This is a genomic window from Rhizobium sp. SG741, from assembly GCF_012275435.1.
Taxonomy (GTDB): Bacteria; Pseudomonadota; Alphaproteobacteria; order Rhizobiales; family Rhizobiaceae; genus Rhizobium; species Rhizobium lusitanum.
The window spans coordinates 1-115073 of the sequence record NZ_JAAZQP010000015.1 but is presented as its reverse complement, the minus strand read 5'-3'; the positions used below and the strand labels follow the sequence as shown (position 1 = coordinate 115073).

The following is a 115073-nucleotide window of genomic DNA, read 5'->3' as shown; positions in this document are numbered from 1 at the left end:
CAACTTCGGATTTGGCTTGTTCGTTAGTTCCGAAGGTAGCTTTTCGAGCCGTTGTCCGTAATGCAATAGCGGCCGCCGCGCGGACCGGTGCAATACGACCCATCTCGACAGGAACAACTGTTTGAGGTCGTTGGCTCCATGTCACCGGTAGGTGTCCCCAAAAGCCCCACAGTGCCCGTCTCCATATTACAGGACTTCTTGCTCGCGCTGACCGATCCATCCCGACAGACGAAGGTCGATCCTTGGCAACGATCGATGCCGCCCTTCTTTCCGCTGCATGGCGTGTTGGTCGCGCCAGCATGCGAAGCGCAAAGGAAAATTGCCGCAAGTGCCGCTGCGAGTACTTTTAGATGCGATTTTTTGGAAATGAGCATTCGTCACTTCGGGATCAAGAGTTCGCACGATCCACCGATATACGGTTCGCGTAAAAGGCGAATTAATCTCGACTTCGCGGGTTGTTGCCAGGTGGCGTCAGGGTAGCCGGGAAGCAACCCATTCCAGCAAAGCATTCTGTGCGTGCAGGAGGTATGCCTTCGCGACATTGCTCTGGCAGGCTGCGTGGCTCATTGCGTCTGCGGACACTTCCCGACCTCTTGCGACCGGAGGGCAGGGCAGGAAGATTGCATCCCGACGGCATCCCTCAAGAAGTGACCCCGATATTTGATATTCGAGCAGCAAACTTTCGCTTGCTCCGCTCGGCCAGCAATCTGTGATGATGACATCCGCGTCCGATATTTCTTGGAGATCGCTGCTCGCGGTGAAATTGGAGTTCATCAGCGAAGTGTCGCGGACGTGCCAATGCCCCGGATAGATTTGCGTGACGTGGATCGGCAGGGAGATAGAAGCCTCAACCCAGGACCGGAGGATATTCGCCTCGGGAGCGACCACGGCCACTTTCAGCCCTTCCAATGTGCCCCGCTTGCCCTGGATGTAAGCGAGATCACCCAGCGTCTCGCAGGGATGGTTGGACTTTGTGCGGGCATTGATTACCGGAGCCAGGGCGCTTGATGCCAGATCCTTCAGTACCGATAGCTCCTTGGTGCGGATCACAAGGACATCGAACCAGTTATCGAGATACTGCGCCAAATCGGCTGGTTCTTCATTCAGATTGAGACCGACCGGTGACTTCACGCATATGCCGCCCATGGCCTGTATGCCCAAGTCGAAGGCGGTCGTGTTCCGCCAACCACTGTCGTCGTTGATGAGGGCAAAGCGCTTCCCGGACAGGCTTTGGGGCATGGCGCGGTCGGCCCATGCTGCGGCCAGGAATTGGGCTCGGTCGATGATCGATAGGATGACGTCCGTCGGGAAGCCATGGAATTCAAGGAAGTCCTTCTTGATGTCGGTAGACATTGTCATCTCCCAAGGCATATGCGACCCGCCACAACTCGCTGGTGTGGTCATTGCGGCCTTCTCAGAATTCCTTATTCTGCAACGCTGTAAAAATCGACTGCAACAGGCCAGAACGGTCTCTCACGGCTTCGTCAATGGAACATCGACTATGCTCGATTTTGAACCGCGATATTCGACCCCTCAGATCGAGGCAATCGAGAAATTCATCGATAAGAACTATGCGCTTCCGGGCCCGATTTCCTGCCGAATGCTTCAGCGCGGCTTGAATGATGTCTATCTGGTCGTGGGGAGTAACGGCGAGCGCTATGTATTTCGCCTTTCCCACCGCCGTGCGCGTGGTCCTGCTGGCGTAAAAGCCGAAACAGATTTCCTGACTCATCTTTCGCAATCAGGAGTTCCGGTCGCCGCACCCATTCCGACACGCGATGGCACCTTGTTCACCGGCGGATATGCGCCGGAGGGCTGGCGTGAGGGAGTGCTCTTCCAGGCGCTAGATGGTCGAGAGCCGCAAGCGACGGGCGCTCGCGATGCTTGGGCCAACGGAAAGACCCTTGCGCTGATGCACAATGCCGCCGAGACATTCTCATCTCACGGAGCGGTCTATCGGCTTGACCTCGAACACTTGCTGCACCGGCCCCTGGCACGAATATTCGACAGTGGAATCGTGGAGCACGCGGAAAGCCGCCGCGATCTCGAAAGCATCGCTGCTCGGACCGGTAAAGCGATAGAAGCGTTCCCCAATCTATCGTGGACTTATTGTCATGGAGACTGCCACGGCTTCAATTCACGCATCAATGACGCTGGCGAAGCCGTATTTTTCGACTTTGATGACGGAGGTCCGGGATACCTCGCTTACGATTTGTCGGTGTCCCTTTGGGCCAAAGTATCCTTTGGTCGGAAGTTGACCGCCATGTGGGATGCCTTTATCGAGGGGTATCGAGCCGTGCGACCGATCAGTCCAGATGACTTTGAAGCAGCGCATCGGTTTGTGATCGTGCGCCACTTTTGGCTAATGGGCGAGTATGCAAGCCGCGCGCAGGAGTGGGGAAGCAACACTGTTGGTTGGGTTGCGACCGAAGCGAATTTTCTCAAAACCTGGGAGACCGAGCAATTCGTTGATCGTCTGCTTTAAGATGCTGGGCACATGATGGACGCTCAAATCGAAAGCCGTGTAGAAAACTCTTATCGTATCGTACGATCCTGCCTTGTCGGGGATGTTTGTTCAAATCAAAGACGGAGTCCTTGCGGCTGTGGGATCGACTGTACATGCTGTCGAGAGTGAGGTGGGTTGGCAGATATTCCTTACTGCGTCGGCGTCGGGCACGATATCGAACTTTGACCGTCGTGCACGCCGACCAGTGGCGGCCTCAGGAGCACAATAGCGCCATGGATGCAGTGATTAGTTGGGCGGAAGGCTGGCTCACGGCTCATAACTATCAGGTATTTAACGGGCCGGAACTTATCCGTGCCGTACCATGGTCAAAGATCTACCGTTTCGCCACCAGTCGGGGAAACATCTACCTGAAATGGAGTGCGCCAGCTTACGCACGGGAGGCGGCGTTGATGGCGCATCTGGCCGAACGCTTCCCAACTGCCATTCTCCCGGTCCTTGCCCGGAACCAGACCATTGACGCATTCCTTATGCCTAATGGCGGTGAGCCACTGCGTGGCAAGCTCAAAGAATCCTTTGATCAGCAACTCGTCGGCATGATCCTCGGCCAATATGCCCGCATTCAGAGCGTCACATCTTCTAATGTAGATGCGCTTCTCGCGTTGGGAATTGACGACTGGCGCATGGCTGTCTTTCCCAGTCTTTATGATGAACTGGTTCATCACGAAGAGCTGCTGCGGCGCGAAGGTCTGGAAACTACCGAGATCAAGCAGTTACAACGGAGCGGAGACGACGTTCGCCGACTATGCCGCGCCTTGGCTGAATTCAAAATTCCGGAAACGCTTGAACATTGCGATTTTCACGACAACAACGTCCTCTCCAACATACAGGGCTTCCTTATCAATGACTGGGGCGATGCGGTCATTACCCATCCATTCTTCTCCTTGGTTGGTTTCCTGGATAGCGCCGCGCGAAATCATGGAATTGATCTCGGTTCGCCGGTCTATACTGATCTCAAGCACGCCTATTTCGAAGTCTGGCTCAACCTCGAAAGCTTGGAACGACAAGAGCACGTTTTCGAAATTGCTCGGGTTCTCCGCCCCATAGAATTTGCCTTCAATTTCAGGCGCGTAGTCAGAATGACAACCACGCAGGAGTTCGAGCCTTACCGTGGCTATATTGGCGAAGCCCTGCGCCGGTTCCTTTTGAAAATTCGGTAGACCTGGCCGCTGACCAGCGTGCCATGGGTTATTGCACGGTTATCAAAAAGGGCGATGCCTGAGCCCTTGACCTGTCATGCAAGGCTCAGTTGAGATATCGCCGCGTAAGGTCGGGTTTGGCTGAGGCGGACATACGCTGGATCTGCTCCTCACACTCCCCAGCGGAAATTACCTGCAGGTCCCTTAGGTGCCGAAGACGCCTGGTCTCCTGCTCGGGGTCTGCATTCAGGTTCGCGGTACCGAACAATATCCGGACGCGCTTCCGCCATCGGTCGGTCAACTCTTTGGTCACCTGCTCCCGATACCGGTCCCCGATAACGGAAATAATTTTTGGGGTTCCTGCCTTCGGGGCGTGCAAGGGGATGTGCGTTAGATCGACCGAGAGCCATCCGAGTGTCTGTGCAATCCATATCCCGACATAGCTGGCCAAAGCCACGAAACAAACAATTCCTCCTGCAGTCGTGTTCACTCGCCCGATCAAAAATGCGGCAACCAAGCCTACGGTCGCGGCTCTATAAAGCTGATGGCTGCAACGGGGATTCTTTGTACGCACATCCGACCCGTTGGGCATGTCTATCGCTTCATACGGGACATTGAATGTCCGCTCACCGGTAAGATCCTTCACCTTGTAAGCCAGTTGCCCGTCCAGGAAGCGAAATTCCCTGTAGTGCCCCAGTTTCTTCTGTTTGATGAAGACTTCGGTGTTCATGGGGACTCCTTAAAGCCACTCGCCGGTCGGCTCAGCGCCTGGTTGATCACCAAAAATAGCCAGTACGGGCTAAGTTGAGGTGAAGATGATTGATAAAAACTTATGCGTGAATACTGTGATGGAAGCGGCGAACAAGACCATTTCGGCCCGTTGACAAATGCTGCATCGTTGGAGGGCGGCTTGCCGTGATTATCCGAGAAATCCTCACCGACCGAGAAGAGGTAGCGCGAAGCATACTTGATACCCTGCCAGAGTGGTTTGGTATCCCGTCCGCGCGGGAGGCATACATCCATCATGCAAGCCATGCCCCTATGCTCGGCGCGGAGGATGAGGGAAGGGTAATTGGCTACGCGTCCTTGGCAGATCACTTTGGAAACAATTGCGAAATTCACTCGATGGGCGTCGACCCTCGCTGGCATCGCAAAGGAATTGGCCGCGAGCTTATTACCGCAACTGCTCGGTGGGTGGCGGCTCGCGGATTTGGCTACCTAAGCGTCAAAACGATCTCCGATAAGCACCCGGACCCAAACTACGCCAAGACCCGTGCTTTCTACACAGACGTTGGGTTTATCCCGTTTGAAGAGTTTCCGACGCTTTGGGGCAAAAATCCTCCTTGTTTGGTCCTCGTGCGCCCGGTCACAATCCGATGAGGCTATTCCGTGCTGCCCGACAGGTTCGACACTTGACTGTCCACGAGATCACAGGCCGAGCTTTCAATAAGCCTCTCTGTAACTCAAGGCCAAAGGCGAGGGGCGAAGAAATTGAAGGCTTCATGAAAGATTGGATGCCAGTCTTGGTCGAGCGGCAGATCGATGGGATGCCAGAAAAACGCAAACGTATGGCCGTGATCATCTGCAGTCAGATGCTGCCACGTATCGGGTGGACCCACGGCTTGACATCTGAAGAAATGCCAAAGTTGGCGGCTGGGGCCGATTTCGCATTGACCCAAGAGAGCCATGGGCGATTGCGCAGTCAGGCCACTTTCTTCCCAAAGCTCGCGCTTGGCAGCGGCGAGGGGCGTTTCACTCGGCTCAACGGTCCCCTTCACAAACTGCTTTCCGGCAGACGGATGAGCGAAGGCAAGAACCTCCACGTCGCCAGTATGCGTTCTGTAAACGACGGGACAGACTTTGTGCATTTTTTCGCAACCTGGAGTGACAGCACCAATGAAAGAGAAGGTTGAGGCCCTATTTAAAATATGGCACGGCTCGCAATAGACATGCATTCAGCGGGAGAACCTTGTGTACTATGACCCGTATTATCCGACACTTCTGCCTCCCCTTGTCGCGTTGCCGCTAATTCTTGTTCTGAACATCCTCGTACCCATTGCGGCGATTTTTCGTGCGAGGGCTATCAAGTGTCGTCAGTGGCTGCCGCATACACTCGCGTTTCTCTGGGTGCTGACCTCAGAATACACCTTCTACCTGGTTGGCATGCCGAAGCTAGCACCCGACGAGGAAATGGGTCCGGGCGGTGGTTTACTGGTGCTTCCAATATTGCTGGAGACAGCGGTCATATCCGTTGGTTATTTTATTACAGTGATTTGGCTGCTCGTCAGCCGCCTGGCTGGACGCAATGCAGGCCGATCTCAATCGCAAACCTAAATCAACAGACTCGGCCGACAGCTCCCATTTTCGGGGGGGCACGTGATCGTGCGAACCGCGCCATTATTCTATGCCTATTGGCTGGGGTAAAGCCACACGTGGGCAAAACTGGTTGGGGGTGAGTGAATCGTTGCGCAACCTATGAGGTTGGTGCTTTCGGGAAAGATGAGTGACGAGCGAGAGGTTTCGCGCCCGTCATCAGTCCTTATCGGGCCAGTTCAACGAGCTTGGAGAAGTCGAGATTGGTCGGCATAAGCCAGTCTTGAATAGGGGCGGATTTCTCGTACGGTTTGCCGGTTAGAGGTTCGCTTTCGCTTACATCGCGCAGTGCAAACGGCCTCGACCAGACAGTACCAGTTCCTTTGAGAAAGAAGCCGAATTGCATAGAGACCCCGTCTTCGGGCACTTCGATGACAACCTTTCTCTGGGTCCAGCCATTGTCGCCGAAAAGCCAACCCTGGATAGGGGAATCTTTTAAATTGTCGAACGCCAAGGTATTGCCAGGCGACCGATCAACCCGCACCCAGATCGTCGCACCGTGTGATACCCCTTCCGTGGCGATCTCAGCGCTAACCTCTAAACGCTGTCCGCGATACGGTCTGGCTGAAACTGTTTGCGCAAGCGTCCCGAATACTCGTTTTACGTTCGCATATCGGGTCGGCCTTGTTCCCTTGTAGCGTATAAGTGCGGCACGGCGACCTGAACCAAGCGCGTTGTCATCCACGCCATAGTCGAACTCCGTCGGGTGCTCGCCGACAAAATCCCAGCTGAGCAACGCCTGCAATCGCCTGGTATCGGTGGCCTCAGCCTGTTTGATTCGAGCAGAAAGCGTATTCCAGTCGTTGAGGCCGAATTGCTTCGCAACGATGTCTAGACTTTCGCCGTGTGTGATATCGACCTTTCTGTCGCGCAATATCGCCGCCAGTGCCTTCGCCATGCTCTTGGCGTCTCGATAGGTATGCATGTTCTTCCCGTGATGGATCGGACCATTTGGCCAGTGCCCACATTGCTGACGGACCGATCTGTCGCGAGACGTTAATGGTCAATCCGATGCTTTCACCATCCCTGTCAGGCGTGAGCGGCTGGTAGCATCAACCTTGCCTCAAAATTTGAACTGGCCCCCGATTCGGGTCAAGCACATTCCGTTGGCTTGATTTAGCCCCAATACGCGATTTCCATGCCAGCCTTTATCCTCACAACATCATTGTGTGACGAGGCGCTTTCTTCGAATGGTTGCAGCATGAAGCCAATACGTGTTTCATTAAATCGCTGAACAAATTCAGGGGTAAAATCCATGTCATCAACGAATCTGCCACGACGCTATCCAGAGATGGAGGGGAAAGTCGCCCTTGTTACAGGAGGAACGAGCGGTATCGGCTTGGCGACTGCCCGGGCCTTTGCGAATGAAGGGGCGGTAGTTGTGATAGCGAGCCGCAATGAAAAACGCTCCAAGGCTGCGTTGGCAAGCATGCAAGGGCAGGCAAGTTGGGTCGCCTGTGACGTTAGCGATGGCCAGCAGGTGGAGAAAATGGTCGCGTCAATTTTGCAACGGCACGGAAGGTTGGACTACGCCTTTAACAATGGCGGGAGTGGCGGTGGAGGCGGTCCTGTCGGTAAAATGTCCGAGGACGCCTGGCGAAAGACAATCGACGGGTATCTGACGTCTGCCTTCCTTTGCATGCGGCACCAAATTCCGGTGATGTTGAAGAATGGCTTCGGTGTGATCGTAAATAATTCTTCGGTCGACGGATTGCGCGGCTACCCATTTCCGGGTGGTGCCGCCTACGCTGCCGCGAAACACGGTGTGCTTGGCCTGACTCGAAGCGCTGCACTTGAATACGCAAAAACCGGCATACGGATCACGGCCATCTGCCCGGGTTGGATCGGTACGCCTTCCATTGAAAACGCTGCGAAAAAAGACGATAAATTTCGAGATAGCATCATCGCGCAGGAGCCAATCGGTCGCCTGGGGACCTCTGCTGAAGTCGCAAATGGCGTTTTGTGGCTGTGTTCGGACGCAGCCTCTTTCATGTTGGGTAGTCCGCTGGTTTTAGATGGTGGCTATATGGCTTGAGCGATTTCCCGATCTCTGGAGAACGCATTGGCTTTCCTACGGCAGGATTGCGACAGCCAAGTGCCAACGCGACGACGGCATGGACTTCGGCTAGCAGTAGCCAAGTATCGGAAAGATAGACTTCGGAGACGCCACCTTGAAGTGCGCCGTGTCCTGGCAATGAGAGCAAATGGCGTCTATATCCATGGCATACTGGTGCTTTGCAAAATTTATGGCCTGCCGTTCCAAGGCATCGGCAATATGAACAGTCGCTTGGACGCCATCGGGGCCGGCAGTTCGGGCAACCACGCAGCTCGCACTCGAATACAATTTCGACTTGGCTTGCAGGTTCAGCCGTGATGACGTCAACTTGTAGTACACGAGGCGTCTCGCGATGCATCAAACGGTCTCTTCACATCAGCTGAGCGAGATTTATACAATTTTGACGAATGCGGAAGCGGCCATGAGCGATACCCAGAATTACACTGACGGCGGGTTATTGCTCCACGTTTTTACAGACGGCTCGTATGATCCCGTGTCCAAAACTGGTGGCTGGGCATTCGCGGTTTTTCGCGGATCCGTTCAGGTCTTTGCGGCCCTTGGCGGCGAGGCTCAAACGGCAAATAATGCAATGGAGGTTCTTGCGATCTTGAAGGCATGTGAATGGCTCGCCCATAATTCGGCCGGGGAGGAGGCAGTCATCCACACCGACTCCGCATATGCCGTGAACGGCTGCAACCGATGGCGGCACATCTGGCGCTCGAACAAATGGCGAAAGCGGACGCCGAACGGGCAGGGTCGTAGTCGCTCTGTCCCGGATGCTGCGTACTGGCAAGCGATTGACCTGCTGCTCAATCAGAACCCGAATATCAAAATCGGGTGGTGCAAGGCGCATGTCGGTGTTGCGGGCAACGAACTGGCTGACGGATTGGCTGAGCGTGGGCGGTTGGTCGGCGGTGGCTGATGCATTGCGGCTGTATTATGCGGGATAAGGCCGCATCACTGGCGACCTGATGCTTTCCCTGAAATTTCTGCTGGATAGTTGTCGAACGACTTCCGATGCAAGGTATTGGGCTGCCGTCATAAGGTGGCCGATTGCTCTCCGTTTCGGCTTGGGTCAATTGCCGGGAAGAAAAGGCGCGAAAGAATGCAAAACGATCTGATTAGGAAGCTTCAGGCTCTACAGCAGCTTGCCCCGGCGGAAGCTGTTAATGTCACGCGATCTCCTCTGCCGTCTTCGGAGCACATCAGGCATCAGACAGGAATGGGCAGCTTGCTAAAGATATGAACGGAAATATCGACCATGCCTTCGAGGCATTTTAAGCCAATGTCAGCTTTGGATCTCGTTCGCCAGATAGCGCTGCGATTCAAGAACTATGTGCGAATACCTTTTTCCGATAGTGCCATGGAGCAGACCATTCGGCTCTGCGCTATTTTGCTCTCTATGGCAGTTCAGGCCTATGTCGTTAATGTCCGCTATCGGTGGGCGCGACCTCAAAACGGCGGGCCACTGCCGGAAATACGTGACCTGCTTTTCTTCGCGGCTCTTCCGGTGCTGACGTGTGTCGTCGGCTATATGGGGCTAAGGCTTCGGATTTGGTCATGGAGCTTCGTTGTCTTCTGCGCTGGTGGCACTTGGTGGATTATAAGCCAGGCACTGGCGGACCAAGGTCTCTTCTGGACGCGCGTGTCGTATGGCGCTTGGATGCTAAATTTAAGTTTTGTGCTGGCCCTATTTGGGTTTGCCGCTGCAATTCTGGTGTTCATCCGATCCAGAAGGCAAAACGCGATCTCGCCATCGCTTTGGAAATTCTTCGCCAGCGGTGCACTCATTCCGATCTGGTTTGTCGTAACGCTGGGCGTCGTGAGGTAGACAACCGGGTAACAAGCCTTCAGGCCAGACGACGTTCTACTTGCATTTTGGACAAGCCATATAGGGACGCCCATTCGGTTCAATCTGCATGACTACTGCCTCTATTGAACCGCCAGTCAGTTCCGCAGCCCCAGCAACATTCGTTGTCTCAGTGCAGCTGGTAGAAGCAGGGCCTTATGGGCTCACAGAAAATAGGGACGTGGTACGTCTGGCATGTCGTCGTAAGCGCGGAGAACCACCTTTAGCGGCATCAGGGTCTGATCATGATGCCAGTACACGATTTTTAGCCAGGTGGCCGCCCGGGTATATTGTCCGCCTCTGATCCATAGGTCCTGCAGATTTGCCTGCAACATCCGCCGCCCAGCCTCCAACAGGTCATCTTTGTCGAATTTCGCTCGCCCCAGTTTTTGCAAGCAGAGGGCATAAGCAAACTCCCGTGGTTTTAACGTCTTCTTGAGCGACGGAGTTTTCGGCACCAGATGTCGCTTATATTCCTCAAAGGCGGTTTCGTACTGGCCAGCCTGGAAACTGAACGCCATGAAATCATCGAGAATTCTATCGATTGTCAATGCCGGGTGAATTTTCCTCATAAGTGCCGAAGTAAAATTCCCCACTTATGCCGACGTGGGCGCTAGGGAGAATTGGGTATTTTTTGGCGGCCGCCCGCGTGGTTTTTGAGGTGGAGCGAACGCCGGAGGCGCGATGAGGGCTTTGGAGCGCACATGCTCGGGCATCAGCTCGGCATGCTGCCTCAACCGATAGCTGGATCCTTCGATCTGCACGACGACGGCATGGTGAAGCAATCTGTCGAGCAGCGCGGTGGCGACGACGGGATCTCCGAAAACATCGCCCCATTCGGCAAAGCCGCGGTTTGACGTCAGGATCATCGCACCACGTTCATATCGGGCATTGACGAGCTGAAAGAAGAGATTGCCGCCGCCTTGAACGACCGGCAGATAGCCAATCTCGTCGACGATCAGCAGGCTGGGCCTGCAGAAGAAGCGAATGCGCTCCTGCAATCTGCCTTCCCGCTCGGAGCGGGCAAGTGAGCTGATCAGATCGGCGAGCGTCGTGAAGTAGACGCTCTTTCCGGCCTTTACGGCTTCGACGCCGAGCGCCGTGGCGAGATGACTTTTGCCTGTTCCTGGCGGGCCAAGGAAATGAATCGCTTCGTGACGATCGACGAAGCCAAGCTGCGCCAGGGTGAAAATGCGGTCCCGATCAAGGGAAGGTTGGAAGGTAAAGTCGAAACCAGCGAGGGTCTTGATCGTCGCCAGCCTGCCCATCCTCAAGGCGGTCTTGATGCGGCTCTTCTCACGCAGTGTCAGTTCCTCGGACAGGAGGATATCGATTGCTTCGAGCGCCGAGAGCTCACCGTGCTCGAGACGGCGCACGACATGGTCGAGTGCTTCCAGTGCGCGCGGCATCTTCAGACCGACGAGATCATGACGAATCCGATCGATCATGGACGGAATGGCATCGAGGGCCGCGCTCATGGGCGGTTCTCCTGTGCCAGGACTTTGCCGACGGCGTCGTAGAAGGCGAGCGACCGCTGCAGCACAGTGTCACCGGCGGGTTTGACGACAATGGCGTCGTCGCGTGTCCTGGACCGATGTCGCTGCGCGAGTGCTCGTCGATGGTCAGGATGGACTCGGCGCTGTTTACGTCCCTCCAGGACGGGGTGAGCGGCGATCAAAGTGCCGTTCTCAAAGATGCGGACCTCGTCGGCGAGAGAATGGACTTCCACCATTCGGCTTCGCGTGGCATCCGGGACGCTGTAAGTGTTGCCGCCGACGCTGACCATACCTTCCCGCGACACCCGGCGCTCCAGCTTCAGAACAGACTTGAACGGAGCCAGCGGTAACGGCCGCACCTGCGACGGGCTTGTCGCAAACATTTTCGAAGCTCGCGATTATCCCCTGAGGATCCTCATTTTCATGCGTTGTTAACCTTTTGCAGTCCGAAGAGGCGCGCTAGCAAATCGTTCTGATCGTTGATGGTCCAGCCTCCGGAAAAGCCAAAGCCTTTCCTCAACCACAGCATCGCCTCGAAACCCGCGATGGTTCGCCGCGCCGTGTTGAAAGATTGGAAGCCACCGATCTTTGGCATGTTCTTCTTTACCCGGAAATGGTCACTTTCGATGCCTTGCTGGAGGTGCTTGGTGACATAGTGGACGGGATCGGGATGTAGAAGCCCATCATCAACCGTAGTTTTGATCGTTGATGGGAAGGTGTTGGCCCCGTCCGTCCCGATCCTGTTCGGCGATAACAAGGGTTCGTCTTTGAGCATCTTGCGGAAGAACCGCTTGGCGGCGTCGAGATCGCGCTTAGCGGTCAATAGAAAATCCACCGGATTGCCATGCTTGTCGATGGCCCGATACAGGCAGCGCCATTTTCCGCGGATCTTGACGTAGGTCTCATCGATCCGGACCGAGCCGCAGTGGGGTCGCCGAAAGTGCCGCAGCCGTTTCTCGATCATCGGCGCATAAGCCAATACCCAGCGATTGATCGTGCTATGATCGACCTCAAAGCCGCGCTCCGCGAACATTTCTTCCAAGTCACGATAGCTGAGCGGGTAGCGCAAGTACCAGGCAACCGCCTGTACAATCAGCCACGCCTCGAAATGCCTGCCCTTGAAATCATCTTTCGACTGGCGCTTCAGCTTCTTGGCAATGGTATTCAGAATCATGGCTCGCTCCGCAACTTTCGGAGCAGCAAACTCGATGCCTATGGTCAACATACGGTTAAGCCCGAAAATTTGCGACAAGCCCGCACCACGGGCGTCCCATCTTCGAGCAATCCAGCGGCGTCATTGCCCAAGATCATCGGGAATGGGATCGGCTCTTCTTGCGAGGTCATCCCGCGAAGTGTGAAAATGTCGTGCCGGTTCAGGCTGGCATGTGTCACTTTCACTGTGACCCAGCCCTCTCTCACGATCGGATCCGGACGTTCTCCGACGACAAGGGAGGCGAGTGGATCGTTGAAATTGGCTTCTTTCGCGTAGACGGCAAACATTGTCGTTCCATTCAGGTGGTTGAATCTTGATGCGGTGCGGCCGAGGCTCCCTGACGGCTTCATCCTTCGGCCAAGGCTGGAGGGCTGCCGGCGTCCTCACTTCCGCGAACGCCGGGACCCTCGCTCATACCGTCCTTATCGTACCGCCATCGATGACAAACTCGGCGCCGTGGATGGCAGCAGCACGGTCAGAGGCGAGGTAGGCGATAAGGTCGGCTACCTCTTCAGGTTCAGCTCCGCGCCCAATGGAGATCCCGCCCAGCGCATCGAGCACGGACTGACGCGCGTCCTCGATCGTGCCGCCATTGGCAGCCCGAAGCATTCCGAGAAAGTCTCCAGTGGCCTCAGTCATGATCCAGCCGGGAGAGACGGAGTTGACCCGCACGCCTTTGGGACCGAGTTCTTTGGAAATTGACTTGCTGTAGGTCCTCAGGGCGGCCTTCGCGGCGGCGTAGCCTGTCGTGGATTCGGGCAGCGGCAGGACGGACTGAATTGAGGTTATGTGCACCACGGTGCCCTTGCCCCGCTCAAGCATCTGCGGGATCAACAGGCGATCGAGCCTAACCGTCGCCAGTAGATTAAGGTTCAGCTCGGCGAGCCAGTGGTCGTCCGTCAGCGCGGCGAAGCCACCCGCCGGCGAAGCCGAGCCACCGATGACATGGGCAAGGATGTCGATGCCGCCCAGCCGCTCAACCGCTGCCTTGGCGAGCGCTTCACCACCCTCCGCAGTGGTCAGGTCCGCCTGGACGTATTCAACGCCTTCGATAGGATCCTTGATCGTGCGGGCGGCGGTGATAACACGGGCTCCGCCGGCGAGAAAGCGCTCGACCGTGGCGCGGCCCAGACCCTTGGTGCCGCCGCTGACGAGCACGCGCTTGCCAGCGAACTCCTTTGGATCTGCCTGGATGCTCATATCGTGGTCTCCATGCTCTTGATGGCGTCGTTCGCCAGCGTTACGCGATAGGTGAAGCGGATCGGACTGCCCGGGAAATCTCCATGAGCGGGACCTTCGAGCACGACATCGCCGTCTTCTTCCCGCATAGTGTCGGGCGTGAAGATCGCCTTGACCGCGATCGCTTCGTCCTTCAGTAACCTGCGGATCTCAGCCAGGCCTTCGTAACGCTTGCCGTTGTCGATGAAGACGGCGTCATTCGAGAAAGGCCTCATCATGCCGTCGATATCGAGACGGGCATTTGCCTCAATATAGTCGGCGATTGGTTTGGGTAGGTTGGTCATGTCCATCTCCTTGATCGTGACGAGGCCAATTTAGCGATGGACTTTTCGCCCGATAAGCGAGACAAACCAGCATGGGGCATCACAGAAAACGGGACAATGACGCGCCATTCGTTGATCGAGCTTGAGGCGGTTCTCGCCATCGTTCGGTGCGGCTCGTTTCGAGCGGCTGCGCTCGATCTCGGCATGTCGACCACGGCCATCAGCAACGCGGTGGGCAAACTCGAGCGTCAGCTTGACGTGCGATTGTTCAATCGCACCACGCGCAGCGTCTCGCTCACCTATGCGGGGCGGATCTTCGTCGCACAGATCAAGCCATCGCTTGAGGGCATCCAAAAAGCGATGAACACGGCGCGCTCCCAGCAGGAGACGCCGTCCGGCATCTTGCGCATCAATGCCTTCGCGACGGCGGCGCGCGAGATCATGGCGCCGCTGGTCCTGGGCTATCTGAAGCGTTACCCGCAGGTTCATATCGACATCGTCACCGAAGGGCGGCTCGTTGACGTCGTGGCGGCGGGCTTCGATCTGGGAGTGCGCAGTGCGGATTTGGTGCCAAGCGACGCGATCGCCATACCGCTAGGCCAGATGCGACGAATGGCGGTTGCCGCATCGCCAGCTTTTTTCCAAAGCAGAGCTATCCCCCAGGTACCGCAGGATTTGCTTTCTTACCCCTGCGTTCGCGTTCGGCTTCCCAACGGCGCATTGTTCCGATGGCGGTTCGAGAAGGGCGGTGAAGAACTGCAACTCGACGTCGAAGGACCGATCACTCTCGACGAAGCCTCCCTTGCCCGGATCGCAGTAACGAACGGCGTGGGGATCGGCTACTTCATGGAGACCGATGTCCGCGAAGACATCGCTGCGGGACGACTCGTGCGCATTCTCAAAGACTGGACGCCGCCGCTCGTGCCGCTGTGCCTCTACTATTACAATCGGCGAAATTCTTCCGCGGCCTTCCAGGCCTTTATCGCGCTCGCGCGCGACTTCGCTGCCGGACGGCTCGCACATTCCGGAGACTGATGCCATCCTATGCCAGTCGTACTGCTGCTCAAAGTTCCGGCGACTACCGTAATCTCTGTGGGCCCAATCAACATGGCTGACCAAAGCAACTTGCGGCTTTGCGCCTCCCATGTTCCGACCGAGGAAGCTATTCGAATGGACACCTTTCAATAGCCTGTCCGTTCATCCGGCCCGCGGCGCCCCAAGTCCAATCACCCCAGACTGCCGGCAAACTGCTCTGGCCAGTGATTGCGCTCTGCCAGAGCCGTCACAAAATCGATAAACACCCGGGTCTTTGCAGGGAGCTGTGATCGGCTTGCGAAATACACCGAAATCGCACCTGCATCGGAATACCACTGCGGCAACAGCCGGACCAGATGTCCTGCCTCCAGATGGGGTTGGGCGTCTGCCTTCGGAACCAGCGCGACGCCGACGCCCAGAACGGCAGCACTAAGCATCGCGGCAGGGTCGTTGACGACCAGGGTTTCGGACAACTCCGCAGCCGCCTGACGACCAGCCGCATCGCGCATCGTCCATTGGCGGATGCGACCGCTCTGCCGCAAACGCATGACGACGCTGTCCAACGCTTTTAACCCTGCCGGATCGAACGGCGTCACCCGCCATATAGCCGGGTGACGCCACCGCAATGATGTGCGCCGGAGCGAGCGTTCGGGCGACAATGCCGGGGTTGAGGTCGAAGCCTCCACCGATCGCTGTATCATAGCCATCGGCCACAAGGTCGACGGGTCTGGCGTCGAAATGAAACTCCGGCTTCACACCCGGATAGAGGCTCAGAAACTTCGGCAGATGGGGAAGGATATGCAGCACGCCGAGGGTCGGCGGCAGGCTGACCTTGAGTACACCCTTCGGCTCACCCTGCACAGCCGCACCTCCGATCGCCGCCTGTATGGTGTCGAGGCTATCGGAGACCGCCAATCTGAAGCTTTCGCCCGCCTCGGTGAGAACGAGCTTCCGCGTCGAGCGATGGAACAGCCGGATACCAAGGTTGCGCTCCAGCATGGCGACGTTGCGGCTAACGGCGGCCGGGGTCAGCGACATGCGTCTGGCCGCTTCGGAAAAACTGCCGTGCTCGGCGGTGCGCACGAAGGATTCAAGATTTGCCAGTGTCTCCATCGCCGCGCCCTTCAAGTGATCGTTGAAGATATAACAAGTCAAACCCCGCTAATCAAAGGGAAATGGATCGTCCATATCTGCGTCATCAAACATGGCATGGAGCGAACAGATGACACGGACTTCTCACCCTCTCCTGGGCAAGGTGGCTCTCGTCACAGGCGGGTCGCGGGGCATCGGCGCAGCCATCGTCAGGCGCCTCGCCCATGACGGAGCGGATGTGGTGTTTAGCTATTCGGCCTCTGGCGACAAGGCAGAGGAGATCGTCCGCGCGGTCGAAGCCCTTGGGCGTCGGTCTCTGGCAATCAAGGCGGATCAGGCCAATACGTCCGAGGTCGCAGACCTTGTGCGACAGGCGCATAACGCGTTCGGCCGGCTGGACATTCTGGTCAATTCGGCCGGTGTCTTCATCACAGGCAGCGTCGGCGACCCGAATGCAGATATCGCGGCGTTCGATCGACAGATCGACATCAACGTGAAGGGTGTCGCAGCCGCCGTCCGCGCTGCTGTTCCTCTGATGTCGGACGGCGGGCGGATCGTCTCGATCGGGACGACGGGCGCGGTTCACATTCCCTTTCCGGGTGCGGCTGACTACATCGCAACGAAAGCGGCAGTAGGCGCCTATACGCGCGGCTGGTCCCGTGATCTCGGCCCGCGCAACATCACCGTCAACCTCATCCAGCCCGGTGCGATCGACACCGACATGAACCCGGCAAGCGGCCCCTTTGCAGACACTTTGAAGGGACTTGCGGCGCTAGGGCGCTATGGCCAGCCGGAAGACATTGCCGCGGCGGTCGCATTCCTCGCCGGCCCGGACGCCAGCTACATCACCGGAACAACACTCAACGTCGACGGCGGCCAGACCGCCTGATTGACCATTCTCACCAAGGAGACAAATCCATGACATCCATCGGAATTATCGGCGCTGGAAACATTGGTCGCGCCATCGCGGCAACGCTCGCGAGGAAGGGCATAGCAGCCACGCTTTCCAACAGTCGCGGCCCTGAAACGCTTGCCGAACTCGTCGCCTCGCTCGGCCCATCGATCACTGCCGGCACTCGCGCGGAAGCCGCAGCGAAAGACATCGTCTTTGTCGCCGTCAACTGGTCGAAGCTTCCGGCGGCGATGGCCGGTCTGCCGGACTGGAACAGTCGGATCGTAGTCGACGCCAACAATCCGATCGAAGCGCCGCTGTTCCAACCGATAGACCTCGGCGGCCGGACGTCTTCCGCCGTATTCGCAGGCATGGTTCCCGGCGCACGCTTGGTGAAGGCGTTCAACCACCTGCTGGCCGCCGTGCTTGCCGGTGACCCGACCAGTGAAGGTGGTAGGCGCGTGCTGTTCTATTCGGGTGACGATGCTGCCGCCAAGGCAGAGGTCGGCGCTCTGATCGACCGTCTCGGCTACTTCGGCATCGATCTCGGAGACCTCGCCATTGGGAGCCGCCTCGTCCAGTTTCCCGGCGGTCCATTGCCGGCGCACAACTTCGTCAAATTCGATTGAGGTTCTATAGCCTTCCTCGCCGCCTATATTGCCCAACTCAGGAGCCCGCTATGTCCACCACGGCCATCGAAGCAGCACAGACGTTTTTCGACCACTGGAGCGCCAATCGGATCGACGAGGCCATCGCCATGCTCTCCGAAGACGTCCTCTACGACAACGTGCCCTTTCCCGATATCACCGGCCGCGAAAACGTTCGAAAATTCCACCGCGATTTCGGCATCGGCAGCAAGTTTACAGTCGACTGGAAAGTGGTGCAGATCGCGGCGGCAGGCAACGTTGTGCTGAACGAGAGAGTCGACATCTTCATCCACGAAAACGGCGGACGGATTACGCTGCCCGTCATGGGGACAGTGACTGTCGAGAATGGCATGATCACGGTCTGGCGCGACTATTTCGATCCGGCGGACTTCGATAGGCAATTGGGCCAGATGGGCAAGTAGTGTCATTTGGCATTTAACTGTAGGAATGCGCCGGTTCAGACTAGTGATGGCACCCAATTTGAGATTGGTCGGTGTGATTTTCCGTGCCAAACGCCTTCCGGTTCGCCGATAACCATCTGTGATGTAGGTCATTTTCTTATGGAAGCGTGCCCGTAAGCAACCATCTTTCCCTGGCGGCGAATCTCACTTAAGTGCCAAAAAAAACCGTCAGGTTCTCAAATTAAATGCCCAGTCTCAAATTGAGTGCCCGGCTATCTTATTGAGACTGCTAGGACTGGAATCTCACGATTAAATGCAAACCGACAAATCCTGGCTTTCTTCCGATGGGTCGCAGCCGAGCAACGGGTCGTAGGTTCAAATCAGTTCAAGGCGAACGCCCCTAAAAGCAATCCCTAGTCTAATCGCCGATGTCGCGAAGGAACACGGCCTTCCCACTAAGAAAGCCGTGCCAAATAGTTAGTAGAATTCAGAGCTGAGGCCGCATCGCCCGTGTCGGGCTGACGTTTTCAAGCAGGGATGCGATGTGAAGAATAGTCGATTCAGCCTGCCACTTGCCTACGATCTGGACGTTGATCGGCAATCCTTCCTTGCTTGTTCCAAACCGCATCGACACGCCTGGAAGACCTGTAATATTGAGAGGCACGGTAGCGCCCTGCAGGTAGGTTGCGTCGACCGCCTGGCCATCGATCACAAATTCCTCGACGCCATGCTTATGGGCTGGAATTGGCAAGACATGAGTGATGAGCGCGTCGTAGCGTGAGAAGTAACCGGCATAGCCATCACGCAGCCGCTCGGCGGCCTGTTCGGCGTCGATATAATCGTCCATCGAAGTGTCGGGCAGGGACAGCATTGTCTTTGCCATCTTGTAAAGTTCGTCTTCCCGACGACCAGCGGTCGCCTCACGGAAGGCTGGCTTCATCTCCATGACGTGGAGACGGTTGAAGACGTCAAGCGCGAAGTCCTTCTCCAGTGCGGGGATTCCGACATGCTCGACCGAGACACCCAGGTCTTTCAACGCCTCGGCTGCAGCCTTAACTGTGGCGGCAACTTCCGGATGGACAGGGCCGAATCCCGGTCCGACCATCCAACCCACGCGAAGCTGCCGATATGGCTGCCGGCCAATGCCTGCGTCGAAAGGAACCGTGCTGGAGGCGAATGCATCTTGCCCGTCCGGGCCTGCCAGCTGCGTGAAGGCCAGTGCGATGTCACGCACCGAACGAGCCATTGGGCCAACGTGCCAGAAGCGACGCGGCGCACGTGGCCAGATGCCTGTCATCGGCACGCGCCCATGGGTCGCTTTCATCGAGGTGATGCCGGTCTGCGCGGCGGGACCGCGGACGGAGATTGCAAGGTCAGTTCCCAGGCCGATCGGCGACATGCCTGCAGCGATCGCAGCGGATTCACCGCCACTCGATCCGCCTGGCGTGCGCTCAAGATCCCATGGATTGTTTGAACGCCCGGACAGCAGGTTGTCGCTCTCGATCCAATAAGAAAATTCCGGGAGGTTGGTCTTGGCAAGAAGGATGCCACCCGCCTTCTTCATGCGTTCGACGCTTGTCGCATCGTGATCGGGCGTGCGGCCCTTGAAGATCGGTGAACCACGCTGAGTGAGGACACCGGCGGTGTCGATCGAATCCTTGACGGTAAACGGCACGCCATGCAGTGGGCCGAGTTCGTTACCAGCAAGGACTGCGGCTTCTGCTCGGCGGGCGGCTTCAAGCGCTCCGTCGGCAACAGTCACGATTGCATTGACCTGGGGGTCGACCGCCTGGATGCGGTCGAGATGTGCCCGAACGACTTCGACAGGCGATAAGTCTTTATTGCGGATGAGTTCGGCCAGCTTAGTGGCATCGGCGAAAATCAGTTCGTTGCTCATGGCGCTCTCTCTAACTAACAGTTGGTAGGCTAGTCAGAGCTAGTGCTTTACAAATCCTCCGTCAAGCCCTATCTAACATTTGTTAGGATGAAGCGGAGTTTGTGGATTATGTCCGGGAATGCGAGGGAAGCCATACTGGCCGCAGGGCGTTTAAGCGCGCAAGCGCACGGCTATGGGGGGCTCAACATGCGCGAGCTAGCGGCCGAAGTCGGCATCAAGGCGGCCAGCATCTATCACCACTTTCCAAGCAAGGCCGATCTCGCAGCCGCGATCGCAAAGCGCTACTGGCAGGACACGAAGGCGTGGCTCGAAGAAGTCGCCGACATAAAAGGCGATCCGAAGGCTGCTCTCCGAAAGTATCCGGAGACGTTCCGGATGTCGCTGGAGAACGGCAATCGCCTGTGCCTCGGTAGCTTCCTCGGCGCGGAGTATGACGATCTTCCTGAACAGGTCAGGACAGAGGTGCAGACCTTCGCTGACGTCAATATCGCCTGGCTAGCGGAACGGCTTGTCGATGCTGGCCTGGCAGATCAGAAGGCGAGCGCGGCGCGGGCGCGCGCGATCTTCGCCGCCGTCGCGGGAGCGCAGCTTCTTGCCCGAAGCCGGGCCGATATCTCGCTTTTCGACACGATGATCCAAAGCTATCAAGAGGCAGGCTTGTTGCCAGGCGGATAGCCGAGCTGCTCGATCGAGGTCAGCTATTTTCAACGTCGATCGAGAATATTTTGGGGCGGAATTTCGCTCCCCTCGTTTGTGGCCGCATAAAGTGGAGATTACAGCAAACTGCCTTGTGCTTGTGGCTCTCCTGACTTCGAGACTATCGATGACCCATATGGTTCTCGCGACAAAATGATCAGTGCATCGTTCGGAAGCGGGCGGGCAAGGAGTTTTGCCTCGTCCCACGGCGCTCGCATCCATATGTCGGTCTCTTCCTTTGTCAGGAGGAGGACCGGCATTGCCTTCTCGTGGATTGGCTTCACGAGATCGTTGGGATCCGTGGTTAGAAAACCATAGAGATCGTCGGTCGTGAGCCCGTCCCGAACCTTCCAGACGCTTTGCCGTTGCGGCACATGGATGCCGGCTAAGAACATCAGCGATTTTCCGTCATCTCGGGCAAACCAGGCATTGGGCACTTGCCGCGTTCCTCTCTGCTCGCGGGACCAAGAACAGCTTTTTTGAGTTCGTGTGGATCACAGCAAGATAGAAAAGTAGGGCAAATCCTCGTCGCAATCGACAAGCCTGCGTTTTCCTTTCCGAAATTCTTGTTCCGAGCTGCATGTGGCAAAGGAAATTCGCAGCGTCGTGCTTGGCATTTAACCTAAAGCCACCCGCTCCATGGTGACTGATGCTGGAGTGACGCGCCGCAAACGGGCGCCAAATCGTGGAGATGGCGTTCGATGCTCTCTTCGCTCGCGGCGACAGAGTAGACATAGTGATCTGGTCGGATGATCGCCGCGCTCGTCTTTCGTTGTTCGAACCACCGGCCGAGAATACCGCTGTCTTCGACCAAAGGTAGGAGTTGGCCATCGGAGGGAACATCTATGGACCCCAGATATAGTACGGTCATTCCGAGCTGGCGGGCCTGATCGGCGAGACAGGGTGAAAGCGCGCCGAATGATTTGAAGATCGATGGCGCTACGCATTAACGCTCTCCTTGACGAATTTGACAGCATTTTCGGATTGAGTGAGTTCGCCGAGGATTGCACCCGACGGCAGAATGACAGCATTCATGCCGGTCGGAATCACAGTCGATGTTTCGTCTTCTTCAATGATCGCTGGCCCTGCAATCCGCGCACCCGGTCGCAGATCGGCGCGCCAATGGATTGCATAAGACAATGTCTGAGATGCCTTGCTTTCGAATACCTCGCGGTGCGAAGTCGGCTTGGCATCATATGCTTCCCCAGGTTTTGAAAAGATCTGTATCGCTGGCGTTGCAGTGGTGATGAGGACTGACCAAGTCAGTACTTCGATATCCGCGCCAGGAACGTTCCGACGATAGACTTCGCGATATCGCAATTCGAAGGCCTGCCGCAGCGCTTCGGCGTCTTGTCGAGTAAAGTCGCGCGTCGGGATCGAGACATTAATTTCATGACCTTGACCGACATAGCGCATTGACGCAGTCCGGATTTCTGACAGTTCTTTGCCGTTTGCCGCCTTCTCCACAATTGAGCTTGCAGACACACTCATTTCGCTCAGGAGCTCATTGACTTCGGCAGCGTCAATCGTCGACAACTTCTGGTGTAGCGATCGCACAACTTCATACGAGACCGGTGCGCGAAGGAAGCCGACTGCCGAGCCGACGCCAGCCCCGTTCGGCACCAGAAAGCGGCGCATACCTAGCTTCTGCATAACACCCGCGACATGAAGCGGAGCACCGCCTCCAAAGGCGATCAGGACGCGACCGCGGATTTCCTTACCACTCTCGATGCCATGCACTCGCGCCGCCGAAGCCATATTCTCTTCGACCATCTCGGCGACAGCGCCGGACGATTGGGCGGGTTCAAGATTGAGCTTGTTGCCAACTGCGCGTTTCATCGCTGCGGTTGCACTTGGTCGGTCAAGCGGAAAGCGACCTCCGGCGAAACCCTTCGGGTTGATACGGCTCAAAATCAGGTTGGCGTCTGTGACTGTCGGCTCCGTACCGCCGCGGCCAAAAGAAACAGGTCCAGGCTCCGATCCCGCGCTTTCTGGACCTATGTTGACCCGACCGAGGCTATCGACATGCGCAATCGAACCCCCGCCCGCGCCGATTTCCACCATATCGATGACCGGAATTCGGATCGGAGTGCCGCTTCCCTTTTTGAAGCGATAGATTCTTGCCACTTCGAAGGTACGCGATGTCTGCGGTCGTCCGTCGTCAATAAGGCAGATTTTGGCCGTCGTGCCACCCATGTCGAATGAGACGACGTCGGAAAGACCGTTCTCGGCAGCGACAGAGGCTGCAAACAGTGCGCCGCCGGCCGGGCCTGACTCGACCAGACGGACCGGGAAGGCCGCGGCAGTTGCGATATCGGTTAGCCCGCCACCCGAAAGCATCATAAGGAGCGATGACTTCAGCCCGTTATCGCGCAGTCGTCGCTCGAGACGGAAGAGATAGCTTGCCATTTTTGGCTGCACGTAGGCGTTTGCGACCGCCGTACAGAACCGCTCGTATTCGCGCATCTCCGGCGCGACTTCACTCGAAATCGAGATTGAGACATCGGGGAGGGCTGCCTGGACGAGGTCTCGAACGCGCCGCTCGTGTGCACCGTTTGCATAAGAATGAAGGAAGCAAATTGCAACCGCCTCCACGTTTTCATCTCTGAGGCGCTCGATCGCGGCCGCGACATCGGCCTCGTCGAGAGGCGCAAGTTCGATCCCGCCGGCACCAAGTCGCTCCTTCACCGGGATACGCAGGGCGCGGTCGACCAGCGGGGAAGGCAGTTCGAGGAAGAGGTCGAAGAGGTCGAAGCGGAATTCAAGCCCGATCTCGATCGTGTCGCGAAAACCGGCAGTGGTGATCATTGCGGTTTTTGCGCCTTTGCGCTCGATCAGCGCGTTCGTCGCAAGCGTGGTCCCGTGCACCACCAGATCGAGTTCGCCATACCCAATGCCCGCCTCATTGAGAACCAGATCCATGGCAGTCAGAACGCCGTCGTCCGGGTTCTTGTGGGTGGTCAGGCTTTTGGCGGTGTATCGGGTGCCGTCAATCTCCAGCGCTGCGTCAGTAAATGTGCCCCCGATATCGACGCCAAGGCGCGCGCCTCGTTTGCTCTGCGCAAGTTTTCCGTCCGTCATCCGTTTCACTCCTAGCAAATGGCGGCAACCATGTTAAATTCATTATGTTCGCAATAGGCGAACGCCATACGCGATATTGGAGGGTGGCGAGTGGTTTTTGTCAAGGGGGATCGGTGCACATATGTTTGCTCACCGCTGCAAAGGAGGGGAACCTACTGTTTTCCCAATCCAATCTGTTAAAAGAACAAGATTAGAAATACCCGGGTGGGTCATTTGGAGGCATTTTTCATGCAGGAAGAAAAAGCGGGATCGTCGGTTAAATCCTTGCAGGTCGCGCTCGATATCCTTGAGGCGATTTCCGATGCGCGTGATGAAGTTGGAATATCTGAACTCTCAAGCCGCCTGGGGCTGACCAAAGGGTCAGTGTTCCGATATGTGAAGACATTGACCGAGCGCGGATATCTCAATCAAAACGCTATCACGCAGCGATATGGTCTCGGCACTCGTCTGCATATCATGGGCGAGCTTGCCTCGAGCCGCATAGATTTGTTGATGGTGGCAGAGCCCGTTATGAGACAATTACGGGATCAGTTGTCATTAACCGTCAACTTGGCCGGCATCGGCAACAATGGCGTTGTGATCCTTAAATCACTTGTTGGCACCCTCGTTATGGAGATTGGAGTTCGTGTCGGTTCCGAGCTGCCATTCGGTGTGACATCGCAGGGCCGCGTGATTATGGCCTTCAGCAGACGCCCCCTGCTAGCATCGGCAAAACGACAGAAGCCCGACAAGTTTACCCAGTTTACGTCTTCTGACCCCAACAAAATGGAGCAGCAAGTTGAACTTGCGAGAAAGCGAGGGTGGGCGGCTGCTCCTCAGGAAACCGTTGTCGGTATCAATGCCGTCTCTGTTCCATTGTTTGCGGCGGACGGTGACTGCATTGCAGCCGTCACACTGGTAGGGTCGCTTCAATACCTTCCAGAAGTGCCAGAGCTTCAACAGCTTGAGGTGCTGGCCGCAGCTGGCGAACGTATCTCGGCCTCGCTTGGATATCGCGGTTCATACCCAAGGCCTACCGTGAGCTAACGCTTCTAAAGTTCCGTGTTTACCGGACTCTCAGCAGGGCCGCCTGCGGAGAGTCGACTGCCGCAATTTTTTTGTTGAATTATCTGGTGTACGATGTACTCCTGTCGCGAACAGTTGTTTCAACAGAGACATAAGGATAGGCGTTATGAACCGGTTCCAGAGTAAGCGGGTCATTGTCACGGGTGCCGCACAGGGGATAGGTCTTGCCTGCGTCGAACGACTTCTGGCTGAAGGCGCGTGCGTTTTGGCCGCAGACATTCAGGAGTGGGAGGGCAGCGCGGCGTCCAGCGTTCTCCAACTCAATGAGAGGCTCGCCTTCAAACAAACTGATGTCACCTCGCGTGAGGCCGTCGATGCGATGGTGCAGGAAGCGGTTGCAAAATTCGGCGGTGCTGACGTTCTGATTTCTAACGTTGGCGTGGCAAAGAGGACGGCGTTCCTCGACCTCACAGAGGATGATCTTGTACGTGGGCTTCAGATAAATGTCCTTTCCGGCATTCTGTGTTCCCAATCTTTCCTTCGCCAGATCCAGTTGCAGGGGACGCCCGGAGCAATCGTGCATATGTCGTCGGTTAATGGCGTCATGGCAATGCCGGGATACACGATCTACAACATCTCTAAGGGTGCTATTGAGCAACTTACGCGCGTGATGGCACTTGAGTTTGCCCCGCTGGGAGTCCGTGTCAATGCGGTAGGACCTGGCACAATTTTGACCGACATGGTCAGGACCAATGTCCTTACTGACGAGGCATCACGAAGAATGCTTCTGTCTCGAACGCCGCTCGGACGGTTCGGAGAGCCCGAAGATGTCGCGGCCGTTGTCGCTTTTCTTGCGAGCGATGACGCTGCATACGTAAGCGGAGAGACTGTGTTTATTGATGGTGGACGAAGAGCACTGAATTACGTTGTACCCGTAGCCGACTGAGCTCGGGGAGGGTGGTCTACTTGCCGACCATATTCAGGTGTCTTTATCAGCGAATCTGTCGCGGCGCGATCGCCAAATGAGGAGGTTTGCGTAGTCCGCTCCCAACCTCCTTGTCCAGGAGGTTGCTGAAAACGACTGCGAAACGCGGATATTCCCAGGCTTCGAACTTCTTCGTCAGTGTCCCTGGTTAGGATGGATATCAGCAGTCGCGACCCGCACGTGTCAGACGTGCTCTCTTAACGCCCGCAAACCGGGCGGGCGTCAACGGCACGAACAGCCAGTTTCTGCCAGGCAGGGCTCCAAGAGCGCGGTGTTTTTCCCTTAAATATGGCCCGACGGGGCGAGAACCGGCAGTGGCCGGTCCTCCCTGCGTTGTTGTGCGCTCACAGTCCCGGATGGCTGCGGCACCGCAGCTTAGGTCAGCACCAAGGCGTGTCGCGATAAATCGCAGCGAAAGGGCTCTCGAGGAAGTCACTAAGCTTCGCTTGCTCTTGCTTGACGAAGCCGGACTGAGGAAGTTTTTTGGTGACGAGGAGATCGACCATTGTGCAGATGGCCGAAGCTGTGGTGTCCTCGATGGCTGTACCGCCGACCTCGTCTTTGTATCTGAACAGTTGACTTGCGGAGATCTGGTCGCGGCGACCATTCCGTTCGCCGATTGCAACCACCTGCAGCGCGATAACATCTTGCAAGGACGTCGGCAGGTTCTGCAGCAGGAGATCACGAAGATCGGTTTGGCGATCGATGAAGCGAAGATCATCGATTAAGAACCGCATCAGCTCGGCATGGCCCGGGTAGCGAATGGACTTGTAATCCATCGACCTGATTTTGCCCTGGTAGGTTTCCGGGAGGGTACCCAAGCCGCCGGATGTATTAAATGCCTCAAACGTGGTTCCGCCAATAACAAGCTGTTCGAGGTCCTCGAGCGGCGCGATCTGCACGGGCTGCCCGTTACGCAAGGCGTCACATGGTTCGCAGTATTCATGAACCACACCGTCGATTGACCACATAACGTTGTAACCAAGTCGGTTCGTCGGGTTCACTGGGACGCATCCCGCGCGCAGCGAGATGCGCTCGACGGAATCGAATTTCGAGGCGAGATCGCTGGCGAGGATTCCAATGTAGCCCGGCGCGATACCGCACTGCGGGATGAAGGCGGTCTGCGCTTGTTCGGCTGTTGCCCGTACCCTTCGTGTGCTTTCAACGCTTTCCGTCAGGTCGAGGTAATGGCAGCCGATAGCGCCCGCTGCCTCGGCGACGCCGCCGTTAAGGTAATACGGCAGTGCGCTAACGACGACGTCGCCTGGCTTTAGAAAGCCCTTTAGCGCCTCGACACTGGACACATCGAGTTTTTCTACTGTGGCCGTCCCGGCGAGGGTTGAATTGGGCACTTTATCAACAGCGATTACCTCGAACCGGCCATCAGCGCTGAGCTTTCTAACCACGGTAGCGCCGACCTTGCCTGTACCAAGAACTACGACACGCATCAAAAATTCTCCTTGAAAGGTATGCTTCGTTCTCAATCCGCATACGACGTTTTGTTTTTTGCTGCAATAGTGTTCTCCGCGCGCGTTCTGGTAGCTACTCGATCCGGGCGCCGGTGGCGAACCCAGGCCGCAACCTTGAGCGATCACCGACGCTGCTCGTAACCAATGTGGTGTCGAGACTTTGCTCGCGAGCGCGCCTCCAGTCGGGAACACGGCAATCAAAGTAATTTCATAAATCAAAGTGAGCGTGACGTTCTGCAAGCCGGGCACTTGACATCTCAGGGCGAGGGATTAACGTAGCCGTATTGCGAACAGCGTTTCCTATTTTCGTTCCCGAGGTGATGGATATGAGAAGTTTCTACGCATCAGCGGTGTTGGCCTCTGTTCTCCTTGCTGCCGGCTCGGCCATCGGTCAGGAAAAGCTCCTGATTGGCACAGACGCCACGTATCCGCCGTTTGAATCCTTGGATGCTTCGGGGAACTTCGAAGGATTCGATATCGACATTGGCAAGGCAATCTGTGCCGAGATGAAAGCCGAGTGCGAGTTCGTCAACAATGAGTGGGACGGAATGATCCCGAGCCTGGTGTCAGGCAAGTTCGATATGGTTATTTCGTCTGTTTCGATCACGCCTGAACGGTTGAAACTCATCGATTTCAGCGACCGGTACTACAACACTCCGCCAGCCGTTGCGGTTTCGAAATCTTCAGATATTGCAGATATCCAGGCGCTTGCCGGAAAAACCATCGGTACGCAGTCGGCTACGACGCACGCCAATTACGCCGAAAAACATCTCGGCCAGTCAGAGCTTCGCGTCTATCCGACGGCCGACGAATACAAGCTCGATCTCGCAAATGGACGCATCGACGGAGCGGTCGATGACGTTGTGGTGCTGACGGAATGGGTGAAGTCGGAAGCCGGCAGCTGCTGTAAGGTACTGGCTACCCTTCCAATTGATCCTGTCATTAATGGTGAAGGTGTCGGGGTCGCGGTCAAGAAGGGGAGCACGTTACGGGACCGCTTGAACGCTGCGATCCAAGCAATTCGCTCCAACGGGACCTACAAAAAAATCAACGACAAGTACTTTGACTTCGATGCCTACGGGAATTGACACCTCGGCGGTTATGCTGACATGCGAGGTCCGAACATGATCGAGGCGGCGATTGCTTTCCTGCACTATGGAAGGGCTGTCGCTTCTAGCCTCGATCCCCTGTGCGGACCCGTTGGGATATTCTCATTCGTGTCACCCAGCGGGATGCTATCCTGCGGCAACGTTGGGTGGGGGGACGAGATCGCCCGCGGGCTTTGGGTAACAGTAGCGTGTGCTGTTTTGACTTTGCCAATTGGCCTCCTGGTTGGGGTTGGCGTCGCTCTCGCTAAACGTAGTTCCGACCAATTGCTGAGCTCAGCTGCGTCGCTTTACACCACCCTCTTCAGAGCTCTGCCCGAACTTTTGACCTTGTTCATCATATACTTTGGGTTACAGCTTGCTTTGCAGGGTGCGGTCACGTGGCTCGGCCTAGACATCACAGTTCAGATCGATGCCTTGTTTTCTGGAGTATGCGCGCTCGCGATTGTTTTTTCTGCCTATTGCGCCGAGGTGATTACCGCCGCTTTCAACGCCATCCCAAAGGGACAGTACGAAGCTGGATATGCCCTTGGGCTACCTCGGTACCGCACTTTCAAATCAGTGATTTTACCGCAGCTGCTACGACTTTCTCTGCCTGGTCTTGGGAACCTATGGATGAATCTTTTGAAAGACACATCCTATGTATCGACGATCGGTCTAGCGGACGTGCTGCGCCAGACCGGTATTGCCGCAAAGGTAACCAAGGACGCTTTTTTCTTTTATGGCATCGCGTGCGCCATCTATCTCGCGCTTGCAGTTCTCTCAGCCGGCATCATATCTCGTTTCGGGGTAATTCTGAATCGCGGGCAGGTGCGTTGATGGCCGGCACTACCGTCGCCCTTTCGTTTGACCCCTCGTCTCGCAAAAGCCGCCGACCGTCGCTTGCCCGTTGCATGGGAGTTACGCTTTATCTCATCTGGGCGAGCGCTTTTGTTGCAATCGTCTATACAGTTTGCAGCGGCTGGGACTCCAGCAAAGTCGCCAAGTTTGCACCGCGGTATCTAGAAGGGGCGGCGACAACACTTAGCTTGGTGTCCGTCTCGGCTGCGCTCGGCTTCGCCCTCTCGCTCGTTCTTGTCAGAGGGCGGATGAGCCAGTCGGCTGCGCTATCCTGGCCAGCTTGGTGTTATGTTCACGCCTTTCGCGGCACACCGCTCCTTGCCCAACTATTTCTCATCTATTATGGCCTTGGATCATACCATGCAGCGCTGCAGCAAGCTGGTCTCTGGTGGTTTTTTCGCGAACCGTGGAATTGCGGTCTGCTTGCTTTAACGCTGAACACCGCCGCCTACCAGACGGAAATTCTTCGCGGGGCAATAGAAAGCGTCCCGCGCGGGCAGTGGGAAGCCGCGCGTTCTTTGAGCCTGGCGAAAACTACAATGATGCGACGGGTTATCCTTCCGCAGGCCCTGATAATTGCAGTCAGACCCTACGGCAATGAGGTGATCCTGCTAGTGAAAGGCTCTGCGATCGTCGCGATTATTTCCGTGTTCGATTTGATGGGGCACACGCGGTACGCGTTTTCACAAACGTTTGACTACCAAACCTATATCTGGGCTGCAATTTTCTATCTGATTATCGTCGGGTTCGTCGGCGCTGTCGTGAACCAGGTGGAGCGATTTCTCACGCGACATTTGTCGAGGGCCAAGCCTGGTCGCTTGGCCAAGGAGCAGCCAAAAGTTCCATAATATATCTTATCTGATCTTTCTATGTAGCCTGGGTGGGTTCAAGAATGAAGTGCGACATGCCAGTGATTTCAATGGTTTCGCTTTGGAGATTTTGGCATGTCCCGATGCTATTCGCAATTGACCCTCGCCGATCGGCGCCGCCTTCATCATCTGGTCGAGCGCAAGGTTCCGGTCAATGAGATGGCCCGTCTGCTCGGCCGTCACCGCTCGACCATCTATCGTGAGATCCGACGCAATACCTTTCGGGATCACGAGCTTCCCGAATACAGTGGCTACTTCTCGACAGTTGCTGATGACATCGCCAAAGAGCGGCGCCGGCGCTTGAGAAAGCTCCGGCGCCATCCGCATCTGCGTCGTATGGTGATTGAGAGATTGAAAGCATACTGGTCACCAGAACAGATCGCTGGCCGTCTGCTGGCCGACAGCGTCAGTCTGGTTCGCATCTGCGCCGAGACCATCTACCGCTTCATCTACGGCAAGGAAGACTACGGGCTTGGCCTCTATCGATATCTGCCGGAGGCACGCCGCAAACGCCGCCCGCGTGGATCGCGGAAGCCGCGAAACAGCGTGTTTCCGGCCAGTCATCGGATATCACAACGACCTGATTTTATTGACGATCGGACGCAGTTTGGCCACTGGGAGGGCGACCTATTGATCTTCGAACGAGACTTCGGCCATGCCAACCTCACCTCACTGGTCGAGCGCAAAAGCCGCTACACAGTGATGATCAAGAACCAAAGCCGGCACTCGCGTCCGATCATGGATAAGATCATCGAGACATTCTCTCCTTTTGCCGGGCTTCGCACGCCAGAGCTTCACCTTTGACCGCGGCACGGAGTTTGCCGGGTTCAGGGCTTTGGAAGATGGCATCGGCGCACGCAGCTGGTTCTGCGACCCCAGCGCACCCTGGCAAAAAGGTGCGGTCGAAAACGCCAACAAGCGCATTCGCCGCTTCATGCCAGGCGACACTGACCTGGCCGAAGTGCCGCAATCGGCGCTGGTTCAACTCGCTCACCATTTGAACGACCTACCGAGAAAGTGCCTGGGCTACAAGACACCGACCGAAGTGTTCGTGGCGCATTTGCAAGAGGGAGGCTGATCCCCTACCCTCAAAACTGACCATGATGCACTTGGATTAGCTTCTCCAACATCGAGTCCGCCCTGGACCCTTCCCTTGTCGCGCAATGAAAGGAATTCGAATATGGCGGCACCTCAAGCACCGATTGCACGCGAAAACACGGCTCCCCGCATTGACTTTAATTCGCAACGAATCAAAAGCTTGACCCGCCTGACAGAGGAGAACACTGATGGCCGACGAAAACACGATTGAAACAACTGCGACGACGGAAACACCGGCCGCAGTCCCCGCCGAAAAGAAAACCCGCAAGCCGCGGACGCCGAAAGCTGTCGCTGAAGCCAGCACCGTCGATGCTACCGCTGCGCCTGTCGAAAAGCCGGGCAAGAAGACGCGTGCGAAGCGTGGTTCCACGACGGCTCCGGTCAAGGCCGAGAAGGCAGCTGCCGCACCGAAAACGGCCGCCACTCGCAAGCCCCGCGTTGGTGCTGCTGCTTCCGCTCCGGTCGCCGCCCCTGTGGGCAGCATTGACGATATCGCCGACCTCATCAAGCTTGAGGAAGAGAATAAGCAGCTTCGTAAGGAGCTCTCCGAAAAGCTGCGCGCCGAGAATGCGGATCTGCGCAAGCGTCTTGGCAAGGCCTGATTTTCGTTTTGGAGCGGCGTCGCGCGTTCACACGTGATGGCGCCGCTGATCTTTCGTCTGATAGGGCCAGGATGAATGCGGTCCTGCTGACAATGAATGACCGCGGCAATGTCCCGCCGCCACGCTTTGAAGGTTACATGTGATGAGAACACCATGGAGATTTGTGGCTGACCTGGTGTCGCGTAGACCGAAACCACATAGTCAAGACGAAAGCCCCGCAGCCGCACCCAAGACCATTGCTCTCGAATACAAACCTGCCCCCGAAGAGAAACATCCGGGCCCCGAGACAACCGCCGTCGATCTCGTCCCAGCGACGCTAGTCGAAGAGACTTCACCCGCGCCGCACTCCGACCCAGAACCTGCGACCGCCGTCGGCGAAACAGCGCCTCCGATTGAAGAAGACGTTCCTGTTTCCACGCGAACTAAAACTGCTGAGGCGCTGGTGAAGCCAGTGCCGACACGCAGAAAGAAGGTTGCGCCGGTTGTGGAGGCGGTGGTCTCCGTCGACCAAACCGGCGACGTCGCGCATGCTGTCGCTGCGGGCCCAAAATCATTCATCGACGAAATGGCCGACCTCGATGCGGAAGTCGATGCGTTGCGACGTCAGCTTGCAGAGAAGCTCATCGAGCAGAACGCGCAATTGCGCAAGATGCTCGCCAGGTTCGACGTGCGCTAATCGCAGACCGCCATTCCCGACGGGGAAAGGCTCCGCCCGAGGCGGAGCCCGTGATCTTCATCAATCCCGGTTCGGGCGGGACCAGATGAGCTGGAGGCCATCTTCGCCTTCGACTTCGGCGAGCGCTGCGTAGATCGGAGCCGGGAAGCTCGGATCGTCAAGCTCGACCGAGAGATAGTCGCGGCCTTGCTCGGAGGTCTTCTGCCAGGCCGCGCCAGCTCGACGCTGCCGGCGTAGACGCGGAACTGTGGGCCCTTGTCTGAGGGGTTCTCCACCCGGGCGATGCGGGCCTTGACGTTGAGGCGAGAGTGCGATTGGAGCCGGTGAAGCCGCTTTCGGTGGAGGTGAAGGTGCCAATGGTAGCCATTGTCGTATTCCTTTTCTCTTGTTCGAGCCGCGCCCATCGCGGCCTCGGTGGCTGTCGAACAGACCGGTGACGATCGGACCGCACCCAGTCTACCCCGCTCGACCTGTCGAGTGGGGTAGACTGGGCTCCGGGGTAAGAAATCTGCGAGTTGTCGTTGCGGGAAAACGATCGAGGCGCAGCCGGTCTCCGGTCAGACATGCCGCATCGAGCCCGCAGATGGGTCGCCGGAGACTCTGACGGGAAGGGATATGGCAATGGTGTTCCGCCGCATTCGCCTTGGGCACGAATGGTATCCTGCGCCACCCCGCTTGGACCGCTGTCGTTGCCTGCTTCGATCGGGGACAAGCGTTCCTGCAAACATTGGTCCGCTTGCTGACGGCGCCCGGTGCGATATCGTTGCGCTCGCGAATCACAGCCTGGAGGATCAATGCGTCAGCAGACCAAGCCGTTCATCGTCGAACGCAAACCATCCCGTAAATCCAAATCCGACGCTCCAAAACCGTCGATCTGGGGAAGGCTGGATGCCGACATTGCGCAAGGTCTCCAAGATCAACGAGATGGGGACCAACAGGTTATGGATCACGCGGCCGCCGCCGGTAGTGACGACCGCGCCTGAACGTCAGGCCGCAACGTTCACATCCGCTCCCGGTTGCAAGGAATGCAGGAAACTAACGGCGCGTTGCGCATGGGCTGCTGCTTGGAAGATCGCCCGCTTGTCGTTGGCCAGCACCGAGAGCCACGACTGCAGATATGAAGCGTGATCCGGACGCGGCTCGAGCTCCGGCGCGATACCGAGGTCGGCGCAGAGGAAGCAACTGCCAAGTTCGGCAACGAGTTCTTACCGCACCCGCTCCGTCCGGTCCTTGGCATAGCGCGACAGGTCGCGTCCGACACGATGTTCTGCTGCCGTCCAGTGAACATTATGCCGAATCTGATGAGAACGGCACTGAAATTAAACACCAACTCCGCCTTGATGGTTGGCATAGTAGCTACCGGTTTGCTTTCCGTTGGCTACGCTGGTCGCTGGAAATCCGCTCTCGCCTCTTCGACCGAAGCCCTGATCTCGCATCCCCAAGCGTGGTCATTGATGAGCCCCATCGCCTGCATGAAGGCGTAGACGGTGGTTGGCCCGACGAAGGACCACCCACGCTTTTTCAAATCGTTCGATAGCGCGATAGAAGCTGCGGAAGTCGATGCAGTCTGCGGTTCGGCGCAATCTTCACGTCTCGGCTCGAAGCGCCAGATGTAGTTGACGAAGGAGCCCTCCGCCTTGACGAGTTCTTGCGCACGCTTCGCATTGTTGATGACAGCATTGATTTTGTCACGATGGCGTACAATTCCCTCGTCCTTCAAGAGCCGTTCGATGTCGGCGTCATTGAATTGCGCGATGCGGTTGAAATCGAAGGCCCAAAAGGCGGACCTGAAGTTCTCGCGCTTGGCCAGGATTGTTCGCCAGCTCAAGCCCGACTGAAAGCCTTCGAGGCAGAGCTTTTCGAAAAGACGAAAATCGTCGGAGACCGGAAAGCCCCACTCGGTGTCATGGTAATGAAGAAACTCCGGTGCGGCAGCGCACCAACGGCAGCGCAGCCGTCCGTCAAGACCCAGGACAGTTCCGCTCATAGATTACCCTTTCAGGAAAATAAGCCGTTCATCAACGCGGCCTGGCGTGACTTCATGGATCTCGGCGCTCACCACGCGCTCTGCAACGAAAGGATCCTCCTGAACCAACGCTTCGAGGCTTTCCCGATCAATATTGTGGGCAAGGAGTGTCCCGCCCGCGTTTGGCTGGAGGCTGCCTGCAAGAAGAAAAGCCCCGCTGTCGAAACCTCTTTTGATCCAGACATTGTGTCCCTCAATGAATTGGGAGGCCTGCGTCTTGTTGTCCGAAAATCTGAGAAATACGATAAACATAGACGTCCTGCTTTTTGAGCTGTGATGGAATGAGAAATGCCTCGCCGCGCTACGACGCGTAGTAGGTATGTTCGGAGGCAGCTTATCCGCGATCAGCTTTGGAGCTTTCGGCCGCCGTATCCTTCAACCACTCCTTCATCTGAGCAACCTCGCGCTGAACGAAGTCTTCATCCTGGAAGGCATTGAAAAGGGTCGCCACGCCCTGACTTTGAGAGAGAAGATGCATCGCAAGCGCATCCGCATCGGCTTCTCGGCCGAGTGCGACGAACTGACGGCGGAGCCACGTCCGGAACAGCATGAACAGTCTGCCGGCGTCTGCCCGCGCTGCATGGTTCAGCTTCGCAAGCTCGCTCGTTAAGGTTCCGATCGGGCATCCATACAGTTTGATCTTATCCCCATTCACGATCAGGATATCGATAAAGCTAGAGATCCGCTCTACCGGTGTCTTACCCTCCATCTCCCATCGCTCCAGCATAGCATTGCGATCAGACAGGCGTTTCTGGATTACCGCTTCGAGAATGTCGTCCTTCGTCTTGAAATGATGATAGAAATTGCCGCGAGAAATCTTCACCAGTTCGGCAATGTCTGCAAAGGATGTGTGATCATATCCTCTGCGATAGAACAGATCGTCCGCTACGCCGACAATCTCCTCGCGTGTCGCCCGATTTACCATTGCAGTGCCTCCTGTTGGTCTTCGGCGCTTTAGGCAGCGGAGGCCGCTTCGCCCGTGAAGAACGGATAATCAGTATATCCGGCGTCACCCCCACCATAGAAAGTCGCTGGATCAGCCGTGTTCAACGGCAATCCCTGCCGGTAACGCCGTACGAGGTCAGGGTTGGCGAGAAAGGGCAGGCCGAATGCCACGAGATCGGCATCGCCATTTGCGATTGCCTGTCTTGCCAGGTCCAAGTCATAGCCGTTGTTCGCGATGTATGTGCCACCGAAACACGACCGCAGAGCGCGATAGTCAACTGCGGACGATTTTTTTGACATATCCCCCTGAAGCACATGGACATACGCAAGGCCACGAGCGCCAAGTTCCCGGACGATGTATTCGAAATGAGCTTGCGGGTCGGAGTCCCCCATAGAGTTGAAGCTGTTTTCTGGTGTCAGGCGCACACCAATCCTCCCTGCGGGCCAAACTTCACTGACGGCGGCAAGGATCTCATTTAGCAATCGCATACGATTGCCAACATTGCCGCCATACGCGTCACTTCGCCGGTTGCTGCCGTCGCGCAGGAACTGGTCGATCAGGTATCCGTTCGCTCCGTGAATCTCGACCCCGTCGAATCCTGCCCGTTTTGCCAATTCCGCGGCATGGCGAAACTGAGCGACAAGGCCTGTGATTTCCTGAAGCATGAGTTCACGAGGCGTCACAAAGTCCTGCATCCCGGCGTACGTGACTGCCTTGCCGGATGGGCGAACGGGCGATGGCGCGACCGGAACGGCTTCCCTTGGTTGGAGGCTCGGGTGGGAAATTCGTCCGCAGTGTTGCAGTTGGACGAAAATACGGCCTCCTGCGGAATGCACGGCGTTGGTCAGTCGCAGCCAACTGCTTACGTGTGTGTCGGTGAAAACGCCGGGAGTAAAGGGGTAGCCAACAGCCTCAGGAGAAACAGTAGCGGACTCGGCGATGATTAAACCCGCAGAAGCTCGCTGTTGGTAGTGCAAAACCATAACGGGCGTCACATTGCCCTCACCATCGGCGCGGTTGCGCGTCATCGGCGCCATCACCATGCGATTGGACAGAGGCAAATCGCCTAGCTGAAAGGTATTGAAGAGATCGGCGATCAAGAAGCTTTCCCCAAATTCGAATTAGGTCATTTGTCCTAGTCCGATGATTAGGTCGCTTGTCCTATTTTGTCAACATCGATATCTCTTCCCTGCCGATATGTGGCAAACCACCCTCTTACGGCACTCATGGCGTGACTTAATCAACTCGACCACGTCGTGTCTGCCAGCAGGTCAGCAAAGGCCGGTATCGAATTGATGTAGAGGTTTTTGAAGAAAATTGTTGCTCCACCAACCCGGAGCACAATGATGGACATATCCAACCGGTTTACCTGCCTTGAGCCGTACCTCGCCTCTTTCGAGGAAAGCCTCTCCGCCAAAAGCTACAAGCCTGCCACCGTGGAGAATTATCGTTACCTCCTGCGGCGCTTTGGCCAACTGCTGGAAGACGAGGGAGTTGCGTAGACTTCGGCCGCCTTCTTCGGCAACTCCGGCTGGCCCCAGCTGTTGACCTCGACGATCGCGCCGCGCTTCGGTAGGTTGGCGGTCATCCATTCATGCTGCGCGCCAAGGAAACCCTCGACATTCGTCGTGTAGCGCCCGTCCTGGTCGGCTGGCGCGAAAAGATCCTCAACCCACTCGATCCCATAGGCCTGGGCCAGGTCGTCGCCAAAGCTCGCATCGCGGGCATACATGCGCTTCTTCGTGAGCGCATTGCCGATCTGCCACCAAGGAGCCGTGTCGCCCTTCTTCGGCTTATGCGCCTTCCAGACCTCCTTCTGGTCGACCTGCCCGGCGGCCGCAATGATCCGCAGCTGCTGCTCGGACGGCATGTCGCCCAGAGCCATTTGTTCGAGCATGGCCGGAAGCACGTTGGCAAGCAGGCGCAGCTTGCGGATCTGGCGGACGGGAAGCGCGAGAGCGACAGCAATCGCCTCCTCGGTCCAGCCGAGAGCCACGAGGCGTTCGATGCCTCGCCATTGATCAACCGGGTTGAGCGCCTCGCGAACAGAGTTCTCGACCATCGAGCGCATGGCGCCCCAAGAACCAGGATTGTCGTTGGCGGCATCTACGACGAGGATCTCGATTTCTTCCAGGTCGGCGGCGATGGCAAGGCGCACGCGGCGATGGCCGGCATCGATGACGTAGCCGTTTCCGCCATCCGTTTCCGGTGCGACGACCGGCGGCTGCACGATTCCGACGGCCTTGATCGTCGCCAGCATCAGCGCATCGGCCTGCGGCGACGACTTCGACTGGCGCATCCGGTCGGGGTTTTCTTTGAGCGCGCGTGGGTCAACCTTCATGATCTGCATGGGATTTGTCCTTGTCTGGAGGGTTCCGGACCGGCGCCTTGCCGGCCCTTCCTGTCTTCATCTTTTCTCGAAGACACCTCCCGGACCGCCGAGCGGCCGGACTGCCGCAGCTGCGGCCGAGCATCCCTGCTGTGCAGGACGAGCGGGGCTAATAGCCCTGCGCAGGACAAGTGGCCGGGATGACGCAGGCCGCTGTTGAGCGACAGCGTCGGCAGGAGGCCGATCTGCGACGGGTTCATCCTTCCTGCTTTTCTTTTTCGATCATCACTTATCAGTTCGAGCCGGAGCGCGAAGACGATAGAATGCTGGTGGAAAGCAATTTTTTGAGGATGCGACTAGGTTCGCCGCCCCAGTAGGGCCAGCGCGTCAGCCATCATGCGCTTCAAGATCAGTTTCCTGCTTTCCGGTGCGGCTAAGGCAGCTTCGGGGATAGCAACAGCAGCGGGCGATGGATTGATGGTTTCGGAGGGCGAGACCGGGAGAGGCTCTTCGACCACTGCGGCAACAACGACGTGCGTGATCGTCTTTTCATCCGATTTTACCGCGACGGTGACCTGTCCTCCGGAGCGGAGGCGGTCGACGCCCGTTTGAGCGGCCTCCTGCTCATCTTGAGCTTCGACCAGCGATGTCTGCGTCACCAGAAAAAATGGCATGTGTTCCCACGGAGTGTTTGACTACAGATCTCATCCGCAAAGCGGTCGCGGTCAAGATGCAGCACCTCGTTTGCGGTCGCCTCCGACACAAAAAAGGCGCTCGACCCGTGAGGGGAGCGCCTTCTTTTGTATCCCGGGACAATATCAAACGCCGCGGCGATTGCAGCGAGCAGGATATCGTCCGCACAGGAAGTGACCCTCAGATATTGTTGACGAAGAAGAATTTCAAGTCGTGATCGAGGGTCAGGGCTGATTGATTGAGCCAGAAGATGAGGCTTGCAGCGAAGGCAATTGCCGAGAGGAAGGTGTGAGCGCGTCGATCGTATCGGATATGGATGGCACTGGATCGGGCCGGCTTGGGCACGCTAGCCAAGTCCGCGAAGACCACTGCTAAGCGCCCGTTGGCTGACGTCCTCAGGCTTTAGGCAGAAAGTAGACTTAGGATTGTCGCCGCCGATACCTCGGATGGGCAACGTCTCACGCGCGCTCGGTGCTCAAAAGCCGATCGGCAAAATAGCGCGATGGCGTGGTCCCGAGCGCCTTCCTGAACATGACGATGAAGGCGGTCGTTGATTCGTACCCTAAGTCGCCTGCCACCTGCTGGACTGTTGCACCGCCGGCAAGTTCCCGCAGCGCGATGACGAGATGTAGCTGGCGCCGCCAACGGCCGAAGCTCAATCCTGTCTGTTGGACCATAAGCCTCTTCAACGATCGCTCACTGACGGCGACATACTCAGCCCATTGGCCGAGGGTACGGCGGTCGCTCGGGTCTGCCAAAAGAGCCGCAGCGATCAAGGCGATCTTTGGATGGTCAGATATAGGTAGCTCCAGCCCCTCACGCGGCATTAGCGCGAGCTCATCGAGCATGACCCGCACGAGGCGATCGACATGAGCGTCGCGCACATCGCCATCTGATAGTTCCGCTACCCGAAGTATCATCTCCCGAAGCATCGGCGATACCGAAAGCGTGCAGCATTCAGCCGGAAGCATGGCCGCGCCGGGCTCGACAAACAGGTAGGTTAGACGAGCATTGGACGTGACCTGATTGCTGTGAGGAACGCCACCGGGCACCCAAAATCCGCAGTCGGGAGGAACGATCCAGACCCCACTTTCCGCTCTGCAGGTAACCGCGCCATGGAGCGCCACGATCAGTTGACCCTGCCGGTGCTGGTGCAGCAGCCCCTCGGCTTCATAGTCGGCGAAGTCCATCCTGATTGCCATCGCCGGCCCATGCGAGAGGCTCAGATCGCAAGCGGTACTGCAGGGAGGTCGCTTATTCAACGATTGGCCCGATTTCGAGATCATATGGTATTATCTCCAATTTTGACGCGCGACGCAATCCTTTAGGATCTTGGTCAGACAACTCTAGGAGATTAGCCATGCGTATTGCCGTGGTTGGCGCGACCGGCAGGATCGGTGCCAAACTTACCGAGAACCTCTTGGCCAAAGGCCATTCAGTCAAAGCCCTTTCGAGAGGAGGGCCTGCCCTCGATGCACTTGTCGCGAAAGGAGCAGAGCCGTTCCTTGGTAGCTTCGACACAGGTGATGGTGAGCTTGGCAGGTTCTTCGAAGACGCCGACGCTGCGTTCCTGCTGGTCAAAACCCTTTGGGCTGCCGAGGACTTTCATGGGCACTACCCTACGGTAGCACTTCGGTTTTTCGACACACTTCGGGATTCCCCGGTGAAACTTGCCGTGAGCCTGACCGGAATGGGATCCGAGGTCAGCGGGAACACCGGCCATTTCCAGGGCTTCCATATCCTGGATCAGATCCTCAACCGACTACGCGACATCAATTTGGTGCACTTGCAGGGTGGCTGGTTCATGGAGGACCTGTCCAGGTGGGTCGACTCGATCGCGCAGCACAATGGGATCGGCTGGTCGCTTGACCCCAACGTCAAAGCTCCTTGGGTTGCCATCCAGGACATCGCGGATTTCGCGGCGAAGGAGTTCGACACGCCGACTGACCGGCATCGATCCGCAAAGCAACTGGGCATCGATTACACCATGCCCGAGATCGCCGCGATTGTCGGCCGGGCACTCGGTAGAGAGGTGGACTATCGCTTCGTCGATACGAGCAATCGTGAGGTCGAAACGGTATTCCGGGAGCGGTTCGGAACGCTTGATCGGTGGGTCTATGATAAGAACACCTCGGCTGCTCTTAACGATGGGCGTGTGAAGTTTCGCGATGATCGTCCTGCCATGCGCACGACAATGGAAGAATTCGTCAACGACACCCTCAGACCGCTGATCGAGAAAGCGCGGACGGATGGCGTCAAACCAGAAACCTTCCTAACGTGGAGCTCACAAGGATAATTGCTGAGTTAGATCGGCGGCCTGATAGATCTCGCCGCCCATCAGGAATGCCAGGTTAGGCAGCATGAGCACAAATCCCGAGATCCGGAGGGCCATTGCTCAGCGTGCGATCGATCGGCGGCAGCGCGGGTCTGCCGATCGACACGGATCACCGAAAATCCCCGTTGAGGTCGAGAGTATTCAACGCTTCTTGAGTTCCTTCCAGTTCTCTCCCCGCAAAATCTCCATTCCCTCTACGCCAAGACCTGTTGCCAGAAATGCACGATCTTTTTGGCGGCGAGCACATCAGCGACGCCCTGTGAGTAGCAAAAAATGGGGAACCAATGACTGAGACGATAGATACGGCCCGCGTCGCCGACATACTGGAAATCAAGACTCTGAATGCGGAGTACAACTACGCTGTCGACGATGCCGACGGAAAGGCCTGGGCAGCGTGCTTCACGAAGAGCGGCGTATTCAACGCTCTGATCGAGGGGCAGCGCCCTCGCGGTCCAGAGGAGCTTGCGGCGTTCGTAAAGCTCTGCAACGAGCCTTTCGGCAACATGCATCACCTCACGACCAACGAGATCATTACATTCGAAGGCGATACCGCACGACAAAAGGCCTACCTGCAGTTCTTCGTGGTCAAGGACGGCAAGACCGAGGGCAGCATCTGCGTCTATCACGGCTGGTTGGAGCGCGAAGACGGCGCCTGGAAGTACAGCCGTCGAGACGTCGAGTACAAGGTCAAGTTCACTGAATTCGTCCAGCCGTCCTAACGTTATGAAAGCCGACGTGTGACCTGTCCCGGAAATCGGGATTCCAAAAATTTCAGCAGACTGGAGACGCATATGCAATTCAAAGATAAAGCCGTCCTTATCACCGGAGCGGCCGGCGGGATTGGAAAAGCTGAGACGAAAGCTTTCCATGATCAGGGTGCTAATCTCGTCCTCGTCGATCTGAACAAGGACGCTCTCGAAGCGATGTCCGCCGAGCTCGGTCTCGAGCCGGACCGAAGCGTCGTTATCGCCGCCGACGTTTCGAAAGAGACCGAGGTGCAGAACTTCGTCGCGTCGACCAAGGCACGGTTCGGAAAGATTGACGTGTTCTTCAACAATGCAGGCGCCGAGGGAAAGACAGGGCTGCTTGTCGATACGAGTGCCGAGACTCTGGATAAGATTCTGGACGACCGTGTAGCTTGAGTACTGATGTGGCCGGGATAGCGGAAAAGCGATCGACATTGACCGCCGATAGATTGTGGGGGACGCCCCATGCCTTGCTCCTGTCTATTGCCTACCTCCCGCGTTAAGAACTGCAGAAGGTCGGTCACATTAGACCGCATGTATTGCCCGGCCGTTCGGCAAGACCATTGCGAATTGGCGAAACTGGCTGATGGCCTCCAGCGAAAACGGACTATTGACCCGCACTAAAATCAACTGCGCAAGCCAAGCAAAAATAAAATAATATCCTCAAAAGTGTCGACAGATAAGTAGACAGATCAAAAATCTCGTCCCATACTGCCTCAAAAGAAGTCGGGGAAAGAGGTTGTGATGTTTGATGTTGTCGTTATCGGCACAGGATCGGCTGCGTGCTCGGCAGCGCTTCGCGCCGCAAAGGGCGGCCTGAAGGTCGTTGCGATCGAGAAGAGCGGGCTGCTCGGTGGCACTTCGGCGATGTCCGGTGCAGGCGTGTGGATTCCGGCCAATCACATTGCAGCCGCCGAAGGCATTTCCGACAGCAAGAAGGACGCAATCGATTATCTGCGCGCTGTGCAAACCAGTGAATGGGTCGAGAAGGAAGATGTCAGACATCAGTCCTTCGTCGAGAATGCGCCGGAGATGCTGAAATTCCTGTCTGACAACACCCCGCTGAACTTCAAGCTCATCGATGAACCGGACCCTTATGTCGAGGCGCCCGGCGGCAAGAAATATGGTCGGATGCTTTCGCCGATGCCGCTCAGCCGCAGGATCGTCGGCAGATATGCGAGCAAGATGCGGCGCTCCACGCTGCCGCACATCTTCACCTACCAGGAAAACGTCAAGCTCAATCTCTATCACCATCCGATCCTGGCCGGCCTGAAGATGTGGCCAAAACTTCTCTGGCGCTGGCTGACAAATTCCGGTGGGCAGGGCACCGCGCTGATGACCGGCCTTATCAAGGGATGCCTTGATGCTGGCGTTACCTTCAGGCTCGAAACCCGCGCTGTGCGGCTTGTGCAGGACGAAAGCGGTCGCGTCACCGGCGTCGAAGTCGAGAGCGGCGGCAAGAAGGAAATCATCCCCGCAAGCCGCGGCGTCGTCATCGCCTCGGGCGGCTTCGAGTGGGACAAGGAAATGCGCGAGCGGCATTTTCCGGGACCTTTCGATCGCATCGGCACGCCATCTACCAACGAGGGCGATGGCCAGAAGCTTGCCGCCGCTGCCGGCGCCCATCTCGACAATATGGATCAGGCAAACGTCTATGTCTGCCTGCCGACCCGATACGAGGGCAAGCGATACGGCCTGCCCGTCAACTTTCTCTACGAGCCGCACTCCATCGTCGTGAACCGCCATGGCAAGCGTTTCATCAGCGAGGCGCATTTCAATATCGGCGAGGCGATCGACGTCAGAAATCCGGATGGCTCGCCTGTGCAGTTGCCATGCTATCTCGTCGGCGATCATCGCTTCATGCAGACTTCCCTGCCCTTTCGCTGGTACGCTTCCTATGAACCGGACTGGGTGAAGAAGGCCGATACGCTGGATGAGCTGGCTGCCAAGCTCGGCCTGCCCGCTGCGGAATTGAAGCAATCCGTCGCGCGCTGGAACGAACTCTGCGCCAAGGGCCATGACGACGATTTTCACCGTGGCGAAGCAGCCTGGGAGCGGAAGAAGGATGGCGGCCAGGTGCGCCTGATGCCGATCGACAAGGCACCCTATATCGGCATGTCGGTCAACCGCTCGATCATCGGGACCAAGGGCGGGGCGCGCACCAACGAGTTCGGCCAGGTGCTGCGCGAGGATGGATCGATCATCACCGGCCTCTATGCCGCAGGCCTTGCCATGGCCAATCCGATCGGCACCCGCGCCGTTGGTGCCGGCACGACGCTCGGGCCGAACCTCACCTGGGGTTACATCGCCGCCGGGACCATGCTTCGCCAGAACCGATAGGCTGGCGGAGGCCACCGGCTGATCCGAGCTCACGACCTACTTCTTGTTGAAAGGCAGCACGATGGAAGACACCGAAAAAGCCAAGCTTCCGCCTGGCGTTCATATCTCGACGGCAAATGAGCACGAAAGCTACTGGCAGCCCGTGCCGGCAAACGGCCACATCGACGTGGCGCTGGCCCCACACATCGTACCGATGGATCATCCCTTCGGTCTCGGCACCCAGTCGGTGGCGCCGGGCGGCTATGTTCGCGAGCACACCCATGATCGCAACGAGGAAGCCGTCTATGTCATAGAGGGCCATGGCCGCGCTGTCGTCGACGGCAAGGAATTTCCGATCGGGCCGGACAGCGTCATCTTCCTGCCGAAAAACATGCGCCACATGTTCATCAATGACGGCGAGACGCGCCTGCGCTGGGTCTGGCTGATCGTGCCCAATGGCCTCGAAGACTTCTTCCGGCTGATCGGCAAGCCTCGCAAGCCCGGCGATCGCGTTCCCTCAAATTTCCCGCGGCCAGAAAACGTCCTCGAAATCGAGCGTCAGACCGTGTTCGGCGCAGATCTTGCGGACAAGTTCGACCCACTGAAGCAGGGCAAGGAATAGATATGGCATCTCTCGGACCAGCCACTGTCGGACTGATCGGCTTCGGCGCCTTGGCGCGGCAAGTCGTTGCCGCGCTCGGTGACGAGCCGCTCCGCTGGGTTGCGCTGGTTCGTGAGGGTTCTTCAGCCAAGGTTCCGGAAAACGTTGCCAGGGTTACCGTGCTGGATGACCTGATCGGCAAAAGACCTGCGCTGGTCATTGAAGCAGCGGGACAGGAAAGTGTTTCCATCCATGTACCGGCCTTGATGGAAGCCGGCATATCGGTTCTCGTTGCCTCGATGGGCGCACTGGCCGATCCCGAGATCACCGGGAGGATTTCTGAAGCCAGAGCAAGGTCCGGCGCGTCCCTCATCATCCCGTCAGGCGCAATCGGCGGACTGGATTACCTCGCGGCCGTTTCGCGACTGCCGGATGTAAAAATACGCTATCGCCTGAAGAAGCCTCTGGCTGCCTGGCGCAGCAAGCTGGAGGCGCTCGGGTTGTCTGGCACGAAAACTGCCGTTACCTTGTTCGAAGGCACGCCGGCGGAAGCTGCCAGGCTTTATCCCAAGAACCTGAACGCGGCCTTCACCGTCGCATTGACCGTTCATCCGGCCCAGTTCATTGTTGCTGTCATTGCCGATCCCGATATCGATACCAATATGCACGAGATCGAAGCCGAGAGCGCTGCGGGCCATGCCACCTTCCGCTTCGCCAATGCGCCTTCACCGGACAATCCCAAGACTTCTGCGGTAACAGCGCTGAGCCTGGCTGCATCCATTCGGAATTTCCTCGGCGATGGAGCCAGACGCTGATGCCATTTCATGTCGCACCAGACGGCTGTCGGGTTCACTACGAGATTTTCGGGGATCGTGGCCCGAAGATCCTGCTTATACCCGGGCTTGGCGGAGATGGCCGTTTCTGGACCGGAGTAGTGCGCGAGCTTGAACATGAATTCCGCCTGGTTGTCGTCGACCATCGCGGTGCCGGCCGCAGCGACAGGCCGACGAGCGGCTACTCCATCGGGCAGATTTCGGCGGATGTTGCCGGTATCGTTGCCCAGGAAGGTGGACCGATGCACGTGGTCGGCCACTCCACCGGCGGGGCAATTGCCCAGACATTGGCCCTCGACCATCCGGAAAGCGGCGTAAGCTATACGATCAGCAGTTCATGGGCACGCGCCGACGAGCGGTTTCGCACCGTCTTTCGCGCACGCGCGGCCCTGCTGGACGCCGGGCTTGCAGAAGCCTACCAGCGGCTGACCCATGTCTTTGGTCACGAATCCGCTTATCTCGAACTACATGCCGAACAGTTGGAAACTGCTGTAGCTGCCGCGAACACGGCGCTTGCGCCATTCGAAGTGACCGCTGCGCGCGTGCGCATGCTGCTCGATCACGATCGCCTCGATGACCTGAGGCACATCGCAAGAAATGTGCAAGTCATCGCCGCAGAGGGCGACATCCTGACGCCGCCGGAGCTTTCCCATATCATTGCCGATGCTATCGGCGGCGGGGTCCTGACCACCCTGGCCGGAGCGCACTTCCACCCGCAGGCAAGGCCCGCGCAGTTCGCCGATGTGATCCGCCGTTTCGTGACCGAGGTTGCCCATGACAGCTGATGCCTCCCCCATCCTGGTCGACCCGCGCATGAAGCCCGGTGCCGATCTCCTCAGCGCCGGGCGCGCCATGGCCCGCGACTGGCGGCTGGGCACGTGCTTGTTCATGACGGAGAAGAATGTTGCCTCCGAAGCCGAATGGAAGCGCAAGGGTGCTGCCGAGGGCCGCATCATGCAGCATGCCCATATCGGTTTTCGTGATGTCAACCGCACCATAGATGCCATCCGCAGCGTCTATGAGACCAGCGCCAAGGCCGGCGTCACTGTCGATCGCTTCGGCATCACCCTCGACTGGTCCATGGGATATCCGGAGGCAATGCGTGCCAAGGCATCCCGCGGAACGGGCATCGTTCTGACCGGCGCGGAAGATTTCGCGCGGATCACCAATGCGGCCCCAGCCGCCGCCCACTTCGGCGATTTCATGCTCGGCCTTCCCGGAGCAATCGAGAACACGCGCGCCGCTGTTGCGGCCGGAGCTTCCTCCATCGGCAATCTGGGCCAGTATTTCACCTTCCGCCTGCCCTACTGGGATGATGATGTGGCAACGACCGAGGCGACGGTAACTGCACTCGGCCTGATTGCCGCTCAGGAACAGACTGTTCTTGTTCACTCCAATCTGGATGACGGCTTTGCCGGCCTCTTCATCGACATGGCCTGTGCGCTCGGCATGGTCATTGTCGAGAAGCACATCATCGAGGACCTGATCGGCGCTCGCCTTGCCCATTGCTACGGCCACCATTTCAGCGACCCGTTGTCGCGCGCGGCGTTTCATGCGGCGCTTGTCAGGGTCAATGATACGCCTGGCACCATGATCTTCGGCAACACCGTTGCCTATCAATCGACGCCGGCCGCCAATTACGCCAGCCTTGCAAGCTACCTGCTGGCCGATATCGTAGCCCTTGGGCGCTGGCCATCAGGCCATGCGATCAATCCGGTTCCGGTGACCGAGAACCAGCGCATACCTGATGTCGACGAGATCATCGATGCCCAGGCCTTCGCCAGCCGCATGGCCTCGCACGCCCCCTTCTATGCCGCTGTTCTGGACTGGGAAAAGATCGAGGCGATGGCGGATGTGCTCGTCGAAGGCGGCCAGCGGTTTGCCGCGTCGGTCCTGTCAGGCATGGCGGAACGCGGCGTCGACATCACCGACCCCGCTGCCTTTATGCTGGCCATCCGACGCATGGGACCGAAGCGCATGGAGGCGCTGTTCGGCCCAGGCTTGGAGACCGGGCGCAGCCGCAAACCGCTGATCCACGCCGAATGGGCGCGGGAGCTGAACCAGAAGGCCGCGGACTGGGTCGAGATGCAGAAACCGCTTGATGGCCTGCGCCGTCCACTGGTGTGCATCGGCACAACCGATGTCCACGAGCACGGCAAATATCTTGTCGAGCAGGCACTGGAAGGGCTGGGCGCCGATCTGGTGGATGCCGGTGTCGCCATCGATCCGGAGACGCTGGTCGCCAGTGCAAACGCCACCGGCGCCAGTATCATCGCCATCAGCACCTATAATGGTGTCGCCCTTTCCTACGCCAAGGCGGTCAAGAAGGTGATGGCGGAGCAAGGGATTGATCTTCCCGTCATCATCGGCGGCAGGCTGAACGAAATACCGAAGGATTCGAACTCCGGCCTTCCCGTGGATGTCCGCTCTGACGTGGCCGAAATTGGATGCCTGCCCTGTGCGGATCTCGACGAAATGCTGGCTGCGCTTCGCTCCAGCCTGCCTGTCAACTAAGCCGCAAGGGCCTCAAAACGCACCTCGGGGAAAATGTTGCACGCCATGAGATTTACAGGCAGGAATGGCTTGCAAAGTGTCGACACTTTTGTATTAAATTTGGAATGACATTTAGGAGGGGCTCGTGAAAAACACGCCTTCGGTTGAAGAACATCTCGAAATCTACCGGAAGATGCTGATGGTCCGCCACCTCGAAGAGGGGCTGGGAGCACTGCACAAGGAAGGTCGCACGCGCGGTCCGATCCACCGGTGTGACGGCCAGGAAGCGGTTGGCATCGCGGCCACCGCCGTGCTGGAAGCCGGCGACAAGGTCACGACAACCCATCGCGGACATGCAGTCTACATCGGCAAGGGCATGAAGATGCGGCCGGTCATCGCCGAAATCTTCGGTCGCGAGACAGGCGCCTGCGCAGGCCGCGCAGGCCATATGCTGGTGGCGGATGTGGAAAAAGGTGTCATCGGCGGCAATGCGATTGTCGGTGCCGGCATTCCGGCGGCCACGGGCATGGCACTTTCCATGCAGGTGATGGGCCAGCCCAACGTCGCCATGTGCGTCTTCGGCGATGGCGCGGCGCAGACCGGCATCTGTCACGAAGCCATGAACATAGCCGCTCTCTGGAAGCTGCCGGTCGTTTTCGTTCTGGAGCACAATCAGTTTGGCCTGACCGTGCCGTCCGATGTGCAGTCCTCGGTCAAGGACATCTCCATTCGCGCTGCCGGCTACGGCATGCCTTCCGAGATTGTCGATGGCAATGATGCCGTGGCGATCTATCGCGCGGTCGGCGCCATGGCGGAGCGCGCGCGCCGCTGCGAAGGGCCTGGCATGATCGAGTGCAAGACCTATCGCCTTGAAGGCTTTTCGACCTCCGATATGGGTGGCTACCAGACAGCCGAAGAGATCGCCGCCTGGAAGGCCCGCGACCCATTGAAGATTTCCCGCGATGCGCTGGTGGCCGATGTCGGAGAAACGAAACTGGCTGAGGTCGAGGCCAAGGCCAAGGCAGAGGTGGATGAGGCCTTCGCCACCGCCCTTTCCGATCCGATGCCGCAGTTTGCCATCGACGAAGCATGCAATCCCTACAGCGAGGCACACTGATATGGCCCTGATGCGATATGCCGAAGCCCTGAATGCCGCGCTGCGCGAAGAAATGGCTGCCGATCCCTCCGTATTTATCTTCGGCGAAGACATCGGCCGCTATGGCGGCGTCTTCAAGGTGACCAAGGGGCTGATGGAGGAATTCGGCGTAAGCCGGGTGCGCGACACACCGATCTCGGAGCAGGCGATGACGGCAATGGCCGTGACGGCGGCCATGACCGGTACACGCCCGGTGCTCGAGATCATGTATGCCGACTTCATCCCCCTGTCGCTCGACGCGCTGGTGAACCAGGCCTCGATCTACAACTATATCTGGGACGGCAAGGTGAAGATGCCTTTCGTCCTGCGTACGCAGGGCGGCGGCGGCTCGGGTGCCGGCGCGCAACATTCCAAGGCGCTGGATTCCATGCTGGCCCATATCCCGGGCATCAAGGTTGTCGCACCCTCTACGCCAGCCGATGCCAAGGGCATGTTGAAGGCCGCCATCCGGGACGAGCAACCGGTCGTCTTCCTGGAACACAAGCTTCTCTATAATGTTCGTGGCGAAGTACCCGATGGCGACATCATCGTGCCGCTCGGCAAGGCGGCGACGCTGCGCGAGGGAAAGGATGTCTCCATTTTCGCCACGTCGAAAATGGTAGTTGAGGCGGTCAAGGCGGCCGACCTGTTGCAGGCTGACGGCGTTTCTGCCGAGGTGATCGATCTTCGCTCGCTGCGCCCGCTCGACGTCAGCGCCATCGTCGCCTCGATTTCCAAGACCCACCATGCGGTGGTGGTCAACGAGGGCTGGCGATTCTGCGGTTATGCAGCAGAGCTGTCCGCAACAATCATGGATTTCGCGTTTGACGAGTTGGATGCACCGGTTGCGCGCGTCACGCTGCCGGACATGCCGATTCCCTATTCCGAACCTCTCGAAATCGCGATGCTGCCGAATGCGGACAAGATCCGCGCTGCCGCCCTCGCTACGCTGAAGTGAGGAAACAGGCATGGCAAATCATCCAATCAGCATCGAGAGCGCCGGTGGCGAATACATGGAGTCCGTGCTTGTCGTCAGTTGGGCTGCCAGGCCCGGCGACCGGGTGAAGGCCGGCGACCTGATCGTGACCGTGGAAACGGCCAAGGCCGCGACCGAGGTGGAAGCCAGCCATGACGGATGGCTCGTCCGGATCAATTTTGCCGAGGGACAAGAAGCGCCCGTCGGCGCGGTTCTTGGAATGATTTCCGATACCGAGGAGATAATAACTGAGCCGACCGCCAGCACGCCGGATCCCGTATCAGCGGGAGGCACCTCTGGTTTGGAAAAAGCCGTTGCAGATCCGCTACCCGCCAAGATGCTTCGCGGCACGGATGACCGCATCGTCGCCAGCCCCCTCGCGCGACGGATAGCCCGACAGGCCGGGATCGATCTCGCCGGCGTTATGGGCACCGGACCGAATGGAAGGATCAAGCAGCGCGACGTTGCCAAGGCGCTTGAAGCAAATAACATGCCTGCGGCATCGTATGGTCTTTCATCAACATCTGCTACCGCTGCAATCATGGCAACCGGTTCGCGTTCGATACCGATCGTCCTGCTGCATGGCTTCGGTGCCGACAGATCCGCGTGGCGACAGGTCTTGCCATTGCTCGGCAGGGATATCGAGACACTGGCACTCGACCTGCCCGGCCATGGATCAAGTGCCGATCAGCCAGTGGACAGCATCGAACAGCTTGCCCACCGGGTCTCCGATAGGCTGGAAGCCGAAGGCATCGAACGGGCTCATCTCGTCGGCCATTCCCTGGGTGGCGCCACCGCATTGGCGCTGACGAGCCTTGGGCGCGTTGCCGTTCAATCGGTGACACTACTGGCGCCGGGCGGACTTGGACCGGAGATCAACGGCAGCTTCATCAACGGCTTGACCCGCTCGGAAACACCAGACGCTCTCGATCGCTGGCTGACCGTGATGCTGGGCGAGAATGCGACTTTGCCTCAGGGATATGCCGCCGCCGTCATCCGGCAGATGGAAAAGATCGGCAACCGCGGGGTTCTTGAAGCGCTGGCAGGCAAGCTCTTCGCCAACGACACCCAGGCGTTTGACATGATGCCGGCGCTGAAGGCGCTGTCTGTGCCCACCCGGATCATCTGGGGCCGCTCGGATCGTGTCATCCCGGCGAACCATGCCGCACGCGCGCCGGACTTTGCCGCAGTCCATCTGCTTTCAGGCGTCGGGCATGTACCGCAGACGGAAGCGCCGACCCTGACGGCCCGGCTAATCATGGAAACGGTGCGCAGCGCCGACTGAATGTGAATTCAACGAGAGCAAGGAGCAGATTGTGATCTTCGACCACCGCACTTACACCGCCAAGCCGAACATGCTGCCGAAGTTTCTCAAGCTTTATGAGGAAGTCGGCCTGCCGATGCAACAGCATTATCTTGGCCAGCCCTTCGGCTTTTTCCAGACGCATATCGGCGACCTTTCGCGCACCGTGCACCTTTGGAAATACGACGGCCTTGCCGACCGCGAAGCCCGCCGCGACCGGATGGAAGCCGATCCGGAATGGCAGGCCTACCGCCTGAAGGTCATCGAGACCGACTATCTGCTGAACATGCAGAACCAGATCCTGAAACCTGTCTCCTTCTTCAACCTGGATAAGTAATATGCAACTTCTCTTCTCGGCCGAAGGGCAGAGTTGGCCGATCAAACTGACCGGAGATGCCGAGCGGACACGCAGCGCCATGCTGCGGACCCTGCCGTTCGAACTTCAGCTTCACACGCCGAAAATCGCCGGCAGCCATATCTACTGGCACGCGCCCTTCGTCGAGGATGTGGAAGGCGCGACCCACGTGTTGGATGCGAAGGCTGGTGCCTTCATCTACTGGCCAGTCCGCCAGTTCCTGGAAATCACCTTTGCCCCGCTGCAGGCCGAGACCGCCCAGGTGACCGTGCTCGGCCATCTCGATGCACCCATCGAGGGGATAACGGCGCTGGCAGCAACATTGAAGCGGGACCAGGGCCGCCGGATCCTCTCCGGCAGCCTCACGCTGACCGAGGGAGAAATGCCTGCACCAGCTCCGGCATCCGGCTTGCCGTCCGATATTCTCGAAGCCCGCACCCGGTTGTGGGTTGCATGTCCCGAGGATATTTCTCGCGTGACGGCCTCCCGTGCCATCATGCACCCTGCGGGCCCTGTCTTCGCTGCGGAAGCCGAGGCGCGCGTGCTGCACGAACTGCTCTGGTGGATCCGCGCCGAGCACGGCCAGCGTGACGAGCAGGTGCTGCGCCAGACGGCGGCACTGGCGCTCAACAAGTGTGCCACCCGACTGCGCGACTTCTGCCACATGGAAGAAACGCCGAAGCTGCTCTTCCGGCTGGAAGCCGCCATGACCGAACCACTTGCCTTCGACACCCTGCTGGATGAGGCAATCATCATCGCGGGCCGCGTCGGCGCCTGGCTCGATCTCCTCATTCCATGGAACGACCTCAACGAGGCGTTTCGCAAGGCGCTTGATTAGGAAAACGCTCATGCAGAAGCTTACGATTGGCGTAGTCGGCTTTGGCGTCATCGGCCAGAGATGGGCTGCGGCCTTCGCCCATGCAGGCCATGATGTTCGCGCCTTCGATCCGGATCCGGCGCGGGAATCGGCCTTTGGTCAGACTTTGCCCGGCCTGATATCGGATCTGGATGCGCTTGGCGCAACGAATGCACCACTTGGGAAAATCGAATTCTTCACCTCGCTTGCGGAAGCGCTTTCCGCCGTCGCCTTCGTTCAGGAAAATGGCCCCGAAAAGATCGAACTGAAGCGCAAGCTGCTGGCCGAAATCGAAAGCCATGTCGGCGATGAGGTGGTGATTGCTTCTTCCTCCTCGGCGCTGCTTGTGACCGACATGCAGACGGAGTGCCGGGTTCCCGGTCGCATCGTGCTTGGCCATCCGTTCAATCCGGTGCATCTGATGCCGCTGGTGGAAATCGTCGGTGGCACGCTGACGGCGCCCGAGGCGCTTCAGCGTGCGAAGGTCATCTATGACGAGATGGGAAAGAAGGCCGTGGTGCTCAACCGCGAGATCACCGGCCATCTGGCCCTTCGGCTGATGGGCGCCATGTGGCGCGAGGCGATTGCCCTTGTCCGGGATGGCGTTGCCTCCGTCGAGGATGTCGATCGCGCCTTCATGTACGGCCCGGGACCGAAGTGGACGCTGCAGGGATCCTTCATCTCCAACCAGCTGAATGCAGCCGGCATGGAGGATTTTCTCAGGAAATACGGCCCTACCTATCAGGCAATCTGGGACACGCTGCTGGACGCGAAGCTCGATGAAGCGACCATAAGTGCCGTGGCTGCTTCTACCGCCGATGCTGTGAAAGGCCGAGGCCAGGAACAGCTGAAGTCCGAACGCGAAGCGGGCCTTATCACCATGCTTCAGGGCGTCGCCAGGCATGGCGCGCTGTAGCATCACCCAAGGAGCTGTCGGATGGACTATCGCAATGCACTTGTCACCGGCGCCTCAAAAGGCATTGGTGCTGCCATATCGGCAGCGTTGGTCAAGGAAGGCATCATCGTTCATGGCCTCGGCCGGGATCGCGCGGCGCTTGATGCGCTTGCGGATCAACTGGGACCCGCTTTCCGGCCTCTTGCTGCTGACGTCCGGGATCATGCCGGTATTGCGGATCTGCTGGGCGATACCAAGATTGATATTCTCGTCAATAACGCCGGTGGCCTTTCGACCGTCCGGCCACTGCACGAGCAGACAGCCAAGGAAACCGCAGAGGTCATCGCCCTGAACCTCACCGCACCACTGCAGCTGATCCGCATGCTGCTGCCCGGCATGATCCAGCGCCGGAGCGGGCACATATTCAACCTCACGAGCACGGCCGCCTCTGCCGTTTTTCCGGGCACGACGGGTTATGGTGCTGCAAAGGCCGGTCTCTCCCACGCAGGGCGCGTGCTGCGCTACGATCTGGCCGGCACTGGTGTGCGGCTGACTGAAATTGCGCCGGGGCGGGTCGAAACGCAGTTTTATCTCAAGGCCTTCGAAGGCGATAGTGAGACATTACGTGAGAAGATGTATACGCACCAGAGGCCGCTGCATCCCGAGGATATTGCGGCCGTGTTGATATCGACGCTGAAGCTTCCTTCGCACGTCGATGTCGCCGAAATGATCGTGTCGCCAAGCGAGCAAGCGGCAGGCGGCCATACCTATCCTGTTGCTCAGCGTCGGGAATAAGGGGAACCTCCTCAGGCAGGTTCGGCAGTCAGCTTGGAAAGCACGGCCTCGCAAGCCTCCTGCCATGCCTGCGGCTGCCCGCGATCAGCAAGAACCTGCAGGCCGAGCTCGGTGATCCCGCCGGGCGTTACCAGTTCCGTCAGCATTTCCTCCATCGACTGGTCCTTCTCGGCAATCAGCCGCCCCGCCGCCACGAAGGTCTGGGCAACCAGCTGGCGCATGGTCTGCGGGTCAGTTCCCTGTTGCGTACACCACTCTGCACTCCGACGGATCAGATCCTGCGCCCAGCCGTAGATGGCTGCATTGACGGTAGCCACCTCGAATTCCTGTTCGCTGCGCAGTGCCATGGTGGGTCCGATGCGCTCGACGAGTTGGCGGGCCTCCGGAATATCCGGGAAGAAGACCGTGGGGCTCGCATTGATTTCCGCCGCTGTCAGCGGCATTGCCCGCGCGAGGCGCGCCGGGGCGACCGGCAGATCGCTCAACGGAACGCCGGCGCAGACGGAGACAACGACCTGGCCAGTCCGCCACGGAAGTCCGGCAACCGCACTGGCCGCGTCCGCAGGGCGCACGGCAAGCAGCACGACATCTGCTCTGGCGACAAGATCCGCCGCGTCCCTGCACACCTCAAGGCCGTAACGGGCGGCGAGTTCGACCGCCTTGCCGCGTGGCGACAGCAGGATCGTTTCCGTGATTCCCGACCGCACAAGGCCGGCCAGAATGGCCGATGCCAGATGGCCGACACCCAGAATTCCAAGGATCATCACAAACTCCCAGCTTGAAATCTTGCGCTTGCGCTTGGCGCGAAGTTGATAAAGAACGTTGCATAACTATCTGTCGACACTCGATTTCGACAAACCGACCGGGGCACCATGACTGAGACGAGCGAACCCACTCCCACCGATACCCTGCCGCCCGGAGCGGAAACCGAAACCAGGCGATCCGCAGATGGCAGCGAGCGGGCCTACAACACCATCCGCAAGCTGCTCGTCGAATTCAAGCTGAAGCCGGAGGAGCGGATCAACGAGGTCCATCTTGCCAAGACGCTCGGCGTTTCCCGCACGCCGATACGCGAGGCTCTGAACAGGCTCGCCTCGGAGGGCTTCGTCTCTCTGACCCCCAATAGGGGCTTCTTCGTGCGCAGTCTCAGCACCGAAGGCCTTCTCGATCTGTACGAACTGCGTTCCATCATCGAGTGTGCCGCATTTCGCCTGATGTGCGACCGTGCCGATGACGACCAAATCGACAGGCTGCGCAGCTACTGGGATGCGATCGTCGATGGATACCGGGATCATCCGCCGGATGTCATCCTGACGGAGGACGAAGGGTTCCACCTTCTCATCGCCGAACTCTCCGGCAATCCGGAACTGGTCAACCAGCTTTCGGCAATCAATGCCCGTATCCGCTTCATCCGTCGCATCCAGATCGAGCACCGGAGCCACGACAAGAATCAGGTCTCGTCCCATTCGGCAATCGTTGCGGCGGCAATCCGGCGGGATGTGGAGGGCGGCGTGGAATTGCTGCGGCAGCATATCGAAATGACCGTGTCGGCTACGCAGCAGGCGCTGAAGGACGCCCTGCTGAAGGTGTTTTCCCCAGGCGAGCCGACAGCACGAAAGCATCGCGGCCGGGCTCGCAGTGCCTAACGATTAGACGATGAATAAATTGAACGCAATAGTGTCGACACTTTCTTGACGTGCCCCTCAATGTCTGCTTCCATGTCTTCATCGACACGAAGACCGGAACGGCCTGTCGAATGCGATCGGCTAAACACAAGGGGAACACAATGAAGTTCATCGTCTCGCTCTCTCTCGGCGTATCTCTCATCGCCGCACCTTCCTTAGCCAAGGACATGACCATCGGTCTGGCCGGCCCGCTCTCGGGTCCGCAGGCCTATTTTGGCTCGACCTGGCACAATGGCTTCAAGCTCTACATCGACAAGCTGAACGCTGCCGGCGGCGTCAACGGCATCACGGTCAAGATCGACCAGGAAGACGACAAGGCCGACCCGCGCGAAGGCACGCTCGTCGCCCAGAAGTTCTGCGACAACGAGGATGTCGTCATCGGTCTCGTGAACTTCAATTCCGGCGTCGCGCAGTCCACGCTGCCGATCTATGAGGATTGCACGCTGCCGACCATGACCTTCGGCTCGAACCCGGCGCTGACGCAGCAGGGCTACAAGTACATGGTCCGCCCGGTCGCCAACGACTTTGCCGGGGCGCTGCTGCCGGCCGAATATGCCCTGCAGAAGCTCGGCGCCAAGTCCGCCATGGTCGTCAACGACAAGCAGGTCTTCGGCCAGGGCATTTCCGAAATCTTCGGCAAGAATTTCACTGCAGGCGGCGGCAAGCTGCTAGACACGCTATCCGTTGCGCCGACCGACGTCGATTTCACGGCTGTTCTCGCGCAGATCAAGACCAAGAACCCCGAGGTGATCTATCTCGGCGCCGTCATGCCGCAGCTGGCGCTCTTCGCCAAGCAGATGCATGAGCAGGGCGTCAAGGCCACACTGCTGGTTCCGGATGGCGGCTACACGCCTGACTACATCTCGCAGGCCGGCCAGGCCAATGTCCAGGGCTCGCTGGTCGCAGTCCAGGCCCCGCCGATGGATGCATCGCCGGCGATTGCCGACTTCGCCAAGCAATATAAGGAGAAGTTCGGCTCCGAAGCCGGTCCTTACTCCGTCTACGGCTATGTCCAGGGCCAGATCCTCGAAGCCGTGCTGAAGAACGCCAAGGGCCTGACGCGTGCCGACATGAACACGGGACTTCACAACGTGAAGGTCGACACCGCGATTGGCCATCTCGAGTTCGACGATGTCGGCGAACTGAAGGTCGCACCGTCCTACCTCTACAAGGTCGATGGCGACAAGTTCACGCTGATCGGCCAGAAATAAGCTAGTATCGCATCCGGCCAGAAACGCCGGCTGGATCTTCATCGCGCAGCCAGCCACAGGTGATACCCGTGGAGCGCGGCTGCGCATTCTTACCTCGCCATACGCCGCCGATCCCCGGATCGCCGGCGCCTGCTGACGGGATTGCGATGCTGGGTACAATCATTCAACAAACCGTCAATGCCCTGACGATCGGCTCCATCTACGCGCTGATCGCCCTGGGCTACACGATGGTCTACGGCGTCCTGCGCATGATCAACTTCGCCCATGGCGAGATGTTCATGCTGGGCGCTTACGCCGCCTTTCTCGGGCTTTCCCTATTCATCGGCGATATCGGCGGGGCTGGAGCCTTTGCCCTGACGGCCATCTTCTTCGGCGCCGTCATTGCCGTCGGCCTCGTCGGTGTCGGCATCGAACGGATCGCCTACAAGCCGCTGCGCAATTCGACTCGGCTCGCCCCGATGCTCTCCTCGCTGGGCGTCTCGCTGTCACTGGTGACCGGCATCCAGATCCTGGTCGGCCCGCAACCCGTTGGCTTCCCGAGCTTCTTTCCGGCAACGCGCCTGGATGTGCTCGGCGGCACGGTAACGCTCGTCCAGATCGGCATTCTCATCGCGGCCTTCGTGCTGATGTTCGGCCTCTATATCCTCGTCAACCGCAGCCGCGCCGGCATCATCGTCCGCGCCGTCTCCGAAAGCCGGCCGACAGCACAGCTGCTCGGCATCAACGTCAACCTGGCAATCTCGCTGGTGTTCTTTTCCGGCCCGCTTCTCGGGGCTGCCGGTGGCATTCTCTATGCCAGCTACTACGGCATCATGTCGCCATCCATGGGCGCCGTCATCGGCCTGAAAGCCTTCACGGCTGCCATTCTCGGCGGTATCGGCTCGATCCCGGGCGCCATGCTGGGTTCGTTCATCCTCGCCTTCGTCGAAGTGGCCGGCACGGCCCTGCTGCCCATCGTCTCCGGCGGGATACTCGGCACGGAATACCGTGATGTCCTCTCCTTCGCCATTCTCATCCTCGTCCTTCTCGTCCGCCCGGCCGGCATTCTCGGAACGCCGGTCTCGGAAGAGAGCATGGTCTACAAGAGGGAGTTCTGATGTCCTCCACTGACACCACCATGCAATCGACACCACGGACAGGCAGGCTCGTGCCGATCGTCGTCTTTGTCATGGCGATTGCCCTCATCGCCCTGACACCCTTTCTCGGCAACTACTACATCCGCGTCGTCAACGGCCTGCTCATCTACATCCTCCTGGGGATCGGGCTGAACATCGTCATCGGCTATGCCGGATTGCTCGACCTAGGGTTCGTCGCCTTTTATGCCGTCGGCGCCTATACCTATGGCCTGCTCGCCAGCGCGCAGCTGGGAATACACCTGCCCTTTCTGCTCATCGTCCTGATCGCAGCCCTCCTCGGCATGCTTGTCGGTATTCTGCTCGGCGTTCCCGTGCTGAAGCTCAGGGGCGATTACCTTGCCATCGTCACGCTTGGATTCGGGGAAATCATCCGCATTCTCGTCAACAATATCGACTGGCTCACCGGCGGCCCGAAAGGCATCGCACGCCTCGACAAGGCATCAATCTTCGGCATCGAGATCGCCAAGCCCGTCGATTTCTACTGGCTGCTTCTGGCGACCGTGCTGATTGTTGCAACCATCGTCTGGCGCATGGAGAAATCCATTCTCGGCAAGGCCTGGGCGGCCATCCGCGAAGACCAGGACGCGGCCCGCGGCATCGGCATCAATACCACCAATGCCAAGCTGGCCGCCTTTGCCACCTCGGCGACCATCGGTTCGATCGCCGGCGTCATCTTTGCCGCGTCGCAGCGCTTCGTCAGCCCCGAGAGCTTCTCGCTGCAGGAATCGGTGCTCATCGTGCTGATGATCGTGATGGGCGGCATCGGCAACATTGTCGGCATCATTGCCGGTGCGGCAATCCTCATCCTGTTGCCGGAAGTGCTCCGGGAATTCGCCGAATGGCGCATCCTCTTCCTCGGGCTTCTGATGATCGCCCTGATCATCCTGCGGCCCGCTGGTATCGTGCCGCGCAGCTTCGGGCCGGAACGACTTATGCGGGGGCTCTTCGGAAAATGACACTCGTCTTCGACAATCTCCGCAAGCAATACGGAAACAACGTCGCGATCGATGCCGTCTCCACCCGCTTCGAACCGGGCCTGATCCACGGGATCATCGGCCCGAACGGTGCCGGCAAATCGACGCTGATCAACATGACGGCCGGCTCCTACACAGTGTCGGCGGGCTCCATCAGCCTGGATGACAGGAAGCTGAGCGGCCTGAAGAAATACCAGATCGCCAATGCCGGCATTGCCCGCACCTACCAGAACATTCGCCTTTTCGACCAGATGACCGTTCTGGAAAACCTGGAAGTCTGCTTCTATCCGCAGGAAGTCGGGCAGACCTGGAAAGAAGTGATCTGGCCGCCGTTTGCGAAGAAGCGTGAGGCGCGGCGGCGGGATGTCTGCATGGAGCTGCTCTCCTTCTTCAATCTGCAGGGTTATGCCAATGCCTATGCCGGCAGCCTGCCCTACGGACGCCAGCGCATGCTGGAAATCGCCCGTGCGCTGGTGGTTAATCCGAGGGTACTGCTGCTCGACGAACCGGCCGCCGGGCTTAACCACCACGAAACTGCAGAGTTGACAGCCAAACTGTCTGAGCTGAAGTCGCAAAATCGCGTCATGATCATCGTCGAGCATGACATGGCCCTCGTCATGGCCCTGTGCGACCGCATCGTGGTGATGCATCATGGCAAACTGCTTTTCCAGGGAACGCCCGCCGAAGTCCAGGCGAGCTCCGATGTTCAACTTGCCTACCTAGGAACCGCCAATGACATCGACGACATCAAGGCCGCTGCTCAAGATCGCCGGGCTCAGCTCGGGATACGGACGCGTCGGCGTTCTTGAAGGCGTCGATCTCGAGGTCGATGAACGCGAGATCGTCGTCATCCTCGGGCCGAACGGCGCCGGCAAGACCACGCTGCTGAACTCCATTTCCGGCGTGGCCAAGGCCACCGCGGGAACCATCGAGTTCGACGGCAAGCCGATCACGGGCGCGCGGCCGGAACAGGTGGTGCGCATGGGCCTTGCCCACTGCCCCGAGGGCCGGCAGATCTTCCAGCGGCTGACCGTCGAGGAAAATCTGGTGGCCGCGCATATCGGCCGTGGCGGCAAGACCTTCGAGGCGCTCAGGAACGAGGTCTTCGAGCTTTTCCCGATCCTGAAAGAACGCCGTAACGGCATGGCCAGCCGCATGTCCGGCGGCCAGCAGCAGATGCTTGCCATCGGCCGCGCGCTGATGGCCGAGCCGAAGCTGCTGATGCTTGACGAGCCATCGCTCGGTCTTGCACCTAAGATCATCCAGCAGATCTTCCACATCATCCTGGATCTTTCCAGGTCCGGCATCTCCATCCTGCTTGTCGAGCAGAACGTACAGCTTGCGCTGGAATGCAGCGACTACGCCTACCTGCTGAACACCGGCCGCGTTCGCCTGCACGGGCCGGCGCAGGAGCTTGCGGCTCATTCCGACATCGGCGATCTTTATCTTGGCGGCGCCACGGAGGAGACCCTCCATGTTTGACGTCGACTGGACGACGCCGCATCTCTGGCGCAAGACGACCAGGACGCGGACAACCGCCCCCGCCCTCCACGGGGACATCAAGACGGATGTGCTGGTCGTCGGCGGCGGCTTCACCGGCATGGCATCGGCCTTGGGCGCCCGCGACAGCGGCGTCAACGTCATCATGCTAGAAGGCAACGAGATCGGCTCCTCCGCCTCCGGGCGGAACAATGGCCTCGTCATATCGCACCACTCCAAGGCCTCGCCATCGGAGTTCGAGGCGAGCTACGGCAAGCAGCATGGCGAGCGCTATAACCGGATGGTGGCGCAGGCGGCGGGCGTCGCGTTTGGGCTGATGCAGCGCTTCAACATCGACGCGCACCAGGTGCAGCAAGGCTGGATCCAGCCTGCCCACACAGAAAAGACGCTGGCCCGCGCCCGGCAATTCCACGACGAGTGGAAAGCCTTTGGCGCTGACGTTTCGTGGCTGGACCAGGACGAAGCAACGGCGCGCATCGGCAGTCCATATCTGGGCGGCTGGATGGTCAACAATTCCGGGCACATAAACCCGTTTGCCATGACTGTCGGCCTGGCCGAAGCCATCGAAAGCGAGGGCGTGACGATCTTCGAAAACTCGCGCGCCCTGCGGATGGAGAAAGTAGATGCCGGATGGCGAGTACATACTGCATCAGGCAGCGTAACCGCGCCCCAGGTCGTGCTGGCCACCAACGCGCTGACCAACGATATCTGGCCGGGCCTGAAGCGGACGCTCATTCCCTTCAAGGTGTTCCAGGCGGCGACAAATCCCCTGTCCGAAGATCTCCGCAGCCAGATACTGGTGGGTAATCCCGCTGTATCGGACATGCGCAATGACCTGCGCTATTTCCACTACGACGTCGACAACCGGCTGGTGAGCGGTGGAACACACACATTCTGGCTCAATGAAGCCGAGCGCGGGCGGACCAAGTTGGCTGCCATGCTTGCAAAGGCTTTCAAGGCTTTCGGCGGCAAACCTGAAATGAATGAATACTGGCACGGGACATTCGCTGTCGTGCCTGATCGCAAGCCCCGGCTTTACCGCCTGGCACCCGGCGTCGTCTTCGGTGGAGTCTATTCCGGACGCGGCGTGGCACTCTCCTTGTCCCTTGGCCAGGAGATCGGCCGGTGGGCTGCTGGCCGCCGAGCCGATGACGAGATGCCGCTTCCGGTGACAGACATGAAATCTGTGCCATTTCACTCTGCTGCGGTGCAGATAGCAAACCGGATGCATGCCTGGAACCGGCTGCAGGATCGCGACCGCTCGACGTAAAAGCTTTCTGGCAGCTGTTTGAGATTTACGGAGCCGCCACCATCTCTTACCAAATGTTTTTAAGGTCTTGAACCATATCGAACCGTCGTGTGCTCAAAGAGGATAGGATTTCACTGAAAATTCCTGCCCTTCACCTTGAGCGTATCGATATGAAGATCTGGCGTTTATCCCGAGCCGGATACTATGCCGAGCCCGTTCCCTAGAGCGTTTCGGCATCGGCAATTTAACGAAAAGCTGGAATTCGATGTGCGATGACCGCCCATGACAGACCGTGATCCCCTCTATCGCCGCCATCGCTTTCCCGCTGAAATCATTGCTCATGCGGTCTGGCTGTATTTTCGGTTTCCGCTCAGCCTGAGGATGGTCGAGCACATGCTGGCGGCTCGCAGGATCATTGTCTCCCATCAGACGGCTGTGGGCGAACTTTCGCCAATGAGATCCGCCGCCGCTCAGCCGGTCGGCTGGGCGACAAATGGCACCTCGACGAGGCCGTCGTTTCGATCGGCGGCAAGAAGCACTGGCTGTGGCGCGCTGTGTGGTGCAAAGCCGCCGCAATACCAAGGCGGCCAAGCGTCTGATGCGCAAGCTGTTGAAGAGCCTGGGCCGAGCGCCGCGGGTGATGATCACCGATAAGCTTCGATCTTACGCCGCCGCAAAGCGGGAGATCATGCCCGGCGTTGAGCATCGCTCCCACAAAGGGATGAACAATCGGGCGGAGAATTCTCACCAACCAGTCCGGCGGCGAGAGCAGATCATGAAGCGCTTCAAGTCACCGCGACATCTACAACGCTTTGTCTCCATCCATGACCCGATTGCCAACCTGTTCCGCATCCCCCGCCACGACATTCCCTCCAGCCATCATCGCGAATTGCGAGCAGCGGCGATGATCCTGTGGGCGAAAATTGGCCGAGTATGACCGACGAACTCTGCCAACGCCATGGTTTGGCCTCGTTGCCGTTAAGTTTACGATGCCCAATGAATTATGGAACTTGCTATGTCTGCTCTTTTCGAAGTGCCTTCGTTGCCCCCTTTTTTCTAAAGACTTTTACTAGACGAAGAATGTCATTCGATGTGCCTGGGTGACCGTTGCGTGCGGAAAACCAGGCCGCCTGAACCTTTGTAAGGGATCGCCGAAATAAGACAAGATTCACGATATCGGGACAGAACAACGTCCTGTATCGGCAGGCATTGGCGCCCCTCCCTTCGACGCTTCTGTGGCCTTGCCGAAAGCTTGCGACAAAGCCCAACAGGATTACTGATCGGTCGAAGTCACGGCCATTGAATATCCACGAGCTCCCGGAAATGGAAGAGCCCTCATGCTCCAACCAACATTCCCGTGCGGTTTGCGAGAGAGCCCTCTTGACACGCCCCCTCGCTCGGCGACCCTCATTTAATCACCCGCACGACGACGCGTTGCCCGATCGCCAATGGCGCGTCGCGCGCGATGGTTATAATGCAGTTCGCCGCTCTCACATCGCTTCGCTCGCCGGTATTCTCCGCCGATTTCGGGCCCGTCAAAACCTTGGAAATCCGGCTGATCCTGCCAGAAACGGATTGAGCCGTCCGCCCTTCGGCGGCGATTTCTACGTTCATACCGGGACCGACAAGACCGAGATACTCCTCGGGAATATCTGCGCGCACAATTTTCGGTCCATCTGGAAGCAGGACGAACATTTCGGTCATCGCCTGGGTGGATACAGCTTCCCCGGCCTTAACGGCCTGGCGGACGACTATGCCATCGGCGGGCGCCGTGATCGACCGCACGCTTATTTCCCGCTTGGCGATTTCGAGGCGTTCGCGCGCAACCGACACTGCCGATGCGGCGGAATTGGTTTCGATCGCCTGGGATTCATAAGCGTCCCGTGCATCGCTCAGCGCCTGCTCGGAAACGGCTTTGCCGGCCGCGGCGCGCCGCATTCTCTCAAGCGTTTTCGACAGGTTCTTTACCTTGAGTTGAAGAAGCTTGTAGTGATCCTCTGCCTGCGCCAGCTCCGCTTCGGCGATCCGTAGGGAAGACGCTTCCTGCCGACTGTCGAGGATGGCGAGAACATCGCCCTTGCGGACATAGGCGCCTTCCGCTGCTTCAACCGCGGCAACGACCCCATCGCGCACGGCGGTTATTCGGTAGAGCCCTCCTTCGACATCGACGGTCCCGCGGGCCGCCGCCGCAATCGCCAGCGACGGCGGTTCGGCGGCATCGGGGTTTTCACCGGCCTTTGGTATGCCGACGGTCAACCACAGGAGGCATAGGGTCACGGAGGCGCCCAATATTGCGGTCGCCAAAACACGGGGGGAACGCTTCAACTTATCCATGCCAGTCCTCTTGTGTATCGATGCCGCGCCCAGAAACAGGCCGCCGGTCAGACAACAGCCGCCCATCCTCCATGTTGAGAACGCGGTCTGCCTTCGAAAAGAGACGCGTATCGTGGGAAACACACAGCACCGTTGTTCCCAATTGCCTTGCCGTCTCGCGCAGGATCTCGACGATCCTCAACCCATTGCTGCTATCCAGAGCGCTTGTCGGCTCGTCAGCGAACAATATGGCCGGCTCTTTGACGATCGCTCTTGCTATGGCGACGCGCTGCTTTTCGCCACCGGACAGATGCGAGGACCGCAGGTGCTGGCGCTTGAGCAGGCCGACGCGGTCCAGCGCGTCCAGCGCCCTGAGGCGAGCCTCTTCTTGCGGCACGTTCAGATAATCGAGCGGCACCTGCACCTGCTCGAGTGCCGAAAGGGCCGGAAACAGGTTGAAGCCCTGGAAGATGAAACCGCAGTTGTGGAGCCGAAAGGCATCCCGTTGCGTGTCGGTCGAGCACGACAAGTCGGTATCTCCCGCCCGAATGGTGCCGCTATCGGGCTCCGTCATGCCACCAAGCGTCGCCAGCAGTGTGCTTTTTCCACACCCCGAGGGGCCGCTGAGCACGGTGAACTCGCCACTGAAGATCTCGACGGAGATGTCAACGAGCGCGTTCGTTCGCATGCCCTGCACCGTGAACGACTTATATAGGTTTAAGGCCGAGATAGCGGGGCGCACGGTATCACCTCAACAATGTCGCCGGATCGGCTTGGCGAAGCCGACTTACAGCCAGAAGGCATGCCAATATGGCGACCACAAGCACGACGACCGATGCCGACGCTATGACGACCCCGTTAAGTTCGAACGGAACCTTGTAGATCAGTGCTATGAAGCCAATAGCAGCGCTCAGCACTCCGTTGATGATCAACCCGGTGAACCCAACCCAGGCGGCTTGCTCTATGACGATTTTCCTCAATCCACTGAAGGGAACGCCGAGGGCCCGAAGCGTGGCGTATTGCGGGATCGTTCCCGCAACGGCAGCCATCAAGGTCTGGCTGGTAATGAGAGCGCCGATGGTGGCAGCAATCAGTGTCGCAAACACAAAAGCGATGCCGGCGCCGGAATCGAACAGCATGTAGCTCGTCGACATGTCCGCAAGTTTCCTTGCCGCCCAGATTTCGAAACGCTCGATCGGAGCACGTTCGTTCAGATGGCTCAAAACGCGTGACTGTTCACTCTCCGCGGCGATATTAAACAGGAAATAGGTGGCGCCTCCGTCGGCAGGCAGCGTTTGATCAAGGGCCCGCGCTGTATCGAGCGAACCGACGACATTCACGCCTCCCAGGCCACGCAAACCATCGATGAAGCCAATGACATGCACGGTGTGACCATTCACTTCGGCGAGATCGCCAGGTTCGATCGAAAGCTTGTCGCTATCGGCCGCGTCGATGACAACTGCGGCCGGCTCGCGAAGCCGATTGCGCATGTTTGTCGGAACAACCCGCGCCAGCCCCACGCTATCGGACTGCACATCGATCCCGACGACCGTTACACTGACGCCGCCGCCGCCATGGATGCCGCGCCAATCCCCCGATCCTAGAAGAAATGGTTCGACATGCGAGATCGCCGGCTCCGCATAGAGGCTCGTCAGCACGCCGGCCGGGACGGTACGCCCCAGCTCGACGCTCTGAGTGCCGGGAAAGCCTAGCCAGTAACTCGCATCCGACTGGGTGACATAGAGCGAATTCGCGCTGACGATGCCGAGGAGCAGCGCGCCTTGGGCTGTCATCAACAGTCCCGAAAACGCCACTGCTGCAACGGCCGGCAGAAACCGTCGCCATTCGTAGAGAAGCGTCTTGCGTGCGATCGCCACTGCCATGATTACTTTCGCCCTTCCGCCGTGGAGGGACGCTTCACATCTTCGGTGGGTGCGAGGGGCTGCACACCGCGGGTCGCCTTATAGAAGGCGATCGCGGCGCGGGCCTCGTTTTCAATACTCTGGGTCAGAGACGAGCGCAGTTCCAAAAGATTGATGGCTCCTTCAAATGACTTCGACGTGTCCGCCAGTCCCTCCCGCACGAGGATGTCGGTGCTGGCTTTGAGCTTTGAAACCCGTTGCAACCGCGACTGCAATAGAGCTGTATTTGCGCGCGCGGCATTGAGCTCGCGCAGCGCCTGTGAGGATTCCTCATAGGCGAGAAGCACGACCTGCCTATAGGCAAGCACTGTCTGGCGAAACTCGGCTTCACGCGCTGCAACAACGTCTTTGCGTCGACCGTAGTCGAAAATCGGCAATTGTAGCGAAGGGCCGCCTAAGACGCCCAGAAGCGAACTCGACGCTGGGGGGCCGATTCCAATGGTGCCGGATAGGCGCAGTTTCGGATAGAGATCGCTCTTGGCGAGACCGACCTGCGCGCCGGCCTGCGCCACTGCGAATTCGGCTCGCAGAACGTCTGGCCGCGAGCGCAGGAGATCGGCCGGGCGACCTTCCGCCATGCCTACAGTCGCAACGGGTTGTGGTTCGGCCGTGAGAAGAGCAGGATCCGGGTTGGCGCTTCCCAAGAGAGTGGCGATCTGTTGACGTGTGCTGGCGATATCATTGTCCAGAGCCAACAGGGTGGATTTGGCCGTGTCGAGGCCGGCCCTCTGCGATTCGTTTTCGATTGATGTCGCCAGCCCGGCCTGTTCCTTCACGCCAGCGAGCTTTGAGCTGCGCTCCAAAAGACTAATAAGTTCGGCCGTGTCAAAGCGACGCTTCTGAAGCGCGCGCAGATGCACGTAGTCGCCGGCGATCTCAGCCGTCACGGCCACTCTGGCCGCGGCGACATCTTGGGCGGCCATTGCAACCGCGAGGTCCGCCGTGGCTTGCGTTTGCCGGTCCTGACCGAAGAGGGGAATTTCCCAACTCGCCTCTACATTGAGCTGCACGGGCCGCCGGGTAAAGTCATCTTTGATTCGCGAGCCGGTTGATGCATTGGCAAGGCCGGACAAGGATGCATCCGGGTGATAGGCCGCCATAGCAGAATGCGCCAGGGCCCTGGCTGCCGTCAGGTTTTGGCCTGCCAGGGCGATCGTCAAGTTCATGTTTTCGGCGCGCGAAATGAGTGACGAAAGCGTCTTGTCATGGAAGCCGTCCCACCACGACGAAGTGCTCAGCCTGGATGGCGAGGCTTTGTGAGGCACTCCGTCATAGACCTGGGGCAACGGCGGAGGCGTTACCTCCAACGCGAGGTCCGATGACTGACAGGCCGACAATGTCAGGACCAAGCCAGCCACGGACAAGAAAACCCAGCAGGACCTTCGTGCGGGGCCTGACCAATCGACGTTGCTTGTGTGATCCATTCCGCGCGAGCGGCACTTGATGCTATTTTCTTCATTCGTCATAAGGCCATCACTACACAACCCATCCCGCAACCATGGCCGCTTTGTTGTCGGCGCACGACATGGCCGGCTCCATGCATTCGACGGCTGCGGCACCGCCCGGAAGAGTGCGGCAAGACTCGACGTAAATCTCCGATGCTATTCATCGCGACTGCATCGTCAGCACGCTCGCAAAAAGTCCTCGTTCGACGCTGAACCTGACTTTCACGTTTGGGCGACGCCTTTCTCTACCGACACAAGTTCAATTTCGTTTATAAGAGTCGCCCCGGAACCCAGTCACTGCCACCTGCAAAAGAATCCATCCGGGCCAAGGCCCATAATTGTCCCGAAAATAGGGAAAGAACTGTTCCTACGAATCGGCAAGCCCCGGCTAAGATCGAGGCAAGGCAACGACCTTTCTGCCGGATACATAGTCGGCGTTTGTGTAGGTCTCGTGGAGACCTTGCGCAGGATCAATGAAGAGGCGAACTCGCCGTTGATTGATTGTCGATGTTGATGGCAAGCAGCTCAGTCACCGACAAGGTACTGGGGAGAATGCAACGGTAGTGCGCTTTTGATATCCGCCGTGGCTGACGACACGAACCAACGGCTCGTGATGCAGAGAAAGATCTCCCGGCCCAGCCGTTTCTTCATCCTCTTGCAAAGGTCAAGCGGCCGTTACGCGCATTCTCAACACGACATCCACACGATCTCAACACTGCGGTGATCTATTGCTATCGTAAGTAATGACTTTCATTCGACTTACGCAGGATCAAACATTGGGCGAGAGAATGGAAAAACAGAGTGAACTCGATCTGATAAAGCTCCTGGAGATCATCCTTCGTGAAGGCGTCTTTGAGATTCATGATTTTGATGTACTAGATATTGCAACGGGAAGGATCGTCGCGCAGGCGCTCGATCTACATCTGATTAGGGACGACAGTGCCGGCTGGGACAGCGGTGCTCGCTATGTACTCACCAATGACGGACGCCGGGCGCTCGGGCTAAGGACGGACTGGTGGATGCCAGAGGATCTAAGAGGAGAAATTTCCACAACGCAGTGGGCAGAGTGCTGCACGAAAGAGACCGCGGCATATGCGAAATCGTCAGCAGGCTGCTCGCGGTGGGAGAAAACGGTGAGAAGCGTTTCTCCCTCTACACTTTTGCTATGCCTAGTCGCAGTGCTTTGCTGCATTATCCTTTTCAAGCTCCTCGGATCCCGGATCAGCCTGTCGTTCCTCAATGTCTCGCCGTCGTGGAGTGAAGGATTTCGACGGGCGCTGTGATGAAGGATCGGCAGCGGTCAACATGAGGCATCGTGTATGCCTGTCCGGGCTCTCTGCAATTGGGACCAAGGTGCGAACCAACACCTAGACGCAAAGGTTATGCGGCAGCAATATCAACTTCCCACATGACCGCCAAAATCCGTGGAATGCGCGCCGAGCATGTAGTTGCCGACAACCAACCCTCCAACCGTTCGGCACGGTCGTTGGTGTAAAATGCCTTATCGCCCTGATTGAACAATCCGCTTCTCGTTATTCAGTCGTGCATTGAGAATGCCAAGGGTCTGCGTGTCAAGCGCTGAGCGACCAATTTAGACACTCGAGACGATAGTTGGTGCCCGTTCCGATCGTGGATCGTAGCCGAAGGCGAGTGGGTCCGCGAGCAGTAGATCTCTTGAAGGCGGCAACAAGTACGATATGCTACGCTCCGGGGCGTCCATCATTAAGCGGCCTTTGATAACTTATTGCGCGCTCCGTGTCCCGCTCTCAAACTGACAATTGTCTGTGCGTTGCTCATGGCCCGAGTGAATAGAGCACGCCTTAAGGCTGTATATTCTCTGCTGTCACTTTGATTTTTATCAAGCGCGGTGGCAGGCCACGATCAACTCAGAAGCCAGTAACCTCGTGGTATTTGGTCCGCCCGATGAGATGTCCGCTAGGTTTTGTCAGTAGCAAACGCGCGATCGGGTTTTACCGAAGGACAGTAGTCATCCGAGCGGGGCCTGTCTTCCGCTTTACCGCTCCTTTCGCTCGTCATTTCAGAGTAAATTCAGAAGGCATTTCTGCGTTGCGATCAGGGCTGCAAACCACCGAATATGCACATATCCTCCACAGGATCTACATCAAAAGGGGCTTATTTGGGCGTTCAATGACGCTGTTTGGCGCGTGCAATCCTGTGGCCAAACTGTCTGACCATACAAACCGACACTAGGTCTTCGATGCAACAAACATTCATTCTTGCGGCCACGTTTGTCGGCGTAGCTTTTCTAAGTAGTCAACCTGCACTAGCGGGCACGTATTCGGCGGCGCAAATCAATATGCGTGCCGGCCCCAGCACTCATTATCCCTCAATTGGCATTTTGCCGGAGGGCGTATCCTTGCAAGTCTTCGGCTGCACGAACGGGTACCGATGGTGCGATGTGGAGGCCCATGGGCGCCGGGGCTGGGTATCTGCTGCCTATATTGATGTCGACTACGATGCGCGGCGGATTCGAGTGCCTGTCTATGCGCACCAAGCGCAGGAACCTATCGTGCCGACGGTTTCGTTCGATATCAACACGTACTGGTCCGGTCACTATACAGACTATGACTTTTATCGCGACATGGACAGCTGGGGCGATTTCGATTGGGAAGCCGATGCGCCTCCGCCTGGTTGGGATCCTGATTGGTGAGAATGGCGCTCGAGCCAGAGCCCATTCGCGCGCTGCGCCATACGACAAACGCCAAGATTTCGTCATGCGGCTGAGTCGCCTGCAATCAAGCATTTGCAAATGACTTTTCAGCAACACTTACCTCACGGAGATATAACGGAAAATGAAACGAGTAACTGCCAGGAGAAAAGCTCTAGCCATCGCCTCCATTCTCGGGCTTGTGGCGATAGGCGGCGCTTCCGCTCTTGGCAATCCAAATGGCGACATGCCGATGATCATTTCGATACGGGAAATAATGGGATCCTGCGTTGTGGCCTTTCTTATCGGCTTGGTGTTTGGATTTTTACCAGCTCGTAACGCCGCGCATCTCGATCCGGTCGATGCTCTGTCCAGAGAGTGAAAGGCTGACGATAGGTCTACGAATTCTTCACACAGGAAGTTATGAAGCCGGGAGCGAGGCTTGGCTAAAAATTCGCCTTGCCCAAACATGAGAAAATAAAAGAATAGCAATATGAATGAAGCGGTAAACGACGTGACGCTAGCTGTTGCAAGCGATTCAGATCTGCAGCATTTCAAGATATCATTGCAGGAGGCGTTCGCACGCGCTGTAATAGACGAGTTTGGCTCGCTCGACAGTCCGATCCCCTCCGATGAGGACATCGAAGCCTCATTCCGAGCGCCGGGTGCCGTCATTCTCCGTATCCTCGCTGAGGGAATATGGGTGGGCGGCGCTGTCCTCAGCATAAATGAGAGAACGCACGATAATTCGCTCGATCTCTTCTACATTTCTCCTGAGCAACATGGGCGGGGAATCGGTCATAAGGCTTGGAAAGCGATCGAACGCCGATATCCCGAAACGCAGACGTGGACAACGCACACACCTTATTTTGAGAAGCGCAACATTCATTTTTACGTTAATAAATGTGGCTTCAGGATTGTCGAATATTACAATTCCCACAATCCAGATCCGGATAAGCCAGAGGACGCCATGCCTTTCGGCGATAGCGGGATGTTCAGATTTGAAAAGATTATACCTGGTCGTAAAGATACTAGTTGTGTCGCAACTTAAAGCAGTAATTTTCGAGCGATGACATCATTCAGCGCATCCTCGCGGTGATGCAATACGAGGGAAAGGCGATGCTGTGCGAAGGAACGCCGAACGTGCGGAGGATTTCGATGTCGTAATGGTGTCGGGTTACGGTTTCCCACGACATCGCGGCGGCCCGATGCATATGTTGGTAAGCAATCGCAACGCTGGAGACTGACACGTCAACCGTTCCCCGACAGCGGCTTACATAAGGGTGATTTTTGTGTGGGAAAGTACGATGACAACAATCGTAACCATACCAGGCATCAACCGAGTGGGATCGCGACGGTAACTTTCGTGCCGCCGCCTTCGTGGCACTCGATAGTGGCTCGACCGCCATGCGCTTCGGCGATCGCTTCGACCACCGATAGTCCAAGACCCGATCCACCGGTTCTTCTTGTTCGGGCCTCGTCGGCCCTCCAGAAGCGCTCGAAGGCATATTCGCGCTCCATGCCCGTCATTCCAGGACCGTTGTCGGAAATCGATACCAGGCATATGTCGCCCGCCGCTTTCACCACCGCTTCCAGCTTCGACCCGGGAGCATAGCGCCCGACATTGTCCATCAACGCCAGAAGAGCTTGACGGATACGAGCCCGATCCGCGTTGAGGATGACGCGCTCAAGGCTGGTCTCGACATCGATCTTGCAATTGGCGAGCGTTGGTGTCGCTGACGCTATGACGTCGGCAACCTCCGCCGCCAGATCGAACGTCGAGTAATCCAACTCCATCCGTCCGGCATTCATCAGCGAGAGTGTCTTCAGATCATCAACAATCCGGGTCAGGGCATCGATGTGCCCTATCAGTCCTCGGAAGACATCCTGGCTGGGTTCATATACTCCTTCAGCCAGACCCTGCATGCGTCCACGGAGAATCGTGAGAGGTGTGCGCAACTCATGAGCGATTGCGGAGTTCGAATACTGCAGCTCCTTTTCGGCTTTCTGCAACTTCTCCGCCATCTGGTTGAAATCCTCGATCAGGTGGTCCGCTTCACCGAATGTTCCCTCTCCGGTGGCACGGCCGCTGAAGTCACCTTCGGCAATGGTGCGGGCCGCCCGCGTCACCGCGACGAGCGGTTTAACCAGCCGCCGGGCGAGCCGCCACCCGACATAGGCCCCCACGGCTTGGCCGATAGCGACATTGATGGCCAGAACCACGAAATCAGTCGGAGCCAAATCTTCTGAAACACCAGGGTCGGGAAAAAGCCATTCCCAGACCCAACCATAGATCAGGAAGCCGAAAAACATCACCGAAAGAGAGACGAATGCGACGATCGTGGTCGACCAGATGATCTGCCGGTTGAGACTGTTTTTAACTGAACTCGCCAAGGCGGTAACCTACCCCTCGTACGCCGTTGAGAAGATTGCCGATGCCCGCCACCTCAAGCTTTTTGCGGAGCTTGCTCATATGGCTGTCGACCGTCCGATCGAGGGCGTCTCCCTCGGGAAGACAAGCGTCGACGATCTCGCCTCGTTCGAAAGCCCGGTTGGGAGAGCCCGCCAGGTATTCGAGAATGCGAAACTCGGTGAGGGTCAAGGGAAGCGCAACGCGGCGATCCTCAACATCGACATAGGCCACATGGGCAATCGGGTCGACCGAAAGCCTGCCGACGCGCAGGACCTTGTTTGAAAGCCCGCTTCCCGTGGCACGCCTGAGGATCGCCCTTGCCCGTGCGACGACCTCGGCCGGGTTGAAGGGCTTGCCGACATAATCGTCCGCGCCCGCGCGCAAGCCGTGAAGCTTGTCGAAGTCGTCCGCGAGAGCCGTCACCATCATGACCGGCGTGTCTCCGCGTTGGCGGATCGTCGCAAGGACAGCATGGCCGTCGACTTTCGGCAGCTTGACGTCGAGGACCACGAGATCCGGCCTGAGCCGCTGATGATGGGCAAGGCCAATCTCGCCATCGGATGCCGTCAGAATCCGGAATCCTTCGCGCTCGAAATAGCGCTCCAGAATATCGGAGATCTCCGGCTCGTCCTCGATGATCAGAATAAGAGCATTTTCCATATGCACCCCCTTCTTTCACCAAAGGCTGAGCCGGCCCGACAGTCAATATTCATTCGCTCGCCTCCACACAACCTCCACACATAGCAAACGGAAGCGCAACAATCTGCAGTCATATCGCCAAGGACAACGAGCATGGGCCGAATCCGAGCCAGACCTTCGAAGACTCCATGCGTTTCCCCTCCTTATTCGATCTCGCCGCGAAAGCGGCAACTAGGAAATAGAGCATCAATGCGGACCACCCTTAGACCAATTCGCCCGAGGGCCTATCTCCTCGCTTGCCTCCTCCTTGCCTCGATGGTCGACGTTGCTCGCGCTCAGGAAAACAGCGAAGCGCCGATGCCCACGGTCGGTGTTATCAAGTTGACCGCCCATGAGATTCCCGTCAGGAGCGAGCTTCCGGGCCGTATCGCTGCCACACGCCTGTCCGAAGTGCGGGCCCGCGTCTCGGGAATCCTTCAGGAACGGGTCTTCGAGCAGGGCAGTCTCGTGAAGCAGGGCGACGTCCTCTACCGCATCGATCCCCGCCTCTTCAGGGTGAGGGTTCAAAGCGCCGAGGCTTCCCTGCAGCGCGCAAAGGCGACGCAGGCAAACGCCCGTCAGCAACTGGAACGGCAGCGCGCGCTTCGCCAGCGGAACGTCGCGACAGCCGTCGATTTCGACACGGCGAGCGTTAATCTGGCGCAGGCCGACGCGGACGTGGCTCTGGCGGAAGCAGCGCTCGAAGAAGCAACGATCAACCTCGAATACACCGAGGTCCGCGCACCAATCACGGGGATCATCGGAGCGGCTCTTGTGACGGAGGGCTCGCTGGTTACCGCCGACGGCACCTCCAATCTGGCGCTGATCCAGCAGATCAATCCGGTCTACGCCGACTTTACCCAGTCGGCACAGGACCTCATGGCGCTGAAACGAGCGGTTGCCGAAGGCAAGTTGGAAAGCCCCGGCTCCGGTCAGGCGCGCGTCGAACTGGTCTTCGACGGCGGCGATGTCTATCCCTCACCTGGCAAGCTTCTCTTCTCGAATGCTGGCGTCGACCCCAACACAGGCCAAGTCACGTTGAGGGCGGAGTTCCCAAACGCAGGCGGCAACCTGCTGCCCGGAATGTATGTCCGCGTGCGTATCGAGCAGGCGATCCGCAAAGACGGGATCACCATTCCGCAACGCGCCGTCATCCGGACCGCGGAAGGCAAGCCGCAGGTCTTCGTCATAGGCGCAGACGACAAAGCCGAAGCCCGCGACGTCGTCCTCGGCCAGGTGTTCGATGCCGAATGGAGCGTCGACTCGGGGCTGAACAATGGCGAGACGGTCGTCGTCGATGGCGTTCACAAGGTCCAGCCCGGCAGCAAGGTCGTGGCCGAACCATTGGTTGCCACACAAAACGAACAGGCCCGCCAACAGGCGGCAAACTAGGTATCGAATGGCACAGTTCTTCATCAGGCGCCCCGTCCTAGCATGGGTTTTCGCCCTCTTCATCATGATTGCAGGCATCATCGCGATCCCGTTTCTGCCGGTCGCCCAGTATCCGAACGTCGCTCCGCCGCAAATTTCGATCTCGACCTCATACCCCGGCGCCTCGCCGCAGGAGATCTATCAGGGCGTCACGCGACAGATCGAGGAGGAACTGAATGGCGTCGCGGGGCTGCAGTATTTCGAGTCCACATCCGACAACTCGGGATCGGTGGGCATCAACGCCACCTTCGCGACCGGCACCGATATCGCCAAGGCCACCGTTGACGTACAGAACGCCATCCGCCGGGTCGAGGCCCGTCTCCCCGCGACCGTGAGGACGCAGGGCATACAGGTCGACGAGGCAGGCTCAGGCTTCCTCCTGATCGCGGCCCTGACGTCAACGGACGGGACAATGGATGAGATCGCGCTTGGCGACTACATCAACCGCAACATCCTCGGTGAGCTTCGTCGCTTGCCGGGCGTCGGCCGTGCGCAGCTCTTCGCCTCCCAGCGCGCGCTCCGCATCTGGATCGACCCCAACAAGATGGTCGGGTTCAAGCTCACCACTGAGGATGTCAACGCCGCCATCACGGCACAGAACGCCCAGGTCGCGGCCGGGCAGATCGGTGCTTCGCCCAATCCCGTTTCTCAGGACATCACGGCCAGCGTCATCGTTCAGGGTCAGCTTTCCAGCCCCGAAGCCTTTGGCGACGTGATCCTGAGGGCAAACGCCGATGGTTCGACCGTGAGGCTTCGCGATATTGCCCGCATCGAAAACGGAGCCGAAGCCTACTCTTTCGCAACGCGCCTGAACGGACAGCCGAGCGCCAGCCTCGCGATCCAGCTCTCCACGACGGGCAACGCCGTCGCGGTGTCGAATGCCGTCAAGGCGAAGATGGACGAACTGTCGCGGTTCTTCCCTCAGTCCGTGAAGTATTCCATTCCCTACGACACGAGCCCGTTCGTCACGGCCTCCATTGAAAAAGTCGTTCACACCCTGATCGAGGCGATGGTCCTCGTCTTCATCGTCATGTTCGTCTTCCTCCAGAATTTCCGCTACACGGTCATACCGACCCTGGTCGTGCCGGTCGCGCTGCTCGGGACATGCGCGGTGATGTATGCCACCGGCTTCTCCATTAACGTGCTGACCATGTTTGCCATGGTGCTCGCGATCGGCATTCTCGTCGACGACGCCATCGTCGTGGTCGAGAACGTCGAACGCATCATGGTGGAGGACGGACTGCCACCGAAGGCGGCAACCCAGAAAGCGATGGGGCAGATCACCGGGGCGATCCTTGGCATCACCCTCGTCCTGTCCTGCGTCTTCGTGCCCATGGCCTTCTTCCCTGGCGCCACCGGCGTCATCTATCGGCAGTTCAGCCTGACAATGGTGGTCTCGATCATCTTCTCAGCCTTCCTGGCCCTGTCGCTGACGCCGGCCCTTTGCGCCACCTTCCTCAGGCCCGTCTCCGCGAACCATCACGAGAAGAAAGGCCCCGGCGGCTGGTTCAATCGCAAATTCGAGCAACTGACGTCAGCCTATTCGGCATCGGTTGCAGGCGCGGCGCGGCGCTCGCTGCGCATGATGGTTATCTATCTCGCGCTGTTCGCCGGCGTCGGCTACCTGTTCATCAATCTTCCGACGGCATTCGTTCCGGACGAAGACCAGGGCACGCTGATTGCCGACGTGCAGGGGCCGGCAGAAGCCAGCGCCAATCGGACGGTCGCTTCGCTGAAACAGGTTGAGGCGATCTTCAGGCAGGAGCCGGCGGTGGCGAACATTTTCACGATCCAGGGATACAGCTTTTCCGGAAGCGGCCCCAATGCGGCCATCGCATTCGTGACGCTCAAAGATTGGAGCGAACGCGGTGACGGCAATAGCGCCCAGGAGATCGCCGACCGCGTCAACAAGAAGCTGTTCGCGATGAAGGATGCAACGTCCTTTGCGCTCTCGCCGCCGGCCATTGACGGCTTCGGGACGACCAACGGCTTCTCATTCCGGCTTCAAGATCGGGCCGGAAAGGGCCAGCAAGCCCTGAAGGCTGCGAGCGATCAACTGATGAGCAGCGCCGCTGCCAGCAGTGTGGTGACCAATGTCCGAACTGAAGGAATGGCAGAGGCGGCACAGGTCGTGCTCGTCATCGACCGTGACAAGGCCAATGCCTTCGGCGTCTCGTTCGCCGATATAAACAACGCGATCAGCGCCAATCTCGGATCGTCCTACATCAACGACTACCCGAATGCGGGCCGGATGCAGCGCGTGATCGTTCAGGCCGAAGGACGCAGCCGCATGCAGTCCGAAGACCTGATGAAGCTCAACGTCCGCAATTCAAGCGGGGGCATGGTGCCGCTGTCGTCTTTCGCTATCGCTCGCTGGCAGAAAGGCGCTCCGCAAATCGTCGCCTATAACGGCTATCCCGCCATGCGCATTACCGGTGAAGCCGCGCACGGGCAGTCATCGGGTGCAGCCATCAAGGAGATGGAACGTCTGGCGGCGACGCTTCCCGAAGGATTCGGCTTCGAATGGTCCGGTCAGTCTCTCGAGGAAGTCGCTTCGGGCTCACAGGCTCCGATCCTGTTCGGCCTTTCCATCCTCTTCGTCTTCCTGCTGCTGGCGGGTCTTTACGAAAGCTGGTCTATCCCCTTGTCCGTCATGCTGGTGGTGCCCCTCGGCATCGGTGGCTGCGTTCTTGCCATGTCCTTACGCGGCTTGCCGAACGACATCTATTTCAAGGTAGGCCTGATTGCGATCATCGGCCTGTCGGCGAAGAACGCCATTCTGATTATCGAGTTCGCAAGGGATTACTACGCTCAAGGCAAGTCGCTGCTGGAATCCGCCGTCGAGGCCGCACGCGTCCGCTTCCGGCCGATCATCATGACCTCCCTCGCCTTCACGCTTGGCGTGCTGCCACTAGCGATCGCAACCGGCCCCAGCGCGGCGAGCCAGAACGCAATAGGAACTGGCGTTCTGGGGGGAATGATCTCGGGAACGATCCTCGCTATCTTCTTCGTTCCAGCCTTCTTCGTCCTGGTGCTGAGGCTGATGAGAACGAAACGGCCGGCCGAGAACCACAGCGCGGATGAAACCATTCAGCCCGCCCCCGAGGCGTCTCCTTGATGCGGCCGGCACCGCTGAGACGATACTGTAGATCGCTGAGTTTAACTTGGCTGTCTGCAGTGTGAAGTGCGGGGTCAAGATGGTATCGACCATCTTCTCCCTCGCCATCTTCATCGCACTTCACGCCGCCGGAGCAGGGACATTGACCATGGTCCGTGGTTTGGATGAACGGTCGTTAACTTAAAGAAATGCGGATCTCGTCGAGCGACGCACACATGTGAAGACGAGCAAAGCTTCGTCCCTGATCACAGATCATCGACGGTTTCTCCACCCAACCTCCACCCTCGTCCGCTTTAAATTCAATCGCGGTCTCGAAAAACTCCCGCCCGGTCGAGCGCAGAATTGGTGCCGTTCGAGTTCTGACTAACCAACCACTGGGAATCAATGATGCTGTTCCGTCTATTGCCGGCAATTTGCTTCGTCGCAATGCTTTGCGGCGTCGCCCTTTCCATAGCCGTCGTTCAGATCGACGATATCGATGACCGAACGATCGTGCAGTTTTCCGGATTGACTCCCGTCAACTCACAAGCTGGCTTCGTCAGTGTTCATGAGACGCGACATTGAGACGATTGGCCGAGCCTTGAGCAAAGTGGGAGCTGGAGGTCAAATAAATAAGCATAACCGTTTCGCCGCCCCGTTGGATGATGAACAGGCTGCTTCCACGATCCTACATCCCAGTCTCTGCGCCCCCCACAAGAGCATGCTCGTGTGGAGCCTCGAAACCATGAACCGATAGCGAAAGAAAAACCGTGAAACACGAGAATTTCGACCGATCGAGCCGAGCGACAGGCAATGCCACCTCCCTCGATTCCACAATGGGCGTATGAACAACATGAATATAAAAGCCCTCACGATCCACTTGGCCCGCGCCGAAAAGCGACGAGCCCAGGTCGAAGTCCTCTCATCCGTCCTCCCGTTTCCTTCGGCGATAGTCGATGCTGTTGATGGCAGACTTATATCCGAACAGGAACGATGCCGATTTTATCGGCCATATCTGTATCGCCCATTCTATCCGTTCACGCTTTCCGACAACGAAGTCGCCTGCTTTTTGTCACATCGGACAGCCTGGCAGACCATCGTGAACGACAACCTCGATGCTGCACTGATCCTTGAGGACGATGCTGCCGTTGACGAACATTTCAGCGCTAGCCTTACGCTCGCGCTTGCGAGCTTGAAGCAAGGGGACTTCATTCGCTTCCCTGTCCGGGACGGTCGAGAGTATGGTCGCTTGATTGCCAGAGCGGAAAGCACCTCGTTAATCGAACCAATATGCCCAGGACTCGGCATGGTTGCCCAGCTTATTAGCCGCGACGCTGCCATCAAGCTGCTGAAAGCGAGCGAACGAATTGACCGTCCCGTTGATGTGTTCCTTCAAATGGCGTGGATGACTGCAGTCGTGCCTAAATCCGTTGTGCCAAGTGGAGTTCAGGAGATTTCTGCCTGTCTGGGTGGCAGCACGCTGAAGCAAGACAAGACGTGGCTCAGCAAATGCCGGCACGAAATCTTACGTCCGATATATCGAACGAAGATCGCAAGATATGCGAAGGCGGCTGCGCGCCATCGTGCCTGCTCCCCGAGCAATCACGAGAATGACCGAAATGCCTATTCCCATTTTCAAGCATCATCAAATTGACGTTCCTGCGAAACGCGGCAGTCCCTTTCGCGGCTTGACTGTGCACCCGGAGGACTTCCGCCGTCAGATGAAGTGGCTAAAGTCGCTTGAGATTGGTGCTCGTGATTTGGCACCTAATTTGATATTTAGCAGATTGAAAAACCTTTCAGCTTAAGCAGATGACATTGACAAATATTGTAATCTTTACAGTGGATTACCTCAGAATGACTAACGAGAAAAGCGTGCTTAGAATCTCAAATTAAGTGCCATAAGCTATCGCAACGAACGCATTCTCACGTTTAACTGCCAAACGACGGCACCATTATTGAGCATGCGAGCTTAACATATGGATGTCGTGAGATTCGTGACGACGCCATATACTCCGCGAATGACTGCTATCGCTGAGAACGGCACAGGATGTGCATTTGCTCTTCACCCATCTGAACTAAAGACATGTTATAAATTACCCCTACATAACAACTACATATCGAACCGAAAATCATTCTGACGTCGTTGGGTGGGTAACAACATTACCAGATCAGCTTGCGAGAGGTTAGCCACTAGACGAGTTCCAATTTCGTCTCGCACGCCATAATACGGTGTTATCTGCATAGCCCGCCATGCTTGCCAGTTCGCTCATCGAGCAACCGTTCCTGCCATCCGAGTGAAGGGAAATAAGAGCCTGCCGATAATCGCGGACCAGGACTCGCAAGGAGTTCCCTTCCTCGGCTAACTTCCGCTGCAGGCTGCGGGGCGACATCTGCAGTTCGTCTGCAAAGGCCTTTACAGTGATCGGCCTATGACCGAGATAGATTCCTATCAGAGCCCGGACCTTCTCGCTTAAGACCGCCTCCGATCTGGGCCGGTCGAGCAGATCGGTGATGTGCCGCAGCAGGATCTCGATCAGGCTTTTGTCCTCCGTACGATGAACGCGATCGGCCTCCGCTCTGGACATGATGATGCGATTGCTGGACTGCCCGAACAGTATCGACGCACCATAGATCCGTGCAAGGGAGGTGGTGTCTCGAGGCGCCTGATGTTCAAGGTGAATCTGGATCGGCCGCCAGCCACGGCGGAAGCATGCGCGCACGAGCTGGCATGATGCGGCAATCGTGAACTCGCTGTCCTGCCGCCGCGGCCACATGGATGGATCGTCGATACGGTAGCTCCAGACGAAGTCGCCATCCTCCTCGAAAACACCTGAACTGGTGGCTCCCTGAACTGCATTGACATACCGCGACAGGCGCTCGAAAGCTGAACGAATGGTTGGCGACAGGGCGAAGAGCATGCCGATTGGCCCGATGTCGGCGGGCTCGAAGCCCACACCCATTCTGGCACCGAATGAGGGCTCGCCGGTGATGATTGCCGCGTCTTCAAATAGCGCGATGTACCGCGCCATTGGCAGAACTGCATAGGGATCGGCCAGTTGCGACCGTAGAATACCGTGCGACGCCAGCAGAAGGTCGGTTTTTCCGGATTTCCTGTCAATTTCCTGCACCAAAGGGATCAGCACGGAGGCGCGAATTGAGGCAAAAGGCGGCATCTTGCTGACTAAATGCGGTGCAGTTGCCATTTCGAGTATCCGTGGCTGTTGGTGTGGCGCAAACTATCGATTCATTGGCGTAACTTGCAATTTCAGTGCCAGAAGCCAGCACGTAGCCTCCCTTCAAATGATAAAGAAGCAAGGGGTTCTTCAATGACACTGGAAGCAAGCATCCCGGCACCCACACAGCCGGACCGCCTGGCCAAGAATTCCGTGGGGCTCGCCCACATCGTCTTTTTCGTGGTAGCAGCCGCAGCGCCGCTGACCGCTGTCGTCGGCGCGTCGCCCGCAGCATTCGCCTTTGGCAACGGCGCAGGCGTCCCCGGCGCCTTCGTGCTGGCCGGGCTGCTCTACCTGATCTTTTCCGTCGGCTTTACCGCGATGAGCCGGCATGTCGGCGGTGCCGGGGCATTCTACACCTATATCACGCATGGGATCGGAAAGCCCGCCGGCGTGGGCGGCGCGTTCATGGCGCTAGTGACCTATAGCGCCGTGCAGATCGCCATCTATGGTTTGTTCGGCTTCTTCATGGCCGGCGCGATCGCTCCGCTCGGGCTTGCACTGCCCTGGTGGGCATGGTCATTTGCGGCTCTGGTCGTGGTCCTGATCTGCGGCCAGCGAAATATCGCATTTTCCGGCGCTATTCTCGGCGTCTGCATGATTGCCGAGATCGCCATCCTTTTGCTGCTCGACGTGGGGATCGTGTTTACCGGCGGCGGACCGGAAGGCATGAACCTCTCGTCGTTCGCCCCATCCGCGGTATTTGGCCCTGGTCTCGGCGTGGCACTGGTCTTCGTGATCGGCTCCTTCATCGGCTTTGAAGCGACCGCAATTTTCGGCGAGGAAGCCGAAAATCCGGAGAAGACCATTCCGCGGGCAACCTATGTTGCCGTGACGCTGATCACGCTGTTCTACGCATTCTCGACCTGGGCTATCGTCCAGTTCTACGGTCCGAGCAAGGTTCAAGCCGTGGCCAATGCTGGCCTAGACAGCTTCTATTTCAACGCTGCCAATTCCGTTCTCGGAGCCTGGGCCAGCCAGGTGATGAACGTGCTGCTGATCACCAGCCTGTTTGCCTGCATTCTATCCTTCCACAACACGCTCAACCGCTACTTCTTCGCACTTGGGCGCGAGGGCTTAGCCGTCAGAGCGTTGGGTAAGGTTCACCCCAAGCACGGCTCGCCTTATGTCGCCGGCCTTATTCAAAGCGTGGCTGCGGCCGTGATATTGGGCCTGTTCGTCGCCTTTGGTGCCGACCCCTATACCGTGGTCTTCTCCTGGATGGCCGCACTAGCGGGTATTGGCATCCTGCTCGTCCAGGTGCTTGTCTCGGTGGCGATCATCATGTTCTTCAGGAAGACGCCCACCAGCCATGGGATCTGGACCACCATCATCGCCCCGGTCACCGGGCTGGTCGCACTGCTCGGATCCCTGGTACTCGTCACCGCCAACCTCTCGCTTCTCTCGGGTAGTGACAGCCTGATTGTCAAGGCATTCCCTTACGCCATGGTCGTCGTCGGCATTCTCGGCGCCATCTTTGCGGTACGGGTCAAGAAATCTCAGCCGGTTCTCTACGCCTCGCTCGGAAAGGTGTTCGAATGACCACCACCAGCCAGCTGGCGCTTTCGGATCGGCTTCTCCTGCTGACCCTCGCCCTCCTCGTTGTCGCGACGCTTGCCGTTGGCATCAAGACGCACGCTTTCTGCTCGATCTTCTGTGTCCACGGTGACCGAATGGTGGAAAGCGACATCTGCTCAGGCCGCTCGGCGGGCTGACACACCCAGAATATGGGGCGCGCGCCTTCCGCCGCCCCGACGTCTCAAGATTTGAAAGGCAAACCCATGGACGCCGTCGTCGCGCTCACCCATCCACTCGACCCGCTGAGCCTTGCAGAAATTGGGGCTGCGGTTGCCATCCTCAAGGATGCAAAGTCCCTCCCATCAACCGTCCGATTTCCAATCATCCGGCTCGAAGAGCCGACCAAGGCGGATCTGGCTGCCCATCGCCAGGGCGGCTATCTCCCGCGCCGCGCCTTCCTCCTCGCAATGGACATTAGCAACGGCGAGACCTTCGAGGGTATCGTCGATCTGAGCAAGGGCGAAGTTGCCTCCTATGTCCGCCTGCCGCTCAATGAAATGCCCTATGGCCAACCGCCGGTCATGCTTTGCGAATTCGAGACGGTCGAGGGAACGGTGAAATCCGATCCTCGCTGGATCGCCGCGGTCAAGAAACGCGGGATTACCGATGAAGACATACCACTCATCCAGATCGATCCGTTCTCGTCAGGCTATTTCGGCCACGACTTCGAGAAGGGCAAACGCATCGTGCGCGCCGTTTCCTACTGGCGCGGTGATGTCCGCGACAATGGCTATGCCCACCCGGTTGAAGGTGTCGTTGCGGTCGTCGATCTGACCGCCAACAAGGTGGTCGATCTTCACGATGACGAGAAGATCATTCCGGTGCCGAAGAAAAAGCGGAACTACGGTCGCGAATCCTTTCCCGAAACGCGGCCTGACCTGAAGCCTCTGCATATCGTCCAGCCGAAAGGCACGAGCTTCTCGGTCGACGGCTGGAAGGTGGAATGGCAGGGCTGGAGCTTCCGCATCGGCTTCACGCCGCGCGAGGGCCTGGTGATCTACGAGCTGGGCATCGACGACCAGGGCCGGAAGCGGCCGGTGATCTTCCGCGCCAGCGTCACCGAAATGGTCGTGCCCTATGCCGATCCGACCGCCAACCATTACTGGAAGAGCGCATTCGACGCCGGCGAATATGGCCTGGGGCGCCTGGCAAACTGCCTGGAACTCGGCTGCGACTGCCTCGGCCAGATCCACTATTTCGACGTGCCGGCGGCCGACGATTTCGGCCAGCCATTTGTCATGAAGAACGCCATCTGCATGCACGAGGAAGACTACGGCATCCTTTGGAAGCACTACGAATTCCGCAACGGCATCTTCGAAGTGCGCCGCTCGCGCCGTCTCGTTATCTCCTTCTTCGCCACCGTCGGCAATTACGACTACGGCTTCTACTGGTATCTCTACCAGGACGGCACGATACAGCTGGAAGCGAAGCTGACCGGCATCATCCAGACGGCGGCCGTCGCCGATGGCGAGACCTATCGCTGGGGCGGCATGGTCGACGACAATCTCGGTGGGCCGACGCACCAGCACTTCTTTAACGTCCGCCTGCACATGGACGTCGATGGCGGCGGCAACACGGTGACGGAACACGACTTCGTGCCGCGCCCCTGGGGCGAGGACAATCCCTACGGAAACGTCTTCGATACCAAGAGCCGGGTGCTGAAAAGCGAACTCGATTCACCGTCAGTGGCCAATGGCGAAACGGGTCGATATTGGAAGGTGCAAAATCCGAACGTGACCAACAGCGTCGGCAAGGCGCCCGGGTACAAGCTTGTCGCTATGCCCTCGCCCGTGATGCTGGCTCAGCCAGAATCGACGGTCGCTCAACGCGGCGGCTTCGCCAAGAAGCATGTTTGGGTCACCGCTTTCGACGAAAAGGAGAAATATGCGAGCGGCGACTATCCCAATGTCCATGCGGGTGGCGATGGCCTGCCGGCCTACGTCAAGCAGAACCGCCCCATCGAGAACGCAGACCTAGTGCTATGGCATTCCTTCGGTCACACGCATGTCTGCAAACCCGAGGATTTCCCGATCATGCCGGTGGAATACGCCGGCTTCACCCTGAAGCCAAATGGCTTCTTCGCCGGCAACATCGCCATGAACCTACCGACGGGGGACAATGGACATAGCGTCGACAACCGTGTTCAACAGGCCGGGGGCAAACCAGCTCAAAGCTGCTGCAGCAAGTGATTACTGCCGCGCTCCCGGAGGCATTAGCATCCGGGGGAGCGGGAAAAACGTGGGGGGTAAGGCTCTTTCACGTGGATTGAACTTACCCCAGCGGTTAGCGATTTAATTGCACCAATCACCGAGGCGTTGTCGCCAGAAAGTCATAGATCTCTTGATCGAGAACCTCGGTCGGCTCGTTGTTCGACTAAGCGACAGGATCTTCGCCACCGAGAATTTGAGCATCGCGTAAGCGCAGCATTTTCTTTATGATTTCATCATCGAGAAATATAAGTAACTTGCCGGTTTCACGCATTGCGTGTCGTTTCGCATTTAATCGGGGTCTTCCTCAATTTGTGTGGAGATGAGTCAATTTGATTGGCATCATCCGCGCCCTAAGAAGCTCTGGTCCCGCCCTGCCGCACATTGCGCGCTTGATCGTCTTCAGTCGGTTGATCCGGCCTTCTGCCTGACCGTTGCTCCAGGGCAGGTCGATGGCGTTACAGACGGCGTCGATATCACGGCGAAGTACACGGGCAAAACGGGCCAGGGCCGAGACGCCTTTATGATCTAAATAGCCTTACGACTTATCTGAGATTTTGTGGCGTAACATCCTGCTATGGAAACCATTGAAACCCGATCTCCTTCTCCTGGCGATTAGTCGGGTCGCCACTCGCCGGCCTGGACGATACCGGCCTCGGTTAGTTCGGTGCACACGAAGTGTGAAAGCTCATCGCGCCTGATTACGGCGGCGCTCAGCCGGCTAGTCCGATATGCTCCGGTATCCAAAGCTATGCGATTCAAGTAGACTTCGGGTCGCAGCGACTTCGTGATCGTGTGACCGTGCAAAACGACATGGTCAAACACATCCATATGGTCGAGGAAGCCCGCCCTGATCCAACGCAAGTCGTATTCGCTTTGATTTGCAAGCTGAACACCAGGACGTATTCCAGCGTGAACAAAGCAGAAGCGCCCGATCTCCTTGAATGTCAGCGCGTTTTCTAGCAAGTCCACATGGTGTGGGAAGACGCGGCGAATTTCCGCGGCGATGTTCTCGAAATCCGGCACCGGGCGATTGGAATATGCGCTCATCGTTGCGACGCCTCCCCAGTCCATCCAGTTGACGGCGTCCTCATAGGTGAGAGCGCCACGAAGGAGCTCACGCAGGTAAAAATCATGGTTGCCAAGGATTAGTCGAGAACCCGGATAAAGGTCGAGTGTCGAACAAACCTGATCGAGTACCTTTGGACTATCTGGGCCGCGGTCGATCAGATCGCCTAGGAAGATCACGACCGGCTTGGATTGCTGATCATTCGAGGCAGCCGCGATGTATCCAAGCATGGCCTCAAGAAGATCGGCGCGTCCATGGACGTCGGCAATGGCATAGATGTCGGACGGTAAGCTCTCGGTTCTAGTCACTGTTTCTTCCTGCAGGCGAACAAGGTGCGCGATGGTATCCCTGGTGCTCGCAAGGTATCGGGACTTGGAGCGGCGGGGACGGGACCAGGGCCAAGCCTTGGTGTTGGCAGCTCCTATAGGCCATGTCGGCCTTGACGCGCCATCAAAAGTGAATGTTGGCGCGAAATTTCCGACCTGTCTTAGCCTGATTTGAAATGTCGTGACTGTGAATCGGCTCCGAACCCTCACCCCGTTGACATCATCGACAACCATTTGGAAACGTAGTGAAAATCAAGAAATTAAGTGGGTTATCCCCGAGCCGGCCGGAATCCCGCTTTGGCGCGCAATTGCGTAATGGGATCAATATGTTGGGCTCCATCCCCAAGGGGGCCACCTTCGGAGCCGATTCACACTCGATGCGTCTCGTGAGGGACATTCGGCGCACCCTTGAACCGGGTGCGCCAAACCGTAAACCTACTTTTGAATGCAGGTGTCGACTGTATCCTTTGTGCACTCATCGAGCCCGGTGAAGACCGGATCTTTAACCGGCTTGCCGGCAATCAGATCCATCAGCACCGAAGGTGCCTTGTAGCCCATCTCGAATGGCCGCTGGCCGACGAGCGCAGTCACCAGACCTTCCTTCGCAATGGCAACCTCGTCGCCGATCGTGTCGGCCGCACCAATGACGAAATCGTTGCTGGCGATCTTCTCGGCCATCGGTTTGAACAGATCGCGATAGGGTTGCGGCGCACCGAACAATGGCCAGCCACCCATAATGCCGAATGCGTCCATGCCGGGATTGGCCGCGAGAATATCGGTCATTGCCTGAACACCCTTGGCACCGTCGTCATTCGTGAACACCGGGCAGCCGGCAACCTCAGTCCAACCACCCTCGCCTTTCAGCGCGGTCAAGCCTTTCTGGCCAGTGAGCGTGTCGCGCATCCCTTGTGCGCGGCGTAGAATATTGTCTGCTCCCGGATTGCCTTCGATCGTGCAGATCTTACCGCCCTTCGGCTTGGCCTTCTTGATGTACTCCCCGATGCGGGCGCCCATCAGATAATTGTCCGTGCCAAGATAGGTCTTGCGCAAGGCTGCATCCTCGGCAGCAAGATCGGCATCGAGCGTCATCACCGGAACCGTCGGGTTGGCGGTCTTCAGGGTTTGGGCGATGAGCTTTGCATTTGACGGCGAAATTGCGATTGCAGCCGTGTCTGCCTTGCCCAACATATCCTGAACGATCTGCGCTTCGCCGGCTTCATCGGATGTCGATGCCGGACCGGTGTAGAAGCACTCGTATTCCGCCGTGGGATTCTCTTTGTTCCATTTCTGGCAACCTTGATTGATTGCTTCGAAGAACGGATTGTCGAGGCCCTTGACGACGATGACGAGTTGTTTCTTGGCCAAGGCCTGCCCGGCGGTGAGTGCTAAGACTGCGGCTGTAAGTAGTAATGCCTTCCTCATAGTTTCCTCCCTTGAAACAGACGGACACCGCGTGCCCGCCACACGAAATCAACCCGGATACCAGACGATGCGAGGCTCCTCCTTCGAACGCTCATATTGCCATGCCGAGTCGATAAGCATCTCGAGATCGTAGTTTGGCCGCCAATCCAGCAGGTATTTTGCCTTGCTGTTGTCCATCCAATTGGAATGGAAGCGGCTTGGTATGTCGATGGAGCCGAGATTGCGCGTGCGCAGGAGATAGGCGGCGACTTCAGCATAGTCGACAGGTCTGTCCATGCAGATGTTGAAGAGTTGCCGCTCCGCCCGGGGGTTGTCGATCGCTGCCAATATTGCCGATACGAGGTCATCGACGTGCACGAAATTGCGTTTCAGCGGACGTCCGTCAGCATCGAGCAGCAGCGGCACCGTACCTATTGCTGCATAGCGCCGCGCCGCTTCTTCCGGAACGAGCATCTTCCAGTCCGGACCGCCAAAGACGTCGTCTCCAAAAGACAGCGAATACTTGAAATCGTCCTTCTCCATGATCCAGGGCGCGCGCAGACAACAGCCATTCAGTCCGTACTGAATGCCGAACTGCTCCAGCATGACCTCTTCCAGAACCTTGGAGAGCGCATAGCCACCCGGATAAGCACAATGGGGGGTACTCTCGGTGATCGGGCCGTCGTGGCGATAGTGGAAATGCCCCACGCCCGCATCGCCGCCGATCAGGATGAACTGGCGTGCCGTGACGTTCGTACGGAACTCCTCAAGCAGCCAAAAGAGACCTTTGACCGTGACATCCATGATGTCGCTCGGCGTTTCCTTGCATGTGGCGAGATGCACGACATGGGTAACGTCATTCAGCGCCGCTACCACAACATCGCGATCGGCGATCGAGCCGCGGATGACGTCGACACGGTCGGTCTCATCGCACAAACGATTATGACAAAGCGCGCGGATACGGGCTTTGGAAAATCTCGGATCGTCAAGCAGCCCAGCAATAAAGCGCCGCCCGACCTTGCCCGTTGCACCGGTAACAAGGATCAGCATGCTCTTTCTCCCATTGATAGCTAATATCCGGGCGCAACTCTCGTCAAACGATATTTGTCTGACAAAACTGATTTTGCGATAATAAGGCCAAACCTCGGACAATTAGTTGACGCTGTCGCGGGGTTTTGCGTAAATGCTCCTGATCGCTTCTCCTCGGAGGACATTGGAAAAGCGAATTCGCTGGAGCCTCGCGTCGAAGACAAGCAGGGTTCGGAGCGACGGATGGCCTGCAAGTTTTGGGTGGGAGGCCCGGAGGCTGGTGGCGGTTCTTGAGCTCAGCAATATTTCCAAACATTTCGGTGCCATCCAGGCAGTCAACGATGTCTCGTTTTCGCTCGAAGCGGGGCAGGTTGTCGGCTTGATGGGCGACAACGGCGCTGGCAAGTCCACATTGGTGAAGATGATTGCCGGCAACTTTCGACCGAGCCATGGAACCATGCGGCTCGACGGCACCGATCTCGTGTTACATCGGCCAAAGGAAGCGCGCCAGCATGGCATTGAGATTGTTCACCAGGATTTGGCGCTCTGCAACAATCTGACGGCGGCAGCAAACGTGTTCCTCGGACGAGAACTGCGCCGCGGCGTATGGCCTCTTCGCATCCTCGACCACAAGAGCATGTACAAGCGCGCCGGCGAGATATTTCGCGAGCTCAAATCCGAGACGCGGGCGCGCGATCTCGTAAAGCAAATGTCCGGTGGCCAGCGGCAAGCGGTAGCGATCGGCCGCACGATGCTGTCTGAAGCGAAAATCGTATTGATGGACGAGCCGACAGCAGCCATTTCCGTGCGCCAGGTGGCTGAGGTTCTGAATCTGATCCGCCAATTGCGGGACCGGGGCATTGTCGTTGTCCTGATCAGCCACCGCATGCCCGACGTCTTTTCGGTCGCCGACCGCGTGATCGTGATGCGGCGAGGCAGAAAAGTGGCCGACAAGCAGATTGCAGCAAGTTCGCCGGAGGAAGTGACAGGACTGATCACCGGCGCCATCGAACAGGTGTGATCGATGCTATCCGTTGCAACAGGAAGGAAGAAGGTCGACGATGGCGATTACACTTGACCAAACGATCGGACAGAAACAACGGAGCTGGCTTGCGACGATCGTGGGCGGCCAGACATTCTGGGTGCTGATTGCAGTCATTCTCGCCTGCATTTTTCTGTCGATGGCGACGGACTCTTTTGCGACGGCGAAGAACATCTACAACATCACCCGCAACGTCACTTTCGTCGCCATTATCGCGCTGGGCATGACGTTGGTCATCATCACCGGCGGCATTGATTTGTCCGTTGGCTCCGTGCTTTGCCTGTGCAGCATGGTGCTGGCGGTCGTCATGCACGCGGGATACAGCATTGAAGTCGGCATCGTCGCCTCAATCGGTACTGCTCTTCTGGTCGGAGCTTTCAACGGCATATTGATTGCCTATCTCGGCTTCCCACCTTTCGTCGTCACTCTCGGCATGTTGTCGATTGCGCGCAGCCTTGCGATGGTTGCGTCCAACAACACTGTCGTTTTCCAGTTCGGGCCTGATCACGACAAACTACTGGCGCTGGGTGGCGGCGCTTGGGTTTTCGGCATCGCCAATCCAGTGCTTTACATGGTCGTGCTGGCACTCATTACCGGTTTCGTGCTGCGCTGGACCAAATTCGGCCGCTATGTTTTTGCCATCGGCGGCAATGAGCACGCCGCAACACTGACGGGCGTTCCCGTGCCGCGGATCAAGGTTATCGTATATATGATTTCTGCCCTGTCGGCGGGGGTTGCCGGCATCATCCAAACCGGCTGGCTCGGCGCTGTCACCACCAACATTGGCGCCGGGATGGAACTTCAGGTCATTGCCGCCGCGGTTATTGGCGGAGCCAATCTGGCTGGCGGCGTGGGCACCGCGTTTGGAGCGTTGATCGGCGCCGCACTCATAGAGATTATCCGTAACAGCCTTGGCTTGCTCGGTATCAACGCGTTCTGGCAAGGTAGCTTTATCGGTGGGGCAATTGTGCTTGCCGTCCTTCTCGACCGAATTCGCAACTTGAGACACGACGAGTAGGTGAAGCCAGTCGATCGCGGATGATGACTTCTGGCCGGCGCTGGTGGAAGCATTGGGGAAAGTTTGGTTGCGGGGGCCGGCTCTGGTGCAAAAATTTCTTGGTGTAGAATGGAATTCCAGACGGTCTGTGTTTTTGACGAGGAAGCCCTCTTTTTTACCGCCCGCAATCGCGCTTCACCGTTACCGGGCGATTGTTCAAAGCCGCTTGCAATCAAGAGAAGGAATATTTTTCTCTGATCTTACGGCTCCAAAATTTTTTCAGCAGAGCCCTACGCACAGCTACCTCATTTCATCGGATGCGTCCGTGCGGTCAGCTTGTTTCCGTCAGGGTCGCGAAGATATGCGACGAACGCGCCGTTCGGCCGTTCCGTAGGCGGGCTCTCGATTGCCATGCCGCCATGTGCGACACCGGCGGCATGCCACGCCAGGACATGGTCGGGGGTCGTCGCCGCAATACCGATCGTTCCGCCGTTGGCAGCGGTCGCCGGCTTGCCGTCGATCGGTTTCGTGATCATCAGCCGCCCTCCTTCATGGGCGTAGATCAGCCGGCCTCTCGCATCCATCTCGCCGGGCTTGCCCCCAAGGGCGACGAAGGTGGCATCGTAGAAATTTCTCGACCGTTCGAGGTCGTTGCTGCCGATCATGACATGGGTGAACATGTTTTATCTCCTCTCGGGTGGTAACTGTATTTCCTGGTGCCTACCGGTCAAAGTTACCTAAATATCTGGCTGGCGATGTGCCAAGCGCTTTCTTGAACATGGTGATAAACGCAGACACGGATTCATATCCAAGGTCGCCCGAAACCTGCTGCACTGTCGCCCCCGCTGCAAGGCTGCGGATTGCGACGATCAATTGCAGCTGCTGTCGCCAACGGCCGAATGTCAGTCCGGTCTCATGCTGAACGAGACGTGCGAGCGAATTTTCACTCATTCCTAGTCGCCTTGCCCATTGCGCCATCGTACTGCGATCGGAAGGATCATCGGCCAATTCCGATGCAATCCGCACAAGCCGGGGCTCATCCGTGAGCGGGAGATGAAGATGCTCTACCGGCATCCGCGACAATGCCGACAGAAGCAATGTTGCCATGAGTTTAGAGTCAGCAGTCGCCGCTGCGGTCTGATCGGCCATCTCAATGATAAGTTCCCTGACGAGCGGGGATAGGCACAGCGTGCAGCATCGGTCCGGCAGATCGGCGGCGCCCGGCTCGATGAACAGAAAAAACAAACGGGCATTGGCGGTTGCCACATTGCTGTGCTGCATGCCGCCGGGAACCCAGACGCCGCAATGAGGCGGCACCATCCACAGCCCGCTTGGAACGCGACATGTCACGCCGCCCCGCGAAGCCATGACAAGCTGCCCTTTTCGGTGGCGGTGTTCAGGTGCCTCCCGTTCATTCTGCGAGACGTCGATCCTCACGGCGTGCACAGGCGCAAGGGAGGTTTCGATCTCGTGGTCGGCAAAAGCTTTAGATAGAGAGAGCGACTGGTGGAATTTAGTTATCATTAGAGAGAATATCTAAATTCATCTGCGTGCTTTGTCGATAGAGTCACGTCAAAGAGTTCGGAGATTGACGATGACAGTTCAAAAGCAAGAGCCGCAATGGTGGTCCGATATCATCCAGGCTGAAATCCGATTGCCTCAAAAGGGCTCTCGCAGGCTTCGCATTTTGCCTCCCCAATGCACGTCTATGGGGGCCGGTGGCATAGCCATTGTACGAAAGTTCATAAAAGCCTGCCTCGCGCGGACACTCTGGCTCTTTCGTCATCAGCCGACCCCCAATTCGGCTGTCTCGTGTGCAGATCCACTCGAAGCTTACATGTATGCCTGCATGATGGCTCCGGTCTTTTGCTACGTCTCGCCCACAGTCTACGGACTGACTGTCTCCAATGATGAACGAGGTGCCACGCGGGTCGATACTCACTCGGGAGACGACTTGTGAGCGCACGACCGGTCGTCACCACCAGTAATGTAATATTTTCGTTGAAGACATTCCTGGCGGCAATGCTGGCCTATTACATCGCAATAAGGTTCGATCTGCCGCGACCATTCTGGGCGGTGGCAACCGTCTACATCGTTGCTCATCCGCTTTCGGGTGCGATCTCGTCGAAATCATTCTATCGACTGCTGGGGACCCTGACCGGCGGCGTTGCGACGCTTATCATGATCCCAAACCTGGTGAACGAACCAGTGCTGCTTTCCGCAGCGATCATTGTATGGGTTTCAGGATGCACTTTTCTCAGCCTTCTTGATCGCACGCCTCGCGGCTATGCCTCTCTCCTGGCCGGCTACACCGTGCTTCTCGCGGGACTGCCGCTCGTCGCGGCGCCAACAAATACGTTCGACACTGTCGTTTCCCGCGTAGAGGAGATCGGGCTTGCGATCCTGTGCGCCTCGATCGTCAGCCACGTTGTTCTTCCAGTTCATGTCGCTACAACCCTCCTCGGCCGGATCGATGCCTGGATCGCAAGGGCGCAGACGCTCTTTACGGCAACCGCAACTGCCGAGGCGGACGAAGCCCGAAGCAGAGCGGAACGGTACGCCTTGGCGGCGGACGCGGTCGACCTCCGGTCGTTCACGGCCCACCTTCGATATGACGGATCGAGGTATCGACGCGCAATGTCGGTGGTGAGATCACTGCAGCAGCGGATGGTGTCCTTCCTTCCGTTGCTGAGCGAACTGGAGGATCTGCGACGAGCACTGGCGAAGCTCAACACCCCCCGCTCGGAACAAGCTATATCAATGATTGCAGCTGTGGGATCGCGCTCAACAAGCGCCTCCGGGTTCTTCCAGACCAGGGCTGATTTGCTCGCCTCTTCCGGAGCGCCTCGATCATGGGAAAGTCTGCTTCTTGCCAATGTTGCGCGGAACCTGCGGGATGTTCTTCAGGTTTCTCGCGGGTGTCAGTTCCTTCAGGACGCCCTGAAGGAGGAGAACGCAGCGAGAGAGGCTCGTCGCTTCGTCTCTCCGGAGAATATTCCAGCTCCGCACCGTGATATCGGCATGGCATTGCTATCGGCGCTGGCGGTTGCGATCTGCCTGGCGACCTCCATGTTCTTCTGGATTGCAAGCGGCTGGACGGACGGGATGACATTTGCCCAGATTTCGGGTGTGCTTTGTTGCCTTCTGGCGACGATTGATGATCCGGTACCAGCCATGCGCAAATTCGTCGTTATCACAATCGGTGCCGTCATCGCAGCGTTCGTCTACGGCTTCGCGATCCTTCCGCTGATTGATGGTTTCGTGCCGCTCGCCGCTGCCCTCGGGCTATTCATGATCCCTGCCGGGATATGCCTCGCTGTGCCCTCGCTTGCGATAATCGGCATGGGGCTGTGCATAAACTTTCCGCTTCTTCTCGCCCTCCAGGCGCGCCAGAGCAGCGACTTCATGATGTTTGCGAACACAGGCATCGCAACCATTCTTGCGATGGTCTGGACAATCATGGTCTGCGGCATCTTCCGATCTGTCGGGACGGAGACCAACGCCCGGAGGCTTTTCTTCGTGACCCAGAAGCATGTCGCCAGGATCGCGGCTGGCCGACATGCAGACGCCCATGTCACGCGCCATCACCTCATCGATGTGGCAGGCCTGTTCGCCGCCAGGGCGGCGAAATTCTCTCCCGCCTCCGGCGCCTCCGATCCAGACCTTATAAGGGATCTGCGGACAGGACTTCATATAACAGCGATGCAAGAACTCGCGGATGAAGCCTCAATGCCGATGCGCCTCAAGGCGCAAGCAATCTTCTCCGGACTGGAGACGTTGTATCGGCTTGCGCCCGCCGAGCGAGGCGAACCATTGGAGAATGCAATCGGAATGCTGGACGACCTTATCCTTTCTACTGCGGACATGGTTCCAGTGGATGCCGAAACGGAACTTGTGGTGCACGCTGCTGGTCTTCGTCTGTGCCTCGCTCCGGAGGCGGATTTTCCGATTTTTATAACACCTCCTTCAAAAAGGAATGCTGCGTGACCGGACAATTCGACCTCTATGGTGTCTTTCTGCCATGGTTCTCGGCACTCGCGCTGTGCGCATACGGTCTGCTCCGCATACTTACATCGCTCCTCGCCAGGCTCGGGCTTTATCAAGCGGTGTGGCATCGCTCCCTGTTCAACCTCGCACTTTACATCACCGTCCTTGGCGGGCTTTCCGCCCTTTTCAACTGGTTGCAGATATGAAGAACCTTACGATCACCTCAGGCAGAGCCCTGTTGACCTTATCTATGGTGAGCTGCGCCGCGGTTCTAAGCTGGCACCTGTGGTCCTACTACATGGAGGCGCCGTGGACACGGGACGCTCATATCCGGGCGGACATCATCCGGCTGGCACCAGATGTCTCGGGACCTGTCACCGAGGTTCTGGTATCGGACAACGCTCAGGTGGAGAAAGGGACGCCCCTCTTTCGAATCGAAACAGACCGCTTCGACCTTGCGCTGCGCGAGGCGGAGGCCCAGGTGCAGAGCAGCAAAGCTGCGGCAGAGCTGGCGAGGACAGATTTCGAACGGTATCTACTGCTTGCATCCAAAGAAGCAGCCAGCCTCAAGGAGCGGCAGCATGCGGAGAGCCAGATGCGCCAGGCAGACGCCGCCTATCAATTGGCACTCGTGGGCGCTGACCTGGCGAAGCTGAACCTTGACCGGACAATCGTGAAGGCACCGGCCTCGGGTAAAATCACGAACTTCTCTCTACGTCGCGGAAACTATGTTTCCGCCGGAAGTGCGGTTGGGGTGCTCGTGGAAAGGCCATCCATCTATATCGCTGGATACTTCGAAGAAACCAAACTCCCACGTATCCACATCGGCGACCGTGTGAAGATCGATATCATGGGAGAGCCGCAATCGGTTACCGGGCGCGTCGCAGGTGTTGCCGCCGGAATCGAAGACCGAGAGCGAAGTGATGCTGCAGGCTCGCTGGCCAGCGTTGCCCCGACGTTCTCATGGGTTCGTCTGGCCCAGAGGATCCCGGTGCGCATCGAGTTCGAAGATGTCCCGGATGCAGTTCAGCTGGTTGCTGGGAGGACCGCTACAGTCTCTGTTGAACCGAAGGGCGACTAAGGTGTGGACCATCCCATCGCTGGAACGTGTAGATTGAGGTATACGCGTCCCTGCGCCTTCGTGACCTAAATCTGCTAAAGGCAGATTTGAGGGTCCCTCAGCGATGATGCCTGCACTATGTCTGATTAAGGCATTCCGAAGCGTAACCGATGTGCTGTTCACACCATCGCCGAATGTCGGTGCTTTAGCGGTGCGTGAGGGGAGATCGACACGCTCAGAAATGGGTGAACGGCTTTTGATCGAAATTACTTCGCCGTTCCTCGCCCGCTGCATAGCGCGGCATATCATCTAACGCTGCCTGGAAGACAGTGCGGATCTCGTCCTGACTAAAATTCCGATCCCAAGGCTCCGTCTGGGGAAGAAAACAGGCTCACTGTTCCGAACTAGCGGCGACCGCATTGCTCATTCTTTTTGCCACGACGCGAGCCTGGTGGTAAGGTTTCCTACCAAAAGGCCGAAGAGGATAACTATGTCGAACGTTTCAAAGGTCAGCATTGCAGTTACGCCACAGCAAGCTGAGCTGCTGCGGGATGCGGTCGAAAGTGGCGCCTATGCCAGTAGCAGTGAAATTGTCCGCGAAGCGATGCGTGATTGGTCCGCGAAATGGGCTACCCGAAAGAACGATATCCAGCATCTGCGCGAACTGTGGGCGCAGGGTAAAGCCAGCGGCACACCAAGAGCTGTTGATTTCGAGGCAACCCACGAAAAGGCTCGCCAGAAACTGAGTGCCGCTCGCAAACATGGTGGTTAAGCTTGTTTGGTCGCCTCAGGCCGAGGATGACGTCATCAGTATTTATGTCGAGATTGGCCTCCACCAACCGCTGGCGGCCGAGCGCTACTACGAGCAGTTTAAGCAGAAGGTCAGCCTTTTGGCCGATCAGCCGCAGCTTGGTCAGCGGCATCCCGAAATCGCAGCCAGCGCGCGGATGTTGGTTGAAGCACCTTATGTTATTCTCTACGAGACGATTCCGGATGCCGATCAGGGACCAGTCGACATCGTACAGATTGTGCGTGTTGTGGATGGCAGGCGCGATCTGCGCAACTTTTTAAAAGGTTAGAAGCCGCCCGGCTATGTGAAGTGGAGTGTCGCTTTCAGCTAGATTTGCGCCACTTTTTCATTTAGCATTGTACCAACTGATTACATTTATGATGTTGATCGAAAACATCTTCTTGCAGTGTGGGTGGATCCGTCCGAAATGAAAAGTGGGTCAAATTCGTGCGATAATCAACAACCGACACATCGAAGCGATCAGGGCGGACGGTCGGACGAAATGGCAAGTAACGACCGGCTATGGCAACCGCTCGCTGGTCGAGACCGCCATCGGCGGATACAAATCGATCATCGGACTTCGACGACGTTCAAGCATTCATCGGTACAGATGCATATCGCACCCACAAAGACCGGCGTTTCCCGAAGCTCGACAATCGCGATATCAGCAGCAATCCGGCGTTCAGCCTCTCCGACCCCGATACCTTCGGACTTTACGAACGCGCATATGAGCGGACCGCCGCGCTATATTGCCACGGCAGGCCCACACTGAAAGAACTCCTCGCGCGTATCGCGTCCAACGCGGAGCGCCTCTCGCGGTCCGGTCGCATCCCGGCTGCTCTTTATAAGAGACTATTTCACAGCTGGTGGCGAATGGATCCCGCAGCAACCGGTCCGGGCACCGGAGAGGAGGTCGACTTCGTGCCGACCGAACTCAAGATCCGTCAATCAGTGAAAGCAATAAGAGGCACCAGTACCTACGGGGGTTGAAGGACTCAGGGCCAAAGTGGTGATTGCCGCCGGGCGCCCGCCATCAGATGTCTGGCTTCCCTTTGATGAGCGGGCTATGCGTCCACCGGCTTGCTTAGGATGGTCTACCGCCTAAACGGCGTAGCAACTCCGCCAAGTTGCCGTCGCTGATGAGATGGTCAACGGGGGTGACACAGGAGCTACTTCGAGCCTACTTCGACCTTACGATGCCGCTAACGGCAATTGGCTCCGCCATCTTGCCCAGGGAAGCCTGGTTCCGGATGAAGGTCGAAGTGCGCCGAAAGATTAGGCAGCCCGCGCAATTGCGGCTATGATCTCCTGGAAGATCACGGGAGGCGGCCTTGAGAGCCGGTGATTGATGGATTTTGCGGATCACGTTAAGGAAATCGAGCGGGTCGGACAGGGAAGCAATACAGGGCGCGACGCCATCGTCGTGGAATCCTGGCGACGTTGCCTGGACACCTACCAGCTTGACCCGGCACAGGCGCGCGAGGCGGTCATCGTCTCGCAGACACGGCTGCGCGAACATCGCCAGCAGGCGGAAGACCTCGTGCACATCGCCCGCTCCGGTCTGGAGCGGCTCTACCGGCAGGTTGCCGAGCAGAACTATGTGCTGCTGCTCTCCGACCGTCAGGGCGTTACCGTCGAATTCCTGGGCGATCCGTCCTTCAACAACAACCTGCGCAAGGCGGGTCTCTATCTCGGCTCCGAATGGGCCGAGCCCCGCGCCGGCACCTGCGCCGTCGGTGCCTGCATCGCCACCGGCGAGGCGCTGACCATCCACCAGACAGACCATTTCGATATCACGCATACGCCGCTCTCCTGCACCGCCGCGCCGATCTACGACACGCAAGGGACCCTGGCCGCCGTCCTCGACATTTCGCTCCTGAGTTCGCCGATCCTCAAGGCGAGCCAGAACATGGCGCGCCATCTCGTCTCTTCCACGGTGCGGCGCATCGAGCTCGCCAACCTCATGGCCAGCAGCCGTCACGATCTGGTGCTGCGCTTTGCCGGCGCACCGGAGTTCCTCGACGTCGACCCGGAAGCGGCGATTTCCGTCGACGGCGCGGGCCGCATCACCGGTATGACCCATGGCGGCGCGCGGCTTCTTGCGGCCTCGCGCGGGCTCGACTGGCGCAGGCCCGAGCTTCTGATCGCACAACCGGTCACCGACTTCTTCGAAGCGGAGCTCGACGAACTCGCGTCCCTCACCCGCGCCAGCCTGCCGCAGAACCGGCGGATCGCCGTGCGTGACGGGTCGACCCTCTATGCCCATGCCATCGAGCCGCAGCAGCGCACGGTGAGCTTGCCTGTTGCGCGTCCGTCCCGGCAACAGCCGGCGATGAGCAGCCTGGGCGGCAACGTTCCGGCCGTCGACGAACTCAGGCGCAAGGTGACGAAACTCGCGCCGAGCAGGCTGCCGATCCTCATCCAGGGCGAGACCGGAACCGGCAAGGAATATCTGGCCCGCATCGTTCACACGGTGAGCGGGCTTTCCGGCCGCTTCGTTGCGGTCAATTGCGCGGCCATCCCCGAACAGCTCATCGAAAGCGAATTGTTCGGCCATGCGCCGGGGGCCTTTACCGGCGCGCTCGCCAAGGGCCGCAAAGGGCTGGTCGAGGAGGCGCAGGGTGGAACCCTGTTCCTCGACGAAATCGGCGACATGCCCTACGCCGCACAAAGCCGGCTGCTCAGGGTTCTGGCCGAAGGCGAAGTCCTTCCCGTTGGCGGCTCGGTCCCCCGCAGGGTCGATTTCCGTGTGCTTTCGGCGTCGCATCGATCGCTGGTCGACATGGTTGCGGCCGGCGCGTTCCGCGAAGACCTCTATTACCGGCTGAACGCCGCGGTGCTTACGCTGCCGCCGCTCTGCGAGCGCGAGGACCTGCCCTGGCTGGTCGAACAGCTGCTCGAAAAGCATGGCACGGAGGGCCGACCTCTCAGGCTCTCGGGTGCCGCCAGACTGCTCGTCCTCCACTATGCCTGGCCGGGCAATATCCGCGAGCTCGATAATGCCATTGCCTTTGCCGCAGCGCTGTGTGACGACGGTCTGATCGAGGTGAAGGATCTGCCGGACCAGCTGTCGGGCATGTCCGCGATCCTCGGCGAAGACAGCCATCAAGCCGACCTCAGGGCAGTGCTTCTGACCTGCAAGGGCAATGTATCCGAAGCCGCACGCCGGCTCGGCATCGATCGCACCACCTTGCACCGCCGCATGAGACGGCTCGGCATAGACCGCCCGCATTGAGTCCCACACTGTGGCATCCGCCACAGCTGTTGCGCCGCAGCTGTTGCATGTCGCGCCGCTGCCGGCACGAAAAGCTGAATGATATCAGTCATCGCCCCGGCGCGCGCCGCTGGCATGGGCATTGCTCCTCCCCTGTTGTCAAAGACAGCCAATGGAGGAAACATGCGCGCACTCAGATTTCACGCAGCCAAGGACTTGCGGCTGGACGACATTCCCGAGCCGAAGCAGCCGGGGCCGGGACAGGTTCTCGTGCGCAACCGCTTCGTCGGCATCTGCGGAACGGATCTTCACGAATACAGCTACGGTCCGATCTTCATTCCCAAGGAGCCGCATCCGTTCACCGGCGCGCACGGCCCGCAGGTCCTCGGCCATGAGTTCGGCGGCGTCGTCGAGGCCGTTGGCGAGGGCGTGACGTCGGTCGCCGTCGGTGATCGCGTCTCGATCCAGCCGCTGGTCATGCCGAGATCGGGCGACTATTTCGCCGATCGCGGCCTCTTCCATCTGAGCACGCAGCTGGCGCTGGTGGGACTGAGCTGGGATGGCGGTGGCATGGCCGAAGCCGCCATGGTCAACGAATACAATGTCCAGAAGATCCCCGACGAGATGACCGACGAGGAGGCCGCACTCGTCGAACCGACGGCGGTTGCCGTCTATGCCTGCGACCGCGGCGGCGTGACCGCCGGCAACAGCGTTCTCGTCACCGGCGCCGGGCCGATCGGCATGCTGACCCTGCTCGCCGCCCACGCGGCCGGTGCCGCGCAGCTCTTCGTCTCCGATCTTAACGATGCCCGGCTGGAGCTGGCCAAGAGCGTGCTGCCCGACGTCATCACGATCAACCCTAAGCGCGACAACGTCGGCGATGTCGTCCGCACGCAGACGGAGGGACAGGTCGGTTGCGACGTGGCGATCGAATGCGTGGGCAACGAACATGCGCTCAAGGCCTGCGTCGATGCGGTACGCAAACAGGGCGTGGTCGTCCAGACCGGATTGCACCCGCACGAAAGCCCGATCGACTGGTTCCAGGTCACGTTCCGCGACCTCGAGGTCAAGGGCTCTTGGGCCTATCCGACACATTACTGGCCGCGCGTGATCCGCCTGATCGCCTCGGGCCTGCTGCCGGCGACCAAGATCGTCACCAAGCGCATCACGCTCGACACGGCGGTAAAGGAGGGCTTCGATGTCCTGCTCGATCCGGCCGGCACCCATCTAAAGATCCTGATCGATCTTTCGAAATAAGCATCTCTGCGACGCCTGTTCCGGGAGAGGAGCCCGGCCGGCGGAGGCTTTGACGCTTTCCGGAACGCCCCATGCGGGCGTTCCATGACCACCCCCAAGCATCCACGGAGGAGAAAAAATGCTTGATATCAGCCCCGGAACCAAGATCGACACGATGCTTTCAAAGCTAGGGCAGGCGCTGGAAAGCGGCGACATCGACGCCGCTGTCAACCTGTTTCAGGCCGATTGCTACTGGCGCGACCTGGTGACATTCACCTGGAACCTGAAGACGCTGGAAGGCCATGAGCAGATCCGCGACATGCTGACCAGCCAGCTTACCGCCACCAAGCCCTCGAACTTCGTGCAGGACACGAAGGAGGCCGCCTCGGAGGCCGGCGGCGTCACTAACGGCTGGTTCGAATTCGAGACTGCGGTCGCGCGCGGCTATGGCCATATCCGCCTGAAGGACGGCCTGATCTGGACGCTGCTCACCACCATGACGGAACTGAAGGGTCACGAGGAGCCCAAGGGGGCTCGCCGTCCGATGGGGGCGGAGCACGGCCATGACCGGGATCGCAAGACCTGGAAGGAAAAGCGCGAGATCGAGGCCGCCGAACTCGGCTATTCGGTGCAGCCCGAGGTCGTGATTATCGGCGGCGGTCAGGGCGGCATCGCGCTCGGCGCGCGTCTTCGCCAGCTCGGCGTGCCGACGATCATCATCGAGAAGAACGAGAGCCCCGGCGACAGCTGGCGCAAGCGCTACAAGTCGCTCTGCCTGCATGATCCCGTCTGGTACGATCACCTGCCCTACATCCCCTTCCCTGAGAACTGGCCCGTCTTCACGCCCAAGGACAAGGTCGGCGACTGGCTGGAAATGTACACCAAGGTCATGGAGCTGAACTACTGGGGCTCCACCACGGCCAAGTCGGCGCAGTATGACGAAAAGACCGGCGAATGGACGGTCGTCGTCGAGCGGGATGGCAAGGAAGTGGTGCTGCGGCCGAGGCAGCTGGTGCTGGCGACCGGCATGTCGGGCAAGGCCAATGTGCCGCAATTCGAAGGCCAGGACGTCTTCAAGGGCGAGCAGCACCATTCCTCGCAGCATCCCGGCCCGGACGCCTATGCCGGCAAGAAGGTCGTCGTCATCGGCTCCAACAACTCCGCCCACGATATCTGCGCGGCGCTCTGGGAGGCCGGCGCGGATGTCACCATGCTTCAGCGCTCGTCCACCCATATCGTCAAGTCCGACTCGCTGATGGAGATCGGCCTCGGCGATCTCTATTCCGAGCGGGCGGTCGAGGGCGGCATGACGACGCGCAAGGCCGATCTCATCTTCGCCTCCCTGCCCTACCGGATTATGCATGAGTTCCAGATCCCGATTTACGACAAGATCCGCGAAAAGGACGCGGACTTCTATTCCTCGCTCGAAAAGGCCGGATTCATACTGGATTTCGGCGACGACGATTCGGGTCTCTTCATGAAATATCTGCGCCGAGGATCGGGCTATTACATCGACGTCGGAGCCTGCGATCTGGTCATCGATGGTTCGATCAAGCTGAAATCCGGTGTCGACGTCTCGCATCTGACGGAAAACGCCGTGGTGCTGAAGGACGACACGGAGCTTCCGGCGGACCTCGTCGTCTATGCCACCGGCTACGGCTCGATGAACGGCTGGGCGGCCGATCTCATCTCGCGCGAAGTGGCCGACAAGGTCGGAAAATGCTGGGGCCTCGGCTCCAACACGACCAAAGACCCAGGTCCCTGGGAGGGCGAGCAGCGCAACATGTGGAAACCGACGCAGCAGGAAGCGCTGTGGTTCCACGGCGGCAACCTGCACCAATCGCGCCACTATTCGCAATACCTGTCACTTCAGCTGAAAGCCAGGCAGGTCGGCATCGACACGCCGGTTTTCGGGTTGACCAAGTCGCACCACCTGTCTTAGCGCTCATCAAGGGCGCCGCCTTGGCCGGCGCCCTTTTGCTTCATCGGGTGGCTTATTGTATCGAAGAAAAATAGCGATCTTCAACGGCATCGCCGTGCCAAGACCGCTCGGAATACGAGCCAGCTACCGTCTGAAATGGGCACAACGGAGCCGCGAACCATCCTGCTCGCCTTGAAGGGATGTGAACCTGAGACCTTGCTATTCCGATTTTCGCTTGGTGCCAGATTATATACTAGTTGCAGGATCTTGATCCCCTCTCAAGGTGGGATCAGCGCCTATATTCGGTCGTGCCTGCCATGCGTCGTGAACTGACGCATGGCCCATTGTTTGTGAATACTGCTTATCAGAATAAGATAGGGCATGAACGACAGAGAAGCGCTTCCAGACATTGATATCGCTGCAGGTACCTGCAACGACGAGGCTGAGGAGATCAGGCGGCTGAAGAAGGAACTGACTCGCGTCTCACCCCAGAGACGGCCCTCCTTTTTTTGATGGGGGTGCAATCGCTACGTGCGCTTCCTATATGGGTTGCCATTGAAGTTGATCGCGGACGAACAGGCTAATCCGTTGGCTGTGCTTCAACAAAAGTCTTTTGAAGAGGGGTTTTATGCGCATTAAAGAGCCTTTGGTACGATCGGGTTTCTTTTGGCTTCCCGGCAAGGAGGACTACAGAGCACCAGGAACGTTGACGATTTCAGAAGCCGGAAAGGTTCATCTCGAAATCCTTGGGAGTTTTTCCGGCCCGACCGGGTCCGTCGAGGACCTTAAGGATGAGACGCTGACCATCGGACGCGTGGTCGGCCAGATTGAGAAGGAAGGCATGCTCACTCTTGAGCACTGCTTCTATCGGAAGCTGCCTTACGGTTTCGGCGGTGTCATCAAGTCGAAAGTCGAAGCATCCTGGGCAATTTTGGGTGTGGCATTCGACGCCGATGAGGATATCCTTTCGACGAGCAGTACACCTCTGTCCAAGGCTTCGAGGAGTGGCTTCGTGTTTCAGGGCTTTCCCTGTCGTTAATTGATACCCCACTCGTTTACTCCGTCGAGTACCGTCGCCCCGAGCCGATTACCCTATATGAAGGCGATGATTTCACGTTGTCCGTTGGTTTCGGACACACCATGCCGTCCATGACCGACGTGAAGCATGCAGAGATAAATGCCTCGGCTTATCTGAAAATATCAGCCCGGGAACCGCAGAAGCCCGGCTTCTTTACAAACATCGTCACTATGCTTCGAGAGTTTGTATCGTTCGCCGTCGACACCACGGTGTCGGTGACGGAAGTCTGGGCGATCAATAAAGCCATCACGGAACCGATTGGCGAGGGTAAAACCAAACCAGCCAAGATGGACTTGTACTACCGTTCGAAAAACCACCTCGATAAGACGCCCAAAATTGACAGCTTCCGGATGTTGTATCGCTACCTCGATGTTCAGGGTAATTCCCAGAAGATAGTCGCCAGTTGGTTCGAGTTGTACGATGTAATCCTACCGGTCTTGCACCTCTATTTTTCAACGAGAGCAGGGTTACATACATTTCTGGAGGGACGTTTTCTTTCTCTCGCCCAGGCTGTTGAAACGCTGCACCGTCGAACCTCGACTGAAACCGCGATGGCCGCCGCCGATTTCGGCGCCTTGAAGGACCTTCTGATTAAGGCCGCTCCTGACGCGCACAAGGAGTGGATTGGACAGAAGCTGGCTTTCGCCAATGAGATCAGCCTTGCAGACCGACTGAAGCGGATTCTCGAACCATTCAAGGATCGGTTTGGAAGCGACGCAGACAGAAAGCGTCTTGTCCGGTTGATAGTGGACACCCGAAACTACCTGACGCACTATGACCCTAAATCGGAGCACAAGTCGGCTGATGGAATGCCGCTATATGTGCTTTGCGAGAAGATGGAGGCGCTGCTCCAGCTTCATTTCCTGAAAACACTTTCGTTTTCGGATGAGCAAATTGAGGCTGTTTGTGTCGGACCGCAGGCGTTGAAGGACAAGCTCAATTTGCGCCTCACGTAAGAGACGAATTAGCATTACAGTTGCATTTTTGATTTGAGGAGCGCTTGCCTTGCTGCGGCTTGGTGTACCCGTCGCCAAAGCGACCATGTGATGACGCATGAAGGTTCAATTCGCTGTCGTGCGAGGCGTGTTGCGCTCCGGCGGATTTCCTGGATCGACCAGCGGATCAATTGCTGATGCTGTACCCTAAGCGCTGCCTCGTTTTTGGGGGTGGCATAGTGTTGGCGCGATGACGAATGACCGCCATCATGGCGAATGCGAGCATGACCAGCGAGACATGGCGATGCCAGCCGTGCCAGGAGCGGGTCTCATTGTGGTCAAGGCCGAGCTCGTTCTTGGCGGTTTCGAAGCTGTCTTCGATGGCCCAGCGGTGGCCCTCCACGGTCACCAGCTTTTCCATGGATGTGCCAACCGGACACCATGTGGAGAAGAAAGCGAGATCGCCATCGGCGATTTTGCGGCGGATCAACAGCCCCCGTGTCCAGGTGCCGGGGAATGCCGCCTCGAAATCATCGGCATCGAGGTCGGCCAATTCGAGATAGACCCAATCGTGCAGTCGCGCGCCCTTGATCCCATCGCCTGCCGACAAGCGTCGCCAGGCATCGTCAGGCAAGGCTTCGGCGATGTCCTTCGCTGTCCCGGCAACGGCCAGCGGTTTGTCCCATGAGCGAAAGAGATGATTGGCGTTCACGCCCAGCACATAGCCCTTGGCGGCTCGTTTGAGCGCCATTTCGATGTCGCCTACGCCATAGACGCTGTCGGCAGCCACCCAGGAAAACGGCACATCCGAAGCGATCGCCCGCTCGATCATCGTCAGCGCCAGTGCCGGCTTGGTCAGAAAGCTGACCGCTTCCGGCACATGAGCGCTGGCCATACGGCTCCCGTCCTCCGTCCAGACCTTCGGCAGATAGAGCGCCCGGTCGATGAAGGCATGACCATGGCGAGAGACATACGATGCGAACACGCCGATCTGGCAATTGGTGATCTTGCCCGCCGAACCTGTATATTGCCGGCCGACACCACAGGATGCCTTGCCCTGCTTGAGAAAACCGGTCTCGTCGATCACCAGGACCGCGTCAGCATCGGCCAGCGTCTCAAGGGCATAGTCACGCACGATATCGCGCAAGGCGTCCGCGTCCCAATGACCACGCCCCAGAATAGCCTGCTGCCGCCATGGGCCGGGATCGCCGGCCGCCTCCGCCCGCATCAATCCCGTCTTGCGTCGCTCTTCTCCCAGCAAACCGTCCAGGAATTGGCTCGCTGAATTCGCCACCCGCTCCTGTGTAAAAAGCGGTCGCATTCGCGCTTTCACATCTCGTAACGAAGACGCCCAAAGCTCCAGCGCCGTCTCTATAGATTCAGGCAACGCACAAAGATGCAACTGTAATGCTAGCCCGAATTGCTTGCCCGATTTGCAGCGATTGATTAGCCGTGCCCAATGATGCGAACCACCATAGGCCTCGATCGCGATCAACGTTGACGGGCAGGTCGTGAAGAAGAATGGTCGCGTTGCCATATAGTACGCGAGTGACGGCGATGCGTTGAAGCTCACCGCCGGAGAGCTTCAAGCCACGCTCGCTTGCGCGAGGCATTGTCATCTAAATACTGTTGTTATAATAACTTGAGTTTAATTTACAGGATTAATGCAAGGGCGGACGCCGGAAGCAGCAAATGATGTTTCAGCCGAGAATGCAGAACAAGATCGGAGGCTTTTCCGTCATCGGCGGCATGCATCGTCGCTACTGGAACGGCATGGTTGCCGATATCTGGAACGTCAATTGTGCCGCACAAGCCGGCGGATACTATGTGGCACGCGATCCGCGCCTGTTCATCCTTCTGGAGCAGCGTGGGGCAGGTAAGACCAATGTTCGACCCTCGCCTGCCGCGCAAGGCCAGCTGCAGGATTATAGTAGCGGTCGCATCTCCTATATCCCTGCCGGCATGGAGCTCTGGGTCGACATGGCGGGCGTCGAGTTCGTGCGCCACCTCGATATTCATTTCGATGCGGAAATACTCAGCCAGCGCCTGATGGAAAATATCGATCCGGCACAGCTCGACCGGCCACAGTTGCATTTCAACGACCCGCGGGTGATGGCGCTCGCCGAGCTTATCGCCGCCGAATGTGAAAACCCCGAGCCACTGCACGATCTTTACGGCGATGGTCTGACGCTTTCGCTTTTGATCGACGTGTTGCAGTTGCGCGGAACCCAGCCACGCAAACGCAGTGGCCTTGCCACCTGGCAGTTGCGCCGTGCGGTCGACTATATCGAAGAGAACTGCACGCGCGCCATCCGGCTGGAAGAACTGGCTGAATTGACCGGCCTCTCCCAGTCGCATTTCAGCCATGCCTTCAAGGCGTCCACGGGTGTGCCGCCGCATCAATGGCAAACGCAGGCCAGGCTCGAACGGGCGAAGCAGCTTCTTCTGAACAGCGAGATGCCGCTGACGACCGTCGCCGTCGAAACCGGCTTTGCCGATCAGGCGCATTTCACCCGTGTCTTCCGCAAGAATGTCGGCACCGCGCCCGCCAGTTGGAAGCGGAGCAGGCTTGCCTGAAAACCACAGTCCGCGATCAATTGTACGTTTCGCGGAGAATTGCCCAAAAACATTCAATTTCCCCCGTGACAGACAAGCCGCACCCATAAATATGAGTTAACTACTCATCTTATCGAGGGATCGGCCAACCGGCCGAACGGGCGCAAGAATTCGGGACGAATGACGGAAATGCAGGGATTGAAGCAGGAGGTATCGCGAGCGCGGCTCGTGGCGACGGGCGCAGCTATTATCGCGCTGCTAGCGGGCTCCAAGGTCATGGCGCAGGAAACGCCGACGGAGCTGCAGCCTTTGGTTATTCAGGGTTCGCAACAGAAGAGTGAAGACAGCGGCATCGCGCCGGTCAAGGGCTATGTCGCCAGGAAGACCACGGCAGGCTCAAAATCCGACACGCCAATCACCGAGGTACCGCAATCGGTCTCCGTCATCGGCCGGCAGGAAATGCAGGATCGCGGCATCACCAACAAGGTGGATGAGGTTCTGCGTTATACACCCGGCGTCACCACGCAGCCCTTCGGCAATGATGGCGATACCGACTGGTTCTACATTCGCGGCTTCGACGCGACGCAGAGCGGCGTCTTCATGAATGGCCTGACGCTCTATAGCTACGGCTTCGGTGGCTTCCAGATCGATCCCTATATGCTCGAGCGCGTCGAAGTGCTGAAAGGGCCTTCCTCCGTGCTTTATGGCGGTGCCAATCCGGGCGGCCTCGTCAACATGGTCCGCAAGGAGCCAACGGACACTCCTCAATATTCGACCGAGATCGGCATCAACAATCTCGGCAATGCCTTCGTCGGCTTCGACTTTTCCGACAAGCTTTCGGCCGACGGCGTCTACCGCTATCGCCTGACCGGCAAGATCGCCGGCGGCGACACCTATAGCGACGGCACCCACGACCTGCGCGGCTTCATCATGCCGCAGGTCACCATCTCGCCCGATGAGTCCACCAAGCTGACCGTCTTCGGCATGCTGAGCGGCCTGGACGAAATCCATAGCGGCAACGGCTTCTTCCCCTATGTCGGCACCGTTGTCGATGCCCCCTTCGGCAAGATCAAGCGCGATGCCTTCTATGGCGAGCGAAGCATCGATAATCTCAAATATGCCCAGCAGATGCTGGGTTACGAATTCTCGCACGATTTCGACGGCGGCTGGACCGTGTCGCAGAACGCGCGCTACGGCCACCTCTACAAGCGCGAGGAAGGCCCGTATCTGAACGGCTATGTCGACGGCAATCCGCTCAGCCCTGGTTATGACGATCCCAACTACATGCTGAACCGCATCGGCTTCTTCGAGCGCTCAAAGGTCGATACGTTCTCCGTCGATACGCGCGCGGAAAACAAGTTCGACACCGGACTGATCAGCCATGATTTCCTGATCGGCACGGACTATTCGATCTACCGCCTCGACCAGATCCAGGCGTGCTGCGGCTCCAATCCGATCAGCGCCACCAACCCCGTCTATGGCACGCCGCAGGGCAGCAACTTCGTCTACCTCAATCAGGTCATGACGCAGCAGCAACTCGGTATCTATACGCAGGACCAGATGCGCTTCGGCGACGGCTGGCTGGTCACGCTCAACGGCCGTTACGACTTCGTCGACACCAATTCCGACTCGAAGGTCGGCACGAGCTACAAGTCGAACGTATCAGCGCCAAGCGGCCGTGCGGGCCTCGCCTACGAGTTTTCCAACGGCATCACGCCCTATGTCAGCGCCGGCACCTTCTTCAATCCTCTGATCGGCACCAGCGTTACCGGCGGTGGTCTGACGCCGGAGAAGGGCGAGCAATACGAGGCCGGCATCAAGTATGAGCCCGACTTCATCGACGGCCTGTTCACGGCGTCCATCTTCCAGATCGACCGCAAGAACATGGCGCTGACCGATCCAGTCACCTTCCTGCAGCGCCAGGTCGGCGAGGTCCGCTCGCGCGGTGTCGAATTCGAAGGCAAGGTCAATCTGGATGACAATTGGAAGCTCCTCGGCTCCTATTCCTACACCGAGCTGACGATCACCAAGGACCTCGACTCCTCCATCATCGGCAACTCGCCCTATCTGGTGCCGAATTCCACCGCATCCCTCTGGCTCGACTACGCCTTCACGAGCGATGCGCTTGACGGGCTCAGCATTGGCGCCGGCGTGCGCTACCAGGGCAAATCCTGGGCAGACCAGGCCAATACGCTGCGCGTACCCTCGGCAACACTCTTCGATGCGGGCATCCGCTACGAGAAGAAGGGCTGGGGTGCAGCACTCAACGTCGCGAACCTGTTCGACAAGGAATATGTCTCGGGTTGCGCCGGCGCGAATGTGTGCGGCTACGGCGAAGCGAGAACCATCACCTTCAAGCTCAGCAAGAAGTGGTAAGTTGAGAATTATAGTATACTTTCATTTTCAATCATGGCAAGGAACCGAGGATTGCCGCAAGGCAATCCTCGAACTCGTTTCAAACCGAAGGCAACGCTTACGCATGACGACGCAGTGGCTGCGAATTTACCGCGTCGGCGCGGGGATGCTTGCCCAGTCACAGTGCTGCAGCCTGGTCAGCTATTTCCAATGACAGCAGGAAACACCCATAAGCTGTCTCGAAGACAGTTCATTGCGATGGCAGGCGCAGGCGCGATCGCAGGCCTGACGCCGGCGCGCGCGGCGGCGAGCCCGCGTGTGGCGACGCTCGATTGGGCCATTCTGGAAACCCTGCTGGCGATCGGCGCAAATGTGGTTGCCGGTACCGAATTACTGCAATTCCGCGACGTTGCCGTGACCCCGGCTATTCCCGCGGGCGTTGCCGATCTCGGGCTGCGCGGCACGCCGAACTTCGAAGTCCTTTTTGCATCCAGGCCAAATCTGATCTTCAATTCCAATTTCTATACCTGGGCCGACGATCACATGCGGCTGATCGCACCGGTCGAGAGCCACGCCATTTATCAACCCGGAGCCAACCCCTACCAGCTTTCGGAGCAGGCAACCCTTGCGATCGGCGATCGGCTTGGACTTATGACAGGTCGCGCCCTCGTCGACGCGATGCGCGAAAAGCTCGAAGCCTATCGCGCCAGTTTCAGCAAGGGCGATCACCGGCCGATCCTGCCGATCAATCTGGGCGACGCCAGGCACTTTCGCGTCTTCGGCTCCGATAGCATGTTCGGGGAAGTTCTCACCCGCACCGGCCTGACCAATGCCTGGCCGGATTTGACGAGTTATTCGGCGACCGCACCGGTCGGCATCGAACGGCTAGCCGCCATGCCGGATGCATGGATCGTCCTCATCCCGCCGCATCCGGCCGAAGCTCTGGCGGAACTCCAGCAAAGCGCATTCTGGAATGCGCTTCCGCCGGTACGGCAAGGTCGTGTCCTCATGCTCGGCTCGATCAATCCCTATGGTGCGCTGCCGGCGGCAGAACGCTTCGCCGATCTCCTTGCAGGAGGGCTCAACCGTGCATGGAACGATTGATCGGCCTGTGATTGCCCAAGGCAAATCGCTGGCACGCAACGGTGCTCTGCTCGCCACTCTCTGCATCCTTGCTTTTGCAGCTCTGCTCTTGCTGCGGCCGCAGCTTGCCGCTGATGTACGCGAGGCAGCCGCACTCAACCATATCTTGCTCACCGATAGCCTGCTGCCGCGCTCGGCTATCGCAATCATAGCCGGTGCGGCTCTCGGCCTTTCGGGCGCCTTGCTGCAAAGAGTCTTGGGCAATCCGATCGCCGACGCCTCGACGCTCGGGATCGCCGCCGGGGCGCAGCTGGCGATGACGATCGCTGTCGGGCTCTTTCCCCTGCTGATCGGCCTGCCGCGGGAGATCTCTGCCTTTGTCGGCGGGCTTGCTGCGGTCCTGATCGTTCTGGCATTGAGCTGGCGGCGTGGTCTCGACCCGGTGACGGTGGCGCTATGCGGCATGATGGTGACGCTGGTTGCAACCGCACTTAGCGTCACCATCATTCTCGCACGCGGCGAATATGCAATGTCCGTCTTCATCTGGGGCGCGGGCGCGCTGAACCAGCAAAACTGGGATGGCGTCGTCACGCTTGCGCCGCGCCTGATCATCGGCTTTGCAGCCGCATTGGTACTGGTCCGTCCTCTGACGGTGATGAGCCTGGACGACCGCAGCGCCAAGAACCTCGGCCTTGCGTTGCACAGCATGCGCCTTGCCATTCTGGCGCTTGCCGTCTGGCTGGCGGCTTCGGTGACGGCGCAGGTCGGCATCATCGGCTTTCTTGGGCTTGCCGCACCTCACATCGCCAGATTCTGCGGCGCGCGGCGCACCCGGCAGCTGCTGATCGCCGCCCCTATCGCCGGCGCCGGCCTGCTGTTCCTGACGGATTGCCTGGTGCAGCTCCTCTCGCCGGGGTTCACCGACCTTGCCCCGACGGGAGCAGCAACCGCGCTCCTTGGCGGACCGCTCCTGTTGCTGCTTCTGCGGCGCCTGCATTCCGGCAATGCGCTGCGCGCCGTTGGCGGCCCTCGGGCACGGCTGACTATTGCAGCACCGGGACGAGCGCTTGCTTTGCTCGCGCTCGGCTTCGTTCTTCTGATCCTCATTGTTCTGTCGGTCGGGCGCAGTTTCGATGGCTGGCACATGGCGATCGGCAGCCAGTTTCGGGAACTTCTGCCTTTCCGCCTGCCGCGCACCGTCGTTGCAGCAACTGCCGGCGCGATGCTCGCCGCAGCCGGCTTCATCATGCAGCGCCTCACCGCCAATCCGCTCGCAAGCCCCGAGGTCCTGGGAGTGAGCGCCGGCGGCGGTGCGGGCCTGACGATCGCACTCTTTCTCTTTGCATTCCCCTCGCCCGTCGTCACCATCACCGCAATGACGATCGGCGCGCTGATTGCATTCCTTGGCATGATGGCATTCAGCGCGCGTGGCGGCTTCGACCCCGAGCGACTGCTGCTTTCGGGCGTCGCCATCGGCGCTCTCTGCATGGCAATCGTCACTGTCGTTCTTTCACGCGGCGATCTGCGCGCCTATCTCCTGCTGACCTGGCTGTCGGGCTCCACCAATCGGGCCGGCTCCTTCGAAGCCTGGATCGGGGTCATTTCGCTTGTGCTTCTCGTTCCGATCCTGCCGATCCTGAGGCGATGGTTCGATGTGCTGCCGCTCGGCGGCGACATTTCGCGCTCCGTCGGCCTCTCGGTTGCGGCAAGCCGCCTCACTCTGGCGGTTCTTGCGGCCATCCTGACTGCGATTCCCTCTTTCCTCGTCGGCCCGCTCAGCCTGACGGGGCTGATCGCACCGCATCTTGGGCGCCTCATAGGCTTTCGTAGCACCGTCAAACAGTTGGGCACGAGCTTGTTGCTTGGTGCCATGCTGCTCGTGCTGGCCGATTGGCTGTCGCACATTGTGATCTTTCCCTATGAGGTTCCCGTCGGTCTGTTCGCGGCGCTGATCGGCGGCCCCTATCTCATCTGGTTCCTGACCCGCAAGGAGACGAAAAAATGATGCATGCAAGGGATTTCACCGCTTCCGGCGTGGCAACCCACAAGGATGCCGGTCAATTGCTGGATAAGTTCTGCGCGCGTTTTGCCGAACATGTCACCATCACGAGAAGCGCGGCCGGAGCCCGCCTCGATACCGTCATCGGCAGCGCCGACATCGCCGTCAGCAATGATCGTCTCGACATCAAGCTACGTTGCCCGACGGCAGCCATGCTCTTCACGATCCGCAGCATGGTCGCCGAAAACCTGTTCGAACTCTCCACCAGCAACACGCTCGCCCTCAATTGGGCCGACGGCCCGCAACCATCAGCCATACCGAACTTCCGCGAAATCAGGGTTGTCGATGCCTACCATATCACCCCGCATATGCGCCGCGTCGTCGTCGCGACCGATGATGCCAGGCATTTCGTCGAGGGCGGCATGCATGTCCGCCTGCTCATCCCGCCGAAGGGTCGCGTGCCGGTCTGGCCGCATACGGAGCCAGACGGCCGCATCCATTGGCCGAAGGGCGATGATGCGCTGACCATCCGCGCCTATACGATCCGCAGCATCGATCTTGACCGAGGCGAGATAAATATCGATTTCGTTGTACATGAAGGCGACGATGTGCCGGGAGCGATCTGGGCGATGACCGCGCGCCACGGCGATCGCGCCGGCCTGATCGGCCCCGGTGGCGGCGGCGTGCCAGCAGCGCGCAAACTCATTCTTGCTGGCGACGAAGCCGCGCTGCCGGCCATCGCCCGCATTGCAGCCTCCGTCCCTGCCGATGCCGAGTTGCGGATCTTTCTCGAGGTCGCCGACAAACAAGAAGAGCAGCCGCTGACATCAAGCGCATCAATGGATGTCACCTGGCTGCATCGCAATTATGCCGCTGCCGGAACGACGGATACGCTTGAACGCATCCTGCGCGACATCGTGCCTGCGGCCGATCCGGAAACCTTTGTCTGGGTCGCCTGCGAACAGAAGCAGGCCCGTGCCGTCCGCGCTTTCGTCAAGAGCGAGATCGCCAGGGATCCCGGCACCTTCAGCATCGCCGCCTATTGGCAGCGTTGTTGAGGAAGTAGCCGTTCACCGATGACGCGTGCGGGTGGCGTCGCCTTAACAGGGTGGAACCCGTGGTGAGGGCGTGTGTCCGGTATTTCAGGTAGCAATCGTGCCAGCGGTTTCACGCCAGATCGAGATGGCGTGAGTGCGAAGCTGGCGATGGTCGGTGGCGGTCAAGCATTTCCTGTGAAGAAGAAAGAGATTGGCGATCTGGCCGTGAGTTGAGACGAAATGCTGGCACTGTCGTGCGGACTTGAACCGCATCATTCGTCACTCTCGTCGTCGCACAGCAAGATGAGAATTCTCAGCTCGGTTGTTCAATCCCTTGTGCGAGCGATGCTCCACGCGTGGCATCAACTCGGCCTTTGCGGCCGAATAGGAACGCAGCTTGTCGGTCACCATCACGCGCGGGGCGATACCTTGATCCTCGAGCAGCTTGCGCATCAGACGCAGGACGGCTGCCTTGTTCCTTCGGCTTTGCAGCAGGGCATCGAGGACATAACCGTTTGCATCGACGGCACGCCACAGCCAGTATTTCCTTCCCTTGATCGTCACCACCATCTCATCGAGCTGCCACTTGTCGGCAAAGTGGCCGCGTGAGCGTCGTCTGAGCTGATGAGCGAACTTCAGGCCAAATTTCGTCGCCCATTCCGGGACCGTCTGGAATGAAACGTTGATGCCGCGGTCAGCCAACAGATCCTCGACGTCGCGAAAGCTGAGCGGGAACCGATAATAGAGCCACACGGCGTGGGCAATGATCTCAGCGGGAAAGCGGTGGCGTCTGAGGTGAACATGCGGGGCTTCGGTCATGACAACCCGAATACCAAGTCGATCCCAACCAGGCCGTTAAGGCGACGCCACCCCCCTGTTGCATGATTGAGACAATGTGGCAGGCTTTGCTTGCATCGGCCAAAGCGGCCTTCCCAATTTGATCTAGAGCAGATCTTGTTCATTCCGGGTCATATCCAGCGGCCCTGAAGTAGTTTGCGCATTCCGCCGGAGTGAAGCGGGGTAGCAGAGCGCCGAC

103 protein-coding genes and 12 pseudogenes are annotated in these 115073 nt (G+C 58.4%); 73 read left to right on the top strand and 42 right to left on the bottom strand.

Translation table 11 applies throughout. The features are described from left to right. Positions 1-471 precede the first annotated feature (471 nt). On the bottom strand, positions 472-1353 hold the full coding sequence (locus FHT29_RS29395; protein WP_168600774.1) for an ornithine carbamoyltransferase: 882 nt from the start codon (positions 1351-1353) through the stop codon (positions 472-474). 148 nt (positions 1354-1501) lie between these two features. On the opposite strand from FHT29_RS29395, the gene FHT29_RS29390 reads away from it, so the two are divergent. Further along, positions 1502-2485, top strand: coding sequence for a phosphotransferase (locus FHT29_RS29390; RefSeq protein ID WP_168600810.1), 984 nt, complete (start codon positions 1502-1504; stop codon positions 2483-2485). 254 nt (positions 2486-2739) lie between these two features. Then, positions 2740-3684: a phosphotransferase gene (locus FHT29_RS29385; RefSeq protein WP_168600773.1), complete on the top strand. Its 945-nt coding sequence runs from the start codon at positions 2740-2742 to the stop codon at positions 3682-3684. An 85-nt stretch (positions 3685-3769) separates the two neighbouring features. Here FHT29_RS29385 and FHT29_RS29380 read toward each other — a convergent pair whose 3' ends face one another. Next, positions 3770-4393, bottom strand: a complete 624-nt coding sequence (locus FHT29_RS29380) for a hypothetical protein (RefSeq protein WP_168600772.1) — start codon at positions 4391-4393, stop codon at positions 3770-3772. A gap of 733 nt (positions 4394-5126) precedes the next feature. Then, on the bottom strand, positions 5127-5531 hold the full coding sequence (locus FHT29_RS29370; protein WP_246703171.1) for an NUDIX domain-containing protein: 405 nt from the start codon (positions 5529-5531) through the stop codon (positions 5127-5129). 103 nt (positions 5532-5634) lie between these two features. On the opposite strand from FHT29_RS29370, the gene FHT29_RS29365 reads away from it, so the two are divergent. Continuing rightward, positions 5635-5997: a hypothetical protein gene (locus FHT29_RS29365; protein ID WP_168600769.1), complete on the top strand. Its 363-nt coding sequence runs from the start codon at positions 5635-5637 to the stop codon at positions 5995-5997. Between the two features lie 205 nt (positions 5998-6202). On the opposite strand, the gene FHT29_RS29360 is transcribed toward FHT29_RS29365, so the two are convergent. After that, complete coding sequence (locus FHT29_RS29360; protein ID WP_281408406.1) at positions 6203-6961, bottom strand: glyoxalase superfamily protein; 759 nt, start codon at positions 6959-6961, stop codon at positions 6203-6205. 330 nt (positions 6962-7291) lie between these two features. Here FHT29_RS29360 and FHT29_RS29355 point away from each other — a divergent pair, with 330 nt between their 5' ends. The 3 genes from FHT29_RS29355 (at position 7292) to FHT29_RS29345 (ending at position 9923) form a co-directional block, all read left to right on the top strand. Next, positions 7292-8071, top strand: a complete 780-nt coding sequence (locus FHT29_RS29355; RefSeq protein WP_210255577.1) for an SDR family oxidoreductase — start codon at positions 7292-7294, stop codon at positions 8069-8071. Between the two features lie 442 nt (positions 8072-8513). Then, positions 8514-9014, top strand: a complete 501-nt coding sequence (locus tag FHT29_RS29350) for a ribonuclease H (protein ID WP_168600767.1) — start codon at positions 8514-8516, stop codon at positions 9012-9014. Positions 9015-9455: 441 nt separating this feature from the next. Next, the gene (locus FHT29_RS29345) at positions 9456-9923 is read left to right on the top strand and encodes a hypothetical protein (protein WP_168600766.1); all 468 of its coding nucleotides are present in this window, start codon (positions 9456-9458) and stop codon (positions 9921-9923) included. A 182-nt stretch (positions 9924-10105) separates the two neighbouring features. Here FHT29_RS29345 and FHT29_RS29340 read toward each other — a convergent pair whose 3' ends face one another. From FHT29_RS29340 to FHT29_RS29310, 7 genes are all read right to left on the bottom strand, one after another. Then, a complete protein-coding gene (locus FHT29_RS29340) occupies positions 10106-10462 on the bottom strand; it encodes a hypothetical protein (RefSeq protein WP_246703170.1) in 357 nt (118 codons plus the stop codon). Positions 10463-10537: 75 nt separating this feature from the next. Further along, positions 10538-11419, bottom strand: a complete 882-nt coding sequence (gene istB / locus FHT29_RS29335) for an IS21-like element ISRel3 family helper ATPase IstB (RefSeq protein ID WP_168600765.1) — start codon at positions 11417-11419, stop codon at positions 10538-10540. After that, the gene (locus FHT29_RS29330) at positions 11416-11820 is read right to left on the bottom strand and encodes a hypothetical protein (protein ID WP_246703169.1); all 405 of its coding nucleotides are present in this window, start codon (positions 11818-11820) and stop codon (positions 11416-11418) included. Before FHT29_RS29330 ends, istB begins: the two co-directional genes overlap by 4 nt. Before the next feature lie 38 nt (positions 11821-11858). Further along, positions 11859-12611 (bottom strand): IS6 family transposase, encoded by a 753-nt coding sequence (locus FHT29_RS29325; protein ID WP_168600764.1) that lies wholly within the window; start codon positions 12609-12611, stop codon positions 11859-11861. 44 nt (positions 12612-12655) lie between these two features. Then, positions 12656-12937, bottom strand: coding sequence for an alcohol dehydrogenase catalytic domain-containing protein (locus FHT29_RS29320; RefSeq protein WP_210255576.1), 282 nt, complete (start codon positions 12935-12937; stop codon positions 12656-12658). Positions 12938-13061: 124 nt separating this feature from the next. Next, entirely contained in the window at positions 13062-13850 is a 789-nt protein-coding gene (locus FHT29_RS29315) for an SDR family oxidoreductase (protein WP_168600763.1), read from the bottom strand. Beyond that, positions 13847-14173, bottom strand: coding sequence for a nuclear transport factor 2 family protein (locus FHT29_RS29310; RefSeq protein ID WP_168600762.1), 327 nt, complete (start codon positions 14171-14173; stop codon positions 13847-13849). The genes FHT29_RS29315 and FHT29_RS29310 overlap by 4 nt, the downstream gene beginning before the upstream one ends. Positions 14174-14269: 96 nt before the next feature. Here FHT29_RS29310 and FHT29_RS29305 point away from each other — a divergent pair, with 96 nt between their 5' ends. Continuing rightward, the gene (locus FHT29_RS29305; RefSeq protein WP_168600761.1) at positions 14270-15187 is read left to right on the top strand and encodes a LysR family transcriptional regulator; all 918 of its coding nucleotides are present in this window, start codon (positions 14270-14272) and stop codon (positions 15185-15187) included. A gap of 191 nt (positions 15188-15378) precedes the next feature. Here the strand turns inward: FHT29_RS29305 and FHT29_RS29300 are convergent. Then, positions 15379-16300 (bottom strand): annotated as a pseudogene (locus FHT29_RS29300) (LysR substrate-binding domain-containing protein). Positions 16301-16409: 109 nt separating this feature from the next. On the opposite strand from FHT29_RS29300, the gene FHT29_RS29295 reads away from it, so the two are divergent. Genes FHT29_RS29295 through FHT29_RS29285 form a run of 3 tightly spaced genes read left to right on the top strand, consistent with a single transcriptional unit; the run spans position 16410 to position 18240 of the window. Beyond that, positions 16410-17168, top strand: a complete 759-nt coding sequence (locus tag FHT29_RS29295; protein ID WP_168600760.1) for an SDR family oxidoreductase — start codon at positions 16410-16412, stop codon at positions 17166-17168. A gap of 29 nt (positions 17169-17197) precedes the next feature. After that, the gene (locus FHT29_RS29290; RefSeq protein ID WP_168600759.1) at positions 17198-17800 is read left to right on the top strand and encodes an NAD(P)-binding domain-containing protein; all 603 of its coding nucleotides are present in this window, start codon (positions 17198-17200) and stop codon (positions 17798-17800) included. A gap of 50 nt (positions 17801-17850) precedes the next feature. Next, positions 17851-18240: a limonene-1,2-epoxide hydrolase family protein gene (locus FHT29_RS29285; RefSeq protein WP_168600758.1), complete on the top strand. Its 390-nt coding sequence runs from the start codon at positions 17851-17853 to the stop codon at positions 18238-18240. A gap of 466 nt (positions 18241-18706) precedes the next feature. Here the strand turns inward: FHT29_RS29285 and FHT29_RS29280 are convergent, their stop codons facing one another. Beyond that, positions 18707-20116, bottom strand: coding sequence for an amidase (locus FHT29_RS29280; RefSeq protein WP_168600757.1), 1410 nt, complete (start codon positions 20114-20116; stop codon positions 18707-18709). A 108-nt stretch (positions 20117-20224) separates the two neighbouring features. Here FHT29_RS29280 and FHT29_RS29275 point away from each other — a divergent pair, with 108 nt between their 5' ends. Then, positions 20225-20791 (top strand): TetR/AcrR family transcriptional regulator, encoded by a 567-nt coding sequence (locus tag FHT29_RS29275; protein WP_168600756.1) that lies wholly within the window; start codon positions 20225-20227, stop codon positions 20789-20791. 98 nt (positions 20792-20889) lie between these two features. On the opposite strand, the pseudogene FHT29_RS29270 reads toward FHT29_RS29275, so the two are convergent. Together FHT29_RS29270 and FHT29_RS29265 are read right to left on the bottom strand one after the other, a co-directional pair. Beyond that, positions 20890-21275, bottom strand: a pseudogene (locus tag FHT29_RS29270) (SOS response-associated peptidase family protein); the annotation flags it as partial. Between the two features lie 476 nt (positions 21276-21751). Next, the gene (locus FHT29_RS29265; protein ID WP_168600754.1) at positions 21752-23893 is read right to left on the bottom strand and encodes a hydantoinase/oxoprolinase family protein; all 2142 of its coding nucleotides are present in this window, start codon (positions 23891-23893) and stop codon (positions 21752-21754) included. A gap of 228 nt (positions 23894-24121) precedes the next feature. On the opposite strand from FHT29_RS29265, the gene FHT29_RS29260 reads away from it, so the two are divergent. Next, positions 24122-24919: an IclR family transcriptional regulator gene (locus tag FHT29_RS29260; RefSeq protein ID WP_168600753.1), complete on the top strand. Its 798-nt coding sequence runs from the start codon at positions 24122-24124 to the stop codon at positions 24917-24919. 145 nt (positions 24920-25064) lie between these two features. After that, a complete protein-coding gene (locus FHT29_RS29255; protein WP_168600752.1) occupies positions 25065-25844 on the top strand; it encodes an SDR family oxidoreductase in 780 nt (259 codons plus the stop codon). Positions 25845-26263: 419 nt separating this feature from the next. On the opposite strand, the gene FHT29_RS29250 is transcribed toward FHT29_RS29255, so the two are convergent. Then, positions 26264-27592: a saccharopine dehydrogenase C-terminal domain-containing protein gene (locus tag FHT29_RS29250; protein WP_168600751.1), complete on the bottom strand. Its 1329-nt coding sequence runs from the start codon at positions 27590-27592 to the stop codon at positions 26264-26266. Between the two features lie 80 nt (positions 27593-27672). Between FHT29_RS29250 and FHT29_RS29245 the strand changes: the two genes are divergently transcribed. The 6 genes and pseudogenes from FHT29_RS29245 (at position 27673) to FHT29_RS29220 (ending at position 32543) form a co-directional block, all read left to right on the top strand. Next, positions 27673-28440: a transporter substrate-binding domain-containing protein gene (locus FHT29_RS29245; protein WP_168600750.1), complete on the top strand. Its 768-nt coding sequence runs from the start codon at positions 27673-27675 to the stop codon at positions 28438-28440. Between the two features lie 36 nt (positions 28441-28476). After that, complete coding sequence (locus tag FHT29_RS29240) at positions 28477-29277, top strand: ABC transporter permease subunit (protein WP_168600749.1); 801 nt, start codon at positions 28477-28479, stop codon at positions 29275-29277. Further along, complete coding sequence (locus FHT29_RS29235) at positions 29277-30146, top strand: ABC transporter permease (protein WP_168600748.1); 870 nt, start codon at positions 29277-29279, stop codon at positions 30144-30146. Before FHT29_RS29240 ends, FHT29_RS29235 begins: the two co-directional genes overlap by 1 nt. Before the next feature lie 96 nt (positions 30147-30242). Beyond that, positions 30243-31245: pseudogene (locus tag FHT29_RS29230) on the top strand (IS30 family transposase). A 208-nt stretch (positions 31246-31453) separates the two neighbouring features. Further along, positions 31454-31867 (top strand): SyrB-like regulator, encoded by a 414-nt coding sequence (locus tag FHT29_RS29225; RefSeq protein ID WP_168600747.1) that lies wholly within the window; start codon positions 31454-31456, stop codon positions 31865-31867. Positions 31868-32030: 163 nt separating this feature from the next. Next, positions 32031-32543 carry a hypothetical protein gene (locus tag FHT29_RS29220; RefSeq protein ID WP_145677147.1) on the top strand — a complete coding sequence of 171 codons (513 nt, stop codon included), beginning with the start codon at positions 32031-32033 and terminating at the stop codon, positions 32541-32543. A gap of 60 nt (positions 32544-32603) precedes the next feature. On the opposite strand, the pseudogene FHT29_RS29215 reads toward FHT29_RS29220, so the two are convergent. Continuing rightward, positions 32604-32910 (bottom strand): annotated as a pseudogene (locus tag FHT29_RS29215) (DUF736 domain-containing protein). A gap of 427 nt (positions 32911-33337) precedes the next feature. Here FHT29_RS29215 and FHT29_RS29210 point away from each other — a divergent pair. Beyond that, the gene (locus FHT29_RS29210) at positions 33338-33526 is read left to right on the top strand and encodes a hypothetical protein (RefSeq protein ID WP_168600746.1); all 189 of its coding nucleotides are present in this window, start codon (positions 33338-33340) and stop codon (positions 33524-33526) included. A gap of 3 nt (positions 33527-33529) precedes the next feature. Here the strand turns inward: FHT29_RS29210 and FHT29_RS29205 are convergent. The 9 genes and pseudogenes from FHT29_RS29205 to FHT29_RS29165 all read right to left on the bottom strand — a co-directional run. Continuing rightward, positions 33530-33826, bottom strand: a pseudogene (locus tag FHT29_RS29205) (zincin-like metallopeptidase domain-containing protein); the annotation flags it as partial. A 95-nt stretch (positions 33827-33921) separates the two neighbouring features. Then, a complete protein-coding gene (locus FHT29_RS29200; RefSeq protein ID WP_168600745.1) occupies positions 33922-34530 on the bottom strand; it encodes a DNA-3-methyladenine glycosylase I in 609 nt (202 codons plus the stop codon). 3 nt (positions 34531-34533) lie between these two features. Then, positions 34534-34821: a hypothetical protein gene (locus tag FHT29_RS29195; RefSeq protein ID WP_168600744.1), complete on the bottom strand. Its 288-nt coding sequence runs from the start codon at positions 34819-34821 to the stop codon at positions 34534-34536. A gap of 82 nt (positions 34822-34903) precedes the next feature. Next, positions 34904-35494 carry a TetR/AcrR family transcriptional regulator gene (locus FHT29_RS29190; RefSeq protein ID WP_168600743.1) on the bottom strand — a complete coding sequence of 197 codons (591 nt, stop codon included), beginning with the start codon at positions 35492-35494 and terminating at the stop codon, positions 34904-34906. A 29-nt stretch (positions 35495-35523) separates the two neighbouring features. Then, positions 35524-36615, bottom strand: a complete 1092-nt coding sequence (locus FHT29_RS29185) for an alkene reductase (RefSeq protein WP_168600742.1) — start codon at positions 36613-36615, stop codon at positions 35524-35526. A 410-nt stretch (positions 36616-37025) separates the two neighbouring features. Further along, positions 37026-37865, bottom strand: a pseudogene (locus FHT29_RS29180) (ParB N-terminal domain-containing protein); the annotation flags it as partial. A 335-nt stretch (positions 37866-38200) separates the two neighbouring features. Beyond that, positions 38201-38518 carry a hypothetical protein gene (locus FHT29_RS29175; protein WP_168600741.1) on the bottom strand — a complete coding sequence of 106 codons (318 nt, stop codon included), beginning with the start codon at positions 38516-38518 and terminating at the stop codon, positions 38201-38203. Between the two features lie 199 nt (positions 38519-38717). After that, on the bottom strand, positions 38718-38882 hold the full coding sequence (locus FHT29_RS29170) for a hypothetical protein (RefSeq protein WP_156151574.1): 165 nt from the start codon (positions 38880-38882) through the stop codon (positions 38718-38720). Between the two features lie 113 nt (positions 38883-38995). Continuing rightward, positions 38996-39823, bottom strand: coding sequence for a helix-turn-helix transcriptional regulator (locus FHT29_RS29165; RefSeq protein WP_168600740.1), 828 nt, complete (start codon positions 39821-39823; stop codon positions 38996-38998). 74 nt (positions 39824-39897) lie between these two features. Between FHT29_RS29165 and FHT29_RS29160 the strand changes: the two genes are divergently transcribed. The 15 genes from FHT29_RS29160 to FHT29_RS29090 all read left to right on the top strand — a co-directional run bounded on the left by FHT29_RS29160 (position 39898) and on the right by FHT29_RS29090 (position 54179). Beyond that, on the top strand, positions 39898-40833 hold the full coding sequence (locus tag FHT29_RS29160) for an NmrA family NAD(P)-binding protein (protein ID WP_168600739.1): 936 nt from the start codon (positions 39898-39900) through the stop codon (positions 40831-40833). Positions 40834-41156: 323 nt separating this feature from the next. Next, positions 41157-41591 carry a nuclear transport factor 2 family protein gene (locus FHT29_RS29155; RefSeq protein WP_168600738.1) on the top strand — a complete coding sequence of 145 codons (435 nt, stop codon included), beginning with the start codon at positions 41157-41159 and terminating at the stop codon, positions 41589-41591. A 72-nt stretch (positions 41592-41663) separates the two neighbouring features. Continuing rightward, positions 41664-42014 (top strand): SDR family NAD(P)-dependent oxidoreductase, encoded by a 351-nt coding sequence (locus tag FHT29_RS29150; RefSeq protein WP_168600737.1) that lies wholly within the window; start codon positions 41664-41666, stop codon positions 42012-42014. Between the two features lie 348 nt (positions 42015-42362). After that, a complete protein-coding gene (locus FHT29_RS29145) occupies positions 42363-43958 on the top strand; it encodes an FAD-dependent oxidoreductase (protein WP_047558228.1) in 1596 nt (531 codons plus the stop codon). Between the two features lie 61 nt (positions 43959-44019). Continuing rightward, a complete protein-coding gene (locus tag FHT29_RS29140; protein ID WP_047558226.1) occupies positions 44020-44559 on the top strand; it encodes a cupin domain-containing protein in 540 nt (179 codons plus the stop codon). Positions 44560-44561: 2 nt separating this feature from the next. Continuing rightward, positions 44562-45353, top strand: a complete 792-nt coding sequence (locus tag FHT29_RS29135; protein ID WP_168600736.1) for an aspartate dehydrogenase — start codon at positions 44562-44564, stop codon at positions 45351-45353. After that, positions 45353-46156, top strand: coding sequence for an alpha/beta hydrolase (locus FHT29_RS29130; protein ID WP_168600735.1), 804 nt, complete (start codon positions 45353-45355; stop codon positions 46154-46156). The genes FHT29_RS29135 and FHT29_RS29130 overlap by 1 nt, the downstream gene beginning before the upstream one ends. Then, positions 46146-47885, top strand: a complete 1740-nt coding sequence (locus tag FHT29_RS29125) for a cobalamin-dependent protein (RefSeq protein ID WP_168600734.1) — start codon at positions 46146-46148, stop codon at positions 47883-47885. The genes FHT29_RS29130 and FHT29_RS29125 overlap by 11 nt, the downstream gene beginning before the upstream one ends. 124 nt (positions 47886-48009) lie before the next feature. Next, complete coding sequence (locus FHT29_RS29120; RefSeq protein WP_168600733.1) at positions 48010-48981, top strand: thiamine pyrophosphate-dependent dehydrogenase E1 component subunit alpha; 972 nt, start codon at positions 48010-48012, stop codon at positions 48979-48981. Position 48982: 1 nt separating this feature from the next. Then, entirely contained in the window at positions 48983-49957 is a 975-nt protein-coding gene (locus FHT29_RS29115; protein ID WP_047558214.1) for an alpha-ketoacid dehydrogenase subunit beta, read from the top strand. A 10-nt stretch (positions 49958-49967) separates the two neighbouring features. Continuing rightward, the gene (locus FHT29_RS29110) at positions 49968-51260 is read left to right on the top strand and encodes an acetoin dehydrogenase dihydrolipoyllysine-residue acetyltransferase subunit (protein ID WP_168600732.1); all 1293 of its coding nucleotides are present in this window, start codon (positions 49968-49970) and stop codon (positions 51258-51260) included. A gap of 31 nt (positions 51261-51291) precedes the next feature. Further along, the gene (locus FHT29_RS29105; RefSeq protein ID WP_168600731.1) at positions 51292-51615 is read left to right on the top strand and encodes an NIPSNAP family protein; all 324 of its coding nucleotides are present in this window, start codon (positions 51292-51294) and stop codon (positions 51613-51615) included. A 1-nt stretch (position 51616) separates the two neighbouring features. Next, entirely contained in the window at positions 51617-52471 is an 855-nt protein-coding gene (locus tag FHT29_RS29100) for a hypothetical protein (protein ID WP_168600730.1), read from the top strand. A gap of 10 nt (positions 52472-52481) precedes the next feature. Beyond that, positions 52482-53405: a 3-hydroxyacyl-CoA dehydrogenase NAD-binding domain-containing protein gene (locus FHT29_RS29095; protein WP_168600729.1), complete on the top strand. Its 924-nt coding sequence runs from the start codon at positions 52482-52484 to the stop codon at positions 53403-53405. A gap of 21 nt (positions 53406-53426) precedes the next feature. Beyond that, entirely contained in the window at positions 53427-54179 is a 753-nt protein-coding gene (locus FHT29_RS29090) for an SDR family oxidoreductase (RefSeq protein WP_168600728.1), read from the top strand. Between the two features lie 11 nt (positions 54180-54190). Here the strand turns inward: FHT29_RS29090 and FHT29_RS29085 are convergent, their stop codons facing one another. Beyond that, on the bottom strand, positions 54191-54943 hold the full coding sequence (locus FHT29_RS29085; protein WP_168600727.1) for an NAD(P)-binding domain-containing protein: 753 nt from the start codon (positions 54941-54943) through the stop codon (positions 54191-54193). Positions 54944-55051: 108 nt separating this feature from the next. On the opposite strand from FHT29_RS29085, the gene FHT29_RS29080 reads away from it, so the two are divergent. The 8 genes and pseudogenes from FHT29_RS29080 (at position 55052) to FHT29_RS29045 (ending at position 62871) form a co-directional block, all read left to right on the top strand. After that, positions 55052-55825, top strand: coding sequence for a GntR family transcriptional regulator (locus tag FHT29_RS29080; protein ID WP_168600726.1), 774 nt, complete (start codon positions 55052-55054; stop codon positions 55823-55825). Between the two features lie 140 nt (positions 55826-55965). Beyond that, positions 55966-57075 (top strand): branched-chain amino acid ABC transporter substrate-binding protein, encoded by a 1110-nt coding sequence (locus FHT29_RS29075; RefSeq protein WP_047558200.1) that lies wholly within the window; start codon positions 55966-55968, stop codon positions 57073-57075. A 146-nt stretch (positions 57076-57221) separates the two neighbouring features. Continuing rightward, positions 57222-58172: a branched-chain amino acid ABC transporter permease gene (locus FHT29_RS29070; RefSeq protein WP_047558198.1), complete on the top strand. Its 951-nt coding sequence runs from the start codon at positions 57222-57224 to the stop codon at positions 58170-58172. Further along, a complete protein-coding gene (locus FHT29_RS29065; protein WP_168600725.1) occupies positions 58172-59167 on the top strand; it encodes a branched-chain amino acid ABC transporter permease in 996 nt (331 codons plus the stop codon). The genes FHT29_RS29070 and FHT29_RS29065 overlap by 1 nt, the downstream gene beginning before the upstream one ends. Continuing rightward, entirely contained in the window at positions 59164-59994 is an 831-nt protein-coding gene (locus tag FHT29_RS29060; protein WP_168600724.1) for an ABC transporter ATP-binding protein, read from the top strand. Before FHT29_RS29065 ends, FHT29_RS29060 begins: the two co-directional genes overlap by 4 nt. Further along, entirely contained in the window at positions 59918-60667 is a 750-nt protein-coding gene (locus FHT29_RS29055; protein ID WP_047558194.1) for an ABC transporter ATP-binding protein, read from the top strand. Before FHT29_RS29060 ends, FHT29_RS29055 begins: the two co-directional genes overlap by 77 nt. Further along, entirely contained in the window at positions 60660-61955 is a 1296-nt protein-coding gene (locus FHT29_RS29050) for an FAD-binding oxidoreductase (protein ID WP_168600723.1), read from the top strand. The genes FHT29_RS29055 and FHT29_RS29050 overlap by 8 nt, the downstream gene beginning before the upstream one ends. A gap of 261 nt (positions 61956-62216) precedes the next feature. Beyond that, positions 62217-62871: pseudogene (locus FHT29_RS29045) on the top strand (IS6 family transposase). 470 nt (positions 62872-63341) lie between these two features. On the opposite strand, the gene FHT29_RS29040 reads toward FHT29_RS29045, so the two are convergent. The 4 genes from FHT29_RS29040 to FHT29_RS29025 are packed head-to-tail and all read right to left on the bottom strand — an operon-like array spanning position 63342 to position 67527. After that, positions 63342-64268, bottom strand: coding sequence for an HlyD family efflux transporter periplasmic adaptor subunit (locus FHT29_RS29040; RefSeq protein WP_168600722.1), 927 nt, complete (start codon positions 64266-64268; stop codon positions 63342-63344). Beyond that, positions 64261-64935 carry an ABC transporter ATP-binding protein gene (locus FHT29_RS29035; RefSeq protein ID WP_080760591.1) on the bottom strand — a complete coding sequence of 225 codons (675 nt, stop codon included), beginning with the start codon at positions 64933-64935 and terminating at the stop codon, positions 64261-64263. Before FHT29_RS29035 ends, FHT29_RS29040 begins: the two co-directional genes overlap by 8 nt. Before the next feature lie 58 nt (positions 64936-64993). Further along, positions 64994-66130, bottom strand: coding sequence for an FtsX-like permease family protein (locus FHT29_RS29030; protein WP_168600721.1), 1137 nt, complete (start codon positions 66128-66130; stop codon positions 64994-64996). Positions 66131-66132: 2 nt separating this feature from the next. Continuing rightward, positions 66133-67527 carry a TolC family protein gene (locus FHT29_RS29025; RefSeq protein ID WP_348644910.1) on the bottom strand — a complete coding sequence of 465 codons (1395 nt, stop codon included), beginning with the start codon at positions 67525-67527 and terminating at the stop codon, positions 66133-66135. 875 nt (positions 67528-68402) lie between these two features. Between FHT29_RS29025 and FHT29_RS29020 the strand changes: the two genes are divergently transcribed. The 4 genes from FHT29_RS29020 to FHT29_RS29005 all read left to right on the top strand — a co-directional run bounded on the left by FHT29_RS29020 (position 68403) and on the right by FHT29_RS29005 (position 71333). After that, positions 68403-68897, top strand: coding sequence for a hypothetical protein (locus tag FHT29_RS29020; protein WP_168600720.1), 495 nt, complete (start codon positions 68403-68405; stop codon positions 68895-68897). Positions 68898-69832: 935 nt separating this feature from the next. Continuing rightward, positions 69833-70285, top strand: coding sequence for an SH3 domain-containing protein (locus FHT29_RS29015; protein ID WP_168600719.1), 453 nt, complete (start codon positions 69833-69835; stop codon positions 70283-70285). Between the two features lie 142 nt (positions 70286-70427). Next, positions 70428-70664: an ABC transporter permease gene (locus FHT29_RS29010; protein ID WP_168600718.1), complete on the top strand. Its 237-nt coding sequence runs from the start codon at positions 70428-70430 to the stop codon at positions 70662-70664. A gap of 111 nt (positions 70665-70775) precedes the next feature. After that, on the top strand, positions 70776-71333 hold the full coding sequence (locus FHT29_RS29005; protein ID WP_047558178.1) for a GNAT family N-acetyltransferase: 558 nt from the start codon (positions 70776-70778) through the stop codon (positions 71331-71333). Positions 71334-71617: 284 nt separating this feature from the next. Here FHT29_RS29005 and FHT29_RS29000 read toward each other — a convergent pair whose 3' ends face one another. Both FHT29_RS29000 and FHT29_RS28995 read right to left on the bottom strand, forming a co-directional pair. Further along, complete coding sequence (locus FHT29_RS29000; RefSeq protein ID WP_168600717.1) at positions 71618-72676, bottom strand: HAMP domain-containing sensor histidine kinase; 1059 nt, start codon at positions 72674-72676, stop codon at positions 71618-71620. After that, positions 72660-73355, bottom strand: coding sequence for a response regulator (locus FHT29_RS28995; RefSeq protein ID WP_047558175.1), 696 nt, complete (start codon positions 73353-73355; stop codon positions 72660-72662). The genes FHT29_RS29000 and FHT29_RS28995 overlap by 17 nt, the downstream gene beginning before the upstream one ends. A gap of 228 nt (positions 73356-73583) precedes the next feature. Between FHT29_RS28995 and FHT29_RS28990 the strand changes: the two genes are divergently transcribed. The 4 genes and pseudogenes from FHT29_RS28990 to FHT29_RS34775 form a co-directional block, all read left to right on the top strand. Beyond that, the gene (locus FHT29_RS28990) at positions 73584-74765 is read left to right on the top strand and encodes an efflux RND transporter periplasmic adaptor subunit (RefSeq protein WP_080760572.1); all 1182 of its coding nucleotides are present in this window, start codon (positions 73584-73586) and stop codon (positions 74763-74765) included. A 7-nt stretch (positions 74766-74772) separates the two neighbouring features. Continuing rightward, complete coding sequence (locus FHT29_RS28985; RefSeq protein ID WP_168600716.1) at positions 74773-77922, top strand: efflux RND transporter permease subunit; 3150 nt, start codon at positions 74773-74775, stop codon at positions 77920-77922. Positions 77923-78745: 823 nt separating this feature from the next. After that, complete coding sequence (locus tag FHT29_RS28980) at positions 78746-79555, top strand: glycosyltransferase family 25 protein (RefSeq protein ID WP_080760571.1); 810 nt, start codon at positions 78746-78748, stop codon at positions 79553-79555. Continuing rightward, a pseudogene (locus FHT29_RS34775) lies at positions 79521-79643 on the top strand (polysaccharide deacetylase family protein); the annotation flags it as partial. The gene FHT29_RS28980 and the pseudogene FHT29_RS34775, both read left to right, overlap by 35 nt. A 444-nt stretch (positions 79644-80087) precedes the next feature. Here FHT29_RS34775 and FHT29_RS28970 read toward each other — a convergent pair. Then, positions 80088-81107 (bottom strand): AraC family transcriptional regulator, encoded by a 1020-nt coding sequence (locus FHT29_RS28970; RefSeq protein ID WP_037198343.1) that lies wholly within the window; start codon positions 81105-81107, stop codon positions 80088-80090. 123 nt (positions 81108-81230) lie between these two features. On the opposite strand from FHT29_RS28970, the gene FHT29_RS28965 reads away from it, so the two are divergent. From FHT29_RS28965 to FHT29_RS28955, 3 genes are all read left to right on the top strand, one after another. Next, complete coding sequence (locus FHT29_RS28965; protein ID WP_047558168.1) at positions 81231-82679, top strand: APC family permease; 1449 nt, start codon at positions 81231-81233, stop codon at positions 82677-82679. Next, positions 82676-82852, top strand: coding sequence for a hypothetical protein (locus tag FHT29_RS28960; RefSeq protein WP_168598326.1), 177 nt, complete (start codon positions 82676-82678; stop codon positions 82850-82852). Before FHT29_RS28965 ends, FHT29_RS28960 begins: the two co-directional genes overlap by 4 nt. Positions 82853-82918: 66 nt before the next feature. After that, the gene (locus FHT29_RS28955; protein ID WP_047558167.1) at positions 82919-84904 is read left to right on the top strand and encodes a primary-amine oxidase; all 1986 of its coding nucleotides are present in this window, start codon (positions 82919-82921) and stop codon (positions 84902-84904) included. Positions 84905-85229: 325 nt separating this feature from the next. On the opposite strand, the pseudogene FHT29_RS28950 reads toward FHT29_RS28955, so the two are convergent. The 4 genes and pseudogenes from FHT29_RS28950 to FHT29_RS28935 all read right to left on the bottom strand — a co-directional run. Then, a pseudogene (locus FHT29_RS28950) lies at positions 85230-85439 on the bottom strand (transposase); the annotation flags it as partial. A 98-nt stretch (positions 85440-85537) separates the two neighbouring features. Further along, positions 85538-86299, bottom strand: a complete 762-nt coding sequence (locus FHT29_RS28945) for a metallophosphoesterase (RefSeq protein ID WP_047558462.1) — start codon at positions 86297-86299, stop codon at positions 85538-85540. 453 nt (positions 86300-86752) lie between these two features. After that, on the bottom strand, positions 86753-87739 hold the full coding sequence (locus FHT29_RS28940; protein WP_047558164.1) for a substrate-binding domain-containing protein: 987 nt from the start codon (positions 87737-87739) through the stop codon (positions 86753-86755). Between the two features lie 48 nt (positions 87740-87787). Next, positions 87788-88768 carry an NAD(P)-dependent oxidoreductase gene (locus FHT29_RS28935; protein ID WP_037198335.1) on the bottom strand — a complete coding sequence of 327 codons (981 nt, stop codon included), beginning with the start codon at positions 88766-88768 and terminating at the stop codon, positions 87788-87790. A gap of 259 nt (positions 88769-89027) precedes the next feature. On the opposite strand from FHT29_RS28935, the gene FHT29_RS28930 reads away from it, so the two are divergent. Beyond that, positions 89028-89768: an ATP-binding cassette domain-containing protein gene (locus FHT29_RS28930; protein WP_037198334.1), complete on the top strand. Its 741-nt coding sequence runs from the start codon at positions 89028-89030 to the stop codon at positions 89766-89768. Positions 89769-89808: 40 nt separating this feature from the next. Then, on the top strand, positions 89809-90807 hold the full coding sequence (locus tag FHT29_RS28925; protein ID WP_037198332.1) for an ABC transporter permease: 999 nt from the start codon (positions 89809-89811) through the stop codon (positions 90805-90807). Positions 90808-91091: 284 nt separating this feature from the next. Here the strand turns inward: FHT29_RS28925 and FHT29_RS28920 are convergent, their stop codons facing one another. Further along, a complete protein-coding gene (locus FHT29_RS28920) occupies positions 91092-91466 on the bottom strand; it encodes a VOC family protein (protein ID WP_037198331.1) in 375 nt (124 codons plus the stop codon). A 40-nt stretch (positions 91467-91506) separates the two neighbouring features. Then, the gene (locus tag FHT29_RS28915; RefSeq protein WP_047558161.1) at positions 91507-92310 is read right to left on the bottom strand and encodes a helix-turn-helix transcriptional regulator; all 804 of its coding nucleotides are present in this window, start codon (positions 92308-92310) and stop codon (positions 91507-91509) included. A gap of 432 nt (positions 92311-92742) precedes the next feature. On the opposite strand from FHT29_RS28915, the gene FHT29_RS28910 reads away from it, so the two are divergent. The 12 genes and pseudogenes from FHT29_RS28910 (at position 92743) to FHT29_RS35110 (ending at position 105028) form a co-directional block, all read left to right on the top strand. Beyond that, positions 92743-94773, top strand: coding sequence for an FUSC family protein (locus FHT29_RS28910; protein WP_168600715.1), 2031 nt, complete (start codon positions 92743-92745; stop codon positions 94771-94773). Then, positions 94770-94979, top strand: coding sequence for a DUF1656 domain-containing protein (locus FHT29_RS28905; RefSeq protein ID WP_047558157.1), 210 nt, complete (start codon positions 94770-94772; stop codon positions 94977-94979). The genes FHT29_RS28910 and FHT29_RS28905 overlap by 4 nt, the downstream gene beginning before the upstream one ends. Further along, positions 94976-95854, top strand: coding sequence for an HlyD family secretion protein (locus FHT29_RS28900; protein ID WP_047558155.1), 879 nt, complete (start codon positions 94976-94978; stop codon positions 95852-95854). Before FHT29_RS28905 ends, FHT29_RS28900 begins: the two co-directional genes overlap by 4 nt. Before the next feature lie 469 nt (positions 95855-96323). Continuing rightward, positions 96324-96605, top strand: a complete 282-nt coding sequence (locus tag FHT29_RS28895; protein ID WP_037198323.1) for a type II toxin-antitoxin system ParD family antitoxin — start codon at positions 96324-96326, stop codon at positions 96603-96605. After that, positions 96595-96912: a type II toxin-antitoxin system RelE/ParE family toxin gene (locus FHT29_RS28890; RefSeq protein WP_047558459.1), complete on the top strand. Its 318-nt coding sequence runs from the start codon at positions 96595-96597 to the stop codon at positions 96910-96912. Before FHT29_RS28895 ends, FHT29_RS28890 begins: the two co-directional genes overlap by 11 nt. Positions 96913-97090: 178 nt before the next feature. After that, a pseudogene (locus FHT29_RS28885) lies at positions 97091-97225 on the top strand (IS5/IS1182 family transposase); the annotation flags it as partial. A 746-nt stretch (positions 97226-97971) separates the two neighbouring features. Then, positions 97972-99858, top strand: a complete 1887-nt coding sequence (locus tag FHT29_RS28875; protein ID WP_168600714.1) for a sigma-54-dependent Fis family transcriptional regulator — start codon at positions 97972-97974, stop codon at positions 99856-99858. A 162-nt stretch (positions 99859-100020) separates the two neighbouring features. Then, positions 100021-101094, top strand: coding sequence for a 2,3-butanediol dehydrogenase (locus tag FHT29_RS28870; RefSeq protein ID WP_168600713.1), 1074 nt, complete (start codon positions 100021-100023; stop codon positions 101092-101094). Positions 101095-101212: 118 nt separating this feature from the next. Next, positions 101213-103015, top strand: coding sequence for an NAD(P)/FAD-dependent oxidoreductase (locus FHT29_RS28865; protein ID WP_168600712.1), 1803 nt, complete (start codon positions 101213-101215; stop codon positions 103013-103015). A 607-nt stretch (positions 103016-103622) separates the two neighbouring features. Continuing rightward, the gene (locus FHT29_RS35005) at positions 103623-104033 is read left to right on the top strand and encodes a hypothetical protein (protein WP_131512104.1); all 411 of its coding nucleotides are present in this window, start codon (positions 103623-103625) and stop codon (positions 104031-104033) included. After that, a pseudogene (locus FHT29_RS35115) lies at positions 104021-104419 on the top strand (hypothetical protein); the annotation flags it as partial. The gene FHT29_RS35005 and the pseudogene FHT29_RS35115, both read left to right, overlap by 13 nt. Before the next feature lie 3 nt (positions 104420-104422). Then, on the top strand, positions 104423-105028 hold the full coding sequence (locus FHT29_RS35110; protein WP_342587930.1) for a HEPN domain-containing protein: 606 nt from the start codon (positions 104423-104425) through the stop codon (positions 105026-105028). 166 nt (positions 105029-105194) lie between these two features. On the opposite strand, the gene FHT29_RS28850 is transcribed toward FHT29_RS35110, so the two are convergent. After that, positions 105195-106328: an IS701 family transposase gene (locus FHT29_RS28850; RefSeq protein ID WP_246703168.1), complete on the bottom strand. Its 1134-nt coding sequence runs from the start codon at positions 106326-106328 to the stop codon at positions 105195-105197. 371 nt (positions 106329-106699) lie between these two features. On the opposite strand from FHT29_RS28850, the gene FHT29_RS28845 reads away from it, so the two are divergent. The 5 genes from FHT29_RS28845 (at position 106700) to FHT29_RS28825 (ending at position 114058) form a co-directional block, all read left to right on the top strand. Next, positions 106700-107584: an AraC family transcriptional regulator gene (locus FHT29_RS28845; protein WP_173412749.1), complete on the top strand. Its 885-nt coding sequence runs from the start codon at positions 106700-106702 to the stop codon at positions 107582-107584. A gap of 168 nt (positions 107585-107752) precedes the next feature. Next, positions 107753-109939, top strand: a complete 2187-nt coding sequence (locus tag FHT29_RS28840; protein WP_131512126.1) for a TonB-dependent siderophore receptor — start codon at positions 107753-107755, stop codon at positions 109937-109939. A 237-nt stretch (positions 109940-110176) separates the two neighbouring features. Continuing rightward, the gene (locus FHT29_RS28835) at positions 110177-111022 is read left to right on the top strand and encodes an ABC transporter substrate-binding protein (protein ID WP_246703167.1); all 846 of its coding nucleotides are present in this window, start codon (positions 110177-110179) and stop codon (positions 111020-111022) included. Positions 111023-111029: 7 nt separating this feature from the next. Continuing rightward, complete coding sequence (fhuB, locus tag FHT29_RS28830; protein WP_047558447.1) at positions 111030-113006, top strand: Fe(3+)-hydroxamate ABC transporter permease FhuB; 1977 nt, start codon at positions 111030-111032, stop codon at positions 113004-113006. Further along, a complete protein-coding gene (locus FHT29_RS28825; protein ID WP_246703166.1) occupies positions 113003-114058 on the top strand; it encodes a siderophore-interacting protein in 1056 nt (351 codons plus the stop codon). Before fhuB ends, FHT29_RS28825 begins: the two co-directional genes overlap by 4 nt. 84 nt (positions 114059-114142) lie before the next feature. Here the strand turns inward: FHT29_RS28825 and FHT29_RS28820 are convergent. After that, positions 114143-114856 (bottom strand): annotated as a pseudogene (locus FHT29_RS28820) (IS6 family transposase). Positions 114857-115073: the final 217 nt, after the last annotated feature.

Bases quoted from the DNA above. Each gene is read 5' to 3' on its own strand.
- FHT29_RS28940 (WP_047558164.1), bottom strand. From the start codon at position 87,739: ATGAGGAAGGCATTACTACTTACAGCCGCAGTCTTAGCACTCACCGCC.
- FHT29_RS29110 (WP_168600732.1), top strand. From the start codon at position 49,968: ATGGCAAATCATCCAATCAGCATCGAGAGCGCCGGTGGCGAATACATG.
- FHT29_RS28915 (WP_047558161.1), bottom strand. From the start codon at position 92,310: ATGATAACTAAATTCCACCAGTCGCTCTCTCTATCTAAAGCTTTTGCC.
- FHT29_RS29100 (WP_168600730.1), top strand. From the start codon at position 51,617: ATGCAACTTCTCTTCTCGGCCGAAGGGCAGAGTTGGCCGATCAAACTG.
- FHT29_RS29090 (WP_168600728.1), top strand. From the start codon at position 53,427: ATGGACTATCGCAATGCACTTGTCACCGGCGCCTCAAAAGGCATTGGT.
- FHT29_RS29275 (WP_168600756.1), top strand. From the start codon at position 20,225: ATGTCCGGGAATGCGAGGGAAGCCATACTGGCCGCAGGGCGTTTAAGC.
- FHT29_RS28970 (WP_037198343.1), bottom strand. From the start codon at position 81,107: ATGGCAACTGCACCGCATTTAGTCAGCAAGATGCCGCCTTTTGCCTCA.
- FHT29_RS28825 (WP_246703166.1), top strand. From the start codon at position 113,003: ATGATGCATGCAAGGGATTTCACCGCTTCCGGCGTGGCAACCCACAAG.
- FHT29_RS29390 (WP_168600810.1), top strand. From the start codon at position 1,502: ATGCTCGATTTTGAACCGCGATATTCGACCCCTCAGATCGAGGCAATC.
- FHT29_RS29210 (WP_168600746.1), top strand. From the start codon at position 33,338: ATGCGTCAGCAGACCAAGCCGTTCATCGTCGAACGCAAACCATCCCGT.
- FHT29_RS28920 (WP_037198331.1), bottom strand. From the start codon at position 91,466: ATGTTCACCCATGTCATGATCGGCAGCAACGACCTCGAACGGTCGAGA.
- FHT29_RS29380 (WP_168600772.1), bottom strand. From the start codon at position 4,393: ATGAACACCGAAGTCTTCATCAAACAGAAGAAACTGGGGCACTACAGG.
- FHT29_RS28900 (WP_047558155.1), top strand. From the start codon at position 94,976: ATGAAGAACCTTACGATCACCTCAGGCAGAGCCCTGTTGACCTTATCT.
- FHT29_RS29080 (WP_168600726.1), top strand. From the start codon at position 55,052: ATGACTGAGACGAGCGAACCCACTCCCACCGATACCCTGCCGCCCGGA.
- FHT29_RS29285 (WP_168600758.1), top strand. From the start codon at position 17,851: ATGTCCACCACGGCCATCGAAGCAGCACAGACGTTTTTCGACCACTGG.
- FHT29_RS28955 (WP_047558167.1), top strand. From the start codon at position 82,919: ATGGACGCCGTCGTCGCGCTCACCCATCCACTCGACCCGCTGAGCCTT.
- istB (WP_168600765.1), bottom strand. From the start codon at position 11,419: ATGAGCGCGGCCCTCGATGCCATTCCGTCCATGATCGATCGGATTCGT.
- FHT29_RS29065 (WP_168600725.1), top strand. From the start codon at position 58,172: ATGTCCTCCACTGACACCACCATGCAATCGACACCACGGACAGGCAGG.
- FHT29_RS29225 (WP_168600747.1), top strand. From the start codon at position 31,454: ATGGCCGACGAAAACACGATTGAAACAACTGCGACGACGGAAACACCG.
- FHT29_RS29360 (WP_281408406.1), bottom strand. From the start codon at position 6,961: ATGCATACCTATCGAGACGCCAAGAGCATGGCGAAGGCACTGGCGGCG.
- FHT29_RS28980 (WP_080760571.1), top strand. From the start codon at position 78,746: ATGAACAACATGAATATAAAAGCCCTCACGATCCACTTGGCCCGCGCC.
- FHT29_RS28865 (WP_168600712.1), top strand. From the start codon at position 101,213: ATGCTTGATATCAGCCCCGGAACCAAGATCGACACGATGCTTTCAAAG.
- FHT29_RS29280 (WP_168600757.1), bottom strand. From the start codon at position 20,116: ATGAGCAACGAACTGATTTTCGCCGATGCCACTAAGCTGGCCGAACTC.
- FHT29_RS29350 (WP_168600767.1), top strand. From the start codon at position 8,514: ATGAGCGATACCCAGAATTACACTGACGGCGGGTTATTGCTCCACGTT.
- FHT29_RS29060 (WP_168600724.1), top strand. From the start codon at position 59,164: ATGACACTCGTCTTCGACAATCTCCGCAAGCAATACGGAAACAACGTC.
- FHT29_RS28990 (WP_080760572.1), top strand. From the start codon at position 73,584: ATGCGGACCACCCTTAGACCAATTCGCCCGAGGGCCTATCTCCTCGCT.
- FHT29_RS29175 (WP_168600741.1), bottom strand. From the start codon at position 38,518: ATGCCATTTTTTCTGGTGACGCAGACATCGCTGGTCGAAGCTCAAGAT.
- FHT29_RS29030 (WP_168600721.1), bottom strand. From the start codon at position 66,130: ATGGCAGTGGCGATCGCACGCAAGACGCTTCTCTACGAATGGCGACGG.
- FHT29_RS29265 (WP_168600754.1), bottom strand. From the start codon at position 23,893: ATGACGGACGGAAAACTTGCGCAGAGCAAACGAGGCGCGCGCCTTGGC.
- FHT29_RS29125 (WP_168600734.1), top strand. From the start codon at position 46,146: ATGACAGCTGATGCCTCCCCCATCCTGGTCGACCCGCGCATGAAGCCC.
- FHT29_RS28895 (WP_037198323.1), top strand. From the start codon at position 96,324: ATGTCGAACGTTTCAAAGGTCAGCATTGCAGTTACGCCACAGCAAGCT.
- FHT29_RS28995 (WP_047558175.1), bottom strand. From the start codon at position 73,355: ATGGAAAATGCTCTTATTCTGATCATCGAGGACGAGCCGGAGATCTCC.
- FHT29_RS29195 (WP_168600744.1), bottom strand. From the start codon at position 34,821: ATGTTTATCGTATTTCTCAGATTTTCGGACAACAAGACGCAGGCCTCC.
- FHT29_RS29295 (WP_168600760.1), top strand. From the start codon at position 16,410: ATGACACGGACTTCTCACCCTCTCCTGGGCAAGGTGGCTCTCGTCACA.
- FHT29_RS29340 (WP_246703170.1), bottom strand. From the start codon at position 10,462: ATGGCGTTCAGTTTCCAGGCTGGCCAGTACGAAACCGCCTTTGAGGAA.
- FHT29_RS29140 (WP_047558226.1), top strand. From the start codon at position 44,020: ATGGAAGACACCGAAAAAGCCAAGCTTCCGCCTGGCGTTCATATCTCG.
- FHT29_RS28925 (WP_037198332.1), top strand. From the start codon at position 89,809: ATGGCGATTACACTTGACCAAACGATCGGACAGAAACAACGGAGCTGG.
- FHT29_RS29135 (WP_168600736.1), top strand. From the start codon at position 44,562: ATGGCATCTCTCGGACCAGCCACTGTCGGACTGATCGGCTTCGGCGCC.
- FHT29_RS29155 (WP_168600738.1), top strand. From the start codon at position 41,157: ATGACTGAGACGATAGATACGGCCCGCGTCGCCGACATACTGGAAATC.
- FHT29_RS29005 (WP_047558178.1), top strand. From the start codon at position 70,776: ATGAATGAAGCGGTAAACGACGTGACGCTAGCTGTTGCAAGCGATTCA.
- FHT29_RS29190 (WP_168600743.1), bottom strand. From the start codon at position 35,494: ATGGTAAATCGGGCGACACGCGAGGAGATTGTCGGCGTAGCGGACGAT.
- FHT29_RS28840 (WP_131512126.1), top strand. From the start codon at position 107,753: ATGCAGGGATTGAAGCAGGAGGTATCGCGAGCGCGGCTCGTGGCGACG.
- FHT29_RS28960 (WP_168598326.1), top strand. From the start codon at position 82,676: ATGACCACCACCAGCCAGCTGGCGCTTTCGGATCGGCTTCTCCTGCTG.
- FHT29_RS29015 (WP_168600719.1), top strand. From the start codon at position 69,833: ATGCAACAAACATTCATTCTTGCGGCCACGTTTGTCGGCGTAGCTTTT.
- FHT29_RS29165 (WP_168600740.1), bottom strand. From the start codon at position 39,823: ATGATCTCGAAATCGGGCCAATCGTTGAATAAGCGACCTCCCTGCAGT.
- FHT29_RS29150 (WP_168600737.1), top strand. From the start codon at position 41,664: ATGCAATTCAAAGATAAAGCCGTCCTTATCACCGGAGCGGCCGGCGGG.
- FHT29_RS28850 (WP_246703168.1), bottom strand. From the start codon at position 106,328: ATGCGACCGCTTTTTACACAGGAGCGGGTGGCGAATTCAGCGAGCCAA.
- FHT29_RS29260 (WP_168600753.1), top strand. From the start codon at position 24,122: ATGCAGGAAGAAAAAGCGGGATCGTCGGTTAAATCCTTGCAGGTCGCG.
- FHT29_RS29160 (WP_168600739.1), top strand. From the start codon at position 39,898: ATGCGTATTGCCGTGGTTGGCGCGACCGGCAGGATCGGTGCCAAACTT.
- FHT29_RS29010 (WP_168600718.1), top strand. From the start codon at position 70,428: ATGAAACGAGTAACTGCCAGGAGAAAAGCTCTAGCCATCGCCTCCATT.
- FHT29_RS29055 (WP_047558194.1), top strand. From the start codon at position 59,918: ATGACATCGACGACATCAAGGCCGCTGCTCAAGATCGCCGGGCTCAGC.
- FHT29_RS35005 (WP_131512104.1), top strand. From the start codon at position 103,623: ATGCGCATTAAAGAGCCTTTGGTACGATCGGGTTTCTTTTGGCTTCCC.
- FHT29_RS28985 (WP_168600716.1), top strand. From the start codon at position 74,773: ATGGCACAGTTCTTCATCAGGCGCCCCGTCCTAGCATGGGTTTTCGCC.
- FHT29_RS28935 (WP_037198335.1), bottom strand. From the start codon at position 88,768: ATGCTGATCCTTGTTACCGGTGCAACGGGCAAGGTCGGGCGGCGCTTT.
- FHT29_RS29240 (WP_168600749.1), top strand. From the start codon at position 28,477: ATGATCGAGGCGGCGATTGCTTTCCTGCACTATGGAAGGGCTGTCGCT.
- FHT29_RS29075 (WP_047558200.1), top strand. From the start codon at position 55,966: ATGAAGTTCATCGTCTCGCTCTCTCTCGGCGTATCTCTCATCGCCGCA.
- FHT29_RS29095 (WP_168600729.1), top strand. From the start codon at position 52,482: ATGCAGAAGCTTACGATTGGCGTAGTCGGCTTTGGCGTCATCGGCCAG.
- FHT29_RS29345 (WP_168600766.1), top strand. From the start codon at position 9,456: ATGGAGCAGACCATTCGGCTCTGCGCTATTTTGCTCTCTATGGCAGTT.
- FHT29_RS29255 (WP_168600752.1), top strand. From the start codon at position 25,065: ATGAACCGGTTCCAGAGTAAGCGGGTCATTGTCACGGGTGCCGCACAG.
- FHT29_RS29145 (WP_047558228.1), top strand. From the start codon at position 42,363: ATGTTTGATGTTGTCGTTATCGGCACAGGATCGGCTGCGTGCTCGGCA.
- FHT29_RS28890 (WP_047558459.1), top strand. From the start codon at position 96,595: ATGGTGGTTAAGCTTGTTTGGTCGCCTCAGGCCGAGGATGACGTCATC.
- FHT29_RS28845 (WP_173412749.1), top strand. From the start codon at position 106,700: ATGATGTTTCAGCCGAGAATGCAGAACAAGATCGGAGGCTTTTCCGTC.
- FHT29_RS29315 (WP_168600763.1), bottom strand. From the start codon at position 13,850: ATGAGCATCCAGGCAGATCCAAAGGAGTTCGCTGGCAAGCGCGTGCTC.
- FHT29_RS29395 (WP_168600774.1), bottom strand. From the start codon at position 1,353: ATGTCTACCGACATCAAGAAGGACTTCCTTGAATTCCATGGCTTCCCG.
- FHT29_RS29320 (WP_210255576.1), bottom strand. From the start codon at position 12,937: ATGTTTGCCGTCTACGCGAAAGAAGCCAATTTCAACGATCCACTCGCC.
- FHT29_RS29085 (WP_168600727.1), bottom strand. From the start codon at position 54,943: ATGATCCTTGGAATTCTGGGTGTCGGCCATCTGGCATCGGCCATTCTG.
- FHT29_RS29325 (WP_168600764.1), bottom strand. From the start codon at position 12,611: ATGATTCTGAATACCATTGCCAAGAAGCTGAAGCGCCAGTCGAAAGAT.
- FHT29_RS29370 (WP_246703171.1), bottom strand. From the start codon at position 5,531: ATGCACAAAGTCTGTCCCGTCGTTTACAGAACGCATACTGGCGACGTG.
- FHT29_RS28875 (WP_168600714.1), top strand. From the start codon at position 97,972: ATGGATTTTGCGGATCACGTTAAGGAAATCGAGCGGGTCGGACAGGGA.
- FHT29_RS28965 (WP_047558168.1), top strand. From the start codon at position 81,231: ATGACACTGGAAGCAAGCATCCCGGCACCCACACAGCCGGACCGCCTG.
- FHT29_RS29235 (WP_168600748.1), top strand. From the start codon at position 29,277: ATGGCCGGCACTACCGTCGCCCTTTCGTTTGACCCCTCGTCTCGCAAA.
- FHT29_RS29305 (WP_168600761.1), top strand. From the start codon at position 14,270: ATGACGCGCCATTCGTTGATCGAGCTTGAGGCGGTTCTCGCCATCGTT.
- FHT29_RS29310 (WP_168600762.1), bottom strand. From the start codon at position 14,173: ATGACCAACCTACCCAAACCAATCGCCGACTATATTGAGGCAAATGCC.
- FHT29_RS29245 (WP_168600750.1), top strand. From the start codon at position 27,673: ATGGATATGAGAAGTTTCTACGCATCAGCGGTGTTGGCCTCTGTTCTC.
- FHT29_RS29355 (WP_210255577.1), top strand. From the start codon at position 7,292: ATGTCATCAACGAATCTGCCACGACGCTATCCAGAGATGGAGGGGAAA.
- FHT29_RS28835 (WP_246703167.1), top strand. From the start codon at position 110,177: ATGGCAGGCGCAGGCGCGATCGCAGGCCTGACGCCGGCGCGCGCGGCG.
- FHT29_RS29130 (WP_168600735.1), top strand. From the start codon at position 45,353: ATGCCATTTCATGTCGCACCAGACGGCTGTCGGGTTCACTACGAGATT.
- FHT29_RS29050 (WP_168600723.1), top strand. From the start codon at position 60,660: ATGTTTGACGTCGACTGGACGACGCCGCATCTCTGGCGCAAGACGACC.
- FHT29_RS29020 (WP_168600720.1), top strand. From the start codon at position 68,403: ATGGAAAAACAGAGTGAACTCGATCTGATAAAGCTCCTGGAGATCATC.
- FHT29_RS29070 (WP_047558198.1), top strand. From the start codon at position 57,222: ATGCTGGGTACAATCATTCAACAAACCGTCAATGCCCTGACGATCGGC.
- FHT29_RS35110 (WP_342587930.1), top strand. From the start codon at position 104,423: ATGTTGTATCGCTACCTCGATGTTCAGGGTAATTCCCAGAAGATAGTC.
- FHT29_RS29385 (WP_168600773.1), top strand. From the start codon at position 2,740: ATGGATGCAGTGATTAGTTGGGCGGAAGGCTGGCTCACGGCTCATAAC.
- FHT29_RS29040 (WP_168600722.1), bottom strand. From the start codon at position 64,268: ATGGATAAGTTGAAGCGTTCCCCCCGTGTTTTGGCGACCGCAATATTG.
- FHT29_RS29115 (WP_047558214.1), top strand. From the start codon at position 48,983: ATGGCCCTGATGCGATATGCCGAAGCCCTGAATGCCGCGCTGCGCGAA.
- FHT29_RS29035 (WP_080760591.1), bottom strand. From the start codon at position 64,935: ATGCGAACGAACGCGCTCGTTGACATCTCCGTCGAGATCTTCAGTGGC.
- FHT29_RS29290 (WP_168600759.1), top strand. From the start codon at position 17,198: ATGACATCCATCGGAATTATCGGCGCTGGAAACATTGGTCGCGCCATC.
- FHT29_RS29200 (WP_168600745.1), bottom strand. From the start codon at position 34,530: ATGAGCGGAACTGTCCTGGGTCTTGACGGACGGCTGCGCTGCCGTTGG.
- FHT29_RS28870 (WP_168600713.1), top strand. From the start codon at position 100,021: ATGCGCGCACTCAGATTTCACGCAGCCAAGGACTTGCGGCTGGACGAC.
- FHT29_RS29330 (WP_246703169.1), bottom strand. From the start codon at position 11,820: ATGTTTGCGACAAGCCCGTCGCAGGTGCGGCCGTTACCGCTGGCTCCG.